This is a genomic window from Rhodovulum sp. P5 (genome assembly GCF_002079305.1).
In the GTDB taxonomy this organism is placed as follows: Bacteria; Pseudomonadota; Alphaproteobacteria; order Rhodobacterales; family Rhodobacteraceae; genus Rhodovulum.
Window position 1 is genome coordinate 2,703,812 of the sequence record NZ_CP015039.1, and the last position, 111,645, is coordinate 2,815,456.

A 111,645-nucleotide genomic window follows, 5' to 3' on the forward strand; every position below is an offset into this window, starting at 1 on the left:
CAGCCCGAAGAGGAACCCCCCGGTCAGGGTTGCAATCACCGCCCCCGGCAACGAGAACGCGACGACTATGATATAGGCTACCAGAAACCCCAGAACGGCGCCGATATAGTTCGCATCGCGCAGGGCAATCAGGGTCTCCCGATGCGCGGCCAGTGCCTCGAATGACAAGTGGTCGCGCAGAAGAAACGCTCCCGCAACGGCCACCGCCAGAATCAGGACAAGCGGCAACCGGCGGAAAAGGCCGGGCTTTAATATCTCGGTCATCTCGTTCATGCCCGTTTGGATCTCCTGTGCATGTCCCGCGATAACATGAAGAGTTCCGCCCGCGCCGGACAGGGGCATCACGCTGCGTTGAACCGGGGTGAAGGAAAACCGTCTGAAACGCAGGATTTTCAGTGCAACGGTAACATTTAAGGCCGTGATGCCGGGCGAACTGCAACAATTCCCGCCTGCAGCGAATTGACTTCGTCTGCGGCAGCGCTTAAAGGGCGAGCTTCGAATGATATGAGGCCTTCGAATCTGCGCGTGGTTTGGGCCTGAGCTGACGGAGCGAAGCGCGATGAAACGCACATACCAACCCTCGAATCTCGTTCGCAAGCGGCGCCACGGGTTCCGTGCCCGCATGGCCACCAAGGGCGGCCGCAAGGTCCTGAATGCCCGTCGTGCCCGCGGCCGGAAAAAGCTGAGCGCGTAATCCACGCGCCCCTTCGGGACAAGGACGATCGCGATGACACCGCCGGAGTCCGGTGTGGCAACCGCAGCGACGGGGCCCGCCGATACGCCGGCGGCTTCTTTGTCTCGTCTGTCTGTTCTGAAGAACCGGTCTGATTTCTTGCGTGCAGCGCGTGCGCGGCGTCAGGGAATGCCCGGCTTTCTGCTTCAGGCCCGCGCCCGTGCAGATGATGGCGGCATCCGCGTGGGCTTCACCTGTTCCAAGAAGGTCGGCAATGCCGTGGCGCGCAACCGTGCCAAGCGGCGCTTGCGTGAAATCGCACGGCTGGTTCTGCCCACCAACGGTCGCAACGGCTGGGATTACGTCCTGATCGGCCGTGCCGACGTGACGGCCACGCGCGACTTCAGCCAGATGCAGGCCGATCTGCGCCGGGCGCTTGCCAAGGTGCATGGGGGCACCCGGTGAGCCCCCTTGCCCATCTCTTTGCGCTTCCGATCCGCGCCTATCGGGTCGTTCTGTCCCCGCTGGTCGGGTTCAATTGCCGCTATCAGCCGACCTGCTCGGCCTATGCGCTGGAAGCGCTGGAAAAGCACGGCGCACTGCGCGGCGGGGCCATGGCGGCATGGCGTATCCTGCGCTGCAATCCGTGGGGCGGCTGTGGCTACGACCCTGTCCCCGACCCAAAACGCGATACCGACGGTTAGCCCCATGTTCGACAACGCCGACGACATTCACCCCCTGTTCCACGGCGCGCCGTCGACGACCGAGTTCAAGAAGCTGCGCAAGCGCATCGTCCGCGAGACCCGCGAGGCGATCGAGCAGTACGGCATGGTCGAGCGTGGCGCGCGCTGGCTGGTGTGCCTGTCGGGGGGCAAGGATTCGTTCACGCTCTTGGCGGCGCTTGTCGAACTGAAATGGCGGGGCCTTTTGCCGGTCGACCTTCTGGCCTGCAATCTTGACCAGGGACAGCCCGGTTTTCCGGCGACCGTCCTGCCGGAGTTCCTGACGCGGATGGGTGTGCCCCACCGGATAGAATACCAGGACACCTATTCCATCGTCATGGACAAGATCCCCGCGGGCCGCACCTATTGTGCGCTGTGTTCGCGCCTGCGTCGCGGCAATCTCTACCGCATCGCGCGTGAAGAGGGGTGTTCGGCCGTGGTGCTTGGCCATCACCGCGACGATATTCTGGAGACGTTCTTCATGAACCTCTTCCACGGCTCCCGGCTTGCGACGATGCCGCCCAAGCTGGTGAACGAGGAAGGCGATCTTTTCGTCTATCGCCCGCTGGCCCATGTGGCCGAGGCCGACTGCGCGCGCTTTGCCCGCGCCATGAACTATCCGGTGATTCCCTGCGATCTTTGCGGCAGTCAGGACGGGCTGCAACGCCAGCAGGTCAAGCAGCTCCTTGACGGGTGGGAGGCCAACCACCCCGGCCGCCGGCAAAAGATGTTCCGCGCCCTGATGAACGCGCGCCCCTCGCATCTGCTCGACCCCGACCTCTTCGATTTCGCGGGACTCACCCGTGGCGCGGCGCAGGACCGGCCCGAGGACAACTGACAGCTTTCCCCACGTCTCCGTTCAAATGCGCGTGGCTTTGGGGCAGGGTAGGGCGCTGCCAGCCCTCATGCGTCGGGAAAACGACTTGACCTTGCCGGGGGCAATCTGTTGAACCACCGTGACCTCATAGGATACCGGTGGCGCCCTCTCATGGACGATCAGAACAAGAACCTCATTCTCGCAACAGCGCTCAGCTTTCTCGTGATACTCGGGTGGTTCCTGCTCTTCCCGCCCGAGCAGCAGGCGCCCACCGATCCCGATATCGTTGCGACCCAGTCCGATATGCAAAGCCCGCCGCAAGGCGGCGACATCGCGGCCACGCCGCCGGCGGCCCTGCCGAACGGGTCCAGCCCCGCGGCACCGGCATCGACACCCACCGCCGACGCCCCCCGGGTCGAGATCGACACACCACGCCTGACCGGCTCGATCTCGCTTCTTGGCGGCCGGATCGACGAACTTGCGCTGAAGGACTACCGCGAAACGCTCGACCCCGAATCCGATCTCGTGCAACTTCTGTCGCCGGTCGGCAGCGCGACGCCCTATTACGCGCTCTATGGCTGGGCGCCGGCCGGGACCCTGGGCTATGACGACGTGCCGGGGGCCAACACGCTCTGGACGCTGGAAAGCGGCGCCGAGCTGACCACCGAAACCCCGATCTCGCTGACCTGGGACAACGGCAAGGGCCTGATCTTCCATCGCACGGTTCGGGTGGATGACAACTATCTGTTCACGATCGAGCAGAGCGTCGAAAACACCACCGGCGAAACCGTGCGCCTTGCCCCCTATGGCATCGTCGCCCGTCACGGGGAGCCTGAGGCCAGCCGATTCTTCATCCTGCATGAAGGTGTTGTTCGTCAGACCGACGACCAGTTGGAAGAGATCAAGTACAAGAAGATGCCCGACATGGATTATGTCGAGCGCGAAGCTGCCTTCGCCAAGGTCGAGCAGGTCGAACAGAACGGCTGGGTCGGGTTCACCGACAAGTACTGGATGACGACCCTGATCCCCGACCCGGGCCAGCCCTTTACCTCGGTTGCGAAATACGTGCAGGGCGCAGACATCTTCCAGGTCGAATCGCGTCTTCCCGCGGTCAACGTGGCGCCGGGGGAAACCACATCCACAGAGACCATGCTGTTCACCGGTGCGAAAGAGTGGGAAACGATCCGCCACTACCAGCATGACCTTGGCATCTACCGCTTCATCGACTCAATCGACTGGGGCTGGTTCTTCTTCTTCACCAAGCCGATCTTCGCGCTGCTGCACTGGCTGAACGGGGCCATGTCGTGGATCGGCATTCCCGGCAGCATGGGCTGGTCGATCATCGCCCTGACGCTGATCATCAAGGCGGTGCTGCTGCCCTTGGCCTACAAGTCCTACTCCTCGATGGCGAAGATGAAAGAACTTCAGCCGAAGATGGAGGAGATCAAGGAAAAGGTCGGCGACGACAAGCAGAAGCTCCAGCAAGAGATGATGGCGCTGTATCAGAAGGAAAAGGTGAACCCCGCCGCAGGCTGTTTGCCGATCCTTGTGCAGATCCCGATCTTCTTCTCGCTTTACAAGGTGATCTTCGTCACCATCGAATTGCGTCACGCCCCGTGGATCGGCTGGATCAAGGACCTTTCGGCCCCTGACCCGTCTTCGATCCTGAACCTCTTCGGCCTGTTGCCCTATGCCCCGCCGGACCCCGGTTCGATCTTCGCGATCCTGTCGCTGGGCATCCTGCCGATCCTTCTGGGGATCTCGATGTGGCTGCAGCAGAAGCTGAACCCGACGCCCACCGACCCGACACAGGCCATGGTCTTTGCGTGGCTGCCGTGGATCTTCATGTTCATGCTGGGCGGCTTTGCCAGCGGCCTCGTGCTCTACTGGATCGCGAACAACACCATCACCTTCATCCAGCAATACGCGATCATGCGCAGCCACGGCTACAGCCCCAACGTGCTGGGCAACATCAAGACCAGCTTCAAGCGGATCAAGCCCCAGCCGGACAAGAAATGACCGCGCGGCTGGCGCAGATATGGCGGCACCCGATCAAGGGGCACGGTGCCGAGGCGCTGGAGGCCGTGACGCTGGAGACCGGGCGCACCCTGCCATGGGACCGCGCCTGGGCCGTGGCGCATGAGGCGGCCAAGACCGACGGAACAGACTGGGCGCCCTGCGCGAATTTCTCTCGCGGGGCCAAGGCGCCAGAACTGATGGCCATCATGGCGCGGCTGGACGAAGCGGCGGAAACCGTCACGCTGACCCATCCCGACCGCCCGGCGATCACCTTTGCCCCCGACCGGGAGGCCGACCGGTTTCTCGACTGGGTCGCGCCGCTGATGCCCGCCGACCGCGCGGCGTCGGCCCGGATCGTGCGGGTGCCGGGGCGCGGCATGACCGACAGTGCCTTCCCGTCTGTCAGCATCCTTGGGCTGGCGTCGCTCAAGGCGCTGTCCGATGCAATTGGGCAGGACCTCTCCCCGCTGCGCTTCCGGGGCAATTTCTGGCTTGAGGGCACTGCGCCGTGGGAAGAGTTCGACTGGATCGGGCGTCGTTTGCGCCTTGGCGAAGCCGAGCTTGAGGTGCGTGAGCGGATCGGCCGTTGTCTCGCGACCGGCGTGAACCCCGACACGGGCAAGCGCGACGCGGACACGTTGGGGGCGTTGAAACAGCGCTGGGGCCACACCGATCTTGGTGTCTATGCCGAGGTCGTCGCCGGTGGCCGTGTCGCCCTTGGCGATACGCTGACCGTGCTATGAGCGCGCTTCCCTTCCCCTTGGCCGAGGCGCCGGACCGGGCGACGGAAGAACGCGGCCGAAAGCTTTTCGCAGGCCCCGTCGATTTCCTGAAAGGCGTGGTCGCGATGGACGGGCTGCCGCCAGCCGACCGCCCCGAGGTCTGCTTTGCTGGCCGCTCCAATGTTGGCAAATCGAGCCTGATCAACGCGCTGACGGGGCGCAAGGGACTGGCCCGCGCCTCCAACACGCCGGGGCGCACGCAAGAGATCAACTACTTCACGCTGGGTGAGAGCCATTACCTCGTCGACCTGCCCGGCTATGGCTACGCCGAGGCCCCGGTGAAGGTGGTCGAGAAATGGCAGCGGCTGCTCAAGGCGTATCTCGCCGGGCGGCAGACACTGCGCCGGGCCTTCGTGCTGATCGACGCGCGTCACGGGATCAAGACGGTGGATGACGAGATCCTTGGCCTTCTCGACGGGGCGGCAGTGACCTTTCAGGTTGTCCTGACCAAGGCCGACAAGATCAAGGCGAGTGAGTGCGACAAGGTGCTGGCACAGGTGCGCCAACGGCTTGCCAAACACCCGGCCGCCTTTCCCGAGATTGTACTGACCTCTTCAGAAAAGGGCGACGGGATCGGGACGCTCAGGGCCATCATCGCCGACATCGCCTGACCCGGGAATATTCCGAACGGCCATGGCCCGTCGTCGGGCGATCATGCCGTCTTGCGTTCAAGGCCGCGCGCATACCGCAACAGCATGTCTTCGCACAGGGGATGGGCGAACAGGTAACCCTGCAAGACGTTGCACCCGATCGACCGGAGGATCCGCACCTGTTCTTTGGTTTCAACCCCTTCGGCGATGGTGCCGATCCCCAGTGTCTCGGCAATCTCGACGATGGCGCGGACGAGGTTGCGCGCCCGCAGGTCATGTTCAACCGGCAGCACGATCCGCTGGTCGATCTTCAGGGCAGAGGGACAGATCTCCATCAGCCCGATGATCGACGCATGGCCCGAGCCGAAATCGTCGATCTCGATCTCGACGCCGTCCGCCCGCAGCATGTCAAGATGGCGGCGGAAGGTCTCGTTTTCCTCTTCGACAAGGATCGATTCCAAGAGTTCGAAGGTGACCGTGGTATTCTCGCTCAACATCTCACGGGCAAGCGCCACGACGCTGGAGTCGTGCATCCGGCCGGCGGAGACGTTGAAGCTGATCTTGGGAACGATCAGGCCCGCATCGTTCCAGCGCGCCAGTGCGTCGCGTGACTTTTCCATCATCACGCGGTCGATTTCTGGCACCAGTCGAAGCTGTTCGGCCACATGCATGAAGCTGGCCGGCGTCAAGAGACCATCCGCGGGATGGTTCCACCGCAAGAGCGCCTCGACCCCCACCAGGCTGTTGTCCTCGGCCGATATCTGCGGCTGGAAGAAGGGCACGAACTGGTCGTTGTCCAGCCCTTCGTGAATCTCGACGGCAAGGCGCCTGTCTTGAAGGATCTCGCGGTGCAAGGCCGGGGTGAAGAGTTCCGACCGGTTCCGGCCGCCGTCCTTCGCACGGTAAAGGGCGGCATCGGCGAACATCTGGATATCGTCGCCCATCGCCGCCAGATCGTCGGTCGCGGCGATACCGAAACTGGCGCCGAAACGGCACTGGCGCCCCTCGTAGAGGAGCGGTTCCGCCAATTCGGCCCGGATGCGTTCGACCAACGCGCTTGCGGCAGCTTCCGACATGCCCGGTGCCAGAAGAATTGAGAACTCGTCGCCGCCGATGCGGGCTGCGAAATCGCCCTCGCGCAGGCAGTCGCGCAGCACCGCGGCCACGCGGATCAGGACCAGATCGCCGGCCTCATGTCCCAGCGTGTCGTTGACATATTTGAAGTGATCGAGGTCAAGCCGGATCAGCACGCAATCCCGCGCCTCACCCGCCGCGGATGCGCGGACAAGTCGTTCGGCCAGCATCGTGTCGTAGAAGCGCCGGTTCGGCAGGCCGGTCAGGCCGTCATGCATTGCCTGCCGTTCGTTCTCGGCCCGCATGTCCTCGGCCACCCGATGGGCGCGGCGCAGTTCTTCCTCACGCTGCACATCGACGGTTACGTCGTGCAGAACGGCCGACCATGAGACTACCCCCTCCCTCTCAAGCGGCGCCTTGGCGGATGCCTCGACCCAGATGGTGCCACGATCCGGGTGCTGTATCCGGAACCGGACCTTCAGGGGCGCCCGATCGTGCTGACTTTCGTCGATAACGTTCACGACAGTCGCCAGATCTTCGGGATGAATACGCCCGAAGACCCCGTCTTTCAGGCGGTCGATCTGTTCGCGCGAATAGCCCACCAGCTCGTTGAAGCGGGCGCTGGAATAAGGGAAATCCGATGTTCCATCTGGGAAACGCCGGTATTCATACAGACCGGCGGTCGAGATGTCGGCGAGGAGTGTCAGGCGTTCATGGGCGCTTCTGAGCTTGTCGGCCGCTTCAGCGGCGCGTTGCTCTGCCTCCATCCGGTCGGTGATGTCGACGAGGTTGCCGCACCAGTGGATCGTGCCATCCTCCTTCGACGTAGGCGCCGCAAAGACGAGAAGCCAGCGTTCGCCCTTTTCGGGATGGTTGACCCGATGCTTGAATTCCACGGGGGCGAATGTTGCGAACGCCGTTTCGAGTTCCTTCTGGATCTGCGCCACGTCTTCGGCGGGCACATGGGCGAAAACGGCGTTTCCATCCGCCTCGACGGCCTCCCGGTCGACCCCCACGAGCCGCGGCAATTGCGGGCTGAAATATTCATATCGGACTGCGCCATCGGGAAACATCTTGCATTCAAAGATCGCGCCCGGCGTGTTTTCCGCCATGAACAGGAAGCGGTCATTGGCGCGGCGGACTTCCTCGACACTCTCGGCAACCCGGCGTTCGGCGTTGGTCTGTTCGGTGACGTCAATGATGCTGCCATACCACGTCACCGAGCCATCGTGTTGCCGCGCCGGATTCACCGAGGCGAGGATCCATCGCAGGCCCTTTTCGGGGTGGTCCACGCGATGCCGGACCTCGTAATGCGACAGGTCTGCCGAACACCGGGCGATTTCCGCCTGAACGAACGCGGCGTCCTCGGGCGGGACACAGGCAAAAAGCGCAGCGCCGTCGGCCTCGACCGCCGCTCTTTCGACCCCCATCAGGTCAAGCAGCGATGAACTGAAATACTCGAAGAACACCTTGCCGCTCTGATCCACCGTGCACTCGAAGATCGCCCCCGGTGCGTTCTCGGCCATGGTGACAAAACGTTCGTTTGCCAGACGGGCTGCCTTGACGGCCTCTTCGGCCCGTTGTTCGGCTTCGACCTGATCGGTCACGTCGTGAACGCTGCCATATGAAATGACCGATCCGTCAGCTTGCGCATGCGGAAGCGAGGCGATGATGATCCAGCGCAGTCCCTTTTCGGGATGCTGCACCCGGACCTTTTCCTTGAACGGGGTGAGGTGCCCGATTGATTCCGCCGCCTTCGTCGCGATCCGTTCGACATCCTCGGCAACGACGTTCTTCAGGTTTGCCCGGGCATCGAACCGGATCTCGTCGGGACAAGAACCGAACAGGTCTGGCATGTTCGCGCTGAAATAGGGGAACTCGGCGCGCCCGTCAGGCCATGTCCGGCGTTCGAACACTGCGCCGGGGATGTTGTCGACGAGATTGCTCAGGCGCATTTGCGCCTGCCGGGCCGCCTCTGCCGCCTGGGCCAGGTCTTCCTCGCTTTGCTTGACATGTTCGATATCGGTCATGCTGCCGCAAATCAGCAGCGGCAACCCATCGGCCGATCTGTCGACCTTCTTGGCCATCGCGCTGAACCAGCACCATGTTCCATCGGCCCGGCGCATGCGGAAACTGTGGGTGTAGGCGTCGATCTCGCCACGATCCAGGGCATGGAAATCAGCCGCCGCCTGCTTGAGGTCGTCGGGATGGATCATGGTACGCAGCTTCGGCCGGTCGATCACGAAATCGGGGCCGTAGCCCAGTATCGTGGCCATGTGATCGGCGATCTTGCCCTGGTCCGATCCCGGATAGCGATACCAGGGCACCACATTGCTGTTTTCCGTCGAGTGGCGCAGGACATCGGCGGCCTCTTGCGCTTGCGCGCGCGCGATATGCGCCTCTTCCAGCGCGGCGGCCAGTTTGTCCGCGGCGCTTTTTCGTTCCGAAATGTCGAAGGTGACACCGCAGATCAGGGCTGCTTCTCCCGGGCCGGCATGCGGGAACGGTCTGGCCACCGACGTGCACCAGACCCAGTGACCGTCCCGGTGCAAAAGGCGGAAATCGGCCTTCGCCTCGGGGCTTTGGCCCTCGGCCAGCGCCCCCAGTTCCTTTTGTACCAAGGGCACGTCATCGGGATGAATCAGCTCGAATATCCCGGCAAAACTCTTGGGCAATTCTGCGCCCGTGCGCCCGGTGATCGTTCCGAACTGATCGTTTCGGGTGAATTCGCCCGTTGCGGGGTTCAGGACCCATGGGGCAATCCCGGCGTGGTGGGTCGCAACATAGAGGAGGCGCTCGTTCATCTTCGCCGTTGCAAGGGCTGCGCCTAGGCGATCCTCGGTCTCCTTGCGTGCCGAAATCTCCGTCAGGTTGCCACAGACGAGCGGCGCGGCGCCCGCTTCGGTGCGTGCATAGACCCGCGCGAATGCCTGAAACCACTTGTAGGACCCATCCTTGCAGCGAAGGCGATAGTCGATGTCGTAGCTGTCGGACTCTCCGGCCAGCAACCGTTCCATCTTTTCGATGGCGGCTGCGCGGTCGTCGCCATGCAGGCGGTCGCGCACCCAGTCGCTGTCAAGCGCCACCTCGAACGGGTCAAAGCCGAGAAGTTGGAAATGGGCTTCGGTGGCCCGCATCTGGCGCGTGGACGGATCGAGAACCCATTGGGCGAAGCCCGCATCCTTCGCGGCCGCGCGCAGCATGTCGCAATGTCCGGGATCCTGTTCGGCCAGCGGCGCCGATCCTTCGTCATGTCCGGATAGCGGACCTTCCAACTCGACCATGATCGCGATGTTCTGGCCGCCCTCCACGACCGGCGAGAGTGCGAGGCGCCACGGCTCCTGTCCGGCGTTAAATGCGATTTGCAGGTCATGTTCCGCCCGTGCCCCGTTGGTCAGCGACCGGGTCGCAGAGGTCAGCACCGCGGCATCGTCGCCCACGACCAACGCGCTGCACGGTCTTCCTACAAGGCCAGCGCCGGGGCCTCCAAGGGTACGTTCTGCCGAAGGGCTGGCCGCCAGAATTATGCCGGTCTTCGACAGGATCAGATAGGGGCGGGTCCGTGACAGGTCGGGGCCGGGGGAAACACTCTGACGGGGGGGCATGCGGCATACTCAACTGAAAAGTCCTGTCGCCGAGTGATCGGACGGGCGTCTTAACACCAGCCTTAGGAGCTGGTCAAATGGCCTTTCCGAATTGCGCGATAGAGTACGCCAGAGCACGATAAGCACCTGAAATTCATTGATTTTCAGAACTTGCACTCCGAAGTCTCTATCCGAGAATACGCCTTGATTTCCGCCCGCTCACTTGCGTGTCGCTTGCGCGAAATCGGGTCTTCGAAGGGCCGGAGCATGAGCAAACTGACGAAACGATTTGTAGAGTCCGTAACACCAAGAAGCAAAGGCCATGTCGTATGGGACGACGAATTGCCGTGTTTCGGTCTTCGTGTCTATCCCTCCGGCAAACGAAGTTACCTCCTGCAGTATAGAGCTAAAGGTCGCTCGCGGCGATATACGATCGGGCTACACGGCATTTGGACGCCGGAGACTGCACGGCGGGAAGCGAAGGCCTTGCTTGGGCAGATTGCGCAAGGAGAAGATCCTGCAACCGAAAGAGAGGAGGAAAGGCACGCCGTCACCGTCAGACAACTTTGTGAACAATACATCGCTGACATGGAGGCTGGCCTCATTCTCGGCAAAGGCGGACGGCCGAAGAAGCCCAAAACGATCGAAACGGACATCGGTCGCATTCGCCGGCACATCATCCCGTTGCTCGGCACACGGAGGATCAAGGACATCACCAAGCCGGATATGAACAATCTCATGAAGGACATCATCGCCGGAAAAACGCGTGTTGTGATGAAGACGAAGAAGTTGCGTGGCAAAGCAATCGTCACAGGCGGTCCTGGCACCGCGATCCGCACAATGGGTCTCCTCGGCGGCATCTTCACCTACGCGATCGAAGCGGGGATCATCGACCAAAACCCGACGCACGGCCTCAAGAAGCCCAGATACAAGGTGCGGGATAGGCGGTTGAGCGAAGCAGAGTACCGAACGCTGGGTCAACTTCTCAAGGACGTGCAGCATGACAGCCACTATGGCATCCACGCCGAGATCCTTCGTCTCATCGCCCTGACCGGCTGCAGGCGTGGCGAGATAATCAGTCTGCGGTGGAGCGAGGTCGACATCGAAGGCAGTTGCCTGCGTCTGAAAGACAGCAAGGAAGGCGCATCCGTGCGACCGGTCGGCCTTCCGGTTGTCGACTATCTTGAGGCAGCGCGCCTGAAACGGAACGGAACCTTCGTCTTTCCCGGTCAGGGTGAGGACAACGCCGTTGGGAACTTCCCGCAGAGCTGGAAAAAGCTGTTCGCCGACACGCCTCTTTGGGATGTGACGCCGCATGTCCTGCGGCACAGCTTCGCTAGCATCGCCAACGACCTCGGCTTCACCGAAATCACGATCGCTGCGCTGATCGGACACGCCAAAGGCTCCGTTACGAGCAAATACGTCCACACGCTCGACTCGACCCTGATCATGGCAGCCGACACAGTGTCTGGGTACGTGAAGGCGCTTCTCGACGGTGTGGAATTTAGAAGGAACACATATACGCTCGACCGGCAGACACGCAGGAACGCGATTAACGACATGCTCATCGAGGCGCGCCCATACACCTAATCAGCGTTCTCGATGCCAACACTGATAGCTCACTAACCGTTATATTTGACTGCTAAATTACCTATGGACGTCATATCTGACAGTCAGTATTTAGTTTGGCGCCTTTAGCGACCATGCGCCTATTAGACTATGAGTGCGCTCAAAAGACCATTGCCTTGGCGCGTTCAAGTCATCTCCATCGCTTCAACACAACGAAGATTGCGCCTCTTAAGCGGATTCTTCGTCGGGCTGTGAGCTCTCCGAGTCTCTCATCTCCATCTCTGTATCATGTAGTTGCTGCTTGATATTCGCGACCAAGGCATTGCCACCTGCTTCTCGCGCTTCGTGCATAATGGAAGCAACCGCACTCATGATCCGCGAAACGGTGCCGTTGAATTCTTGATCCACCTCCAACTGTTTCGGCTGCATAAGATTGCGGACAGATATCTTGGCGATACGGTCCTTTGCGGTCGGATGGGTCTCCGCGACGGTTGAACCATTTCCGTCCCGACTTTCAAACGCCCGCAGGATCTCAAGTGCAAGCAACATCAGGGAAGCACCTGCACAGGTTCTTGTGTATGGGTTCGAAAGCAGCGGAAACGGCTCGAACTCAAGCCGCTCGCAGACCTTCGCCGCAAATGCATCGGCCTGGAACTCCTGCATCTTGGGATCTTCATCGATACTGCGATGGCTCAGGACATGGTGACCAAACTCGTGAGCAATGGTGAAATACTCCATTGCCCAGGCGACCTGCTCAAATAGGTGAAACTCCATCGGCGATGACGGGCGAAATGGTACGAGAACGTGCGTACCAGTCCCTGAGAAGGACACGAAGATCCGAAACCAGTAGAGAACAACCGTTGGGTTCTTGAGTAGCAACTCGCGATCGTCTTTCGGGCTCGAACCTGGAGAGGTCCAATGCGCGATATCGGCGTAAAGTGTTCGAGTGTAGGCCCTTGCGACAAGTCCGCACCATCTGAAGAGGAACGAACTCACCGACAGAATGCCCTCATCAGTCATGATCACATTGGTGAGTGACGCAGAAACGCCCGCCACTGGATCAATCGCAATCTCGACCTTTTCGTGAGATATGTCTCCTGTTTCAGAAATCGCCTGTCGAACGCGGTCCGAAAGGTGCTTCAATCTGTATTCAATGCCGGGCCCAACTCCAGGACTGTTTACATTCTCCAACTCCCCGTGAAGGCGTTCTGCATCGTTGCGCCGCTCGATTTGAGCTTCCGACCAGCCGGCATCTCTCAAAGCACTAATGGTCAACTCTCGCTGTGCAGCCTCACCTTTTTCGTCGGACTCGTGCATCGTCGCATTCAGGTCTACGGCGGCCCTTTCGAACATCTGCGCCCATAGATCACGCGCCGCGCCATTCCTTTGTTTCATTCGAGCACACTGACGACCTGGGTGCCTCGCTTAACAACCGCGCGCTTTACATGGTCGCGAATGTCTTCAACCGAGTGATCAACGGCCAACTCAACCACACGTTCTTTGCGACCTCTCCGTTCCCGCCAGTGGGCATAGGGATAATCTGAGATGCGCGCGAAGATCGTTTCATCGCGTGGATGTGGCATGGGCTTGGTACAACCGCTGTTGATAGGACAAAGCCAAATCGCCTCCCTATGCGCCTCGATTAGCGATCGCGTATCGACCTCAAGAACGTCGTGCTCCTGGTCTCGGTAAGCCTTCGCATTTGTCAGCTTATGGAGGCGGTCCTCCGAGAGCCAAAAGAAAGCTTTCGCGTTCAGCAATTCATACCAATCCGCTGGCGAGAGGCGTTCGGGCAAAGCCCGCCTTAGCCCCGCATCGCTCATCGGAATTTGGTCCCGCACGACGGCTCGTGGAAGACCGTCGCCCGTCACTTCGACGCTTTCGGGCCGATGTTGGCTTTCGATCTTAGTTCGTTTTGGTGGCTGGACGGCGTAGTGGTCCAAGAGCGCACTGGTACTTAGCAGACCATATTGCTTGATCGACTCCCATGAGCCTCGTTCCGCCATGTGATACAGCGTCGGGCAGTTCGCGATCAATTCTTCAAGTTCCTCTTCGTTCACCACGCTCTCCGATCAATGACGTTGCGCCAGTTAAAATCTGTCGACAGCAGCGAAACCGGCCGACCTGATATTCTCTCGATCTCTTCGACGAAACTGATTGTGTCTTCAGAAAGCTGCTCAAAGCGAAATGCCTTTCGGTTTTTAACATCGAAATAATCGACAAATGTGAGGGCGATATCCGTCGGCCCGTTTAGCTGAACCGAGTCGCGAAACTGGAGCCAGTCGAACTCCGCGATCCGTCGCGGCCTGTCGGTGGTGGTCGTGCGCTCGGTCTTCTCAAGTTCCTCCAGCGGAATGCCACTGCGCCGATGGATTTCCGCCATATCGACCTCGTGCGCCAGCGGACCGGAGGGGCCGCCCACCCGGATCGGATAGGTACGACAAACCATGATTACCTTCCGGACGTTTGAAGGCGCAATGCCAGCATCGGCAAGACAACCCGACACAGTCGTATCTCTAGTCGTTACATGGGGGTAGTCGCCGTGGTGAAGGCTTAGGCCAGTGCCCTGCGTGCCCTCCAAGAGGATGCGCTGTCCCGCCACCATCGCGTCTGCCAAGATCTGACGAGCGCTTCCCAGGTAAGGTTGGAGGACATCACAGTCGCGGGCAAGAAAGGCCGCCTTCTCCTCTTTGTAATCCGACCGACCAGTCATCTTGCGGGCAGAAGCGACGCCAACGCCTTGCGCCGTCGAGCTGATGCTACCGAACCGCTTTTCTTCCTCTTTCCGATCCTCATCGGTGATGATCATCGCGCGCGGGTCGATGGTGAGTCTGGCTGAATCAATCTTGTGCTCGGCGATCTCTTCGAGCAGCTTCTTCGGGTAGATTACCGCACCTGGACCGAGCAGTAACTTCGCATTCGGGGCTCGCTGCGTGCCCGAAGGAAGGTGATAGTATTTTTCCGGCTTGGGCTCTGCATAAACTTGGTGGCCCGCGTTTGGCCCGCCAACACGCACCAGGAGGTCATATTCCGGCGCGATGTGACCAACGATGTTCCCCTTACCTTCACTTCCAAACTGGCCGCCGATGAGCACATCGACCACGGCGTCATTCGAACGCGGATAAAGATTGAGGAGCGCGGTAGCTCGAACGAGAACCGCTTCTTCATTGCAGCGGTCAGTCGAAACAACAATATCGGCGATGTCAGCGAGCTTCTCGATCTCCCGCTCCGTGCGGTTGCGCTTCAGCTCATCGTATGCAACCGCCTCGTCGTCCTCTCTGCTGCGCCCTTCGTAACGCTTTCGCAGTTCCTCGTCCGTGGCGGTCAAATGGATGTGATGGACCTCGGCACCGTATGCCCGTCGGATCGCCTCGATCTGACCCGGGATGCGGACAGAATCGACGACGTAGAGACCTTTTGGGGTTTGCCCCGTCGCATACGTGTCGATCGAACGCTGGAGGGCTTCGCCGACCCATGCGCCGCCGTCCTTCCTGTCGAGCCTCTGTCCCGCCAGCTGCAACGCTTTGCGTTCCGACTTGGTCTTGGGCGCCTTCTTCAGAATGAGCTCGCGCGTCTTGATGATCTTCGCGCCATGCCTTTCCTTGAGCAGTCGCACCAGAGCCGACTTGCCGGAGCAGATGGGTCCGGAAAGCAGAACGACACGAAGATTTACGCTCGCGCCCCCCAATTAGAACAACTCGAGCTGCGCGCGCTTCGGCGGGACATCATAGACAGTTACAAACAAACCGGCACGCACCATCACATCATCAAGCATCTCTTCTATCGTTGACCAATCGCCTCCCGCAGATCCTGTGCCGATCTTTGGCATATGAATACTCGCTCCAATGGATGAGGCTTGATCGGCAACTTGTTCAAGGCAGGTTTGTAGTTCTGCATATCTTATGCGGGGAAAAAGTGAGGGACCGAAGCCTTCCTGTCCAATCAGACTTGCGATGATCAGATCATCGCTGGCCTCCGAAAAAATCACGCGGCCCAAACGTTCGCCTTGGGGAATCTGCATGACTTTCTCCGAATAGGCATTTTCCGCATCCGGAAAACGTTTTGCAATCTTGCGCGCAACTCCTCCGCCCCATTTGATCGCCTTGTCGTTGACCAGCTGACAGATGATCTTTTTGCCGCCGTTGCGGGGCTCAAGGACATTCCCATGAAGCAAGCGTATCGGACGATGGTTTTCTTGGCCTTGGTCAAACCTGACCAGGCCGGCCACTCTGGGGTAAACGCTTCCTGGATAAGCCGTCAGACCTACACACTCGATCTGGGTCGGCTTATCCATCACCCAGCTCTCAACTGAACGGTCTGTATGACCGATCGCTGTGCAGCGATGCACAATGCTCTCGTCGGGAATGGCCATCCCTGATAGGCGAATCTTCGGCGCGGTCGGCGAGCCGATGAAATAGTCGATCCTGTAATGGCGCGTCCCATTCTCCGAGACTGTGGGCGACGAAACGAAGATTCCGATGGGCTGACTGGATATCTTGGCCAATCGAATGAGAAAGGCTTCGGCCGATACGTCATAGTCTCGACGCTGACGCATCAAGTCCTCGATTGGAGGAATGTCTGTTGCAGCCGATAGACTTCCGATTGGAAGTACGAATTCCGAAGCGGCCAAATTGCACAGCATTTCCAACTGCCAATCGTCCGGTGTCTTATCGCCACCTCGGTTGCGGATCTGCTCCGACCAGTCAGGGAAGAGAAGGTGGGCGATTTCATGCGCAATCGAGAACCGCACCCGCTCCCGCGGCTGCTGGGGATTGAACTCGATCTTCGGACCGCTTTCCGTCGCAACCAGTCGAGCGTCGGCGACGCTCGAATTGGCCTCGATCTGTACCTCCAGCATCTCAGCGATGTGCAGAGGATTGTAAGGTGGCCCTTCCCAGCCTTTCTCACGGGCTTTCAAAACAAGAGCGCGTGCTGCTTCTTCCATTGCGGTCAATGGGTCTGCGTTCTTCGCAAAAGCCCTTACTGAGGCATTGGTCCAATTGATTGATGGGGCGTTCGTCATCGTGTCGAAAAATCGGGGCTAGAGTCATGAGCAATGATTCTTATTTGCGAGGCGGTAAACGCAAATCGTAAGAAGAACGTGTCGATCATCGACAGATGAAAACCAGTCCTCGCAAAACCAATATACCTATAAGACATCCGAATAATCCTGGATTGCCGAAGCAAATTTGGTCATGCCCATTCCTTCATAAGCTTCGATATGCTCCTCAGAGCTTCGGGGTTGCCGCTTTAGCGCAGCCCTGTGGTCTCGAACCGCTCCGAGAACAGCGCCCGGGTAAAGATCGAACAAACTGAAAGCGAAATCATCTGGATGCTGAGCTTCAATCTCGTAGGGGTCGAGCTCTTCCTGCGGGAAGTCCTTCAAATTCTGTGTGACGATGACATCAGCTCGGCCCCTGATCGCTGCTGCAAGAACGTGCCGATCGTCTGCATCGGGAAGCGTCAAGCCATCAATCAGCGGCTCGAACCCCACAACCACCGCATCGGGGAAATGCCGATCCATGGTCTCTCTGGTTCGTTGAAGTTTATCGGCGGTTAGGTCAGGTCGGTCCTTCAGCACATTTCTCGTCCATTCGTCGTGGATGATCTCACTCCAGCGAACGCGGTAGAGATTGCGATCAGCGAGGCGTAGGAGCAAATCGCGCAGGCCGACCGGATAGATGACGTTGGCGTCCAGTAACGCAGTGAACCGGTCCATGCGCTATTGAAGGCCAAGCTCTTCATCGAGTTCGGTCAGTTCATCGAGTGCCTTGCGACGCGCCCGCTCTGTCTCGCGGCGGTAGGTAAGAACATCTTCGGCCCGAACCCGTCGGTGCGTGCCAACCTTTCGGTGTGGGATCTTTTCTTCATCGAGAAGCTGCACGAGATGGGTCCGCGAAACATTGAGCAAATCGGCCGCTTGCTGCGTCGTCAGCTCCGCATGAACGGGCATAAGCGTTACTGCATTGCCGCGCGCCATCTGCTCAAGGATGTCGAGGAGCAGCCGCACCGCTGCAACCGGCAAGTCGACGGTTGCGGCACCCTTTGAGCCAAAATGCGCACGCACGGTTTCTGCGCCGTTGATGATGGACGCAATTTGACGACCCGTCTCCGCCGCAAGCGCCGATTCCTTATCGGTCGGCATGACCAGTTCGGCTTCCTTCAAGACCGCGAGGTTCATGGCTGATCTCCTTTCACCAGCCCTATATAGCTTATAAACGACACAAGCGCAACAAACAACACAAACGAAAGCGGCTCCTTCCGTGCGAGAAGGACCAAAAATCCAGTGTCTTCAGAGGATTTCTAATGGGATCTAATAGATGGTGCCGCTTTGCATTAGCGAGCATCTGCCGGATGAAATCACAGAAGATCTGACCAGTCTCGATTGTTAAGTTCCGCGTCAGAAGCTGCTTCGACGCGAGTCTCCAGCATGGATACAGTTTCCCCGTCCGAAGCCGATTTAAGGTGCACCGCGACGTCCGCAAATCGTCGATGGGTCTCCCGCCTCGGCCATTTGGCCGAGCGCATCTGGACAGCATAGGCAGCCATTTCAGCACTACTGTAGCCACGTCGGATACACTGGTTCAAATATGTCAGACCCGGGCTCGCTTCGACCGGTTCGTCTTTCTCCGCACTGACAAGACGGAGGAATATCTGATGCGGAACTGCCAGCACATGCGCGAGGTCAGGAACTAAACGGATGACAAACTTCCGCGCACTTGTGCTGCGTTTGATGTCCCGCGCTTTTTGGGAAAGCACCTTCTGAACGTTGACAAGTGCAGCACCACCCATCCATTCACCAAGCGCGGATCGCAACAGAGGAACAGCGAAAGCCGCCCGATCCGCGCTTCTGCTGAGTTCTTTGAATTCCTTGCCGAGCAGGTATTCAATACTCTCAATCCTTAGAAGCCTGAACATCTCATTTGGATGCGATTCCAGCCATTCGAACATCCACGCACACCAATCCGCTACGGTCGTGTTTGCGGCCAGACCGCTTCCGACAACATCTTTGGCAAGTGTTGCAAGAACATCTTCTGGCATGCCAACCATCGAAGCCAGATCGCGAAGTGGCTGACGGTCCACGGCAGACTCATCGTCGCCGTCGCTCAAGAGCGCCAAAGCGGCGGCAGTTCGACTGGCAATCCAGTCTTCTTCAGCGGCCTGTTTTTTACGGAAAGCTCCGAAACTGCGGGCAAGGCCGAGGCGTACGTCCTTGACGCCATCTTCGCCTTCGCTGGTCTCAGCGAGGCGCGCGACCACGTATTTCTCGAGATCGCCAATCTCTGACGTTTTGTCATGGATGCGATCCATCAACGCCGTAAACGGGTCATCAAGAACCAAGCATTGGTCCGACTGACCGAAGATGTCCCGCAAGCGCGACCACCGAGAGCCGATCTTATTCTCCTTATCGTCAAGACCAACGACTTTTCCTGGGATCACCAACACGATGCCGGTCGCACTCTCACCGGCACGCCCCGCGCGGCCTGCAGCGTTCAGCAAATCTTCCGGGTCCAGAATGTCGCGGCGGCCGGCATCGGCGTTGTACTGACTATCTTCAGCAATGATGACGAGTTCCGCAGGCAGATTCATCCCTTGACCGAGCGTTGGCGTGGCCGCGAGCACCGATATTCCGCCTTTGCGCTTGTACAGCGATTCCGCCAGTTGGCGCTCTTCCGGCAGCAGTTGCCCATGATGGGTGGTCGCAAGAGCCGCGAGGTTTCCGTCCTTGAGTTCTAAGTAAAGTTGTTCTGCATCGCCAAATTCGTCCGCCGCAATATCGACAAGGCGCCGCTCGGCCTCCGTTAGTTCAACATTGCACGCTCCCAACGCTTTCCCAGCTTTGTCGGCAATCGACACGGCGTTAGGGATGGATTGCGAGAACACCAGTGTACGGATCCCGGCTTTGGCCGCGGCAGCGGCTATCGAAGCGGCGACCACGCCAGAATTCGGGGTTAAACCCCACCCTTTGTTTACGGATAGCGGCAGTGGATCGGGGAAAAAAGGAACGAGCGCATAGTCGCTGCGCGCCTGCGACACCCAGGTCTGCTTCACGCTAAAGAAACCGCTCGGAAGTGCGGTCATCTGTCGTTGCAAGGCAACGGGCGCTCCTCCACTTGGCTTCTTCCGACGTCCCTCGCGGAGTTGCTTCTCCAAATTTCGGATGCGTGCGATGTCATAGACGACGCAACCGCGCAGCTGGCGGGTTGGTTTCCATGCATTATCCAACGCAAGCGCATCGCGCCCGGTCAGGTCTGCTAGCCAAGCACTAATTTCATCTGTGTTCTTCATCATGGCAGATAGAAGGACGAGATCAGCCTGAGGCGCGACCCGCACAAACCCCAAGATACAAAGCATGCCGTCTATCGCGCGCCGATCAGCTCCATCGTCCGGGTGGATGAGGTGGCATTCGTCGAAGATGAGGAGCCCTACATCCTCAAATCTTTCCGGTTCCATATGGCTCAGCAACAAACAGGCCTCGGGCGTCATCACCATGACATCTGGTAGCTCATCCTCGCCGCTCGCAAATCCGAACTCATCGACACGCTCACCCTGGACGCTGGCCGTCGGAAATGCCTCGCGTAGGTCTCGCGCCGTCTGATCGACCAGCGCATGCGTCGGCGCGAGGAACACCGCCTTGCGGCCCGAAAGCAACACCGAGTGGATCTTGAGCTGCGCCGTCGTCGATTTGCCGGCTCCCGTCGGGAACCCAATTGCCGATGATGTTCCAATCTCAAGGTATCCTCGTGCTGCCGCCTCTTTGTGATTGCGCCATAGATAAGGCCGCGTCTTGGCAACGCTTTTCATGGCGGATCGCCAACGAGCCGCCGGTACGCCGTTCGGTGGCGGCAAATTGACGACGGCCCCCTCCATCAGCGCTGAACCCGCCGCGATCAAGAGACTCGCCAAATGAAGAGGCCCAGGGAAGACCACAAAAGCACCGTGGCTTAACTCGTCTATGTCATCTTCGCTTCTCGGTGACGCTAGCGCCTTTACCTCCGTGAAGACTGCAATAGGATCAGCCATACCTGTAATCCGGCGGCCTTGGAGCGTGAAGGCCAAAGCGCGCACGCCGCGTAGTAGCCGGTAATACAGCGCCGCATTTGCGCGCTCGGCCCCTGAACCGGTCACAACCGCCGACATCCGGAGACGTTTACGATCGGTGATCTGTCCGACTTGCCCGCGTGCCAACCAGATCAAGTGGAGGATCAACTCAGATTGAAGCCGCGAGTCCCGTGGGCGCTGTATTGTCCGAGCCACTTCGGACGCGTCGGCCGACGCCTCCGCGACGAGAAATAGAAGCATTGCCGAGATGTCTGGACTGATGCCATTGACGCTGAGATTGGCGGGAGGTCGAGTCCCTCCGCCCAGAGCGGACGCCTGATACACGAGTTGATATGCCGTCGCAGCCACGAAGCCAGCCGCCGCTCTGTTCTCCCGGTCCGGATCCAGCGACACCAAAGCTTCATAGGCTTGCGCGAGCCGTTTCGCGAAGTCGATTGTTTCGGTCAGGCCTTCTGGATCGTCGACTCCTTGTCGGAGAAGCACCCGCGCCGAAGCGATTTCGGCAAAGGCTCGCGATAGCTCATCGGGCAAGCTCTCTAGATCCAGTTCGGGGAGGTTCGGTGCCGACCTGATGAGCGCAGCTGTATCTGGATCATACATCGGCCTGCTCCTCTGCGTCCGCTACGATGTCAGCCGCTTTCGACGCGATTGAGGCGATCCACGCGCGAATATCACCGAGCAGCAAAGTCTCTGCACGTCTGCGCATGACTTCTCCGGAAACAATGCCCTCGAAGCCTTTAAATAGCCGCTTGCGCCCAGCCTCGCTGGCATGGGTCTCATTCACCGTCACCGCGACCCTGAATGCGCGCGTATCATTCCAGAGAATGTCGGCAACAATCTTGTCCGCCTCCGTGTCACGCGATCGCTCCAAGAGCGATGTCACGGTCGCGACGAGTTCATTGTCACGGGCACCTGTTTCGAAATTCGCGAACTCAGGCCAAACGGACCCACTGATTTTCTGCCGGGCATTTTCGGTCGCTTTTTCTTCGCAGATCACCACGCGCGCGACGTCGCCGTCGTTGAACTGGATCATTAGACCGTCCAATCCCTTATCAGCCTTGATCATCTGCGGTGCTCGAATATGTGCCTCTCCATCTTGGCGATGAGCTGCGATCCACGAGATGACCTGAAAGACCCATCCATCCCTGTGATACGGGTCCGCACCTTCCTCAACGGTGAGCAGTGCCATGGCACCGGCGAAGCCCCCGGTGGGGTAATCAGCGGGCAATGCATCCGTCGCCGACAGGATGCGCTCAACCGCCCGCGATTGACCGAGCGCCACGCGCGCAATCATTTCCGCTAAGGCATCCTCGTCATCGACTGTCCAGGTCGATCCGTGCCAGCAGCCGTCTTCGTGAATGGGAGAGAAGGAGATCGGCAAGTCTACTCGTCTCCGTCGTCGGTATTATGATCCAAAATTCAAAGCCTCCTGTGTCTCTGCATGTTCGAAGGCGTTGGCATAACCACGAACATCTTCAGAAGATGTTCCTTCCTCTCGGAAAGCTGCCTTCCATCGACCGGTAATGATTTCTGCCATTTCGTGCGCAAGTCGTTGACCTTCCTCTATTTTGATGTCGAAGAACTCGCACGCTTCCAACGCAATCTCGAGCGACGCATCGAACGACCCGCCCTGGATGATACCAGTTTCGAGAACGCGGTGCCGGGAGGGGGACGGGTTGATGTCGAACGCCGGTGACAGGCGCCACCGGTCATTCCCGGCATAGATGAACCCGTGGTTCTTCAGATGATCGTCCTTGTTTGACACCAGGATGGTGAAGACGATCCGTCGCCAGAGTTCATGCAGATCCTCGACCGGCTTGCTCGAAATCTGGCGGATCACCTCGGCGATGTCTGTGTAGTAACCGCCTTCCTCGCTTTGCCAGTCCAGTGCGGTGCGCGCTGAGATATAGGGAATACGCGCGTCGCCGCGGCGGTCGAACCGGCGGATCAGCGCAATGGGACTGTCGCTGTCACGCAGCTCAAGCCGGGCATCGGCCACGCGCAGCCCGCACATGCGCGCCAGTTTCAGCGTCGCCACTTCGGCGCGCTCGACCGGTTTGGTGTCCTGTGCGGAGGTGAACTTGGCGATCCAGAGATGTCCGTCGCCTTCGACGTTGGCCTTCGGGCGCGCACCACCCAGAGAACCAGCGACACCGGCAAGATCGCGCGCCTCCTCTTCGGCCCCACCCGGATCCCGTTCGAAACGCTGCGCGAGCGTGCGCAAGCGTTCCAGCTCGACCAGTCGGGGAATGGGCGGTGTGAGATCGGAGAGCGGCTCCATGTCTTCGCCCAGGAACCGCAATGCGCCTTGCCGGGTGCGATCGTCTGACAGGACGAGATAGTCGAACTCGCTGAGGCCGCCGCCAAGCGCCTTGGTCATCAGCGCACGTCCCCAGGAATCGGGCGCTGCATCGGCAAAGCATCCCGGCAAGGCCGAGCGCTTGTCGTCCTTCCCGGATGAAAAATGGCTTCCCTCGCGCAGCGGCAATCCCGGTGACAGCGCAAAGCGATCCTCGACGGCGAGCCAGGCGTCATCGTATTCGAACTGCGAATGCTGGCGCCGCCCATCGCTTTCGAAGCGCAGGCGTCCCACGATCCGTTTTCCTTCGCCAAGCGCGACGATGGCCTCGGGCATCAGAAACCGACCCCTTCTTCGTCATCGCCATCGTCTATCGGAGTAGCGTTGTCCTGGCTTTTGCTCGAAGACTTCGGTGTGCGCTTGCGATCGATCCGCTTGGGGAGGCTTTCCCGGTCGAGCAGCAATCCGGTGTCATCTGTGCCTGCATCCAGGAAGTCCGAGATGCGGTCGATCTCGCCCAGGACGAGGCACGCCATGGCGAGCGTACCGATGCTCACACCATCATCGCCTTTCTCGAGCCGGGCCACAGTGCTTTCGGACACACCAATTCGCTCCGCGAAGCCTTTCACGGAGATGCGCCGTTTCAAACGCGCCGTCTTTATATTTGCGCCCAGAGCCTCCAAGGCTCGACGTGCGCTTACTGAGTTCACTTTAACCGCCATATCTGACGCCCAAACATAATTTAACCATCAAATATGACTGATAGTGGAATTTTGGCCCCTTGGCAAGATTATTGCCCGGTGAGCGGCCAGAGGCACTCTTGTCCGAAATCTGTCTACACGCCCCGGACAGACCATGCCGAGTGTTGTGTAAGGTCTGACAAAACTAGAGGTCTGCTGCTGCCGACGGCGGTGACGCCCCGGAACCAGCGGGGCAAGTGCCAACAATCTAAAGCTGAAATTCATAGTCTTAAGTGCGCGCCAGACGCGGAGATCGCATTATGATTCTGCGAAACCACGAATGATACCTTTCCTCCCACTCTGGGTGCCGTTGTTGGAGGTTTCGTATCATCTGAGGAAACAAAGGGGCGTCTCCCTGCGGGTCGGGCTGTCGGCGAAGCGGAAGCCCCGGCGGGTCTTCCCCCTGACGGGCGTTCATCCCTGACCCGGGGTGTGTAGCGCCGATTTCGATCGACACCACCAGGTCCTGCGAAGGGATCAGAGTGAGAGGCCTGCGGCTGTCGCCGTGACGGGTTTGGAGGTCGAGAGAGAGGCTCTCGGACCGCCCGTCGTGGAGAATAGCCATGACAGCAATAGAGATCATGAACGGCCGCCCCGAGAGCGGCGGCTACAAGGTGGATATGTCCCGCGGCAGGCATGACGGGCGAGTCTCGTCCGAATGGTTTTCCCGGCCCGACGACGAGAAGTATCTCTCCCTCTCGGACCTCTACGCTTCGGTCAGACGCCGCACCGAGCGGAGCCGGACGCGCACAGTCGATAGCGCTGCGATCCGCGTCGAAGCGCACCGCGACGATCCCGAGAAGCTCGCGCTCGTCCTGCCGGACGCCGACGCACCCGTCGCGCCGACTCATTGGAGCTTCGGACAACTCGCGAGCCTTGTCGGTGCACCTGCCGCCTATCTGCGCCAGCTCCCGGCGCCACTCGCCGGCATCAACCTGCAATACGGTCTCACCAACCACCGCGCCGAGCAGGTGAAGACGATGGAGGTAGCGAACGGGCGAACGGAATTGCGCGCCGTCACCGGCCCGGACTATGGCCGCATCTATGACCACGAACTCGTCTCCGCCGTGCAGCGCATTGCAGGTGACGGCGTCGGCGACACACGCTGGAAAGTGCCAGGCGTGCTCGACTGGTCGACGGGCATCTACAACCCGATGGTCGATGTCACCAAAGACACGACCACGCTTTACGCCTCGGACCGCGATGTTTTCCTGTTCCTGGTCGACGACAGGAATCCGATCGAGGCGGGCACGCTGCCCGACGGCTCGCCCGATCTCTTCTTCCGGGGCTTCTATTGCTGGAACTCCGAGGTCGGCGCAAAAACGCTCGGCATTGCGAGCTTCTATCTACGCGCCGTCTGCCAGAACCGCAATCTCTGGGGCGTCGAAGACTTCCAGGAGATCACGATCCGGCACTCGAAATACGCGGCCAACCGGTTCGCGCACGAAGCGGCCCCGGCGCTCGCCAACTTTGCCGACTCCTCGCCGCAGCCCTTCATCCAGGGCATTCGATCCGCACGCGAAAGGATCGTCGCGCGCAGCGATGAGGACCGCACCGACTTCCTGCGCAAGCGCGGCTTCTCGAAGGCGGAGACCGGCAAGATCGTCGAGACCGTCCTTGCCGAGGAAGGCCGCCCGCCGGAGAGCGTCTTCGACTTCGTTCAGGGCATCACCGCCGTCGCGCGAACGAAGCCGCAGCAGGACGCGCGGCTCGCCATGGAAACCCGCGCCAAGAAGCTGCTAGAGGCCGCCGCCTAGGCATGCGGTTCTGCTTAAGCCCCAGCCGTCCATCCACGGTCCATCGCTTCCGGAGAGGAAGAGGTGGGCCGTGGTTTTCGTGACGGGTTTGGAGGTCGAGAGAGTGTCTCTGGATCGCCCGTCGCGGAGAAAACCCATGACGAAGTCCAAGAAAATCACCCTCAGCGCCTCGCGCGACATCCCCTTCAACAAGCTGCTGCTCAGCCAGTCCAACGTCCGGAAGGTCAAGGCCGGCGTGTCGATCGAGGAGCTCGCCGAGGACATCGCCCGGCGCACGCTCCTGTCGTCGATCACGGTCCGCCCTGTTCTCGATGATGATGGCGCGGAAACCGGCATGTTCGAGATTCCGGCGGGCGGGCGCCGCTACCGCGCGCTCGAACTGCTCGTGAAGCACCGCCGCCTCAACAAGACCGCGGCCGTGCCCTGCATCGTGCGCACCGATGGCCTCGCCGAAGAGGACAGTCTGGCCGAGAACATCCAGCGCGCACCGCTCCATCCGCTCGACCAGTTTCGCGCCTTCCAGGCGATGCGCGAGAAGGGCAAGTCCGAGGAGGAGATCGCCGCGGCCTTCTTCGTCTCCGTGGGCGTCGTCAAGCAGCGCCTCAAGCTGGCCGCCGTCTCGGCGACACTGCTCGACGCCTATGCCGAAGAGCAGATGACCCTCGATCAGCTCATGGCCTTCACGGTCAATCCCGACCACGAGCGCCAGGAACAGGTCTGGGACGCGCTCAAGCAACACTATTCGAAGCAGCCCTATGAGATCCGCCGCATGCTGACCGAAGGGGCCGTGCGCGCCTCCGACCGGCGGGCGCAATTCGTCGGGGTCGACAATTACGTCGAAGCGGGTGGCGAGGTGCTGCGCGACCTTTTCCAAACCGACGATGGCGGCTGGCTACAGGATGCCGCCCTGCTTGAGACCATGGTCACCGAGAAACTGAACGAAGAAGCCGAATCCATTCGCGCCGAAGGCTGGCACTGGATCGAGGTCGCGACCGATTTTCCCTACGGCCACACCTACGACCTGCGGCGCATTCGCGGCGAAGCCGAGCGGATGAGCGATGAGGAAGACGCGACCTACGCCGCACTCAAGGCCGAATATGACAAACTCGAAGAGGAGTATGCCGAAGCAGACGAGCTTCCCGAAGAGGTCGACGAACGGCTCGGCGAGATCGAGACGGCCATGGAAGCTCTCCAGAATCGTCCGATCCGGTTCGAGCCGGAGGACTACGCCATCGCGGGCGCCTTCGTCAGTATCGACGGCTCTGGTCGTCTGCGCGTCGAGCGCGGCTATGTCCGGCCCCAGGACGAACCCGCTATTGAGTGCGATGACGGTTCCGAAGGCGATGAAGTCCATCCGAACACGGATGATGAAGCCGTAGATGGCATTGGCCAGGCCACCGATCTGGATGAGGAAGAGGACGATGACGGCACCAAGCCGCTGTCGGATCGTCTTGTCTGCGATCTGACCGTCCACCGCACGATGGCGCTGCGCAACGCGTTGGCCAATGATCCGCAACTGGCGATGCTCGCCTGCCTGCACGCGATGGTGCTGCAACTCTTCTACCATTACGGTCAAGACAGCTGCATCGAGATCAGCCCGCGCTCCACCCAATTCGGATCGCAGGCGCCGAACCTCGGCGACGCCCGCTATGTCCAGTCGATCGATCTCGGCATCGAGACCTGGGCAGGCAACCTGCCGAAACAGCCGGAAAAGCTGTGGGACGCGCTGACCGAATGGGACAGCGACAGCCACGACGCGCTCTTCGCCCATTGCGTGGCGATGACCGTCAACGCGGTGCAGGAACCGCATCATCGCAAGCCGCGCCAGATCGCGCATGCAGATATCCTCGCATCGACGCTGGGCCTGGACATGGTGAAGGCGGGCTGGACGCCGACGGCGGACAGCTATCTCGGCCGCGTGACCAAGGCGCAGATCCTCGCCGCGGTGCGCGAGGCGAAGGGCGACAAGGACGCCGACCGCATCGCCGGGTTCAAGAAGCCCGACATGGTCGAAGCCGCGGAGGAACTGCTGGCGGGCACGGGCTGGCTCCCGCAACCGCTGCGCACGGCCCCGCTCGCGGAAGAGCCCGACGAGCCGGAGTTCGAGATCGTCGATGACGGCGATGTCGCACCCGACGAAGCGGCGGTCGAGGACGACGAGGCTGCGCTTCAGGCCGCGGAATAAGTCCGCAAACCCATCAAACCCCCTCAAAGGCCCGGCCCTCGCGCCGGGCCTTCTTCGTTTCAAGGAGATGTCCGATGACAGATACAACCGAACAGACGGCACCTGCCGCACCCACCCCGACTTTCGACTTCGCCAAATGGGAGGCGGAGCAGCGCGCGCGCAACGCATTGCTCGAAATCATCCGCCCCAAGAACAAGGCGGCGATCTTCGCGCTTCTCGCAGAGGCCAGCATCGCCAATGTGACCGTCGAGTTCGACGGCTATGGCGACAGCGGCAGCATCGAAAGCGTCCATGCCGAAGCCGATGGCAGTGAGATCGCGCTTCCCGACGGCTCAGTCGCGCTGCTCACGCTCGGCTGGCGCGAGACCGAACCGACCGAGAAGACCATGCCCCTTGGCGAAGCCATAGAGCACATGGTCTACGAGCTGCTCGGGCAGACCCATGGCGGCTGGGAGAACAATGCCGGGGCCTATGGCGAGTTCGTCTTCAACGTCGCCGCCGCGACCATCACCCTCGAATTCAACATGCGCTTCGAAGACACCGAATTCTTCGAGCACACATTCTGAGGGAGGCGGAGATGGGACATTGCTATCACCACGCGCTTTCCTCAGCGCGCAAGTTCGGCGGCACGGCAGAGGATTACATCGCCCTGCATAACTGGTTCGACGAGTCCAAGTGCATCACTGCCGATTTTCGGCACCGGGCGCTGCGGCACCACGCCGAGGGCATCTTCATGCTCGAACGCATCTTCGGAACCGTCATCACAGTCTCGACCGGCCGCGAGGTGCCCGTCCGGCAGATCGGCGAGCAGCACGTGATCGAGGACCTCGGCTTCATCCCGAGCTTCGCCGACTGGGTGCGCTGCATCCGGCCCGAACCGTGGATGCAGCGCGCGCAGCCCATCCACAAGATCGTCGATCCGTTCGCGGCTGAGGCCGAACCTCGCACGGGCGTAGTGCAAAGGCAGGCTCGCGGCGGCTGACGGTCCATCGCCCAACATCGCCTCATCGGCGAAGATGGGTCTGTCGCCGCCGCCTTCGCCCACATTCGAGCAGTTGGCGACCACCAACCGAGGGAGACGTTCCCCCAACTCCCTCACGCTGGGGCCTGTCGGACGCGGCAGGCCCTTTTTTCTGCGCATTTTTCAGGAGACCGACATGGACAGCCCCGCCGCAAACCTATCCCAGAAGCTCAGTCGCGAGACCGAGGCCGTGTGCCGCCAGTACCTCTCCAATGGACGAAAGCACGGACATTACTGGGTCGTCGGCGATGTCGACAACACTCCCGGCCGCAGCCTCTATGTCCGACTCACCGGGCCGACCCGCGGCAAGGGTGCGGCGGGCAAATGGACCGACGCCGCCACGGGCGAGCATGGCGATCTGCTCGACCTCATCGCGGCCAATCTCAATCTCTCGACGCTGCGTGACACGCTCGACGAGGCGCGTCGCTTTCTCAGCCTGCCACGTCCCGAACCGCCCGCAAGACAGCTGCAGACGCCGGTAGCGCGTGGATCACCTAAGGCGGCACGACGCCTTTGGGCCATGGGCCAACCTATCGCGGGGACGTTGGCGGAGCGCTATCTCTGTTCACGCGATCTGAAAGACCTTCAAAGCGTGAGCGCCCTTCGGTTCCATCCGAACTGCTACTATTGGCGAGAAGACGCAGACGCCGACGACCCACCCGAAGCCTGGCCGGCATTGCTGGCAAAGGTAACCGACATTGCCGGAACACTGACTGGCGTGCATCGGACCTGGCTCGATCCACAGACGGCGGACAAGGCTACGCTCAATCCCAACCGCAAGGCGATGGGCAATCTGCTTGGCCATGCTGTCAGCGTCGGATCACCGACCGACATTCTCGCTGTTGGTGAAGGCTTGGAAACGATGCTCTCGCTGAGGCTTGCACTTGCCGGTCTGCCGATTGCTGCGGCGCTGTCTGGCAACCATCTTGCGGCGTTCGATCCGCCCGCAGATCTCCGTCGGCTCTATGTCGCCATCGACAGTGACGAGGCTGGCCAAGCGGCCTTTGACGCATTGACTGATCGCTTCACGGACCGGGAACTTCACCTTCTGCCGTTGCGGGCGATGCTGGACGACTTCAACGGCGATCTCCGGAACTGCGGCATCGACGAGATGCGCAACCAATTGCGTCCCCAGCTCTTGCCGGTCGATGTTCCGACCTTGCTCGCGGTCGAGGCCGGCTGAAGCAGAGAACCGGTCTCGTCAGCTGGACAGGTGAAATGAACCTCACGCCGTAGAGCCGCGCCCGACGGCCTTCCCGAGAGGGGCGAGCCGGAGCGGAACGCGCCCGGTCCGGCAATGGCTGCGGCGACACCGTTTTCCGCCGCCGGGCAAGCCCGGCTTTGCATCGCGATCCAAAACGGCATCGCCTCCGCCATCCTCCGCTGACGCTCCGGCCGACGCAGCTACGGGGTCCCCGCGAAGTACCACTTCGTGTGGAATTGCGTCGGTGCAGGCCCGGTCGCGTGCCGCTTTCCGTCGCCCATGAAGGCCGCGCGAGGCGCGATCAGCGACAAGGAGACACAACGCCCATGACCCAGCACGAACCCGACACGCTATCCGCCACAGCGCTCGTCCTCGACGAATTGCAGCTCTTCGGACATCGACCCTTCGCCGACGAGCCCGATCCACGGGCACTGCCAGACGCCAGCACCGTCGAAGGCGCGATCGCGGACATCTTCGACGCCTTGGTCGTCGCCCTCGGCGACACGCGGCTCGAACCCGACCTCGAAGACCTGCTCTGGTCGACCACCAATGTCTTTCACCGCATGGCGACCCGCATCGACCGCAAGCTCGACGACAACGAACAGGCGCAGCGGCGCGCGCAGCGCAGCCAGGACGGGTCAGAAGTCCGCTCGGTCGAACTGGAACGCCTGATCGCCGAAGGGCTGACGCTCACCGAACAGCGCAACGCCTATGAAAGCATGCGCGATCTCGCCGCCGAGCATTTCGAAGCGCATCTCGGCCAGACCTGGCATCCTCGTTCCGGCAGCCACGTCAACCGCAGGCACATGACCGCCGCGATGATCGACAGTCGTGACTATCTCGATGCGAAGCGCAAGACCGAACTCGAACCACTCATCCCAACCGGCACCAAGATCGCCTTCACCGGCGGACAGGATGTTAATGACACCGGAGCCATCTGGGCCGCCCTCGACAAGGTTCGCGCCAAGCATGACGACATGGTGCTCCTGCATGGCGGGTCGCCCAAGGGTGCAGAACGCATCGCGGCCTGCTGGGCCGACAATCGCAAATGCCAACAGATCGTCTTCAAGCCCGACTGGACGCGCCACGGCAAGGCCGCGCCGTTCAAGCGCAACGATCTACTCCTGGAGACGCTGCCGATCGGGCTGCTCGTCTTTCCGGGCTCCGGCATCACCGACAATCTCGCCGACAAGGCCAAGGTGCTCGGCATCCCGCTCTACGATTTCCGCATCTCGAAAGGCGAGTCGTCATGACCCGTGATGCGCCTATCGCATCGCGATGTGCTGCACGGGTATATTCCGTGAACATCGCCGATATGCTATACTTGGCCAGCGCCGTGGCGGTGGTGGAGGCGCAGCCCTTGAGAGGAGACCGCCCATGTTCGTATCAGCCTTCCTGAGTGTCATCGGCCTCGGCTTCCTCGTCTGGGTCCTGTTCGCATTGGCCGTCTACGCGCTACCCGCATTCGTCGGGGTGAGCGTCGGCATGTATGTCTACGACACCGAAGCGGGCGTGATCGCAGCATTGGTCGCCGGCATGTTCGCCGCCGTCTTCACCTATCTCATCGGTCAGATCGTTTTCGCCAAGGTCCAGTCCGTCCCGATCCGCCTCGCCATCGGCGCGCTCTTCGCTACCCCAGCGGGCGTCGCCGGTTTCTCCGCGATCAAAGGCTTGTCGCAGATCGGTGACGCTTCCGAAGGCTGGACACTGGCCTTCGCGATTATCGGCGGGATCGTCACCGCAGGCACCGCCTGGGTGCGGATCGCAAGCCTCGCCGCTCCCATCGGCGAGGATGATGGGCAGCACACAGACGCCATGCAGGCGAGTTCGTTCGCGAACGATCGCTGAAAGCACGCCGCCGAAGACCACGCAGCATCACGGTATAGAGCGAGGCACGTTGAAGCTCGGATATGGGTGTTCGGCTGAGCGCGTCTGATCTCGTTCGAGCGGCCCGACCGAGCACAGCGCATATCGAGCACCGCCAAGCCTCAGTGGGAGGGAACATTCTCGCATCGCCGGGAGAGCTTGGCGATGAACATGCTCTGCGCCGTTCTGCACGCCAGAGCCTGTCTTTCTCCGATCGACATTGCCGATGGATTGCCCGGTCCGAGGGTGGCGGTCATTTCTCGTTCCATGCCCTCGTCACCCGCGTCCGTCACGGCCTCTCATTGGGCTGACCTGACCGGGATCGGCTGACGCCTCGACCGCCTCAGCCGCAACGCCGGGTTCGGACTTTCTTCCCCTGGGCTTTGCCCATTCCTCGCGGGACGACCCTTGACGGGTCCAAGAAAGACCGCCCCCGGCGTCTTACGCTGGCGCTGCGGGCCAAGGGCTGCGTCGGCGGATCGTCCCGGTCCTGACGATCGCCATCGAGACCGCGACGGGCGCGGGATCGAAAGCCAAAGGAGAAATGACATGGCCACCATCGGAACCTTCAATAAGACCGGCAACGAATACGTCGGAGAAATCGTCACCCTCAACGTGCAGGCGCAGAACGTCCGCATCGTGCCCGAGGACAGCACCTCCGGCGAGAACGCCCCCTCCCACCGGGTCTTCGTCGGTCGGGCCGAAATCGGCGCCGCCTGGTCCAAGACCTCCAACGAGCAGCGCGACTATCTGAGCCTCAAGCTGGACGATCCGAGCTTCACCCAGCCGATCTACGCCAACCTCTTCGATGACACCGTCGTCGAAGGCGGCGAAGAGACCTTCAGCCTCATCTGGTCCCGGGCACGTCGCAAGAACGGCGACTGAGCACCGCGATCGCAGCCCCGCCCGGCAGACCGGGCGGGGCCTGACTCTTTTCCGCATTGCAGAAATTGATGCAGCGGAGGTCGGCTTCGAGCCCGACCTGATCACTCGTCGGACCGCAGCGAATGCCCGGTTTTTCCTTTTGCTGGCCAGTTAATCAGCGCGACCCCCGCTATCGCCGCACAGAGGCCTGCCGCGACCGGCAGAGTGAATGTCTCGCCCAGGAACACGATGCCGAGGATGACGCCGATGCCTGCCCGCAGATAGCTTTGGCTCGCAACACCCATGGACCCGAGTGTGCGCACCAGCCGGAAGTAGATCAGGAGCGCAACCCCGGTGCAAAGGATCGACAAGATCGCCGTTGCGGCCATAGCCGTCAGGCTTGGAGCCAGCGTCCACGGACGATCCAGAAAGAGCGCAAAAGGCGCGAGAACGACCGACGCCCAGATCATCGTGCCTGTGGCCGTGGCAACGGCGGTGATATGGCCGAACCGTTTGCCGTAGATCGCCGCACCTGCATAAAGCGCAGCGCCAACCAGACAGGCGATTTGCCCGGCGACCTGATCACCAAGACCGCGCAGGACATCCACGCCGACGATCAGCGCAACACCCATGAAACCAAGAACCGCACCGGCCAGCTTGCGCCCGTTGAGCGCTTCGTGCCGCGTCACGAGCGCGGTGATGAGAAAGACGAAGATCGGGGAGGTCGAGTTCAGAACGCTGGCGAGGCCTGACTCGACGTATTGCTGCCCCCAGGCAAGAACAGTCCAGGCGCCGATGCTGTTGAGCAAGGATTGCACCAGAAGCATCCGCCAAGCGCGCGCGTCGCGCGGCAGCCTTTCTGATCGTGCGCCCATCACGAGCAGCAAAAAAATGGTCGCGCCGAGAACGCGGAGCGCGATCAGCGTGACCGGGGGAATCTCGGCGACGGCGACCTTGATGAAGAGGTAGGACGACCCCCAGAGCAACGCCAGAAGGGCCAGCAAAGGCAGCTCGGTCCGTAAGTTGGCCGACTTCATGCCGGATGCGCCTTCTGGCTGTCAGCCGGAGCCTGTGCGCGGTCGAACATGCCGTAGTCCCGGATCACGCTGGCGATCCGGAGCCGGTAGTCATCGAACACACCACTCCGTCCTTTCGCCTGCGCGCCACGATGGGCGTTGAGGTTGCGCCAACGTGCTATCGCGTCTTCATCCTCGAAGAACGACAGGGACAGGATTTTGCGTGGATCGGTGAGGCTCTGGAACCGCTCCACGGAAATGAAGCCGTCGATCCCATCGAGCATCGGGCGCATCTCGGCAGCGATGTCGAGATAATCGTCCTTGCGGCCCTCTGCGGGTTCAACTTCGAAGATCACAGCGATCATGCGCTGTCTCCGTGCGGTGCAGAGGCGAGCTTGAGCCAGGTTCGGTCTTCCCGGAGCAGAAACTTCTCCTTTTGGGCAAACTCGTAGTTCTCGCGGCCGAGTGGGTCAGCGGCGAGACGGGTGCGATAGGCTTCGTAGTCGGCCAGGCTCGCCACGTTGTAGATGCCATAGGCAAGCGTCGATGAACCCTCGTGCGGGGCATAGTAGCCAATCAGATCAGCGCCGCAGCGCGGGATTGCCTGCCCCCAATTACGGGAATATTCCTCGAACTGGGCCTTCTTTGTCGGGTCGATGTGGTAGCGGATGATACAGGTCAGCATGACGAAATCCTTCGAGTAATTTTCCCGATCCTAGACGTTTGCTTCTCGCGGATGCTTCGATTAAGGTCGAACTATGAGAGAAGGCCCAGACATTGCCCATATCGCCGCTTTGATCGGCGATCCCGCCCGCGCCAACATGCTGACTGCGCTTATGAGCGGAAAAGCTCTGACAGTCAGCGAGTTGGCTGAGGAAGCCGGGGTAACGATCCAGACGGCGAGCTCCCACCTGTCGAAACTCGATGAAGGTGGTTTGCTTCGTCCCCGCAAACAGGGACGGCACAAGTATTTCGCGCTTGCCAGTGACGAGGTGGCCCACGTCCTTGAAGGTCTGATGGGGCTTGCGGCTGGGTCGGGATACTTACGGAAGCGGACAGGCCCGCGAGATGCAGAGCTGCGCCAAGCGCGTGTCTGCTACAACCATCTAGCGGGGGACATGGGCACGCAGATGTTCGACAGCCTGGTGGCGCAGGGCCATTTAGTATTGGATGCCGAGGAGCTGGAGCTGACCGAGGCGGGTGCCGCATTCGCCTCAGAACTTGAGATCGACGTAGACGGCTTGCGCAAGGCGCGCGCGCCGGTTTGCCGGGAATGCCTCGACTGGAGTGAGCGCAGATCACATCTGGCGGGTAGCTTGGGGCGCGCGTTTCTGAGCCGCTTTGAGGAGCTGTCCTGGGCAAAACGAGATCAGAAAACACGGGTCGTGACTTTCTCACGGATTGGAGCAGAGAAGTTCAGCAAGCTCTTTCCGGTGAGTTAAAGATCGTTTGGGATTTCGCCAAAGCGCACATTGCACGAACGGCAGCAAAGTCCGCACAGCCGACATATGTGTAGGCCGCCGTCCATAGATTAGGTCCCGTCTGGCGCGTCTTCCTTCAACAAGAGATGCGGCCGCACATCCAGCGCGAGCGCGGCGTGCCAAAGCGTGATGATCGTGACGTTCTGCTGCCCGCGCTCCATCGAGCTCACATGAGCGCGATCCACGCCCATCTTCACAGCCAACGCGGCCTGACTCATATCAGCTAAGGTTCTGTAGTGCTTGAGATTGTTTCCAAAAGTCTGCCGAATATCCATCCGACGACAAAAGACGTATCGCGTATTTTAGTGCGACGTACTATAATACGCGGAATCTTGATCTATCGATCAGGATTGATGCTTCAAAACGGTGTCATAAACCGAGTGACAGTTGCGCGGACCCCATAAACTGGGGCAATAGTCATGTGGGCGCAACGTCGTCCGCTGGGGGAATATATGGGTAACCAACAAAGTTCCGAACTTGCTGAATCGCCGCCTGAAAGCGACAGCCTGACCGAGTATGATCAAGCTCAATTGAAGCTATATGCACGTCTTCTCGATGCAGAAGCCGATGGGGCCACGCTTTCCGAAATTGTCCTTCACCTCTTTGGAATTGATGCTTCTCAAGAGCCAAAGCGTGCCCAGCAGGTGCATGAAAGCCACCTTAGGCGAGCGCATTGGATCGCCCAGCAAGGCTATCGCGAACTCCTCCGGAAGGCCTGAGACCGCGAGTCGCCTGCATTGCGGCGATGCTCTATTCGCATCGCTATATGCCCTTCGTCTGTCTACAAATTCCCGTTTAGCGCGAGCACATTAGTGAGTCTTAGGCGCATGACGCTGAGAGCTTAACAGTAGGAGAGCGGATATGCCTTCGAACTGGCGAGAAGAAAGCGATTACGATTACATCGAAACACTCGATGCGTCCGGCCTGGCGTGGGAATGCCTCAGGCGCAATACCGACTACCGTGCCGCGTTTCCGAACATGACCGAGAACGAGGCGGCCGCTTGGGGGTTACGATTTCCCGGTCGATCCTGAGCTCAAGGCGACGGACGCGAAACTCTACTGGCGACCTTCTATTGCACCAGCCGTGACCTCTTTGATGACGGCCGGGACACTCCGCGACGCAGAGCCAACGGCTTTTAATCATGTGATCGTGGAAGCAAGGCGCGGCACCCGTGGCCGCTATTGGACCCGCATTCGTTCCGGATTGATCGTCGTTTCCGACGATAAATTGACCACAGAACGGCCGCGCGCTTTCATCGTCCCGTGGTCGCCCGACTGGTCGATTAGCATCGCCACCGCGGAGCGCCTTAGGCGCGTCTGGCGTGGTCAGACACCGCGCGCTCTGTTCAGCCTGCAACGGCGAAAACGCATCGGTCATGCGCTGCGCACGGACGATGCGCGTCAATCCGGCGCGAAGCTGCGAGACATCGCGACCAGCTATTTCGGCGCTCGGAGGGTCGCCGACGAACCTTGGAAGACGAGCGCGCTGAAAGCGCAGATCGCGCGTCTTGCAAACTACGGCAGACATCTGACGGAAACGGGTTTCAAACAGCTTCTGCGCGGAAAAACGAAGTGATGCCAAATGATTGCGGCAGGTTCTCCGACTGATATTCTACAATCATGTCGATCGAGTCTAAACCTTCAGTCAGCCCTCCGCGCATTCTCGGTCGCACGCGCCGCTTGCCTACGAAATCTCGAACTGTTTTCGATCAGATTTTTCACAGCGGTGGCGGATATGTGCTCGATTTTTCGGACCGGACGATGGCCGAATGGTTCGAGGAGACGTTCGATCTGAATATCTTCCAAGAGCGATTCCAGATCGAAGGCCAGAGCAAAGGAAAGACGCTGCGCGGATTTGTCGAGGTCGCGGAACCGCGCTTTGTGGCCAGCGTCATGCGGGCGCTTTGGGACTATCGATGCAGCGAGGCCGACTACCGTGAGGACGATGCAGACGAAGAAGCGCGCCTCGCAGACTGGCTTAAACGCTTCGCAGACGAGCTCGAAGCCGCGTCGACGATGAAGCTCGAAGATGCGCTGACCGACTTCTCGCGCGACACGACGCTGCCGAAGCTACGCGCCGCTATTGCAAACGATCTGGTTGCCGAGAAGCCCGACGTCGCGCTTGATCGTGTGCATACCTATTGCGTGAAACGCTTCCGTCATCTGCTCTCTGAACGTGGCCAGCCGGTAGACCCAAAGACGCCGCTTCACGCGATTTTCGGCGCATATGGAAAGCTTCTCCGCGATGCAGGAGAGGTCACAGAGTTCGCGCTGCCGACGCTCCGTGTACAACATAAGCTGTTCGAAAGTCTCAACGACGCGCGCAACAAGCGATCCTTCGCGCACGACAATGACCTGCTTTCGGTCTCCGAGGCACAGTTTCTGATCGACTGCGTACTCTCTTCTCTGGCCTTTATCGAACGGATCGAGAGCAGCCGTTCGCAATCCTAAGACGACATTCCATTCTGAAAAATACCGACTGAACTTACGCTTATCTGCATTTTTTCAGGGGTAACGATTTTTCGCCAAAATCTTCGTCATCCCTCCCGGGCGCTCTTTTCCGCTTCTCTGGCCGCGAGCCGTCTCTCGCATCCCGCGACGGACCCGCGATGACCAGAGGAGCCCCCCATGCCCGATCCCAATGCCGGCCTGCCGCCGCGCTATCTCAGAACCCCTGAAGCCGCCCGCTTTCTCAGCCTGTCCGGCCGGACGCTGGAGAAACACCGCACCTACGGCACCGGTCCGAAGTATTCCAAGATCGGCGGCCGTGTCGTTTACGCGGTCGAGGATTTGCAATCCTGGGTCAGCCGCGGCGAGAAACGCTCGACCTCCGACGACACGGGCGACACTGTCCTTCCGGCCAAACGCCATGCGGCGATCTCGCCCGCCTATAGCGGCGAGAAGCGTTCATGAGCGCGCGCACTTTCATCGAACTGACGTGGATCGAAGGCCGCATCGAGCGCTGGCTACGCTTCGGCCGAGTCGTTCAGGGGACGATCAGAAGCCGGTCGGTCCGCGTGGTCGGTGTCGATCCCGGCGGCATCTTCGCCTTCGTCCGCTGGGCTGCGAACGACTACGGCACGGTCGAGAGCCGGATCGATATCCTGCAAGCCGTCAGCCCCGGCGAGCGATTTTCGACGGTCCCGTTCGTGACGCCCGGCGGGGTGTCTCTGTTGCGGCTTTCCGGCTGGCCCAAGGTCGAAGCGGTCCTACTCTGCATCGACCAGATCGAGGCGGAGAAGATCGCGCCGGAAGACGTCTGCCCGGACCATTGGCGGCATGTTCATAACCGCCTCGGCTGCAATCTCGAACCTCGTCCGTACACGCACTTCCGGCATGACGCCTGGCTCAAAAGACGGGCACTGGCGGCATGAAACGTGCGCGCCCTTCGCTCCTCATCGGCAGCGCCGGTATCGCCCTCATCGCATTCTCTGCGATCATCCACGCCAACCCGATCCTCGTCTGGAACGCGTCGGCGAGCGTCCCCATCGGCTTCTACGCCGTGCAGCCACTCGACACGCCGAATGTCGGCGATCTCGTCGTGCTCGAACCGCCATCGCCGCTCGGCGACTGGCTTTTGGAACACGGCTATCTCGGCGCCGATGTCCCGCTCATCAAGCACGTCGCGGCAATTCCCGGACAGCGTGTCTGCCGTACTGGCGTAACCATCAGCATCGACGGAGAGACCGTCGCGACTGCAAGAGAGCGCGACCGTTTCGCCCGCCCGCTGCCGGTCTGGCAGGGCTGCCAACGGCTCACCAACGATCAGGTCTTCTTCCTCAATCCCGACACCGAGGCGAGCCTAGACGGGCGCTATTTCGGACCGTTGCCGCGCGACACGATCATCGGCCGCACTGTGCCGATCTGGACGCGTGAGGGCTGACGCGATGGCCTTTCTTCTCCCTTCCGGCCGTCGTCTTGTCGCCTCTTCCGCGATCCTGATCACACTTTCCGGTTGCGCCAATCCGCCCGCCGCTGACGCACAAGATACGGTCTCGCACTCCGCAGAAATCGCCGCGCCGACGTCCGATGTCGACGCTTACGTTGCCGAAGCGGCGCAACGCTTCCGCATCCCCGAGCGCTGGATACGCGCCGTCATGCAAGCCGAAAGCGCGGGCAATGCGCGCGCCGTCAGCAGCGCCGGTGCGATGGGCCTCATGCAGATCATGCCCGGCACCTGGGCGGAACTGCGTGCCGAACATGGCTTCGGATCGGACCCGTTCGACCGCCGCGATAACATCCTCGCGGGCACGGCCTATCTGCGCCAGATGTACGACCAATTTGGTGCGCCGGGGTTTCTCGCGGCCTACAATGCTGGCCCCGGACGGTATGCCGAGCACCTTCACACGGGGCGGAAATTGCCGCGTGAGACCCGTCGTTACGTTGCCGTCCTTTCGCAGGAGCTTAGCTTTTCGGATGCAGCGCCGTTGCAGCCGGTGCGCACCGTTTCTGCCGACCGATGGCAAGCTGCCCCGCTCTTTGCGCCCGTCACAGCTTCGCGTGAAACGCAACGCAGAACCGAACCAGGCCGCACATCAATCGATGTTCAGACCGCAGAAGAACCGGCGCAGTCAGGTTCACAGAACAGCCAATCGAACCCGCTTTTCGTCTCCAGAACCGGGGAGCCAGAGCGATGAGCGCACTGATCTGGCTCCGCCCCGTTCTGTCGTGCTGTCTCGTATGGAATTCGGCAGGCGGAGAATTGCAGCCGATATCAACGACGGGAGGGCAAGATAAAAGGGCCGGCGCACATGGGCGCTACGGCATTGTTGTTGTTGACGTTTTTGCGTGCTGTGCACTTGACCGCAGTGCCACAGGCGCACTTATAAACCTGATTTCATTCATCTTTTTCCGTCCCACGCCATCCTTTCGTGAGGTTTCGGCATGAGCGGACGCGACAATGACATCCGCATCAAGCCCGGGCGCATCCGCGACAAGGGTCCGTCGGCCAGGCGCGCGAAGAGCTTCGTCGGGCAGGTCATGCGTGCCGCGAAGAAGGCGGGACATACCGGTAACAACTTCAGAACGAGCGGCGGTCGCGCCGGTCGATCGACCTTCGGACGCGGGCGCTTCGTCAGAGTGTCTCGCGGGCTTGCGCGGACGCAGCGCCGCGTAGTCGTGAACGCGCGGATCGTCAGACATCGTGGCCAGAAGTTTCGGTCAGCCCCGCTCGCCAGGCATCTCGACTATCTGAAGCGCGAGGGTGTCACCAAGGACGGCCGAGATGCGGCCACGTTCGACAAGGAGCACGACCGAGCCAACGACCGCGCCTTCGCCGCCAGCGCCGAAGACGACCGGCATCATTTCCGCTTCATCATCTCGCCGGAAGACGCCGGTCAGATGGAAGACTTGCGCGCCTTCACCCGCGACCTGATGGCCCAGGCCGAACGCGATCTCGGCACCGAGCTCGATTGGGTCGCAGTCGATCATTGGAACACCGACAATCCGCATGTCCACGTGCTGGTGCGCGGCAAAGCCGATGATGGGAAAGACCTCGTCATCTCTCGCCATTACATCAGCCGCGGTCTGCGGGGCCGCGCTGAAGAGCTTGTGAAGTTGGAGCTCGGTCCCCGCAGTGAGAAGGAGATCGCGACCGGGCTCGATGCCGAAGTGAAGGCCGAGCGCTGGACCGGTCTGGATCGGGCGCTGCGGTCCTATGCCCACGATACGCTCGGTGTGGCCGACCTGCGGCCCGGCGCGCCTGATCTCGACGACAAAGAGCTCAAGCGCCGAATGATCGGCCGTGCGCAGGCGTTGGAACGGTTTGGGCTTGCAGACAAACTCGTACCCTCCGTCTGGCAGTTGAAGCCAGGGATGGAAGACACGCTGCGCGAAATGGCCGTGCGCGGCGACATCATCAAGACGATGCATCGGGCGATGGGTGGACAGTCCCGCGCACAAACTGACTTTGCGATCGAGGGGCAACCGGAAACACTGGTTCTCGGCAAGCTGGTCGATCGCGGGTTGCACAACGAACTTTCCGGCGAGGCCTACGCCATCATCGACGGGGTCGATGGCCGTCTCCATCACCTGCGTTTCCGCGATCTCGATCTGACGGGCGACACACCGGTCGGCGGGATCGTCGAGACGCGGAGCTGGGCCGGGAAGGATGGTGGGGCGCGGCGCCTCGCTTTGGTCGGGAGATCGGACATTGCGCTCGCCAAACAAGTCAACGCCGATGGCGCGACCTGGGTCGATCGGTTGGCGCTTGCCAAGACCAGCGCGCCGCTCGCGCAGAGCGGGTTTGGCGCGGAGGTCCGCGACGCATTGGAGAAGCGGGCCGAGCATTTGGTTGGACAGGGTCTGGCGACGCGGCAAGGTCAGCGCGTCACCTTCAACCGCGATCTCCTGAAGACACTGCGCCGGCGCGATCTCGATCAAGCTGCAAGCAAGATCGCCGACGACACCGGTCTGTCCTTCCGCAAGTCCGGTGACGGCGAGACCGTGGCTGGCACGTATCGCCAGCGCCTAGATCTCGCCTCCGGCCGCTTCGCCATGATCGATGACGGCATGGGGTTCGAGCTCGTCCCCTGGAAGCCCCAGCTCGAAAAGCATCTCGGCCAGACCGTCTCTGGCACCGTCGCGACCGGCGGCGGCATCGACTGGTCGCTCGGCCGCAAGCGCGGCCTGTCGATCTGACCCGGAGAACTCTATGACCTCGAAGAAACATGCATCACCGGCCACCGCCATCCTCTGGGGCCAGATCCTCGTCGTCTCGACGGTCGCGCTGCTCTTCGTCTGGGCGGCGACGCAATGGGTGGCGTTCCGGCTCGGCTTCCAGTCCGAACTGGGCGACCCGGTGGCGACCATCTTCGGCCTGCCGATCTACCCGCCCTGGAACGTCTTTGTCTGGTGGTACTGGTACGACGCCTATGCGCCGCGCGTCTTCATGGAGGGCGCAATCATCGCGGGCGCGGGCGGCATCGCCGCTGTATGCGTTGCGATCTTTCTTTCCGTCCTGCGCGCCCGCGAAGCGAGCAACGTGACGACCTATGGTTCCGCCCGGTGGGGGACCGAGAAGGATATGCGCGAGGCGGGATTGTTCGTGGATGATGGCGTGGTCCTCGGACGCTACCGGTCCCGCTACCTCCGCCATGACGGGCCTGAACATGTGCTCTGCTTCGCGCCGACGCGCTCCGGCAAAGGTGTCGGTCTGGTCGTGCCGTCACTGCTCACTTGGCCGGGCTCGGCCATCGTCCACGACATCAAGGGCGAGAACTGGGAGCTCACGGCGAACTACCGCGCCCGCTTCAGCCGGGTGTTGCTCTTCGATCCAACCGATCCGAACTCGGCGGCCTACAATCCGCTGCTCGAAGTGCGGCGCGGCGATAGCGAGGTGCGCGACGTTCAGAACGTCGCCGACATCTTGGTCGATCCCGAGGGTCTGCTCGAACGGCGGAACCATTGGGAAAAGACGAGCCACTCGCTCTTGGTCGGCGCGATCCTGCATGTCCTCTACGCCGAAGCCGACAAGACGCTGGCGGGCGTCGCGGCCTTCCTCTCCGATCCGAAGCGTCCGATCGAGTCGACGCTCGCGGCGATGATGCGCACCCCGCATCTCGGCGATCACCCGCATCCCGTCGTCGCGCAGGCCGCGCGTGAGCTTTTGAACAAGTCGGAGAACGAACGCTCCGGTGTTCTCTCGACCGCCATGAGTTTTCTTGGGCTCTATCGTGATCCAGTTGTCGCCAAGGTCACGCGCCGCTGCGACTGGCGGATCGACGATCTCGCGACAGGCGACAGGCCGGTGACGCTGTACCTCGTGGTGCCACCATCAGACATCTCACGGACGAAGCCGCTGATCCGGCTCGTGCTCAACCAGATCGGTCGACGACTGACGGAAGACCTGCATGCTAAGCGCACCCACCGCATGCTGCTCATGCTGGACGAGTTTCCGGCGCTCGGGCGGCTCGACTTCTTCGAGAGCCAGCTCGCCTTCATGGCGGGCTATGGGATCAAGGCCTTCCTCATCGCCCAGTCGCTCAATCAGATCGAGAAGGCCTACGGGCAAAACAACGCGATCCTCGACAATTGCCATGTGCGCGTCGCCTTTGCGACCAATGACGAGCGCACCGCGAAGCGCGTATCCGATGCGCTCGGCACAGCGACCGAGATGCGCGCCATGAAGAACTATGCCGGACATCGGCTATCGCCTTGGCTCGGGCATCTGATGGTCTCACGGCAGGAGACGGCGCGGCCGCTGCTCACACCCGGCGAGATGATGCAGCTTCCCCCGACCGAGGAGATCGTCCTCGTCTCCGGTGCGCCGCCGGTGCGGGCGAAGAAGGCGCGCTACTACACCGATCCTCAGTTCAAAGCGCGGATCGCACCACCGCCAGATCGCACTGCCAGCGATGAGTCAGTTAGCAGCACGGCAGACGATTGGAGCGGCTGCGAACCGATCGCTGCGCCGCCACCGAAGAAGCGAAAGTCATCAACGGACGACACCGATGGCGGTGTCCGTCGCGAACCCGACCTGCCGGAACATGAAGACATCGCGTCCGAACCAGCACCGGCACGCAGCGAGTTCGCCGATCTCGATGACGAACCGGAGGATGATGTCCAGCGGGCCAAAGCCATGCGCGACCGGTTCGCCACGGTCGCGCGGCAAGCTTCGCTCGATCCCGATGACGGGATCGAGCTCTAGGATGTGGCCGTGAAGAAGGACCGATTGAATGTGTATTTCGATCCGGTTCTGTCCGGTGAGCTGGAGGCGTTAGCCGCCCGCCGGAAGGTCTCGAAATCGCAGATCGTGGAGGCGGCACTCGCGGCGTTCCTGTCGCCGGATGGCGCGGACCAACGCGAGGCCGCGATCGTCCGGCGCCTTGATCGGCTCACGCGCGCGGTCGAGCGGCTGGAACGCGATCAATCCATCGGCAATGAGGCGATGGCGCTCTTCGTGAAGTTCTGGCTGACCACCACGCCGCCATTACCCGACGAGATGCGCGATGCGGCACAAGCCTCGGGCAAGGAGCGCTATGACCGGTTCGTCGAAGCGCTCGGGCGGCGACTCGCAAAGGGAAAAACGCTTACCAAGGAAGTCTCGGACGACATACCAGACCGAACATCCACTGTCTGAAGCCATCGCGACTTCATGCAAAATGCGCTTATGCCTGCCTCTCTACCCCGCCGCACTACTACGCCCTCAAACCTGTTGCCGATGACCGATTAACGGTCTTCTTGATCGACCCCATAACCAGATGCGGGGCCGCCAATGACCGTCCACACTCTCAAATCAGCAGCGATCGAGCGCGGTTCCCGCATGCTCCGCACGGCGCTTGGGGCCGATATCGCGGCCTGGCTCGACGAGGACGCCGTCGTCGAAGTGATGCTTAATCCATGCGGACGCCTCTGGGTCGACCGGCTCGGCGAGGGTCTCTGCGATACGGGCGCCACGCTTACCGCCGACGATGGCGAGCGGATCGTTCGCCTCGTCGCCCATCATGTCGGCGCCGAAGTCCATGCGGATGCGCCGCGAGTATCCGCCGAGCTACCCGGAACCGGCGAACGCTTCGAGGGATTGCTCCCTCCGGTCGTCGCCGCGCCCACGTTCGCGATCCGCAAGCCCGCCGTCGCCGTCTTCACGCTCGACGATTATGTCCGCGCCGGGATCATGGCCGCAGCCGCAGCCGGTGCATTGCGCGATGCCGTCGCGTCCCGCGCCAATATCCTCGTCGCCGGTGGCACCTCGACCGGAAAGACCACGCTCACCAACGCGCTGCTCGCCGAAGTCGCCAAGACCTCCGATCGCGTGGTCCTCATCGAGGACACACGCGAGTTGCAATGCACGACGCCCAACCTCGTGGCGCTCCGCACCAAGGACGGCGTTGCGACGCTGTCCGACCTTGTCCGCTCCTCGCTGCGCCTGCGCCCGGATCGCATTCCCGTCGGTGAGGTGCGGGGCGCCGAAGCGCTCGATCTCCTCAAGGCCTGGGGCACGGGACATCCCGGCGGGATCGGCACGATCCACGCAGGCTCAGCCATCGGCGCACTGCGCCGCCTCGAACAACTCATCCAGGAAGCCGTTGTTACCGTCCCGCGGGCGCTCATCGCGGAGACCATCGACGTGCTCGCCGTCCTTCAAGGACGCGGCAGCAATCGCCGCCTCGCGGACCTCGCGCGCGTCACTGGCCTCACCGACACCGGCGATTACGCGCTCCACTCCCTTCTTACCAACCCGAAAGGAACCGCCCCATGAGCACTCGACTCAATCTCCTCTATCCCCGCTGGCCCATCTATGTCGGCGCCACCGCGATCGGCTTTCTGCTGGCCGCAGGACAGGCCGAGGCCGCGGGCTCCGGCATGCCCTGGGAAGCGCCGCTGCAAGCGATCCTCGAATCCATCGAAGGACCGGTCGCCAAGATCGTCGCGGTCATGATCATCATCATCACCGGGCTGACGCTCGCCTTCGGCGACACGTCAGGTGGCGCGCGCCGGCTTGTGCAGATCGTCTTCGGTTTGTCGATCGCCTTCGCAGCGTCGAGCTTCTTCCTGTCTTTCTTCTCCTTCGGCGGCGGGGCTCTGGTATGAGTGATCCGACCGACATCCCCGGCTTCACCGCGCCCGTCCATCGCGCCCTCACCGAACCGATCCTGCTCGGCGGGGCGCCGCGGACCATCGCGATCGCCAACGGCACCATAGCGGCCGCCGTGGGTCTGGGCCTCCGGCTCTGGCTGGTCGGGCTCGCCCTCTGGGCCATCGGTCACATGCTGGCGGTCTATGCCGCCAAGCGCGATGCGCAGATCGCCGACGTCGCGCGCCGTCATCTCCGTTATCCGACCTGGATGGGGGTGTGAGGAGATGATGCGCCTCGCCGAATACCGGTCCAAAGCCGCGATGCTCGCCGATTTCCTGCCCTGGGCCGCGCTGATCGGCGAAGGCGTGATCCTCAACAAGGATGGCAGCTTCCAGCGCACGGCGCGGTTCCGCGGTCCCGATCTCGACTCAGCGACACCCGCTGAATTGGTCGCGACAGCGGCACGCCTCAACAGCGCCTTGCGTCGCCTCGGCTCGGGATGGGCGGTCTTCGTAGAAGCGCAGCGCATCCCGGCGCGAGACTATCCGCTCTCGGAGTTTCCCGATCCAATTTCGGCTCTGGTCGATGCGGAGCGGCGCGCGCAATTCGAAGAAGCCTCATCCCACTATGAGAGCCGGTATTTCCTGACCCTAACGTGGATGCCGCCCGCCGATGACACGAGTCGGGCGAGTGGCTGGCTGTACGAGGACGCGCCGAGCAAGTGCGCCAATCCAAACGAACATCTCGCGGCGTTCCGGTCACGTTCGGACCGGCTACTCGACCTGTTCGAGGGCTTCATGCCCGAGGCCGTTTGGCTCGATGACGCGGAGACGCTGTCTTATCTCCATTCGACGATTTCGACACGGGCGCAGTCCGTCCGTGTGCCCGAGACGCCGATGCATCTCGACGCCTATCTCGCGGACGAGCCGCTGGTCGCCGGGCTCGCGCCAAGACTCGGCGAAGCCCATCTGCGCACGCTGTCCATCATCGGGTTCCCGACAGCGACCTGGCCGGGTCTGCTCGACGAGTTGAATGCACAGGCTTTCGAATATCGCTGGGCGACACGCGCCATCTGTCTCGACAAGACCGACGCCACCAAGCTTTTCACCCGCATTCGCCGCCAATGGTTCGCCAAGCGCAAATCAGTCGCCGCGATCCTGAAGGAGGTGATGACCAACGAAGCCTCGACACTTCTGGACTCGGACGCTGACAACAAAGCGCTCGATGCAGACGAAGCCTTGCAAGAACTCGGGAGCGACATCGTCGGCGCGGCCTATGTCACCGCGACGATCACTGTCTGGGACGCGGATGAACGCGTGGCAGAGGCCAAGATCAAGCTCGCGGAAAAGGTCGTGCAGGGCCGGGACTTCACCTGCATCCCCGAGACGCTGAACGCCATCGAAGCCTGGCTCGGATCGCTGCCAGGGCATCTCTACGCCAATGTCCGCCAGCCGCCGATTTCGACGTTAAATCTCGCCCACATGATCCCGATCTCCGCGGTCTGGGCCGGACCGGCGCGCGACGACCATCTGGACGGACCGCCGCTTTTCTATGCCGAGACGCAAGGCGCGACGCCGTTCCGCTTCTCGACCCATGTCGGCGATGTCGGCCATACCCTCATGGTCGGCCCTACCGGTGCGGGCAAATCCGTATTGCTGGCGCTCATGGCCTTGCAGTTTCGGCGTTACGAGGGCGCGCAGATTTTCGCCTTCGATTTCGGCGGCTCGATCCGCTGCGCGACGATGGCCTGCGGCGGGGATTGGGAAGATCTCGGTCTCGCCCCGTCGGACGAAGACGATGCGGTCCAACTGCAACCGCTCGCGCGGATCGACGATGCGGCGGAGCGCAGCTGGGCGCAGGACTGGCTCGCCGGACTGCTCGCCCGCGAAGGCGTCACCATAGATCCGGTGGCGCGGGATCATCTCTGGTCGGCTCTGACCTCGCTCGCCTCGGCCCCGATAGAAGAGCGCACGCTGACGGGCCTCTCGGTGCTCCTGCAGTCGAATGATCTCAAACGCGCGCTGGCGCCGTTCTGCCTCGGCGGTCCCTTCGGACGCCTGCTCGACGCGGAGAGCGAAGCGCTTGGCGCCGCTGACTTCCAGGCCTTCGAGACCGAAGGGCTGATCGGCTCCACCGCTGCGCCCGCCGTGCTCGCCTATCTGTTCCACCGGATCGAAGCGCGGCTCGACGGGCGCCCGAGCCTGATTATCGTCGATGAAGGCTGGCTCGCCTTGGATGACGCGACCTTCGGCTCGCAGCTGCGCGAATGGTTGAAGACCCTACGCAAGAAAAACGCGAGCGTCATCTTCGCCACTCAATCGCTGGCCGACATCGACGGTTCGGACATCGCGCCCGCGATCGTCGAGAGCTGTCCGACCCGCATCTTCCTACCCAACGAGCGCGCCTTCCAGCCACAGATTGCCGCCACCTACCGCAGCTTCGGGCTCAACGACCGCCAGATCGAGATCATCGCAAGGGCGACGCCCAAGCGCGACTATTACTGCCAGTCGCGCCGCGGCAACCGGCTCTTTGCCCTCGGTCTCGGCGAGGTCGCACTCGCCTTTACCGCCGCGTCCTCCAAATCCGATCACGCCGCGATCGACTCGATCCTCGACGAGCACGGGCGAGACGGCTTCGCCGCCGCCTGGCTCGCGCGCCGCGATCTCGGCTGGGCCACCGAATTGCTCGGTCCCTCTGATGCCGTGATCGACGCCACCCCATCCGCAACCCCAGAAGCCAAAGACGACAAGGAGACAACTGATGTTCAAGACCAAGACACGTAAACTCGCAGGGCGCGCTGCCGCGGCTCTGCTGCTGTCGAGCGCGATCTCGCTCACCCCGGCGGCGGCGCCGCCCGCCCACGCATTCTTCGGCGGCGGGTTCGGTGGGATCGTCTACGACCCGACCAACCATGCGGAGAACCTGCTGACCGCCGCGCGGACGCTGGAGCAGATCAACAACCAGATCGCCCAACTCCAGAACGAGGCGCAGATGTTGGTCAACCAGGCCCGCAATCTCGCGAGCCTGCCATATTCGTCGCTCTCGCGCCTGCAATCCTCGGTGCAACAGACCCAGCAACTCTTGGGTGAAGCACAGCGCATCGCCCATGACGTGGCAACGATCGACGAGGCCTTCACGCAAGACTACGGCGCAGCCGCTGCGCGGGGCGATTTCGACGAGATGATCGCGGGCGCGCAGGACCGCTGGCGCACTTCGGTTGCCGGGTTCGAGGATGCGCTCAAGGTCCAGGCGGGCGTCGTCGGCAATATCGAGACCGCCCGCACCGAAATGCAGGCGCTCGTCGGCCGGAGTCAGGCCGCCACAGGGGCACTGCAAGCGACCCAGGCCGGCAATCAGCTGCTCGCGCTGCAGAGCCAGCAGATATCCGATCTGACCGCCGCGATCGCCGCGCAGAACCGGGCGCAATCGCTCGAAGCCGCGCGGGTTGCGACGGCCGAAGCGCAGGCGCGCGAGAATCTCACCCGCTTTCTCGATTACGGCTCCGGCTATGAGCCGACGACCGTGCGGATGTTCCGGTAGGCCGCGATGAAGTTGACCGCCGAGACCACGCTGAGAGGGATCGCCATCGCCTTGGGCGCAATCGCCGCGCTCATGGCGGCGATCGAACTCCAGCACGCCATTGAAGAGGAGCATGCGGCCGAACCGGCAGCGGTGGTTTCGGACGATCCGCGTCGGGAGACCTTGCAGCGCTGCCGCACACTCACCCCGGAGGCGCTCGAAGCCGATGCCGAGTGTCAGGCCGCCTGGGAAGAGAACCGCCGCCGCTTCTTCGGCATCTCCACCAACGATCCTGAGACGGAGTAGGCCATGGACGGCGTCGGCGTCATCGATCGGTTCCTGGAGGTCTTCACGACCTACATCGACAGCGGGTTCGGGCTGCTCGGCGGCGATGTCGCCTTTCTTGCCACGACGCTGATTGTCATCGACGTCACGCTCGCGGCACTGTTTTGGGCTTGGGGTGCCGATGACGATATCATCGGACGGCTCGTCAAGAAGACGCTCTTCGTCGGCGTCTTCGCCTACATCATCAGCAACTGGAACACGCTCGCGCGCATCGTCTTCGAGAGTTTCGCGGGGTTGGGTCTCGTCGCCACCGGCGGCGCGATCGGTGCGGGCGAGCTATTGCAGCCCGGACGCATCGCCGCCGTCGGGCTCGAAGCCGGGCAACCGATCCTGGAATCCATCGCCGACCTGATGGGGTTTGTCTCCTTCTTCGAGAACTTCATCCAAATCTCGATCCTGCTCTTCGCATGGATGGTCGTGCTGCTCTCCTTCTTCATCCTCGCGATCCAGCTCTTCGTTACCCTCATCGAGTTCAAGCTCGCGACGCTCGCGGGCTTCATCCTCGTGCCCTTCGGCCTCTTCAACAAGACCGCCTTCATGGCCGAGCGCGTGCTCGGCCTCGTCATCTCGTCCGGGGTCAAGGTGCTCGTGCTCGCCGTCATCGTCGGCATCGGCTCGACGATCTTCGGGGAGTTCACCGCCGGGTTCACGGGTGAGCCCACCATCGAGGACGCGATGGCCGTCGTCCTCGCTGCGCTGTCGCTGCTCGCGCTCGGCATCTTCGGCCCCGGCATCGCAAACGGCATCGTCTCGGGCGGTCCGCAGCTCGGCGCAGGCGCAGCGGTGGGAGCCGGCCTCGCAGCAGGCGGTGTTGTCGCGGGAGGTCTCGCAGGCGCAAAGATCGCCGGAGCCGCCGGTGGAGCCGCCCTGCGCGGCGGTTCTGCCGTCGCCGGTGGCGCTTCGACCGCCTTCAAGATCGGCGCGGCCTCGGGCACGTCCACGGCCGGGAAAGCCGCGAGCGGCATAGCGGCCATCGGTCAGGCCGGAGTCAATACCGCCGTCAGCCCCCTCAAGCGCGCCGTCGGCGACAGCTATCGCTCGGGCTCACGCGCCGCCTTCGAAGCCACGGGCGGCAAGTTCAGTAATTCCCCGTCTTCCATGCCCACGCCCGCCAATGACGGACCGCCCGCCTGGGCGCGCCGCATGAAGCGCCAGCATAGCCTTCAGCACGGCACCGCCGTCGCCGCACACGCCATCCGCTCCGGCGATGGCGGCGGCGCGGGCACGGCCGTCAGCCTTTCGGAGAGATCATGAGATTCAAGCGACCCAGCGTGCGATACGCAAAGACCCCAGACCCCGTTACCCCCTACCAGAAAGCCTCCCAGGTGTGGGACGAGCGCATGGGCTCCGCCCGCGTCCAGGCCCTCAACTGGCGCCTCATGGCCATCGGATGCCTCGCCACGACGGCGACCTTCGGCCTCGCGCTGGTCTGGCAATCGACGCAAGGCACGATCGTGCCCTACGTCGTCGAGGTCGATCGGCTCGGCGCGGCTCAGGCCGTCGCGCCCGCAACTGCCAACTACCGCCCGACCGATCCGCAGATCGCCTTCCACCTCGCGCGTTTCATCGAGAATGTCCGCCAGGTTCCCGCCGACCCGATCGTGCTCCGCCAGAACTGGCTCAGGGCCTACGATTTCACGACCGATCGCGGCTCCGTCGCGCTCAACGACTTCGCCCGCGAGAACGACCCCTTCGCCCGCGTCGGCGAGGTCCAAGTCACTGCGGAGATCTCCAGCGTCATCCGCGCCTCCGACAACAGCTTCCGCGTCGCCTGGACGGAACGCCGCTATGTGAACGGCCAACTCTCCGGCACCGAACGCTGGACCGGCATCCTCAGCGTCGTCGTCCAACCACCCCGCGATGCCGAACGCCTCCGCAAGAATCCCCTCGGCGTCTTCGTCCACGCCATCAACTGGTCAAGGGAGAACGCCCAATGACAAACTTCGTTTGTTCGACACGCTTAATCGCCACCGTCGGATGCGCAGCGATCTTGAGTGGCTGCGCCACGTTCAAACCGCCCGAGATCAGCTACGATGATCCGGTCGCCGCAACGCTGGTCGCGGAACCGGCGCGGCCCGTTCGGATCGTGGAGACACCGGAGCCTCTACCGCTGCCCGGCCAGCTCATGCGGGTCGATGCCGACGATCGTCCGGCAGAAGCGGCGGAACCGACCGAGCGCGTGACCAACGCCAACGCCGCAGCCCGGATCGAGCCGGTGCGCGACGGCTTCATCAACGCCGTGCAGCTCTACCCCTACAGCTCCGGCGCGCTCTATCAGGTCTACACGTCTCCCGGCCAAGTCACGGACATCGCGCTACAAGCGGGTGAGAGCTTGGTCGGCTCCGGCCCAATCGCGGCGGGTGACACTGCGCGTTGGGTCATCGGCGACACCGAGAGCGGGTCCGGCGATAGCCGCCGTATCCATGTGCTGGTGAAACCGACCCGGCCCGACCTCGTCACCAATCTGGTCATCAACACCGATCGCCGGACCTATCACCTCGAACTGCGTGCGACGCCGCAGGCCTATATGGCCTCGGTCTCCTGGCAATATCCCGAAGACGACCTCATCGCCTTGCGCCGCCAGAACGATCGCGCCGAGGCGAGCCTGCCTATCGGCCGCAATGTCGATCTCGACGATCTCAACTTCCGTTACAGGATCACTGGCGACCGCGCACCCTGGCGACCGCGCCGCGCCTTCGACGATGGGCGGCAGGTCTTCATCGAGTTCCCGCGCGGGATCGGTCAGGGCGAGATGCCGCCGCTCTTCGTGATCGGACCGGAAGGGGACAACCAGCTCGTCAATTACCGCATCCGACGCAACTACATGATCGTCGACCGGCTCTTCGCCGCCGCGGAACTGCGCCTCGGGGATCGCCAGCGCGTCGTCCGGATCGTGCGGACCGATGGAGTCCGGCGCAGCGAGCAGAGCGCGGAACGCGTGATTTCCGCGTGGCGTTCCCATGAGGACCGCTGAGCCATGACCGGCACCGAAAACCAGCAACAAGACGACCACCCCGAAGAGCCGCCACGCACCGAACAGGACATCGCCAAGGAACTGCGCCTGCGGCCCGATCCGCCACGGGTCATGCGGCTCTCGCGCAAGGCGATCACTGTTCTGGCCGTCGCGGGCGGGCTCGGCATCGGCGCGATCCTGATCGTCGCCTTGCAAGGTTCCGATCAAGGCGATGGGCCGTCAGAACTCTTCTCGACGGAACGGGTCCAAGAGGCCGAGGGCCTTTTGGGTCTGCCGCGCGACTACGCATCGATCCCACAGCTCGGGCCACCGCTTCCGGGAGAACTCGGACGTCCCGTTCTATCGGCGCAGCAGCGGGGTGAACCCGTGCCCGTCGTGCCGGCGACCGGCCCAGCTGTCGATCCGGAAGAACAACTTCGCTTGCAGGAGGCCGAAGCCGCGCGGCTCGCAACGCTCTTTGCCGACGCGAGGACGAACGGCGCGGGTGCTGCGAACCCACAAACTGCACCGGTCGCAGCCCCAAGCCCTAGCTTGCAAGGGCTGTTCCCGGCATCGGCCGGGCAGGCACGACAACCGGACACGACGGAGCGACAGGAAGCCTTCTTGGATCGCGAGGTCGACCGACGGACCACTGCCGCGGACCGCGTGCAGTCACCGGCGAGCCCTTACGTCTTGCAGGCTGGATCGGTGATCGAGGCGGCGCTTCTAACGGGGCTGCGCTCGGATCTACCCGGACAGATTACCGCGCAGGTCACCGCAAACGTCTATGACAGCCCGACCGGGCAATTTTTATTGATCCCCCAGGGCGCGCGCCTGTTGGGCGAATATGACAGCAGCGTGGAGACCGGCCAGCGCCGCCTGCTGCTCGCTTGGACGCGCCTGATTCTGCCTGGCGGTCGCTCCATCGTCCTCGAACGCCAGCCCGGCACCGACCAGGCCGGATATGCGGGCCTCGAAGACGGTGTCGACAACCACTGGGGTCAGCTCTTTCGCGCGGCCGGTCTCGCCACCATCCTCAATATCGGCCTCGAAACCGGTGAGGGTGGCGGCGATGAGATCGCCGAAGCGATCCGCGACGGCACACAGGATACGATCGGCCGCGCGGGCGAGGCCATTGTTCAGCGCCAGCTTCAGATTCCGCCGACACTGACGATCCGACCGGGATTTCCCGTTCGGGTGATGGTCACACGCGATCTCGTTCTCGAACCTTATGGAGATGCGCGATGAGCAAGCTGAAGCTGGGAAATATCCGCAACGACAAGCCGGTCAAGGTCACGGTAGAACTGCCCGCGCAGGTCCATCGAGACCTAGCGGTCTATGCGGAAATCCTCGGCGCGGAGAATGGCCAGACGCTCGAGGCCGCGAAGCTCATCGCGCCAATGCTGGAGCGGTTCATGAAGACCGACCGCGGCTTTGCGAAGCTCAGGAAAGAGCGCCGTTCCGCTTCGCCTCGATCCTTGCGAGACTGATGAAGCGCCGGAGTGCGGGATTGTCGTTTTCCGGACGCCAAGCCAAAGAGACTGGGAGACTCTCTTCAGCGCCAAGAATGGGGCGAGTCGACACAGTTGGATAACGTGTGGCCGCAGATTGATCTGCGGTCAAAGCCGCTCCGAAACCAAGTGCGACGAGGCCCATCACATCTCCTCCGCCAAGCATATGATGGTGGAACTTGGCACGACAACCAAGTTCTGAAAAACGAATGGTCATACGTTTCTCAATCTCGAGCTGATCATCCGATGACCCTATCAGGAGTGTTCGTTGAGCTAGGTCTGTCCACGTTACGTCTCGCTCGCCGGCCCACTGGTCGTTGTCAGCGATTGCAATTACGATCCTTTTAGAGCCAAGGGAGAGCTGGTCCCCAAACTCACTGGGTGGGACGCCCATGACGAACCCGAGATCCACTTCCCGGTGGCTCAGGCGGGTAAACGTCTCGTCTTTCTCTAACCTATGAAACTCTAATCTTACATCGGGATGCGCTTTTGAAAATGCGCTCAACAACTCTCGAGCGATCGAGTCCCGCAAGCTGATACTTAACGCGATTAGGAGTTTTCCCTCGTCCCCAACCGCGCATGTCCTTGCGTCTCGTACTGCCACTTCAATTTTTTTGCTTGCGCTTCGCGTAGTTGCCACAAACCTTCTGCCCGCATAGGTCAAGCTGGCACCAGTTGTTTGACGCTCAAAGACTGAGATGCCGAGAAATTCTTCGACTTTGTGTACCCGACGAGAAACAGCGGATTGACCTATACCAAGCTTCTGCCCTGCTTTGCGAAAGCTACCCGCGGCAGCCACAACGCGAAGTATTTCCAGATCACGCAGATCAATGCCGATCACCGGAATTTCTCCTTAGTTCGCAATCGACTGCCTTCAGCTTGAGAGAGCTGAAAGAGCTTTTGGCAACATGGAAGCCAAAACCGCTTAACATCAAATCAGACGCTGATGTTCGCAAAGGCGGCTTTTGCTGCAGTAACGGCGTTCATCGCAGCGGGAACGCCAGCATAAACCGATACTTGCAGGACGATTTCGACGATTTCTTCTCGCGTCACGCCCGTATTCATCGCGGCTCTTATATGGAACTCAAGCTGCCCCTGAGCGGTGCCCATGGCCGCCAGCATGGCAACGGTGAGCATTTCACGCGTGCGTAGATCAATTCCATCACGGCTGACGATATCGGAGAAGGCATAGCCCAGAATGAGTTCTGCTGCCTCGGGCGAAAAGGCATCAAGATTGGCCTGGACCCGGTTCGGTGCACCCGGCTCAAGCCGTTCAAGCAGGCCCATGGCGGATGCGAGAGGCTCTCTTTCCCGGCTCATGCGTTCACCCCTTTCATGCCTTCGACGGTGTAGCGTTCGCCTGAAGCGGCACCGGGCGGGACAAGGCGGTTGAGGTCGTCGAGATCTTCGCGCGTCAGTTCGACAGAAAGTGCGCCAACATTCTGTTCGAGGTATTTCGAGCGTTTGGTTCCTGGGATGGGAACCATCGAGACGCCATGCTCTTTCCCTTGTGCGATCACCCATGCAAGAGCGACCTGTGCTGGGGTGCAGCCTTTGTCCGACGCCATCGCCTGAACCGCTTGCACGATGAACAGGTTGCGATTGATGCTTTCGTCCGCGAAACGCGGATTGGAACGGCGGAAATCATTGTCGGCCAAGCCATCGGTCGAGCTCATCGCGCCCGTCAGGAATCCACGACCCAAGGGCGAATATGGCACAAATCCAATCCCCATCTCGCGGCAGGTGTCGAAGACTCCGTCTTCGGGATCGCGCGTCCACAGCGAATACTCCGATTGAAGCGCCGTAATCTGATGAACCGCATTAGCCCGGCGAAGCGTTGTGGGACTGGCTTCGCAGATCCCGATGTGCCTGATCTTGCCCTCATCCACGAGCTGCGACAGTGCCTCCATCGCTTCTTCAATCGGCCGTTCTTTCTCGATCCGGTGGATATAGTAGAGATCGATTGTCTCGACCCCGAGACGCTTGAGCGACTTTTCGCAAGCTTCACGAATGTAAGCGGGATCGTTGGAGATGCCGCGCGCGTAGGCACCAGGTTCTCGGCGGATGCCGAACTTCGTGGCGATCGTCACGGCATCGCTTCCGCGTTCGGCAATCAGGCGGCCGATCAATTCTTCGTTGTGACCGAGGCCATATGTCTCGGCCGTATCCAGAAAGCTCACGCCAAGGTCGATGGCCCGATTGAGCGTCGCTAAAGACCGCTCGTCGTCGCGGGGGCCGTAGAATTCACTCATGCCCATACAGCCGAGACCGAGGGCGGAGACGGTCAATGGGTTTTCGGCAGACCCAAGCTGAACTGTCGAAATCGATGTTGATTCTGGTGCCATTGGTGATGCTCGCTCCATATCCTGTGGTTTATCCAAACCTAGACCTGCATGATGTGGACTTGTAGAGAACCCAATGCATCCCTATGCTGCAAATATGCAGCACTCTGACTGGAACACCATTCGGGATTTTCTAGCGGTCGCGCGAGGCGGTAGCCTCAATCAGGCCGCCAACACACTGGGTGTCAATGCAACCACCGTTGGCAGACGCGTAGAGTCATTAGAGGCAGCCTTGGGTGTACGCCTCTTCCAAAGGGCGCAAACAGGATTCGTTCTCACCGACGAAGGTCGCGATCTTGTCGATCCCGCCGAGAAGGTTGAGGATGCCGCACTGGCGTTCGAGCGCCGCGCTGAGCCTACTGATACAGTAAGCGGTCACGTTCGACTGGCGACAGCCGAAAACCTCGCCAACTTTATCATCCTCCCAGCGTTGAGTTCGCTGCGCAGAAAGCACCCCAATCTAGTGGTTGAGGTCTTGACCGACGTTCAATCCGCCAACCTTCATCGACGGGAAGCGGACCTCGCGCTTCGGTTGGTCCGCCCAACCCAGGGCAACGTCACGATCAAACGGTTGGGTGAAATGCGCTATGGCCTCTACGCATCGTCCGAGTATCTCTCTCAACAGGGCGGTACTGAAGTTAGGAGCGACGCGGGCCGTCTCGACACAGATCAGTTCATCGCTTGGTCAGACAACTATCAAAACCTTCCGGCAGCAAAATGGGTTGAACGAACCCTTCAGGGTCGAAGTCCGGCACTTGTCGCTACCAGTCTCTATGCACAGTTGGTCGCTGCGCGCGAGAGTCTTGGGATGGCGGTCTTGCCGTGCTTTCTGGCAGCGAGCGAGCCAACCCTGCGCCACGTGCCAAGTGAAGCGGATACCATAAAACAAGACCTATGGGTTGTCTTGCACTCTGACCTGGTCGCATCGGCCCGAGTTAGGGCAGTTGCTGACTTTGTGGAAGAGATTGTGACCAATAACATGGGAAAACTCTCGAAATTCAGCGAGAAACATTGAAGAGTTTTGCCGAGGTGACCTGAGGCTGCGCATTTATGAGCCGCGACGCGAACCTCTGTGATGGCAGGCAACGAACATTGTCGTTACCTTCATGCATCTTCTGCGATAGTCTGCTCCAAAAGTGCCAAGTAAGCAGCGCGTAAGCAGGTGTCACCGAAGCTGCCCAATTCTATCTATATGATTTTATTGAAGAAATGGCGCACCCGAGAGGATTCGAACCTCTGGCCTCCGCCTTCGGAGGGCGGCGCTCTATCCAGCTGAGCTACGGGTGCATACCGTTCGCGAGATGCTTACGCCATGCTTACGCGAGATTTTCGGCCTCTTGAAGAGCGAACCCGATATCCGCTCAAGCCGTTGTTTAGTCACTTCTTTCTTCATGCACCTTTCGCCATCACCAGACTTGACATCCGCCTTCGGAGGGCCAAGGTGCTTTGGTGTTTTAATTACTTTTCCCCGCGGTTGCCTGCGGGATGCACGCTTTGCGCCAAACGCCCCCTGCAAGCGCCGGACCGCCTGTTGCCGCGGGCCCGCAGTCGGCCGGGGACATTACGCAATCACGCTTCGTACCAAACCGAGGTACGTGGTTGCGACCGATTGCATCGGGCCGGCCGGCGTTGACCGAGATCAAGGTCGGCCGGTTCGGAAGCCGACATGGATGGGCATGTTTCCGGGGCTGTGCCAGGAGGAGGCCGGAAATATGGGGGACGACGCCAAGGCGTCCGTCGGATCGATGTCCGGCGGCGCGGCTGATAATGTGCTTGAACAGGTGCTTCGGGCCGAGCGCGAGGCCGAGGACCGTGTTGCCGATGCGCGTCTGTGTGCGGAACGCACCATCGACGCCGCCCGTACTGCTGCTCAAGCCGTGGAGCGGACCACGGACCGGAGGCTGGAGGCGATCCGGCGCAGCTATGGCCAGCAGACCGACGCCCTCGCGCAGGACATCGCGGCTCATGCCATTGACGAGACCGGCACAGGCACGGCGCCCGTCGATGAAGAAGCGGCCCGGCGCGCGGCATTGCGGATCGCCCGGCGGCTTGTCGGGCTTCCCGAATGACGCAGCGGTCGCCGGCATCCGCCTATGTTCTGGCGCGTATCCACGCGCGGCACGGCCTGCGGGCCGGGGATGCGGACTGGGCGCGCCTTGCGGCCCATCGGGACTATCACGGCTATCTCAAGGCTGTGGCGGGCACGCCATTGGCCCCGTTCGTCGCAAATCTGCCGGCCGATGCCGATATTCACGGGGTCGAGCGTCACATGCGCGCCGTGTGGAGCGTCTATGTCGCGGACATTGCGCAGTGGCACGGTCCCGATGTCCGCGGCGCATTGCGGCGGCTGATCGACCTGCCTGCCTTGCCCGCCCGCGGCTATCTTGCGCGTGGTGAGGCGCAGCCGGGTTGGCTGACCGCCCCCGAAACCGGCGATCTGGATGCTGCGTCCGGCGATGGTTCAGCGCTGACTGTCTGGCGCACGGGGGTCCTGCGGGCGCTGCCGGACCGGACGGTTCGCCAAGTCGCAAAGGAAATGCTCGACGAGTTGATCGCCGTCGGGGACGGGGGCGTGCCGCATGCCGGTCCGCTCCGCGCCAAGGCGCAGCGGCTGTTTCGCCGCAGTCGTCACCCCATGGGACGCGTGCTTGCCCATCTGGCCTGCGTGGCAAGCGATCTGCTTGAGTTGCGGGGGGAACTTTGTGTGCGGCTCGCGCTGGGCGATGTCGGGGCGCGAGAGGGGGCTTCCTGATGCTGCGCCCCATCGCCACGGTCTGGTTCGAACTGGTCGTTCTGAACCGGGATCTGGCGCGGGCAATGGACTGTGTCGCCCGCACGCGCGTCGTTCAGCTTGAGGCCCGGACAGCCAATGCCGGTGCCCTGACGGAGGCGCGGGCACAGATTGCAGAGGCGCAAACCCGGTACGAGGCCATTCGGGATCGCTTCAGGGGCTACTGGCCCGATCCGGTTTTCGGACCTTTGCGGGACGATAGCGACCTGCCCGCGCGCTTTCGCGATGCGGTCGACCGGGTCGAGGCCTGGTCCGCGCGGGCAAAGGAAATCGTCGCCGATCTCGACGCGGCCCGGCATGCGATTGATGAGCTGTCACTTCTGGAAGACCTGTTTGCCGCGGCCGAAAGTCAGCTCCCCGATCTTGGGCAACTCGGGCGGGTCGGGCCGCGCATGGCCGCGTTCGTGGGCGTCGCCCCGATTGGAACAGAGCGGCCCCAATCGCCCGATGGCCTGCCGGTCGAGGCGGCAATGGGCGCCAGGAATGCGTATATCTTTGCGCTCGGGCCGGCGGCAGACATCAATGATTTCGCGGCGCGGGCCGAGGGCACCGGCTGGCGCCCGGTGGATCTGCCGGGCTGGCTTCCGCCGGAAGCGGAAACCGCCCTTGGGGAGGTCCGGTCCCGCCTTGACCACCACAGGGCAAGGCACCGCCAGCGGGAGGATCACCTGATCGCGCTCCACGAAAGCCACAGGCTGGCAAATGTTCTGGGTACGGTGAAACAGGTTCAGTGGCTTTTCGGATGTGCACGCACGGTGGAAGAGAGCCCGCGGCTTGCGCGGATCACCGGCTGGGCCCCGGCCCCCGAACTCGACCGTCTGCAGGCGGGGCTTGCCGATTGTCGCATCTTCCACGTTCTGGCCTTTCCGCCGCCGCCGAAGGATGCAGACCCGCCGGTCGTGCTGTTCAATCCGGCCTGGGCCCGCCGGTTCGAGGCCCTGACCCGGATGATCGGCATCCCGGCCTCGGGTGAGGCTGACCCGACCGTCGTCGTCGCGCTGGTTGCTCCGCTTCTGTTCGGGTTCATGTTCGGCGATGTCGGGCAGGGCCTTGTTCTGGTCTTGGCCGGGGTCTTGTTGCGCCGCCGCGTCCCGGCGCTTGCCATCCTGATCCCGGGCGGCGCAATGGCGATGGTCTTCGGCCTGTTGTTCGGCAGCGTCTTCGGGCGGGAAGATGTCATCCCGGCGCTTTGGCTGCATCCGCTTGAGGAACCGATCCTGCTTCTCGCGATCAGTGTCGGGGCCGGTGCGCTTCTGTTGCTGACCGGTCTCGCCTTCGGGGCGCTTCAGATGCACTGGCAGGGGCGCTGGCGGGACTGGGTGACCGCGGATGCCGGTCTTGTCCTGTGTTACCTTGGGCTCCTCGGGGCGTTCGTCTGGGGGGCCCCGGCCCTGGGCGTCGCGGGCGCGGGGACGGTTTGGTACATCGCCGGAACCATGCGGGCCAAGGGGCGCGGCTCCGCCTTCAAGGCGTTCGGCGAGATGGTCGAGGCCGTTCTGCAACTGATGGTGAACACGGTGTCTTTCGCACGGGCGGGGGCCTTTGCGCTGGCCCATGCGGGTCTGTCCGTGGCGGTTGTCGGTCTGGCCGATGCCGCCGGTCCGGTGGCCTATTGGGGTGTCCTCGCGCTTGGGAATGTCTTCGTTCTCGCGCTGGAAGGGCTTGTCGTCAGCATCCAGACCACCCGGCTGCTTCTGTTTGAATTCTTCATCCGGTTCCTGACAGGCGGCGGGCGCGAGTTCCGCCCCCTCGACCTGCCGGGGCGCCCGGACACATCCCCAAAGGAGGCCTTGTGATGCCTGACAAGACAACTGTTCTTCGCGTCCTCAGCGTCTTTGCGATTACGATTGCCGCCCTCGCCTTGCTGCTTGTCGTTCCGGAATTCGCGGTCGCGCAGGACCACGGGGCCGAGGCCGCCGCGAACCCTGAAGTGACGAAATGGGCCCTGTTCTCGGCCGCGATTGCGGCGGGGCTGGCGACACTTGCTGCGGGCTATGCGGTGGCGAGCGTGGGCAGCGCCGCCATCGGGGCGATTGCCGAGAAGCCCGAGCTTCTGGGCCGCGTCATCATTCTGGTCGGGCTGGCCGAGGGCATCGCGATCTACGGCCTGATCATGGCGATCCTGATCCTCAACCGGGCGGGTTAGCCATGGCCCGGGGGGAGGTCTGCTTTATCGGCGACGAGGTCACGGCGGCGGGGTTTCGCATGGCCGGCCTGCGCATCGTCGTGCCCGAACCCGGTGGTGCTGCACGCGCCTTCCGCGATGCGCAGGCGGACGCCGCGATGATCTATCTTTCCCCCGAGGTTGCCGACGAGATCCCGTTCGCAGATTTGACGGCGGCGCTCCGAGGGGCCGACCCTCTGGTTCTTGTCGTGCCGGACATCGCCGGTCGCAAAACCCCGCCTGATCTTCCGAAGCGTATCCTGAGCTTGCTTGGACTGGACTCATGAACCGTCATGCGAAATCGCCCGAAACCGCGCCCCATGCGTTGATCGCGGCCCTTGAGGCGGAGGTCGCGCGGGATGTCGAGACGATCCTGAGCGACGCCGAAGCAGAGGCCGCCGATATCGTTGCGCGGGCCCGCCATCGAAATCGGCGGCGGTTTCGCCGGGCCGCGGCCCGGATGCGCAGCGAACGTGCCGCGACCCTTGCCAAGGCCCATGCGAAGGCACACCGCGCCCGGCATCAGGTCTTCCTCGCCGAAAACGCCCGGATCGCCGAAACTGGTCTTGGCACAATCGAATCCTGTCTGGCGGAGCTTTGGGGCGATCCGGCGGTCCGGGCCGCATGGTGCCGGAATGCCGTGAAGCTGACCTGTGACCGTCTGGGCGATGTCGAACATTTTGTCGTCGAACACCCCGATCCGCTGCCTGACGAGACGCGCCGCGCCCTCCTCGATGCCCTGGCTGAGGCCGGGTGCAGGGCGCCGGAGTTGCGCCCCGATCCATCCCTTCGGGTCGGCATCAGGCTGCGGTCGGACCATGCCTGCCTTGACGCGACGCCCGCCGGGCTCTTGCGCGACCGCGCAAGGATCGCCGGGGAGTATCTGGCCGTTCTGGGCCGGGGCGAGGAGCAACACGATGGCTGAGGCCGCGATCAGCTGGGCCGGCGGGCCAATCGTTCACGGCCGCCCCGATGGTGCGTTTGCGGTGGGTGAGGCGATTACCGTGGCGGGCACGTCCCTGCTGGGGGAGGTCATCCGGGTCTCGCATGACCGGATCATTGCCCAGATTTACGGCGACACCACCGGCCTGCGCCCGGGGCTGCGTCTGGCAGGGACGGGCAGGGCGCTGTCGGTCACGATGGGGCCTCATCTTCTGGGCGGGATCTTCGACGGGCTGCTGCGGCCGCTTACCGGGGCGGCGGCCGATGACAGGTCGATGACGTTCAGGCCGGGGCTTGCGCCCGGCGATGCCGTGGTTTCAGGCCAACCCTTTGGCACGGCCATCGCCGACGGGTCCGAACGGCCGATCCCCGTGCCGCCCGGCATCAGCGGAACGCTTCACGAGATCGCTCCGCCGGGCCACTACGGAATGACGGAACGCCTGGGACAAGTCCGGGCCGCGGACGGATCGCTTCATGATCTAAGCATGCTTGAAACCTGGCCGATCCGCCAGCCGCGCCCGATCCGGCGCCGCCTGTCCCCCAACCGCCCGATGGTGACGGGGCAACGCATTCTGGACTCGCTCTTCCCTGTGGCGCGCGGGGGCAAGGCCGCCATCCCCGGCGGGTTCGGCACGGGCAAGACCGTGCTTCAGGAAACGCTCGCCAAATGGTGCGATGCAGACATCATCATCTATGTCGGCTGTGGCGAACGGGGCAACGAGATGGCCGAGGTTCTGCACGAGTTCCCCGACCTCACGGACCCCAGAACCGGCCGGCCGCTGATGGAGCGGACTGTGATGATCGCCAACACGTCGAACATGCCGGTCGCCGCACGCGAGGCCAGCATCTACACCGCCGTGACGGTGGGCGAGTATTTCCGTGATCAGGGGCTGCATGTGGCGCTGATGGCCGACTCCACCTCTCGCTGGGCGGAGGCATTGCGAGAGGTTTCGGGGCGCTTGGGGGAATTGCCCGCAGAAGCGGGGTATCCCGCCTATCTCAGTTCGCGCCTGGCGGAATTCTACGAACGAGCGGCGCGGGTCGAAACCCTGTCAGGCGCCGAAGGCTCTCTGACGCTGATCGGGGCGGTCAGCCCACCGGCCGGCGATTTCTCCGAACCCGTGACAAGCCACACCAAACGCTATGTCCGCAGCTTCTGGGGGCTGGACCGGGAGCGTGCGCAGGCACGGTTCTATCCTGCGATCCATCCGCTTCAGTCCTATTCGGAGGATGCCGAGGCCTTCGCGGCGTGGTGGGCCACCAAGGGCAACGACCAGTGGGACGCCCAGCGGCGGAGGATGCTGACCCTTCTGGAGGAAGAGGCGCGGCTGGAACGCATGACGCGGATCGTCGGCAAGGATGCCCTGCCTCCGGCCCAGCAGATGGTTCTGACTGCCGCGGAGCTTGTGAACGAGGCGATCCTGCGCCAGTCCGCGTTTTCCGAAAACGACCGTTACTGTTCCCCCGCCCGCCAGACGCGGATGCTGCGCCTTGTCATGCGGGCCATCGACCTTGGCAACAAGGCGCTGCAATCGGGCGTCGCCCCGCAGGACATCGCCGCGCTTGCCGTGCTGCGCCGTATCAAGCGTATGGGCGAAGATATCTCTGACAGCGACCCCGACGCCTTCGACAGGCTGGGGCGAGAGATGGAGCAGGCCTTCAGCGACCTGACCGCGGAGGTGGCCGATGCGGGCTGACATCACCCTTAACGGAACCGGCCGCAGCATCGAGGGGCCGTTGCTGACGCTTCGGCGCAATGTCGATATCGGGTTGAACGAGGCTGTCGACGTGATCGGGCAGGACGGCACCAGCCGGCTGGGCCGGGTCGTTGCGCTGGATGACGACAGCATGGTGGTCGAGGTTCTGGAAAGCACCGCGGGGTTGGCCCTTGCCGATATGCGCCTGCGGGTGCGGGGCGAGCCGCTGACCTTCCCGATTGGCCCTGACATCCTTGGGCGGGTCCTGGACGGGATCGGACGGCCCGTCGATGGCGGCCCGCCGATTGCCGCCGTGGAAAACCCCCGCATTGATGGAGAGGTCCTGAACCCTGCCCGCCGCGCCTTGCCCACGGATTTCATCGAGACGGGCGTGACGGCCATCGACCTGATGAACAGCCTTGTGCGCGGCCAGAAACTGCCGATCTTTTCCGGCGGCGGGCTGCCGCATGACCGGCTGGCGATGGAGATCGCCACACAGGCCCGCCTGCGCAGCGATGCGGGCGAGTCCTTCTCGATCATCTTTGCCGGGATCGGCATTTCCTACGACACAGCCGCGAACTTCCGCCATGTCATGGAGGAGACCGGCGCGCTGGCGCATACGGTGATGTTCCTGAACATGGCCAACGACCCGTCGGCGCAACGGATCCTGACGCCGCGCTATGCTCTGACCGCGGCGGAATACCTTGCCTTCGGGCTGGGCCACCATGTGCTGGTCGTGATGACCGACATCACCAATTACTGCGAGGCGCTGAGGGAGGTTTCGGCCGGGCATGGCGAGATTCCCAGCCGCAAGGGCTATCCCGGTTATCTCTACTCCGACCTCGCGACCCTGTACGAACGCGCCGGCTGGATGACGGGCTCGTCCGGGACGGTCACGCAGGTGCCGATCCTGACCATGCCTTCCGACGATATCAGCCACCCGGTCCCGGACCTGACCGGATATATCACCGAGGGGCAGATCGTGCTGGACCGGGTGCTTGACCGCAAGGGAATCTACCCGCCGATCAACGTCCTGCCCAGCCTGTCGCGGCTGATTGATCAGGGGATCGGCGCGGGGTTCACCGATGCGGACCACCCGGCGCTCGCCCAGCAGCTTTTCGCGACCTATTCCAAGGCGGTGCGCACGCGGGTTCTGGCCTCTGTCGTCGGGCGCGACGGGTTGACCGAGATCGACCGGCAGCATCTCGATTTCGCCGACCGTTTCGAGACGGACCTTGTCCATCAGGACGGGCGGCGGGATCTGGAAGACAGCATGGAAACGGCTTGGGCCCTGTTGCGCACCCTGCCGGGATCGGAACTGATGCGCCTGTCTGACGCGCAGATCGAACGACACCTCATGGGCGACATCCCGGAGCCGGAGCCGCAGGATGACTGAGCGCCCGATGACCCGGGCCGAGGCGGTGGCGCTGTCAGAGGAGAAGCGCCTTGTCGAACAGGGCTATGCGTTTCTCGACGAAAAGCGCGTGATCCTGGCTGGCGAGATCATGGCGCGGCTTGCGGATTGGCAGGCATTGCAGCTGCGCCTCGATGCCGCGCGAGAGGTCGCGCGCGATGCGTTGGGGGCACAGATCCGCCATCTGGGGTTGGAAACCCTTCAGCTTTGGCCCGCGCCGGGGCCGGTGCGCGGGCCCCAGTTGCGGCCTGTCCGGTTCCTTGGGGCCCGGCTTTTGGCGGCTGGACCGGAGCGACCCGACACCGTCGCCCCCAGCCCGCAGGATCCGCACGGGCGCGCCCTGGCAGAGGCATTCGGGGCCCTGCATGGCGTTTTGGCCGAGATGGCGCTGCTTTCCGCCAATCTCTATCGGCTGGCAGATGAATACCGGCGGACAGAACGGCGGGCCAAGGCGCTGGAAAACGTGCTGATCCCCGAAATCGTGGCGGATCTGAAACGGATCGAGGCGCAGCTGGAGGCCAATGATCAGGAGGATGCCATCCGCGTTCGCGTGGCGGCCCGGCATCGCGCCTGACGTTCAATGCGCCCGCACAGACCGAAACGGGTAATGTTCCATTTACTTTGGCGGCGTATCATTTCCGGACTGGCCCGTCCGATCGGGCCGGGAGGAGACCCAGGATGACCAAGGCTGCCGTTGCAAGGGCCAGAAATAGGCCATGCGACGCGAAGATCCGACTTCTTGCACTCGCGATGTTTGGCTTGATCGCCGCGGGGGTGATCCACAGCTTTGCGATTTCGCCCCGAACCGGGGGCGCCTCTCTGCATCCGTTGTCTGCCTTTGGCTATTTCGTGTTGGCCGCGCGGTTTGCGCGGTATTGCGGCGCCGATCGGTGGACCCCCAGCTGGGCCGGGATTCATGCTGTCGTGCTTGCCTATGCGGTGCAGAGGTTGTGCGAGGCTTTCGTGCCGGGCTGGCCGGTGCTGGTGACGCATCCCGCATTGCTGAACCTCAAGGCGCAGATCGGGTTTTCCGCCGGGTTCTCCGTCGAAACGGCATTGGGCCTGGCGTTCCTGCATCTTGCCTTCCTTGTCGAAGGACTGGGGCGGCGGGCCTCGGTCCTTGCGCTTATCGCCGCTGGCGGTGTGGCGACACTTGACCTGTTGCAGGCGGTGTTCGGCATGGTGTTGTGGCACAAGGAACTGTCGGTCTTCTCGTTGGGCTGTCTTCTGGCCGCAACATTGGGTGTGGCCTATCGGCTGCGGGCCGAAGACCTGATCCGCCCGCTGTTTGCGCGTGGGCTTCAGGCCATGATGCTGCGCGCCCTGTTCGCGGCGGCGTTGATGATTCCGTGGATCGCCGGGTATCTCTATTTCCGGGTGGCCGATATCGACCAGACCGCGCATTACGCGCTGGAATTCGCCTTCGGCCTGATCGGCTGGCTGATGCTGGTGCTGGTCATGGTTGCGGGGCATTTCATGGAACGCGCGCGCCAGTCGATGAAACGCGCGGCCGAGCGGGACTTTCTGACCGGGGCGCTGAACCGGCAGGGGTTCTTTGCCGCGACCGAAGAACTTGCCGGGCCGCGCGGCGTCATCCTGTTCGATATCGACAGGTTCAAGCTGCACAACGACCTTCTGGGCCATGATGAGGGCGACCGGCTGTTGTGCGATGTCGTGACGGCGGCGCGAAAGGCGCTTGGGCCGGGCGATGTGCTGGCCCGCTGGGGCGGAGAGGAGTTCGTCGCGGTCGTGCCTGCCCGGGACGAGGGGGCCTTGCGCGATAGGGCCGAACGGCTGCGCCGCGCCATCGAAGGCATTGAGCCGCGTCTTGCCGGGAACCGCGCCTTGCCGGTCTGCGCCTCGTTCGGCATCGAAATGGCCGGCGAGGGCGCGACAGGGCTGTCAGACGCGATCAGTTTGGCCGATGAGGCGCTTTATGCCGCGAAGGCGCATGGGCGCAATCGCGTCTGCACGCGCGACGACATCGTTCGCCCGCATGGGGCAAACATGGCGTTGGGTCCGGGCGATGCGCCCGACCTTGGCCAGACCGGCAGTTAGCGGCATATGACGGGCGATGCAGCGCGAAACCTCCCGATGCGGGGCACGGGTCTTCAGCCCGGATGGCCGCAGCTTAAGCGTGTCTTAACCATGACGCGACAGTATTGGAGGTTGAACAATGTTGTGTTCCCGAGTTCGATGGTAAACGGAATCCCGGCAGTTCTTCCCACTCCGCAAAACGGGTGGCAGATGCGGTGCCGCGAAGCCGGACCGTTCTTGTCCTTGGTCTCTTGAGTCGGAGAAAGCCGTCGTCATGCCCTACTCCCGGCCGAGAGATCAAAGCGAAACGGGAGAGGCCCTGGACGCCGATCTGCGCACGCTTCTTGAGGCCGTGCTGGATGCTGTTCTTTCCCATAACGTGCAGGCCTGTGTCGTCGTCCATGGGGCGGCGAATGGGGCCGAGGCGGACCAATGGCTGACGCGCGGCCCCGATGCTGTCGCCGCGGCGGAGCTGGAGGCCTTCGTGCGTCAATCATCGCCCGTTGCCGACGATGGGGCGGACATGCCCGGGCCCGGCGGACCGCCGCCCCACCTTGGCCGGTGCGGGGCCGCGGGCACCGAGCATATCCTCGCCGTGTCGGAACTTGTCGGCGCCGACGCCGAGGTCATCGGCCGATTGGGGATCGCCTTCGACTGCCATTCTTGGGAGGTCGAGGCGGTTCGGAAATTCTGTACCGTTCAGGCGCGCCTGCTGGTCAAGGTCATAGAGGCATGGCAGGCCCGCCAGTCCGCCGAGATCGACCTGATGGAAGAATCGCGCCGGGTGCAGCTTTTTCGGCGCACCGCTGAACTGGATCCGCTGACACATGTCGAGAACGCGATCACCTTCAAGCTGAAAGCGCAGGATCGGCTGCAAGGCGACACGGGCGCAACGGCCTTGATCCTTCTCGACATCGATCACTTCAAGGCGGTCAACGACATCTACGGGCACCAGTTCGGCGACCAGTATCTGAAAAGCATCGCAGAGGCGATCCAGCGGACCTTTACCTCCAATGCCCTGATCGGGCGGATCGGGGGGGACGAGTTCGCGATCCTCCTGCCCTGCGTCAAGAACAGCACGTCCTATGTCCAGCGCATGATGGCCTTGTGCAGTTCTTCGATCCAGCGGTCCGCCGCGCGGCTGGGCCAACCCGATCTGGGTCGGGTCAGCATGGGCGCCAGCCAGTTCCCGCAACATGCAAACAACTATGGCCGGCTTTTCGATCTTGCCGATGCCGCGCTTTATGCCTCGAAATCCTCGGGGCGGGCCACCAACACGATCTTCAGGGCCGACCAGCATGAAGGGTTCAACAACCGTCTGCTGCAGACCCGGTTCGAGGCCGCGATTGCCCGGGGCGAGGTCGTTCCGTTCTTTCAGCCCATCGTCTGCATGAATTCGGGGGACTGGCGGGGGTTCGAGGTTCTGGCCCGCTGGCGCGATCCAAGGCGCGGTCTGCTTGCGCCCAGTTCCTTCGGTCAGGTTCTTGGCAACCAGACGATGTCGGGGCAACTGACGCACTGTATCGTTTCGCTGGCACTCAAGGGGTTTCTGGAACGCTGCGGAAATGGCGCGCAATCGAGGCGCTACCTGTCGATCAACCTGACCACGTTCGAGTTGATGAACCCGGAATTCGTCTTCGATCTGCAAGCGATGCTGTCGGATGCCGGTCTGGATTGGTCCTCGATCGTGATCGAGGTCACAGAGACGGTGATGCTGGGCGAAGTCGGCGGCCCTGCCTATCGCAGCCTGTCGGAAATGCGGACGCGGGGCGCCCGGGTTGCTCTGGACGATTTCGGGACCGGCGTCGGCGGGTTGAAGCACCTGAAAGACTGGCCCATCGACATTCTGAAGATCGACCGGCATTTCGTCGGCCAACTCGGGCCGGATGCGCGGGACCAAAGCGTCGTGCGCGCGATCTTGGCCATTGGTCGCGATCTTGGGCTGGATGTCGTGGCGGAAGGGATCGAAACGGTCGAAACGCGCGACATGCTGACAGATTTGGGCTGTTTCCTCGGTCAGGGCTATCTGTTCGCGCGACCGTTTCCGGTGGAAGCGCTGCGCTTGCCGCCCTCCGCGCCGGTCACGGCTTCCTCTGCGACATGACAAGGTCGATTGCATTGCACAGCGTCCCAAGCCGCACCGGCTTGCGCAGAAGGAGGCCGGGCGCCTCCTGATCGACGCGGCTGGTGGGATCGGTGTAGCCGGACAGGAAGATCACGCGCAGGCCGGGCCGCAGGGTGCGGGCGCGCTGGGCAAGGGCGTATCCGTCGATCGGCCCGGGCAGCAGGATGTCGGTCAGCAACAGATCGATCTGCCCGTCGGATTCAAGGATCGACAGGGCCTTCTCGCTCGCCGGGGCGCGTTCCACGCGGGCGCCCAATGCGGACAACGCATCCGGCAGAATCTCAAGAAACTGCGGGTCGTCTTCGACAACGAGAATGGAGCGTCCGGCCAGATCGGTTGCGATCTCCTCGGGGTTTTCCTCAAGGACAGCGCCTTCGGACCGGGGCAGGATGATCGAGGCCGTGAGGCCTTGGCGCGGATCGGATTGCAGGGTAAGTGCGCCGCCGCTTCTTCGTGCGAAACTGTCGACCATCGCGAGGCCAAGGCCGGTGCCACCTGCGTCGGTGCGGGTGGTGAAGAATGGCTCCTTCGCCCGGGCAAGGACCTCGGGCTCCATCCCGGGGCCATCGTCACGGACGGACAGGTGCAGGTCTGCGTCCATTTCGCGGATCGCCAGGGTTATGGTGCCCGATCCGCGCCCGGATTCCAGGATCGCGTTTCGGGCGTTCAGAACGAGGTTCAAGAGAGCGCGTTCCAGTTCGACCTCGTCGCACAGCACGATGCAGGGGGCCTTGGGCAGGTCGAGGAGGAGGCGAATGGTCGTCGGCAGCGCCGATTGCGCAAGTATGACGGCCCGTTCGGCGACCGCGACGATATCGACCGGGTGGTCGTCGGCGGCCTTGTCCCGGGTCAGGTTGAGCAGTCGTCCGGTCAGATCGGAGCCGCGCCTGCAGGCCGTTGCGATGCTTTCAAGCGTGGCGCGCTCCGCGGTGGAGGGGTCTTTCAGCAACGCCGCGTCCGCGGTCAACTGGATCACGCCAAGAATATTGGCCATCTCGTGGGAGATGCCGCCGGCAATCTGGTCGACGGCCTCTAGCCGCTCTGACCGGGCCAGGTTTTCGCGCAACCGCCAGGCTTCGGTTTCATCCACGATCGTCAGAAGCGTCATGGCGGTTTCGGGGGCAAGCACCTCGGCCGAGGTCGCGGTGAATTTCAGCGCACGCTCATGGCCATCGGGGTCAAGCCATCCGGCATAGACCGCATGGGGTTGCCCCAGATCCATCAGCCGCCGCACGGGTTGGGCGGTTCCGTCAAGCCGCCGCCGGTCGGAGAGCGAATGGAAGGGCGTTTCGCGCAACCATGCCTCGGGCGTCGGGGTCCCTTGGGTCATCCTGTCGGCATTCCGGTTTGTCAGGCGCAAGACGCCAGAGGCATCGAAAACGAACACTGCCGATTCCAGCCCGTTGAGGATGGCGCGCAGGTGGCTTGCCTCGGCACGGCTTTCTTCTTCGAACTGGTAGCGGGCGCTGTGAACGGTCGCATAGACGGCCATACCCGACAAAGCGATGGCGACCATGCCCAGCCGCAGGTTGGGGGTGATCACACCAAGCTCGGTCGACCAAAGCGCGGCGTAGCTGAGAACGACAGGCCCGATCAGGGCAAACGGCAGAATGCGCAGGGATCGCCGGCTTCCCGAATTGTCGGCGAACAGGACCCCCACCCACGTGCCCTCGGGCCTGTCCAGCAACAGGGCGAGGTAAAGCAGCAGCAGGCAGATCGCGGTGGGCAGCGAGGTGGCGGACAGAATGAAGAACTGATAGAGCGCCGGCGCATCGAAGATGTAGCCGTTGATGCATATCAGGGCCAGGATCGTGCCCGCGGTGGCGATGATCGTCTGGGCGCGCTTTGCGCGTTCGCCCGGCCGCGACGCCGCGACGATCCCCGCAGCCACCATCAGGACCCCGACACTCGTCGCGATGGACATCCTGTCAGAGGTCGGGTCGATCTCTGCCGTCCGGACCAACAGGTCCCAGAGGTGAAACACGGCGTAAAGCCCCACCGCGACGGAAAGAAGAAGCGCACCGATCCGAAAGACCAGAGCCCGGAGCCGCAGTATCAGCAAGGCGATGGCAAGCAGGCAGACCGACAGGGCCGTCGCCGCCACCATCGCGGCAAACCCGGAATGCAGGCGCACCACGATGTCGATGCCCGAGACCCAGCCGCCAACAAGGACAAGCATCGCGAAACCCAAGGCGAGCATGCTGCAGAGCCGGGACCAGCGGCCCAGATCGTACCGGATGGCCGTGCCTGCCAGTCGAAAAGGTGCCATCGAGGGACCTCCTGCCGCAGTTTCGCTGCAAGGACGCGCCGAAGCCGCGACGGCGCGATGTGAGCTCATTCGGCTGTCAGGGACCGGACGAGGGCATCCAGCTCCTTCAGATCAGCCGTCTTTCGAACGCGCGCCCGGGCGAGCCGCATGCCATGCTTGAAAAGCGGCGAATCCGCCACTTCGGCGCGCCCGGTGATGATGACGACGGGCAGGTCCGGAACAATCACCGTCATGCGATGCAGCACGGTCGCCGCGCCGCCCGCCGGCATCATCACGTCCAGAAACAGGATGTCATAGGGCCGGTCGGCTTCGGTCACCGCCTTCTCGACCTGGGCGCCTTCGGACACCGCGTCCACCTCATGCCCCAGCGCATTCAGCCCCTTGGAAAAAGCGGCACGGTAATCGGCGTCGTCATCGGCAATCAGAACGCGTGCCACGTAGACTCTCCATAAAGTTGAGTTTAGCCTACTATGTGTTAACCGACGCACCGTCTCAAGCACGCATTGGAGATCCTCATGCCGGAAGGCGATGTTGCAGACGCCCAAACCGCGTCAGGGGATCTTTCAACCATTCCGCTGGTTGCCGTCGGTGCATCGGCAGGTGGTCTTGAGCCGCTGGAGGCCTTCTTTCAGCATGCCGCGGAGGACAATGGCTGGTGCTATGTTGTGATCCAGCACCTGTCGCCCGACTACAAGTCGATGATGGACGAGTTGCTGGGCCGCCGGACCAAGCTGAAGATCCGCCATATCGAAGACGGTGTGCAGATCGCGCCGAACACGGTTTTCCTGAACCGCCCCAACACGATCTCGGAACTGGTCGAAGGGGTGTTTCGAACCCGTCCCTACAGTGACAACGGCAATCTGCCGCACCTGCCGATAGACGCCCTGTTCGCATCGCTCGTCAGCCGTGACATGACCCGCACCGCGGCGGTTGTCCTGTCGGGCTCGGGGGCCGACGGGTCCCGCGGGGCGCAGACGCTTCACGCCGCGGGGGGGACGGTGATCGTTCAATCGCCGGCCGAAGCGGCCTTTCCCTCGATGCCGCGGTCGGTTCTGACAAGCGGATCGGTGGATCGGGTGTCGGACGCATCGGACATTCCCGGCGTTCTGTCGGATCTCTTCCGGCAGGGGCCGAGGACACCGCTCGCCCCCGATGTCACGGCCGAAGAAATAACACGGGCGATGTTGCGGCTTCTGGAAAAGCACCATCACCTGGATTTCTCCCCTTACAAGCCGGTGAACGTGCAGCGGCGCATCGTGCGCCGCCAGCATCTGCGCGGCCTGGACAGCATGGACCAGTATCTGGAACTGCTGGAAAACGATGCGACGGCGGTGGATGAACTCTATCAGGATCTCCTGATCGGCGTGACCCAGTTCTACCGCGACCCCGAGGCGATGGCCGTCCTGCGCGCGCAGGCGCTGGACCGGATTGTCCGTCAGCCCGCCGAAGACGATACCCTGCGCGTCTGGGTGCCCGGCTGTGCCAGCGGGGAAGAGGCCTATACCATCGGGATCGAACTGTCCGAGGCGTTGAACCACGCGGGCAGCCAACGCAATTTCCGGATCATCGCCACCGACGTTCATCGCCGCTCGATCGAACTGGCATCGGCTGGCGTCTTCGGCGAACAGGCCATGCAGAAGGTGCCCGCGCGCCTGCGCGAACGGTATTTCGAGTTTCACCGCGACCAGTACGTTGTCGTTCCGGCCCTGCGCCAGCGGATCATCTTCTCGGTGCATGATGCGCTGACCGATCCGCCCTTTCTGAACCTCGACCTGATTTCCTGTCGTAACCTCCTGATCTACCTTACGGAGGAAGCGCAGGCGCGGGTGATCTCGATGTTCCTGTTCGGCCTGCGCAAGGACGGATACCTGTTCCTTGGTCCGTCCGAGACGCTTGGGCAACTCACCGACGAGTTCGAGTCGGTGAATGCCCGGTGGCGCCTGTTCCAGAAAGCGTCCAGCAGACGCCTTGTCGACCGGTCGGTCCTGTCGGTCGGGGTCAGCCGTGCCAGCCGGCCCGACAAGCGCGAGACCGAGGACCGGGACATCGCGCGCCGCTATAGCCCGGCGCTGCGCGAAGTGGCCGAAACCCGCAACCGCGATACCCTGATCAAGAGCTATGACGCGCTTCTGAAGCGCTATGCGCCGTCCTCGATCCTGATCACGTCCAAGGGCGATGTCCTCAGCTGGTTCGGGGCCGCCACCGCCTTTATCGACACGATGAACAACCTTGCCGACTGGACGGTGGAGGAGATCGTCCACCGGGACCTGCATTTCGCGATCAATGTGGGGATGGAAAAGCTCCGCACCGGCGATCTGGAAAGCCTGACCCGAAAGGTCGATGTCGATTTCGGCGGAGGCCGCATCCAGCCCTGCACGATCACGATGGAGCCGCTCGACCAGTTCTCGAAGCCCCGGCTGATGCTGGCCACGATCCGGCTGGAAGGCCCGGACACGGGACATGCCGGGGAGGAACCCAAGCCGCTGGTCGATCTGTCCGAAGCCTCCGAAGACGCGGTCCTGCTGGCCGGCCGCATACAAGAGCTGGAACGCGACCTGAAACTGACCGAGGAAACCCTGCAGCACGTGACCGAGCGGCTGGAGGCCAGCGGCGAGGAATTGCAGGCCTCCAACGAGGAACTTCAGGCGTCAAACGAGGAATTGCAGGCCTCCAACGAAGAGCTTCAAAGCTCCAACGAAGAACTGCACGCGGTCAACGAAGAGCTCATTTCCGTCAGTTCCGAACATGAACGGAAGATAGAGTTGCTGTCGTCTCTCAACCGGGAAACGGAGCATCTGCTGCGAAAGCTTGGCGTTGGGGTGATCTTCCTCGATCCCGAATTGAGGATACGCCGGTTCAGCGCGCTGATCGGCGAGAACTTCCAGATGGAAAGCCACGATGTCGACCGCAATCTGCGGGTCATTGGCCCACGGCTTCCCTTCACGGACCTGGTGGAGCTTACCGGCCGGGTCCTTGAAACGGGGACGTCCTCATGCGCGGAAGGCACCTATGATGGCCGCGAGATGATGGTCGAGGTGTATCCGGTGAACTACACCGAGGAGGCCGCCACCATCGACGGCGTCGTGGCCATCTTTCACGGAATTCATGCTGGCTGAGGCGGCAATGGCACCGATCGTGATGCACGTATTCGCCCGGCGATCCATCCTTTCCGGATGACCGTTTCGTCAAGCGTCACGGCCCGGTGCCCGTGGGAACACCGGGCCGTCACTGAGCCATTGCTGGGCCGGGCCTAGCGTTGCCGCAACTTGCCGATCAGGCGCAGCAGGTGCTTTTCCGCAGTCCGCATGCGGTTCAGCGGGCCGTTGTCCGGCGCGGCCCCTGCCGCTGCGGCCAAGGCATAGACCTTGGCCCCATGTCGACAGGCCCCGGCCGACAGGTCCAGATAGCTGAACGGGGCATCGGCAACCATCGCCCCGGGAAGCGTGATCGTGCCGTCGGCTGCGCTGGCACCGCGCGCTTCGGGGCGGGTTCGCATGATCGCGTCGAGGTCGCCGGTTTCCGGCAGCGCCTTGCGCAGCGCTGTCAGTTCCGCAGCCGACAGGCGCACGCGATGCGCGGTTCCATCGATGGCGCGGACTGTCGCCGTGCCATCCGGCGCCACCCGAAGCAGCGGGACGCGGCGCGGGACGTCGCCCGGCGCCACGTCGAAGGTTACCGCGACAGCGTCAAGCGGGGCCGCGCAGTTACGGGCGGTCTGTCCAAGGGCAGATGACCCGGCCAACGCCGCGACAAGGCAGATCGCCGTTACAAGACGCTGTCGCACTGTCATGCTCAGGCCCTCCGCCCCTTGCGGATGAGCGTCAGCAGCCCAAACCCGGAACCGATCAGCATCAGGGAGCCGGGCAGCGGAACAGCCGTCACCATCGCAATCAACTCGTCAATGCTCATCGCTGTATAGCTCCCCTCCGACCACAGGGTCGTATAGCCGAGATCCTCGAAACTGGCGAGCGTGAAGGCGCTGATATAGGCGGAGTCGGCGCCGTTGTACCAGCCGGTCATAAGCTCATAGGTGATGTCGTCGGTGCCAAGGCCATAGTCGGTCTCATCCCAGTGGCTGCCCGCGGTGCCCGAGCCGCCGGCCTCTTCCAGCGCGATGCTGGTCACCAGGCTGTCGCCGGTCAGGCCCATTTCGTCGTTATAGGCCGCGACGGCATTCGCGCCGGTGTATTCCGTGGCATTCGCGGCATCGCGATATCCGCTGGCATCGGTCAGATCGTAGGGGCCGTATTCCCACAACGTGCCGAAGCCGATGACATGGGCCACTTCATGCAGGGCCAGAGTGACGAGATCGGTCAGGCTGTAGCTGTCGATGTCGTCCGTGTCGAAGGCCACAAGGCCCGAGGTCACATAGAGTTCGGAGTCGGCGAACTGCCCGTAGCTCGGCCCGCCATAGCCCAGCGTTCCGCCGCTTCCGTCGATATCGGTCACCGACATCGAAACCGTCAGGGGGGTGGAATAATCATCGACCGTGTAGCCGGTGATCAGGGTCTCCCAGATGCTTGCGGCGATGGTGAAGGCCTCGGCCTGTGCACTCGTTGCGCCCGATATGTCCAGAATGATGTCGAAAGTCGATGCCGATCCGGTTCCGGCATAAGGCAGGGAGGCGGCCAGAATGACGCCGCCCAGAACATTGGTAATCCGCATGACAAACCCCTCGTTTAATGCGTCCACAAGGAGTACGGAACCCGAAGGTCATGGCTGTTGCCATATCTTAAGGGTTTAGATGCGCGCGCATAAACCCTGGCGCTACCGGCATAAACCCCAGTTTATGCCGGTTTCCTGCCGAAATTGGGGTGTGCAGAGGGGTTTGGGCACGGGTGGACGATGGTCACGCCACCATCTGTTCAGCCTTCTTCAGGTCGACGCTGACCAGTTGGCTGACCCCCTGTTCGCCCATGGTGACACCGAACAACCTGTCCATCCGGCTCATGGTGATTGCGTGGTGGGTGATGATCAGGAAGCGGGTGTCGGCCCGGCGGATCATCTCTTCCAGCAGGTCGCAGAACCGGGTGACATTCGCGTCGTCAAGCGGTGCGTCGACCTCGTCCAGCACGCAGATGGGGGCCGGGTTGGCCAGGAACACCCCGAAGATCAGAGCCAGCGCCGTCAGCGTCTGCTCGCCCCCCGACAGGAGCGACAGGGTCGACAGCTTCTTGCCCGGCGGCTGGCACATGATCTCAAGCCCGGCCTCCAGCGGGTCGTCGGATTCCACCAGCACCAGCTTCGCTTCGCCCCCGCCGAAAAGGTGGGTGAAGAGCATGGCAAAGTTGGAATTCACCTGTTCGAAAGCGGTCAGCAGGCGTTCGCGCCCCTCGCGGTTGAGACTTGCGATGCCCGCGCGCAGCGTGCGGATCGCTTCTTCCAGATCCTGCTTTTCCGATGTCAGCGTGTCGTGTTCCTCCTGCACGGCGCGGGCGTCTTCCTCGGCGCGCAGGTTGACCGCGCCAAGGGAATCGCGCTGGCGTTTCAGGCGGGTGACGTCATGTTCGATGGTCTCGGCATCGGGCATGGTGTCGGGATCGGCGTCCAGACGGTCCAGCAGCGCCTCTGGCGTCGTCTCCAGATCCTCTGCGATCCGCGCGGCGGCCTGTGCGACGGCATCGCGGGCGGCCTCTGCCCGCGCCTCGGCGGCGGCGCGGGCTTCCCGGGCGTCCCCGCGGCGCGTTCGGCCTCGCGGCCAGTGGCGTCGGCTTCACGCAGCCGGGTCTCGGCCTCGGCCAAGGCGTCGGCTGCGGCGTTTCGCCGATCCTCGGCCTGTGCGATGGCGTCGTCCAGTTCCTCTCGCCGGTCGGCAATTTCCTTCGGCTGGTGGCGTGCCGTCTGCAACTCGCTCTCGGCGCTGTCCTTGCGTGCGATGAGTTCGGCGACCCGGGTTCCGGCGTTTTCCAGCCGCTGCCGCCAGGAGGCCACGTCCTTTGCGATCTGGGCCATGCGCTTGTCGCGCGCCTCGCCGTCGCGCTTCAATTCCTCATGGGCGGCGCGGCGGGTGATCATGGTCATCCGTGCCGCTTCGACCGCGGTCTTGACGTCCTCGACCTGCGCGCGGGCGGCATCCAGATCGCCAAGGTCTGCCAGCGCCGCCTCGGCTTCCTTCAGGCGGGCTCGGGCGGCGGTGGCTTCGTCCTCGTGGCGCGAAACGGCCATCCGTGCGGCGTCGAGCTTGCCAGCGGCAATGTCCCGGTCCCGTTCGGCATGGGAAAGGGCGCGGCCGGCCTCTGCCAAGTCCCGGTCGGCGGCACGGCGGGCTTCCCGGGCGGTGCGATCCGCCTCGGTCGCGTCCTCCAGAGTCCGGACCAGCATGTCATGGGCCTGGGACGCGCCCTCGGCCCGTGCGCTGGCCTCTTCCATATCCCGTTTCAGTTCGACAAGCCGGTTGAGTTGTTGCAGCCGAAGGGCGGCGGCGCTGGGCGCGTCCTCGGCCCCGGCCCGGAACCCGTCCCACCGCCAGAGATCGCCCGCGGGGCTGACCAACCTTTGGCCCGGTTTCAGAAGCACCTGCAACCGCGTGCCGGTGGCCGCATCGGGCACCAGCCCGATCTGTGTGATACGGCGAAGCAGTACCGCGGGAACGGACATGTGGGCCGACAGGGGCGTCACGCCCTCGGGCAGGGGCTGCGGAGTGTCATAGGGGCGGAGCGTCACCCAGCCAGACGCGGCATCGTTCCCGGCCTCTGGCGCGCGCAGGTCATCGGCAAGGGCTGCACCCAGCGCCTTTTCATAGCCGGGGTCGACGCGCAGCAAGTCGAGTATCTGGCCGTCCTCTGCGGTATCGCGGTCAACCAGACGGGCCAGTGCGGCCACCTCTGCCCGTAGCGCGCCCGCCTCGCCTTCGGCTGCGGACTTCGCGGCACGGGCGTCTGCCTCGCGCGCCTGTGCGTCCGTTCGGGCCTCATCCGCGGCGGCAAGGGCGGCTTCCGCGATATCGGCGGCCTCGGTCGCGGCATCCTGCCGGGCGGTGGCCGCGTCAAAGGCCTGCCCCGCCGTTTCCAGCGCCTGCCTTGCTTCGTCGACCGCCTGCCGGGCCTTGGCGGCGTCTTCCTCGTTCCGGGACAGCGTCTTTGCGGCGTCCTCGCGCAGGCGGTGGCTGGACTGGTGCCGGGCCGACAGCCGCGCCATGTCCTCGGTCATCCGGGCCAGTGCGTCCTCCCGGTCACGCAGGATGGCGGCGGCCTCCTGTGCGGCCGCTGCGGCTTCTTCAAGTGCGTCGTCGTGGCCCTCATGCTCGGCCAGCAGGTCGGCCTGTTCTTCTTCCAGCCGCTTGATCGTGTCGCCCGCGTCACTGTTGAGACCCGACTCCCGCTCGATATCCCGCCCCATCTGTTCGATCCGCGCGGTCAGCGTTTCGATGGTTTGCAGGGCGCGGGCTTCTTCCTGGTTCAGGGTATCGCGCTGAACCACCAGCCGCTGCAGAATGGCGGCGGCGATGGCCTCTTCCTCGCGCAGGGCGGGCAGGGCCGCGTCGGCGGTTTCGCGGGCCGTTGCGGCCTCCCGCGCGGCGGTCTCCGCCCGGGCGGCCTCCCGGGTGCGCTCGGTCAACTGGGCGTCGGTCGTGGCACGGGCATGGTCAGCCTCCTGCCAGCGGCGGAACAGCAGCATCCCCTCGGCGCGGCGCAGATCCTCTGAAATGGCACGATAGCGCGCGGCCTGCCGGGCCTGACGCGCAAGCTGCGCCAGTTGCTGGGCAAGCTGATCCAGCACGTCGTCGACACGCGACAGGTTCTGCTCGGCCTGGCTCAGTTTCAGTTCGGCCTCGTGCCGGCGCTGGTACAGACCGGAAATCCCGGCGGCCTCTTCAAGGATGCGGCGGCGGGCGCGGGGCTTTGCGTTGATGAGTTCGGAGATCTGGCCCTGCCGCACGAGGGCCGGGGAATGCGCGCCGGTCGAGGCATCGGCAAACAGCATCTGCACGTCGCGCGCCCGGACGTCCTTGCCCGCAACCTTGTAGGCGCTGCCCGCATCGCGCGTGATCCGCCGGACGACGTCAAGGATATCGGCATCGTTGAACTCCGGCGGGGCAAGCCGGTCGGCATTGTCGATCTGAAGACTGACTTCCGCGAAATTTCGCGCGGGGCGTGTGGCGGCGCCCGCGAAGATGACGTCTTCCATACCGCCCGAGCGCATCGCGGTGGGCCGGTTTTCCCCCATCACCCAGCGCAACGCCTCCAACAGGTTGGACTTGCCGCAGCCATTGGGGCCGACCACGCCGGTCAAGCCTTCGGCGATGACCAGATCCGTCGGGTCGACGAAGCTTTTGAAGCCGTTGAGCCTGAGTCGGGTAAAGCGCACGGTGGTCGTGTCCTGATTCCTGCTGATGGTCCGAGTGTTCGATGCAGGAGGGGACATGTCAACTTGGATGTCCCCTATGTAGACGTACATGCGGGTTTATCCACAAGATATTGGCGTTGCGGCTGACGCAATTCCGTCATGTTTCCTGCCATACCAGTTAACGCTTGACCTGTGCGTCCCAGCGGCGCGACCATTCTCGGTGGTATGCGAAGGGGCCGGAGATGACCGTTATCATCCACACCGAAAGTCCGCTAAGTGGGGACGCCCGCGACCTGATTGCGGCCAGCGAGGCGGCGCTTCGTGCCGTTTATCCGCCCGAAGAATGTTTCACGCTGTCGCCAGAGGAACTCGCCCGAAGCGGCACGCAATTTCTGGTGGCACGCAGTGACGGGCGGCCGGTTGGCTGCGTCGCCTTGGTCGACCAGATATTCTATGGCGAGGTGAAGCGATTGTTCGTCGATACCACCGCCCGGGGCGTCGGTGTCGGACGGGCGCTGATGGAAGAAGCGGAGAGTGCAGCCCGGGCCATCGGTCTTGGCGCCTTGCGGCTGGAAACCGGCCGCGCGCTTCTGGAAGCGGTCAGTCTGTATCGTGCGATGGAGTATGTCGAACGCGGCCCGTTCGCGGACTATCCCGATATCGCGTCGAACATGTTCATGGAAAAGCAGATCGGCATGACGCTGTTCTTCCCGGCACGGGATCGCATGCCCTGCACCGCCTGAGGATCGCGCTTCATCAAAGATAGGTCTCGCGACCTGCGCTCCGTCAACGGCGCGAGTCGCTTCGGATATGCGCATCGAAGCGACCGACTTCACACGAATGTGCACGGACCAAAGGCTGTTGCGCCGGTCTGCTGCATGCTGGGCGCATCGTTTTCCAAGCAAATCCAAGCTGAAGGGCACCCTTGCCCGGTTTACCTCTTGGTCAGGGAAGCAATTGCAATATCTGTGATACCTATTTATATACATTCTAAAGTGTGAATGTGACCAGGAGCGTCCAATGCAATCCTCAACCTATCGGCCTGCCGACCGCTACTCGCCGATCTACTTTCTGGCCTCGCTCGGGGCGGGCGGGCTTGCAGTTACCTTCTTCATGTACCTCTTCTTCTGGGTGCCTCATCCCGGCCAGCCTGTGCCGGTGTTCGAGGATGTCGCCCGCGCCTTCAACGGCGGCGACTGGCTGACCCAGGCGATGATCGTGGTCGCCTATCTGGGGATCGCGGTGCTGTCCTTCTTCAACCTGCGCCTGCTGGTCTGGAACATCGTCCGGTATCGCCGGCTGAAAGGAACCGAGGCCTGGCAGAAACTCACAAGCTCCAATGCCGAAACGCAGCTTCTGGCGATGCCGCTGGCGCTGGCGATGAGTGTGAATGTGGGCTTCGTCCTCGGGATGGCCTTCGTGCCCGGATTGTGGGGTGTCGTTGAATTCCTGTTCCCCGCGGCACTGGTTGCCTTCGGCCTGATCGGTGTTCTTGCCTTCCGGCAGCTTGGGGGCTTCTTCGGCCGCGTGCTGACCAAGGGCGGCGTGTATGACATGACCGCGCACAACTCCTTTGCGCAGCTTCTGCCGGCCTTCGCCCTGTCGATGGTGGCCGTTGGTTTCTCTGCCCCCGCGGCGATGAGCACGGTGCCCCTGACCGCCGGGATCAGCCTGATCGGGTCCACCTTCTTCGGGATCGCCGCGATCCTTTACGCGGTGGTTGCCGCGATCACCGGCTTCAACTCCATGCTGCATTACGGCACCTCGAAAGAGGCCGGGCCGACGCTTTTGGTGGTGATCCCGATCATGACCGTTCTGGGCATCACGTTCCTGCGCCAGCAGCACGGCATGCACGCGACCTTTGGCGCCCATGATGCCGCGATCGAGACGCTGGTCTTCCTGTCGCGCCTTCTGGCGGTGCAGGTCCTGTTCCTGCTGCTGGGTTTGCTGGTTCTGGGGCGTCAGGGCTATTGGGGCCAGTATATCTTCGGCAAGGACAACTCGGCCGGGGCCTATGCGTTGGTCTGCCCGGGCGTGGCGCTGTCGGTGATGCTGCATTTCTGGCTGAACAAGGGCATGGTCGCCTCTGGCCTGATCGAAAAGTTCTCGGCGGGGTACTGGGCGATCTCCGCGGTGGCGGTGGCGCTTCAGTTCCTGATGGTCTGGTTCGTCTTCCACCTGAACCGGCGCCATTTCGGCCGGACGCATCACACGGATGCCGTGCCCGCTGAATGATCCGGAATTCTGGGCCGGGCGGGTCTTGCACCGCCCGGCCCCTTGCGGTGGGTCGGGGGCGTTCTGGCGACGACGCGCGAAGACCATCGCCGTTTGGGCGGCGAGGTCTCGGCCGCCGCGCTCAGCGGTAGAGCCGCAAGGGGGCTACCGCCTTTCGCCCATCGCCCGTGCCTCCGACAAGGTCATCCCGGTGGCCAGCGCTTCGGGGTCCAGGCGCAACTCGATCACGAAGGGGCCGTTTGCGGCCAATGCACGGTTCAGCGCGGCGGGAAAATCCGCCTGATCGGCAACCACGACGCCATCCCCGCCATAGGCCCGCGCCAGTGCGGGATAGTCCGGATTGGCCAGATCGGTGCCGCTGACCCGCCCCGGATAGGTCTTTTCCTGATGCATCCGGATCGTGCCGTAGCGCCCGTTATTGGCGACGATGACCACGACATTCGCGCCGTGCTGCACTGCCGTCGACATCTCGTTCAGGGTCATCTGGAAACAGCCGTCGCCCGCCATGCAGATCACCGGCCGGTCGGGATGTTCCAGCTTGGCCGAGATCGCCGCAGGAAAGCCATAGCCCATCGAACCGGAGGTGGGGGCAAGCTGCGTGCCGTACTGCTTGAACCGGAAATAACGATGCAGGAACGCGGCGTAGTTGCCCGCGCCATTTGTCAGGATCGCGTCCTCGGGCAGGGTGTTGGACAGATGGGCGATCACCTGTTCCATCTTCACCGCGCCGGGGGTTTCCCTCGGTGTGGTCCAGGTCTCGTACTCGGCGCGCGCGGCAGCCCGCCAGTCGGCCCAGGGGCCCGGCTTTCCGTTCGCCCGGGCAAGTGCGGCCAGTATCGCGGGGGCGGGGCAGACGATCCCGGGATCGGGGCGCCAGATACGGCCAAGTTCGTCGGGGTCGGCATGCACATGAACAATCCGCTTGGGCGGAGCGGCCGGGTCGATCAGCGTATAGCCATTGGTCGCGGTGTCGCCCAGCCGGGTGCCCAGGGCCAGCACCAGATCGGCATCGGCCAGTCGTTGCCCGAGTTTCGGGTTCATGCCCACGCCCAGATCGCCGACATAGTGGGTATGGCGGTTGTCCATATGGCCCTGACGCCTGAAGGTCACGGCCACGGGCAGATCGAAGGTTTCGGCAAAGCGGGCCAGATCGGCGGCGGCCTCGTCTGAACAGTGTGGCCCGCCCACGACGGCCAGGGGGCGCTGCGCCCCCGCAAGCGCGGCGATCACCGCGTCGACCTCCGCCGGGCCGGGCGCCCCGGGCAGGCGGGCGGGGGGGCGATGTCCGGCACCTCGGCCCGCGCGCTCAACATATCCTCGGGCAGGGCCAGAACCACCGGCCCAGGCCGGCCCGAGGTCGCGACATGGAAGGCGCGAGAGATATACTCGGGCAGTCGCTCGGTCTGGTCCACCTCGGCAACCCACTTCACCAGCGGCCCGAAGAAGCGGCGATAGTCGACCTCCTGAAACGCTTCGCGATCACGATGGTCACGCGCGATCTGCCCGACAAAGGCCACCATCGGGGTGCTGTCCTGCCGGGCCACATGCAGGCCCGCGGCCGCATTGCTGGCCCCGGGCCCGCGGGTTACGAACAGAACGCCGGGCTGGCCGGTCATCTTTCCGTGGGCTTCGGCCATCATGGCCGCGCCGCCCTCATGCCGGCAGACGATATTCGGGATCCCGGCATCGTAAAGCCCGTCCAGCGCGGCAAGGAAGCTTTCCCCGGGGACCGAAAACACCCGTTTCACGCCCTGAAGTACCAGTTGATCCGCCAGAATCCGTCCGCCGTGCCGTTCCATCTGTCCTGCCTGTCCGTTTCGTTCGCCGGCGCACAGTGCGACAGCGAATTAAGCAGGGCAAGCCGTGCTTGCGAGACCGCCGTCCCGGTTTACGTCTGCCCGTGACACATAAGGAGACACACATGTCACACCACACGCTTCTGGGGATCTCCGGCTCTCTCCGGCGGGAGTCGTTCAACACCAAACTCATCCATGAGGCCGCGCGCCTGTTCGATCCGGCACGCTTTGACGTGGCAGACCTTCGGTTCCCGCTGTTCGACGAGGATCTTGAGGCCGAAGAGGGCATCCCGCCCGCGGTTCAGACGCTGGCCGACCAGATCGCCGCGGCGGATGCCGTCGTGATCTCTGGCCCCGAATACAACAAGTCGGTGTCGGGCGTCCTGAAAAACGCGCTCGACTGGGTCAGCCGGACCGAAGGCAACCCCTGGGCCGACAAGCCCGTGGCGATCATGGCAGCGACGGCGGGCCGCGCCGGGGGGGAGCGCACGCAATTCGCGCTGCGCCTGTGCATGGTGCCGTTCCGCCCGCGGATCCTGCAGGGGCCCGAGGTGCTGGTCGGTCAGGCCCAAGGCCAGTTCGATGACAACGGGCGCCTGACCAACGAGATCAATCTCAAGTCGCTGGAGGATCTTATGGCGGCCCTGAGGCAAGCGATTTCGCACTGACGCACGCGGGGTGATTTCGGCAAAAGTCGATGCAACGAAAAGTTGCGCAAGGATTGGGCAGCGGCTAGCATGCCGTCATGCATGAGGCCGTCGGAAAATCGCAGGTCCACAAGGATATGCTGGACTATGACCGGGTGGAGGCGCTGCACGCCACGCTCGGCCTCGACGGCGATCCGCCGGGGCACTACGATCCGCTGCCGCCCTTCTACCACCAACTGTTCTTCTGGGACGTGCGCGCCCCGGATGAACTCGGGCGCGACGGCCACCCCAAGCTTGGCGACTTCATTCCCGATTTCGGACTGCCGCGCCGGATGTGGGCCGGGGGCAAGCTGACCTTCTTCGGACCATTGCGTACCGGGCTCCCGGCCGAACGGACCACGACGATCGAGAAGATCGAAGAGAAGCAGGGCCGATCGGGGGCACTGGCGTTTGTCACGCTGAAGCATGACATCGTCGAGGGGGGTATGCTGCGGGTGACCGAGTTTCAGGACATCGTCTACCGTGCAGATGCCGACCCCGCGGCACCGGTGCCGGCCTATCCCACGGTGACCGACACCGCGCAGGATGTGATCGACTATTTCTTCGGCCCCACGCTTCTGTTCCGATACTCCGCGCTGACCTTCAACTGCCACCGGATCCACTACGACCGGGACTACGCCCAACGGGTCGAAGGCTATCCGGGTCTTGTCGTGCACGGGCCGCTTCTGGCGCAGTTGCTGATGCTGATGGCCTCGGCCTTCGGCCAGTTGCGCCATTTCAGCTATCGCGCCCATGCCCCGCTGATGGATTTCGAGGCTGCGAAACTCTGCCGGGCGGGGGACAAGTACTGGGTGCAAGGCCCCGAAAACCGCCTGTGCATGAGTGCCGAGGCCGTCTTCGCCTGACCTTTGCCCCTTCTTCTTGGCGAAAATACCCACCGGCGCTGTCCGCACCGCCCGGATGACCTCACCGTTTGTAGGGGGCCATCCCCGCCCGCGCCAACTCGTCCGCGCGTTCGTTTTCCGGGTGGCCGGCATGGCCCTTGACCCATTCCCATGTCACCTGGTGCCGGGCCTGCGCCGCATCCAGCCGTTGCCAGAGTTCGACATTCTTGACCGGCTTTTTTGCGGCGGTCTTCCAGCCGTTCTTCTTCCAGCCATGGATCCAGCCGGTGACACCGTTCTTCACATAGGCACTGTCGGTGACGATCGTGATGGCGCTGGGCCGGGTCAGGCTTTCCAGCGCATTGATCGCGGCGAGGAGTTCCATGCGGTTGTTCGTCGTGTCGGCCTCGCCGCCTGACAGGGTGCGTTCCTTCACCACCGTCTCTCCGTCCTTCGCCAGAAGAAGCACGCCCCAGCCGCCGGGGCCGGGATTGCCGCTGCAGGCGCCGTCGGTATAGGCGAAAAGCTCTGGCATGGGGGACCTTTCCGGATCAGCCGCGCGTGGCGGTCATGTAGACGCAGTCCGTGGGTGTACCGTCGAAGCCCATGCTGGGGAAGACCTCTTCCGACAGCACTGTCAGACCGGCTTGGGTCACCAGCCCGCGCTGGTCCGAAACCGAGACATAGGTGTAGAACCGACCCAGCAGGTCGCGGCCTTCCCCCTCCCCAAGTTTCATGGTCACCGCGAAAAGCCCGCCGGGGCGCAGCGCATTCCGGATCGCCGAAAGGTGCCGGGGTAGCGCGGTGCGCGGGGCGTGCAACAAGGAGTAATGCGCCCAGATGCCGTCGAAGGCGTCTTTTGCGGTCAGCGCGTCGAATGTGGCAACGGTCACGGTCAGGCCATAGCGGTCGCGGGCAACGTCGGCCATTTCGGGGCTGGCATCCATCGCGGTGACGACAAGCCCCGCCTCGCGCATCGCGGCGGCCCCCCAGCCCGGTCCGCAGCCAAGGTCAAGGGCTGTGCCGCCCGCAGGCAGCGCCGCGATGAACCCGGCCAGCCGGTTGGCCGTCGCGCTGCCGTGATGGATTTCGGAATAGTCTGCGGCCTTTTCGGCATAGACGGCCAGCGTTTGCGCGTCGGTCCCGCTCACAACAGGGCAAGGCCAAGGCTGCCGGACACCACCAGCGTCAGCGGAATGCGAAGGGTCATCCACCACCGCGGCGCAAGCTGAAGCCACCAGTAAAGCGCATCGAGAACCAGAAGCCCAAGAAAGCCCGCGACCAGCGCCTTGGCCGACTCTTCCGGCCCGCCGCCCACCATGAAGAAGGCCCAAAGCGCGGGGACGACCGACAGCGCATAACCCAGCGCGGCCTTGGTCCCTTCCGCCTTGGTGGCAAAGCCCCAAAGCACGCCCGACATGAAGGACAGGATGATCGTGCCGTAGAAATTCAGCACGTAGATCCCCGAAAAGCGCGGGCCCAGATTGGATTGGCTGAACGTGTCGAGGCCGGGGAAGGTGACGGTCGCCGCCCCCCACAGGAACGGGATCAGCCCGGCAAGCCCAAGATACAGCGCGGAACGGGGAATGTCGGTCATGCTTTCTCCATCGCCAGTTTCAGGCCCAGCCCCGCGAAGACGGCGGCAAAGCCGCGATTCATCCATGTCATCACGCGGGCGCTGGCCAGCAGCCGGTCGCGCGCCGCGGCGGCAAAGAGCCCATAGCCGAGGAAGATCACGAAGGTCAGCGCCATGAAGACCCCGCCCAGCAACATCATCTCGGCCGTCGCGGAGGCCGGGTTGCCCGACAGGAAGGGCGGCAGAAGGGCGAGGAAGAAGAGCGACAGCTTCGGATTCAGGATGTTGATCAGTGCGCCCCGGATCGCGATGCGGGCAAAGCTGTCCCGCCCGCGCGCCTCTCCGATGGACAGCGCGCCGCCCTGCCGCACCGCCTGCCATGCGAGGTACAGCAGATAGGCGACGCCGGCGAATTTCACGATCTGGAACAACAGGGCAGAGGAATGCAGAAGCGCGGCCAGCCCAAGGATCGCCGCGGCCAGATGCGGAACGATCCCGAAGGTGCAGCCAAGTGCGGCGGGCAGCGCGGCCCGGCGCCCCTGACCCAAGGACAGCATCAGCGTGTAGACGACGCCCGTTCCCGGCGCCAGCACGACGACCAGCGCCGTGATCAGGAACTGTGCCGACAGCATCAGGCCGGCTCTCGCACGATCTTGGGCAGGCGGAACTGGATGGTTTCATCGGCGGTGACGACTTCGTCCACCGTCAGGTCGAACCGGTCGCGGAAGGCCTGGATCACCTCGTCGACCAGAACCTTGGGGGCAGAGGCGCCGGCGGTCAGCCCGATGGCCGACACGCCCTCGATCGCGCGCCAGTCGATATCGGCAGCCCGCTGAACCAGTTGCGCATATTCGCAGCCCGCATTGGCCGCCACCTCGACCAGACGTTTGGAGTTCGACGAATTCGGCGCGCCGATCACCAGCATGGCCTGTACCTTCGGCGCGACTTCCTTGACCGCGCCCTGCCGGTTGGTGGTGGCGTAGCAGATGTCTTCCTTGTGGGGGCCTTCGATGTTGGGGAAACGTTCCTCAAGTGCTGCGACCACGCCCTTGGTGTCGTCGATCGACAGCGTCGTCTGCGTGATGAAGGCGAGGCTGTCGGGGTCGCGTACCTCAAGCCCTGCGACATCCTCGGCGGTTTCGATCAGCAGGACTTCGCCCTCGGGCAACTGGCCCATGGTGCCGATGGTTTCGGGGTGGCCGCGATGGCCGATCATCACGATCTGTTTGCCGTTCTCGTGGTGGCGGGCGGCCTCCAGATGTACCTTGCTGACCAGCGGGCAGGTGGCATCGACAAAGATCATCTCGCGCCGCTGGGCCTCTTCGGGCACCGATTTCGGCACGCCGTGGGCGGAGAAGATGACCGGCTTGTCGACCGGGCATTCATCCAGTTCCTCGACAAAGACGGCGCCCTTTTCACGCAAGCCGTCGACCACGAACTTGTTGTGCACGATTTCGTGGCGGACATAGACGGGCGGGCCCCATTTCTCCAATGCCATCTCGACGATCTTGATGGCGCGGTCGACACCGGCACAGAATCCACGCGGCGCGGCGAGGTAGAGGGTAAGGGGCGGCTTGGTCATGGGTTCGATCTCCTGTTCCATAAAACAGGTAAACCCGCCGGGGCTTTCCGTCCAGCCCCAGCCCCTAGCCGGTGGCCGCCGCCGTCGCCCAGGCAAGCGCGGCATATCGCCCGGTCTTGGCGAAGCTGACCAGAACCAGAAACAGCCAGAGCGGCGTGCGCATCATGCCCGCCACGACGGTAAAGGCGTCGCCGAAAGGCGCCCAGCTCAGCAGAAGTGTCCAGACGCCCCAGCGGCCATACCAACCTTGGGCGCGTTCAAGTTGCCGGTCCGTCACGGGAAACCATTTCCGGCCGCGGAAATGCTCCACCCACCGGCCGAGGGCATAGTTGACCGCCGCGCCGAGGATGTTGCCGAGGCTGGCCACCGCGATCAGCCAGCCAAGACTGACCTGTCCGCCAAGCTGAAGACCGACAAACACGACCTCGGACTGAAACGGAAGAACCGTCGCGGCGCCAAATGCCGCGAGGAACATGCCCGCAAGGGAGGTCAGGGGAACAACGCCGGTCATCACGCCCCGTCAGATGCGGTGCGCGGCCCGGCTTTCAAGGTTGTCGTGTCGGATCACTCGCTCTCGGTGTCGTCGGTGCGGGGGTCCTGCCGCTGCTCCCGCGGGGGGCGGCCGATGACCTCTTTCAACTCGTCCAGTTCGATGAAGTTGTCGGCCTGCCGGCGCAACTCGTCCGCGATCATCGGCGGCTGGCTGCGGATGGTCGACACAACCGAAACACGAACGCCCTGACGCTGAAGGCTTTCGACCAGCGGCTTGAAGTCCCCGTCGCCCGAGAACAGCACGATGTGATCCACCCGCGGGGCAAGCTCCATCGCATCGACGGTCAGTTCGATGTCCATGTTGCCCTTCACCTTCCGGCGGCCCTGGCTGTCGGTGTATTCCTTGGCCGGTTTGGTCACCATGGTGAAGCCGTTGTAGTGCAGCCAGTCGACAAGAGGCCGGATCGGCGAGTAGTCGTCATTCTCAAGCAGCGCCGTGTAGTAGAACGCGCGCAGCAGTTTCCCGCGGCGCATGAATTCTTGGCGCAACAACTTGTAGTCGATATCGAAGCCCAAGGCCTTTGCGGCCGCGTACAGGTTCGACCCGTCGATGAAGAGTGCCAAACGTTCGTCTCGGTAAAACATTACTGGTCCTTCTGGTAATACGTCCGCGGCCGGGGAATTCGAGTGTAGGTCGTCAGGTCATCACGAGAGTGAGATTTGATGTTCGGCGCGCGGTTCCCGGGAAATTAAAGAAAGCATGACATGCCGCAACCCGGAAATGCCACAAAAACCCGCCGTCGGGGCAAAGTTGCGTTAGGTAGCAACCTGCCTGCAACGTCCGGCGACTCATCTTCGACCTTGGCGCAGGCGCTTGTGGCCCTCGCAGACGAGTCGACCGATGTGACGCGAATCAGCCGATTCTACCGCACGCCCTGTGTGCCAGCGGGGGCGGGGCCCGATTTCGTGAACGCCGTCGCGGAAATCGACACCGTGCTCGATCCTGACGCGCTTTTGATGCGGCTGCATGAAATTGAGGCGTCGTTCGGACGGGAAAGGGCGACACGCTGGGCGCCCCGGACGCTGGACCTCGACCTGCTGGACCTGGGCGGGATGGTCCTGCCCGATGTGGCCATCCAGAGTGCGTGGCGCGCCTTGCCACCCGAACAGCAGTCCCGGCAGGCCCCCGATGACCTCATCCTGCCGCATCCGCGGCTTCAGGACCGGGCTTTCGTGCTGGTGCCGCTGGTGGAAATCGATCCCGACTGGGTTCATCCGGGCCTCATGCTGACGGCGCGTCAGTTGCTCGACCGGCTGCCGGAGGCCGAAAAGGCACCGATTTGCCCGATTTCGCCGCCTTGGACAGGGCTGTCCGCCCTTGTCAAGTTCTTTCAGACCCAATAAGAAGGGGCTTCACACTCCCAATGTATCGGAGAGCTTCATGGCCCGCGTGACGGTAGAAGATTGCGTTGACAAGGTTCCCAACCGGTTTGAACTGGTGATGCTGGCAGCCCATCGCGCACGCGAAATCGCGTCGGGCGGGGCGCTGACCATTGACCGCGACAATGACAAGAACCCCGTTGTCGCCCTGCGCGAGATCGCCGAGGAAACCCAGTCGACCGACGATTTGCGCGAACGCATGATCGAGGCGCACCAGACCCAGATCGAGGTCGACGAACCGGAAGAAGACTCCATGGCGCTGCTCATGGGCGGTGGCGAGCCCGACAAGCCGGCAGAGGACGACATGTCGGAAGAGAAATTGTTGCGCGCGCTCATGGAAGCGCAGGGTCAGAAGTAAATGTGAGGGGGTGCCCCGCACCCCCCGTGGAAAGTTCGCGGTCCGATGATCGATGTCGAAGACCTGATTTCTCTGGTCCGCAACTACAACCCCAAGACCAACGACGACCTGATCCGCCGCGCCTATGCCTATGGGCGCGAGATGCATGCCGGGCAGTATCGCCGCTCCGGTGAAGAGTACTTTACCCACCCGGTTGCCGTGGCCGCGCTTCTGACCGAGCAGCGGCTGGACGATTCCACCATCATCACGGCGCTGCTGCACGATACGATCGAGGATACCAAATCCACCTACAAGGAGATCGAGCGGCTGTTCGGCGCCGAGATCGCGGAACTGGTGGATGGCGTCACCAAGCTGACCAACCTGCAACTGTCCTCGACCGAGACCAAGCAGGCCGAGAACTTTCGCAAGCTGTTCATGGCGATGTCCAAGGACCTGCGGGTGATCCTTGTGAAGCTTGCCGACCGGCTGCACAACATGCGCACGATCAAGTCGCTGCCGCAGGAAAAGCAGGTCCGAAAGAGCCACGAGACGATGGACATCTATGCGCCGCTGGCCGGCCGGATGGGCATGCAGTGGATGCGCGAGGAACTGGAGGATCTGGCCTTCCGCGTGCTGAACCCCAAGGCGCGCAGTTCGATCATCCGCCGGTTCATAACCTTGCAGCGCGAAACCGGCGACGTCGTACAGAAGATCACGCAGGACATTCAGGCGGAGCTGGAGCGCGAGGGCATCAAGGCCGAGGTGTTCGGCCGCGCCAAGAAGCCCTATTCGATCTGGCGCAAGATGGAGGAAAAGGGCCAGGGCTTTTCCCGCCTGTCCGACATCTACGGCTTTCGCGTCATCACGCAGAGCGAGGGCGACTGCTACCGCGTGCTGGGGGCAATCCACCAGCGCTGGCGGGCGGTGCCGGGACGGTTCAAGGACTATATCAGCCAGCCGAAATCGAATGGCTACCGCTCGATCCAGACCACCGTGTCGGGGCGGGACGGCAAACGGGTGGAGGTTCAGATCCGCACCCGCCAGATGCACGAGGTGGCCGAGGCCGGCGTGGCGGCGCACTGGTCCTATCGCGATGGGGTCCGGGCGGAAAACCCCTTTGCGGTCGACCCGGCAAAATGGCTCGCCTCGCTGACGGAACGGTTCGAGAATGCCGAGGATCACGACGAGTTTCTCGAACATGTCAAGCTGGAGATGTATTCCGACCAGGTCTTCTGCTTCACGCCGAAGGGAGATGTGGTGAAACTGCCCAAGGGGGCGACGCCCCTTGATTACGCTTATTCCATCCATACGCGGATCGGCGATTCCTGCGTGGGGGCCAAGGTGGACGGGATGCGCGTGCCGCTCTGGACCCGGCTGAAGAACGGCCAGTCGGTGGAAATCATCACCGCCGAGGGGCAGCGCCCGCAGGCCACGTGGATCGACATCGTTGTGACCGGGCGCGCCAAGGCCGCGATCCGCAAGTCGCTGCGCGAGGAAGACCGGGAACGCTATATCAAGCTGGGCCGGGAACTGGCGCGGGTGGCCTTCGACCATGTCGGCAAGAAAGCCAGCGAAAAGGCGCTCAGAACCGCGGCCAAACGGTTCGGGCTTCCGGACGGGGCGGAAATTCTGGCCCGGCTGGGCAGTGCCGAACTCCGCGCCCAGGACGTGGTCGAGGCGCTTTATCCCGAACTGGCCAAGACCACCGGGGACGAGATCGATGCGGCACGCGCGGTCGTGGGCCTGTCTCCGGAGCAGTCCTTTACCCGCGCGCCCTGTTGCCAGCCCGTCCCGGGCGAACGCATCGTGGGCATCACCTATCGCGGGCGTGGCGTGATCGTGCACGCCATCGACTGCCCCGTTCTGGAGAAGTTCGAGGAACAGCCCGACCGATGGGTCGATCTGCACTGGCATTCGGGGCGCCACCCGGCGGTGCATACCGTGGGGTTCAGCCTGACGATCCGGAACGATGCCGGTGTCCTTGGGCGAATCTGCACCCTGATCGGAGAGCAGAAGGCCAATATCTCGGATCTGGAATTTGCCGACAAAAAGCCTGATTTTTATCGTTTGCTGGTGCAAGTTGACTTGCGAGACGTCGAACATCTGCACACTGTGATGACGGCCCTTGAGGCCGAGAGCGATGTCGCCGAGATAAAGAGATACCGCAACCCGGAACGTTCCCCCTGAGGCGCGTCCGAAACCGAAGGTGACCGGCTTGGTTTTCAAGCGCCGCGACAAGAGGAACGTCCAGCAGATCGTCATCGACAGCGTGTATCCGCGCGGCGGCTGGGGACGGGCATTCTATTATATCACGCATCGCGTGCGCCGCCTGCCGGACACGCCCGAGCGGATCGCACGCGGGATTGCGGCGGGTATCTTTGTGACCTTCACACCGTTCTATGGGCTGCATTTCTTCCTTGCCGCGATCCTGGCGCGGTCGATGCGCGGCAACATCTTCGCGGCGCTGATATCGACCCTTTTCGGCAATCCGCTGACCTATGTGCCGATCGGGATCGTCTCTCTCAAGACAGGCCATTTCCTGATGGGGACGGAGTTCGACGAGAGCATGAATACCTCCCTCGTCGCCAAGTTCGCCGGGGCGGCCTCGGATCTTCAGCACAACCTGATCGCGCTGTTCACCCGTGCCGACGCCAACTGGGCGCAGCTTGCACAGTTCAACAACGAGGTCTTTCTGCCCTATATGATCGGTGGGATCTTGCCGGGAGTGGTCGCGGCGGGCACGGCGTACTATCTGTCGGTGCCTGTGATCCGCGCCTATCAGAACCGGCGCAAAGGGCGGCTCAAGGAAAAACTGGCTGAGTTGGGACACAAGGCGGGAAGCCGGGCGGTGCCGGTCCCAAAGTCCGTAAAAAGGCAAGGATGTCGAACATGACCGGAAAGCTGCGTCTGGGTGTGAATATCGACCACGTGGCCACCGTGCGCAACGCGCGCGGCTCGGCCTATCCCGACCCGGTGCGCGCGGCGAAGCTGGCCGAAGAGGCCGGTGCCGACGGGATCACCGCCCATCTGCGGGAGGACCGCCGCCACATCTCGGACGCCGATATCGACGGCTTGATGGAAAGCCTGACGGTGCCGTTGAATCTTGAAATGGCGGCCACGGACGAGATGCAGGCGATTGCCCTGCGCCACAAGCCGCATGCGGTCTGCATCGTGCCCGAGAAGCGGGAGGAGCGGACGACCGAAGGCGGGCTTGAGGTGGCGAAGGACGAGAACCGCCTTGCCCATTTCATCGCACCGCTGCGCGACGCCGGCTGCCGCGTGTCGATCTTCATCGCCGCCGATCCCGTGCAGGTGGAGGCTGCCGCGCGGATCGGCGCCGCTGTGGTGGAACTGCACACCGGTGCCTATTGTGACCTGCATGCCGAGGGGCGTTTCGAGGAACGCGACGCCGAATTGCAGCGTCTGCGCGAGATGTCGGCATATGCCCACGGGCTTGGGCTGGAGGTGCATGCGGGCCACGGCCTGACCTATGACACCGTCGGCCCCGTCGCGGCCTTTCCCGAGGTGCGCGAACTCAATATCGGCCATTTCCTGATCGGGGAGGCGATCTTTCGCGGTTTGACCCCCGCCATTGCCGAGATGCGGCGGTTGATGGACGTGGCGCGGGACTGAACGCGCCCATACGAAAAAGGGGTGGCCCATGGGCCACCCCTTTCTTATGTAAGATAAAGTGCAGGCTCACGCCTTGCGGCGACGCCTCAGAAGGCCCAACAGGGCGAGCCCCGATGCTGCAAGCGGCAGCCCGGCAGGCAGTGGAACGGCACTTGCCGGGGCCGTCACGAAGGTGCCTGAAAAGGTTGTCCCCTGTGTCACCGGCCCCTCGTCAAAGGTAAACAGGATGGAGTCCGTCGTGAAGGTCACCACAGTGTTGGCCATTTGCGAAAACAGACCGCTGAACCCGATGAGGTCCTCATCCCCCGAGAAGTCAAGCCCGGTCAGTGCCCACGAGGTGGCACCGAAAGTCGGGAAGTCGCCGATGGTTGTCACCAAGAGTTCATCGCCACCAAGACCGGCATCCAAATCCCATTCGACGTTGCCGACCGTGAAGTCGACGCCTGCGCCGACAGTTGCCGTGGAAGAGAAGCTGATGTCGTCAATGATCAGCGTAACCTCATCGCCGGTGAGCGTCGCGGCCTGCGCTGCGCCTGTTATCACGACCAACGCTGCAGATGCGGCGAAATTCTTGAATGTGTTCATTTTGTTCCCCTTTCCCCGATTGTAATAGTTCTATGCTGTCGCTGGGCGAGTGACCTGTCAACGATTTCCGCCGGTCGAAGGCCCAATTCATCCGTGGGCTATATGGAGACTACAACGCTCAGATCGTGACACGCTTTTTGATTGAAACGGCCCAACAATAAGCTTGCGCTTAGTACTCCTCCGCCTCGTTGGCCTTGGCCGCGCGTTCCAGCCGCCACGCGCTGAACCGGTCGGTGGGGTCCAGTTCGAAGGCCTTGTCCAGATAGGGTTGGCCGGTGTCGAAATCCCCCAGACGCATGTGGCAATAGGCCAGCGCGATCAGCGCCTGCAGGTAGAGGCCCGGGGCCAGTTCAGCCTCGCTGAACGGGGCGTCGTCGGGGCGGACCGCGTGGAAATCGGACGCGATGTTCAGCCGTTGTGCGGCCAGCGACAGGATCACCTCGGCCTGCGGCACGGCCTTTTCGAACTGATGCGTATAGAAATAGAAGCGGTAAGCGCCAAGGCGGACGTCAAGATCATGGGGCGCGGCGGCCAGTGCGGCCTCGACCGCGCGGGCGGTGCCCTCGGGGTCGGAGCGGGCGCCCGGCGCGTTCGCCAGTATTTCATAGGCTTCGCTGGCCATGTCTTCGAGGGCCATGGGGCAGGCTCCGTTTCCGATTGCGTGTCGTGGGAGGATGCGACCACGACACGCGGCTGGCAAGATCGGCAAGGCAGGGTATTTGCCTGCGGCGGCCCGGTGGCGTAAATGCGGGCTGTCGATGGAAAAGGAGGCAGCCTTGCAGGCGATATCCGTGGAACCAGGTGCCGCAGTCGAGGGGCCGGCGGAAGCGCGGGCTCCCGCCCGTCGTTGCCGCTGTCGCGGCGCCTTCCGTTGGGCCGGGCAGCGGTGCCTGCGGCCCCGCTGCGGCGCTGCCGGGCGGAGGGCGCGCGCATGATCCTGGGTATCGGCACCGATCTGGCCAATATCGACCGCATTCAGGCGACGCTTGACCGGTTCGGGGAGCGGTTCCTGACCCGTGTCTTCACCGACACGGAACAGGCCAAGGCCGAACGCCGCGCCGACAAGGCGGGCACCTATGCCAAGCGCTGGGCGGCCAAGGAAGCCTGTTCCAAGGCGCTGGGCACCGGGTTGCGCATGGGGATTTCCTGGAAGGACATGGCGGTCAGCAATCTTGAAACCGGCCAGCCGGTGATGCAGGTGACCGGTTGGGCGGCGGAACGGCTGGCCGCGATGACGCCCGAAGGCCACGAGGCCATGATCCATGTCACCCTGACCGACGACCACCCCTGGGCGCAGGCTTTCGTCGTGATCGAGGCGCGGCCAAAGACCTGATCGGGACCAGCGCGTCGCCTTGACACCCACACCCCGCCCAAGCATGAAGCGGGGGCAATTCCCCCAAGCACAGGGCCGGGCAAATGGCAAAGACGGATGAGAAGAAGGCCGACGGCCTTTGGGAGACGGTCAAGACGATCTTCTGGGCGCTCCTGATCGCGGGCGTGTTCCGCACGGTGTTCTTCCAACCCTTCTGGATCCCGTCGGGCAGCATGAAGGACACGCTTCTGGTCGGCGACTTCCTGTTCGTCAACAAGATGGCCTATGGCTATTCGCGCTATTCCTGCCCGTTTTCCATGTGCCCGTTCGAGGGGCGGTTGTTCTTCTCGGAGCCCGAGCGTGGCGACGTGGTCGTCTTCCGCCACCCGGTCAACGGGTCGGACTTCATCAAGCGCCTGATCGGCCTGCCGGGCGACCGGATCCAGATGAAGGACGGGCAGCTTTACATCAACGATGCCCCGGTCAAGGTGGAACCCGCCGGCGTGTTCGAGGAAACCTATCGCCGGCAGGGGCCGGGCGGTTATTTCCCGCAATGCGAAAACGCCCCGGTGGGCGAGGGCGGCACCTGCAAGAAATCCCGGTTCACCGAAACCCTGCCCAATGGTGTCAGCCACGACATCCTGAACATCCGCGACGGGTTCTTTTCGGATAACACGCCGATCTTCACCGTTCCCAAGGGGCAGTACTTCTTCATGGGCGACAACCGCGACAACAGCCAGGACAGCCGCTACGCGCGCGCCAATGGCGGGGTCGGGTTCGTGCCGGCGGAAAACCTGATCGGCCGCGCCGACCGGGTGATGTTCTCCTCTGCCGGACGGTCGCTGTTCTTCGTCTGGACGTGGCGGGCCGACCGCTTCTTCAAGGCTGTCGATTGAAACTGTCTGCCGAAGTCGCGGCCTTTTCCCGACGGCTGGGGCATGAGTTCGCCCGGCCGGAGCTTCTGTCGCGCGCGCTGACGCATTCGTCGTTGTCGAGCCCGACGCGGCCCGACAACCAGCGCCTGGAATTCCTCGGCGACCGGGTGCTGGGCCTTGTCATGGCCGAGGCGCTCTTGCAGGCCGACCCGAAGGCAAGCGAGGGTCAACTCGCGCCGCGCTTCAACGCGCTTGTGCGGCGAGAGACCTGCGCAGCCGTCGCCCGGGAAATCGGCTTGGGCGATGTGCTGAAGCTGGGCCGGTCAGAGATGCTGTCGGGCGGACGGCGGAAAGAGGCGCTTCTGGCCGACGGAATGGAGGCGGTGATCGCCGCGGTTTATCGCGATGCCGGGTTCGAGGTGGCCCGGGATCTGGTGCTTCGCCTGTGGGGCGACCGGATCGAGACGGTGAAGACCGATGCGCGCGACGCCAAGACCGCCTTGCAGGAATGGGCGCAGGCCCGCGGTTTGCCGCCGCCAACCTATACCGAGATCAGCCGCGACGGGCCCGATCACGCGCCCGTCTTCACCATCAGCGCCCGGCTTGAGAGTGGCGAGGAAGCACGCGCGACCGCCGGGGCCAAGCGGCAGGCCGAGCAGGCAGCGGCCTCGGCGCTTCTGAAGCGTATCAAGGGCGACTAGGTCTCTCAGCCGATCTTCCGCGGCTCAGGCGACCAGCAGGGTGCGCTTCTCGGGGGCCGGTTCCATGATGCGCCGTGCATGTTCGAACCGGCCGGCTACGGTAAAGGCGGTCTTCCGTGCCGCGGCGCGGCGTGCGGCCTCTGCCTGCCGAAGTGCCTCGGCCTTGCGCGCGGCTTCGGCTTGGCGGGCGGCCTCTGCCTGTTTCGCAGCCTCGGCACGGCGGGCGGCGTCCTTGCGGCGCTGCTCTTCCTCGCGCCGGGCGGCTTCCTGCTGGCGACGCTCCTCTTCTCGGCGGTCTGCCTCGGCCCTGCGGGCGGCTTCGGCACGGCGGGCGGCCTCTTGCCGGTGGCGTTCGAGCGTGTCGTCTGCGGTGGTCTTTCCCTCTGCCCTGTGGGCGCGCACCTTGTCATAGGCGTCGTTCAGCGTTGCCAGTTTGCGCGTTGCCCCTTCGACATCGCCGCGCACCACGTCGGGGTGGTATCGGCGCACCAGCTTCAGCCACGCCTTGCGGATCGTCTTGAAATCGTCCTGTGGCGATACGCCGAGGATTGCATAGGCGGCTGTGGGAACGGAGCGGGACATCGGGCACCTCTTCCTGTCAAGGCTTCCGTCTCTGTGCGGCTCGGCTCCCGTCGTCGCCGCAATTTGGACAAAATGAGTCATAACTTTGACGAAAGCTTATCGGAAGTCACATTCTTGCCCGAAAGTTAACGCGCGCCCGCCGGAATGCCGTCCGCACTGCCGTCAGGCAAGGCTGACTGAAGCTGTGGTCTTGGTCCGGGAAATGGGCTAGAGAGCCGCGTTGTCAGAAGGAGTGGCCCATGACGCGCGCCGGTTTCGTTGCCCTGATCGGAGAGCCCAACGCAGGCAAGTCGACCCTGCTGAACCGCATGGTGGGCGCGAAGGTGTCTATCGTGACGCACAAGGTGCAGACCACGCGCACGCGTATTCGCGGCGTGGCACTTGAGGGCGAAAGCCAGATTGTCTTTGTCGACACGCCGGGGCTGTTTCGTCCGCGCCGGAGGCTGGATCGCGCGATGGTCGCCGCCGCATGGGGCGGCGCGGCGGACGCCGATATCGTTGTGCTGATGGTCGAGGCGCATCGCGGGCGGACCGACGGGGTGGATGCCATCCTGAACGCACTGAAGGAGCGGGAAACCGAGGGCCAGACCGTGGCGCTGGCGATCAACAAGATCGACCGGGTGAAGGCCGAGGCGCTGCTGGCCCTGTCGGCGGATCTGAACGAGGCCTATCCATTCGCGAAGACCTTCATGATCTCGGCCGAAAAGGGCTATGGCGTGGACGACCTGCGCAGCTGGCTGGCCGAGACGCTGCCCGAGGGGCCCTGGCTCTACCCCGAGGACCAGATCGCCGATCTGCCGATGCGGATGATCGCGGCCGAGATCACGCGGGAGAAGCTGACGCTCCGCCTGCATCAGGAACTGCCCTACCAGTTGACGGTGGAAACCGAGGGCTGGCAGGACCGCAAGGATGGCTCCACCCGGATCGATCAGGTGATTTACGTCGCCCGTGACGGGCACAAGGGCATCGTGCTGGGCCACAAGGGCGATACGGTGAAGGCCATCGGCCAGGCCGCGCGGGTTGAGATCGCGGAGTTTCTCGACCGGCCCGTGCACCTATTCCTGCAGGTCAAGGTGCGGCCCGGCTGGCTGGAAGAGGCCGAACGTTATTCCGAGATGGGGCTGGATTTCCGCGACGGGGACTGATCCTCGGGCACGCCGGGCAGCCGGTTGAAGAAATACCGCAGGATCAGCCAGTAAAGCGCCGCGCAGGCAAAGAGGTTGGACATCAACATCAGCATCATCACGAAGGCATTGCGCGCAACTCCGGTGACCACGATGAGGTCGATCAGAAGGGCAAACCCGAAGGTGACCAGTGCAAGCGGCGGGATTGCGGGGCGGTCGGACATGGTGCGGCCTCCTCTGCTGTGGCGTAGCGAAGACCCTAGCACGCGCCGCGCCGTGCGCCAGCGCAGAGGTGCCGCATGCGCCTGACCGCGGAGTTCTGGGTGCAGGCCTATCTGGCGCGGCTGAGGCTGGAAGGTATCCCGGCCTTCGTCGTTGCCCATGGCGACGACACGGCAGGCGCAGTTCTGGTGAAGATGAACACGCTGGACGGGCAGGCCCGTGCCTTTCAGCGCCGGTTCGATCTGCAAACCGGGGCGCGCGTCTGGTCGGTCTTGACCGAGGGGAACGAGGCCGAGGTTGATGTATCTGTCGCCCGGCAGCGGGAGTTCGACCCGGACCTGTGGGTGGTCGAGGTCGAGGATCGCGCGGGGCGCCACCTGCTTGACGACCCCGGCCTTGCGTGACCTTCGCCTTTCGATTTGGGTATTGGGGGCAGCGAAGGGGCGTGGCGTGATCGAGTGGGAGGACGAGGGCAGCGTTCTGACCGTGCGACGGCACGGCGAAAACGCGGCCATCGTCGATGTGTTCACTGCGGGTCACGGGCGCCATATGGGGGTGGTTCGGGGCGGGGCCGGGCGACGGCTGTCCCCGGTGCTGCAACCCGGTGCGCGACTGGCCCTGACATGGCGGGCGCGGCTTGACGATCACCTCGGCAGCTTCACGGTCGAACCCGTGCGGAGCCGGGCGGGGCATGTCATGGGCGATGCCGCGGCCCTTGCGGGGTTGAATGCGGTTACGGCGCTGCTGTCCTTCAGCCTGCCCGAGCGCGCGCCGCACCCCCAGCTTTTCCTGCGGTCAGAGGCGCTGTTCGACCTGCTCGGCCATGCAGAGGCCTGGCCCTTGGCCTATCTGCGCTGGGAACTGGCGCTGTTGGAGGAGATGGGCTTCGGTCTTGACCTGTCGGCTTGCGCGGTCACCGGCAGCCGGGACGATCTTGCCTATGTCTCGCCCCGCACGGGCCGGGCGGTAAGTGCAAAGGGCGCAGGCGAATGGGCGGACCGCCTGCTGCCGCTGCCGCCCTGCCTGCTGGGGCAGGGTCCCGTGCGCGAGAGCGAGATCGGCGCGGGGCTGCGCTTGACGGGCCATTTTCTTGAGAAATGGCTCGCACCTGCGCTGGGGGAGAAGCCCTTGCCCGCGGCACGGGGGCGGTTGGTCCGGGTGCTGGCGCTACAGACCTGAGCACCCGCCCCGGTACGGTGACTGGGGCGGGGCTTGTAAGACGGATGATCCGTTATCCGAGAACGCGCCGAGCAATCACCTGCGCCTGAATCTCCGCGTGCCGCCGAGAGGACGTGTCCCCCGGACACGTCCTGATATCGGTTAGCCCAAGACTCTGCGTGCGATGACTTGTGCCTGAATCTCCGCCGCACCCTCAAAGATGTTCAGGATGCGCGCGTCGCACAGGATGCGGCTGATCGTGTATTCCAGCGCGAAGCCGTTGCCGCCGTGGATCTGCAACCCGTTATCGGCGCAGGCCCATGCGATGCGGGCGCCCAGCAGTTTCGCCATCCCGGCTTCGAGGTCGCAGCGCTGGTCGTGGTCCTTTTCCCAGGCCGAGAAATAGGTCAGCTGCCGGGCGACCATGATTTCCACGGCCATCATCGCCAGCTTGTCTATGACGCGGGGGAAGTTGATCAGCGCCTTGCCGAACTGCTTGCGGTCCTGGGCGTATTGCATCGACACGTCGAGCGCCGATTGGGCCACGCCGATGGCGCGGGCCGCAGTCTGGATGCGCGCGGATTCAAAGGTTTGCATCAGCTGTTTGAAGCCCTGCCCCTCGACCCCGCCCAGCAGGTTCTCGCCCTTGACCTTGAACTTGTCAAAGCCAAGCTCGTATTCCTTCATGCCGCGATAGCCCAGAACCTCGATCTCGCCGCCGGTCATGCCTTCGGTCGGGAACGGGTTTTCATCCGTGCCGGGGGTCTTTTCGGCCAGGAACATCGACAGACCCTTGTAGTCCGACGTCGCCGGGTCGGTGCGCGCCAGCAGCGTCATCACATGGGTGCGCGCGGCGTGGGTGATCCAGGTCTTGTTGCCGGTCACCTCGTAATCGTCGCCCACCTTGACCGCGCGGGTGCGCAAGCTGCCGAGGTCGGAGCCGGTGTTCGGTTCGGTGAAGACGGCGGTGGGCAGGATTTCCGCGCTGGCGATCTTGGGCAGCCAGTGCTGTTTCTGCTCTTCCGTCCCGCCACACAGGATCAGTTCGGCGGCGATTTCCGAGCGCGTGCCCAGCGAGCCCACGCCGATATAGCCGCGCGACAACTCCTCGGACACGACGCACATCGACGCCTTGGACAGCCCGAACCCGCCGTATTCCTCGGGAATGGTCAGGCCGAAGACACCCAGTTCGGCCATCTCCTCGATGATTTCCATCGGGATCAGTTCGTCTTTCAGGTGCCATTCATGGGCGTTGGGCTCCACCCGGTCGACGGCGAACCGGCGGAACTGGTCGCGGATCATCTCCAGCTCTTCATCAAGGCCGGTGGCGCCGACGGTCACGTTGCCCGCCTGTTCCTGCATCAGCGTTACAAGCCGTGCGCGGGCGGCGGGGGTGTTGGCGCTGCCGATCAGCGCCGTCACCTCGTCGGTGTAGAGCGCGTGAACTTCGTCTCCGGACACGCCGACATCGCGCAGGCGGACGATTTCGCCTTGGCTCATCGGGATGCCGCCGGCGATCTGGCTAAGGTACTCACCGAAGGAGATTTGGAGGATCAGTTGCTCGACCTCGCCGAACTTGCCCTGTTCGGTCAGCCGCTCGGCCCAGCCCTGCATCTGGGTCAGTGCCTGCGCATAGGTCGAGAGCCACGCCAAACCATGTGCGGCCGTCTGGTGCATCTCGATCAGCTTGCCCGAGACGCGGTCGCCATCGGTCACCTGCGCGCGAACGGCGGCGCGGGCGGCCTCCATCACCTTGTCCACCGGGGCAAGGGCGGCCTTGGTCAGCGTCAGAAGATCGGGGAGGATCGTGGCTTGCGCATTGGCGATGTCCTGACCGTCATGGGGCATGAATCGTCTCCTTGTTTCGGGCTTGGGGTGACATAGGGCCTTCGCAGATGCAGCGCAACAAAAATTCAATTGAGCATGGCTTTTTGAAGGATAATGACCGCCTTGTTTTTGCAGTGCAGCGTGCCCGGCGGCAGGCTATAGGCGTTCTGGACAAGGGGGAACGACGGCATGTTCGGGATTGAACCGGTCTTGGTCGCGGCGGCGGTGGCCGTGACGGCTTTTGCAGGCATCGTCAAGGGCGTGACGGGGTTCGCGATGCCGCTGATCATGATCTCGGGCATGTCGAGTTTTCTGCCTGCGGATCTGGCGCTGGCCGGGCTGATCTTTGCGACGCTGCTGACGAATGTGGCCCAGGCCTTGCGGCAGGGGCCGCGGGCCGCATGGGGATCGGTCCGCCGGTACCGATTGCTGATCGGCTGCGTCATTGGCGGTATTCTGATCAGTGCGCCCCTGGTGCCGGTTCTGCCTGATCGGGTCATGCTGCTGGTGCTGGGGGTGCCGATCCTTGCCTTCACGCTGTCCCAGCTTCTGGGGCGCCAGTTGATCCTGCATGCCCGGCACCGCGGGCGGGCCGAGGTCGCGATGGGGCTGACCGGTGGGTTCTTCGGCGGGCTGTCGGGGGTCTGGGGGCCGCCGGTGATCGCCTATCTGCTCAGCTTCAACACCGAGAAGATGGAAATGGTGCGGGTTCAGGGCGTTGTCTTCCTGATCGGGGCAACGACGCTGACCGCAGCCCATCTGGGGTCGGGGGTGCTGAATGCGCAGACGATCCCCTTTTCGGCGGCGCTGGTCGGCCCGGCGGCAATTGGCATGTGGCTGGGGGTGCGGGTTCAGGATCGGCTGCCCGCCGCCCGCTTTCGCAAGGTGACGCTGATCGTGCTGTCGGTGGCCGCGGCCAACCTGATCCGCCGGGGGCTGATGGGCTGACGGCGCGGCCCGGATCGCCCAACCTGTCGGGTGAGGGCCCGAAACGGCGAAGGCCCGACCGTAACGGCCGGGCCCTGCAAATCATGCGGTGGCGGATGCCTCAGCCGATGGCGGCTTCTTTCACGTCATCGTCGATATAGGGCACGTATTGCGCGAAGTTTTCCGAGAACATGTGCACCAGCTTTTCAGCCTGCGCGTCATAGGCCGCCGGATCGGCCCAGGTCCGGCGCGGGTCAAGCAGGACCTCGGGCACGTCGTGCACCGCAAGCGGCACCTCGAACCCGAAGTTGGGGTCCTTGCGGAACTCCGCATCGTTGAGAGAGCCGTCAAGCGCGGCGTGCAGCAGGGCGCGGGTGGCCTTGATCGGCATCCGCTCGCCCGACCCATAGGCGCCGCCGGTCCAGCCGGTGTTGACCAGCCAGCAGGTCGCGCCGTGACGGGCGATCTTTTCGCGCAGCAGGTTGCCATAGGCTTCCGGCCGACGCGGCATGAAGGGCGCGCCGAAGCAGGTGGAGAAGGTCGGTTCCGGCTCGGTCACGCCTTTCTCGGTCCCGGCGACCTTGGAGGTGAAGCCGGACAGGAAGTGATACATCGCCTGTGCGGGCGTCAGCCGTGCGATCGGGGGCAGCACGCCGAACGCGTCGCAGGTCAGCATGATGATGTTCTTGGGATGCCCGCCCATCGCCGTGCCGGACGCGTTCGAGATGTAGTGCAGCGGGTAGGCGCAGCGCATGTTCGCGGTCAACGAGTCATCTTCGAAATCGAGCGTCTTGGTGTGTTCGTCGAACACCATGTTCTCGATCACCGTGCCGAATTTCGACGTGGTGGCGTAGATTTCCGGCTCGGCCTCGGCGCTCAGGCTGATGGTCTTGGCATAGCAGCCGCCTTCGAAGTTGAAGGTGCCGTTTTCCGACCAGCCATGTTCATCGTCACCGATCAGCGTGCGCGACGGATCGGCCGACAGCGTGGTCTTGCCGGTGCCCGACAGGCCGAAGAAGATGGCGGTATCCACCGGGTTGTCGATGGCGTGGTTGGCCGAACAGTGCATCGCCATGATGCCCTTGCCCGGCAGGATGAAGTTCATCAGCGTGAAGACCGATTTCTTGATCTCGCCGGCATATTCGGTGTCGCCGATCAGGATCAGCTTTTTGGCGAAGTTCATCGCGACGACGGTCTTGCTGCGGCAGCCGTGGCGCTCGGGGTCGGCCTTGAAGCTGGGGCAGTTGATGACCGTGAATTCGGGCGCGAAGCTGTCGAGTTCATCCAGCGCGGGCCGGCGCAGCAGGTGGCGGGAGAAGAGCCCGTGCCACGCCATTTCGGTCACGACGCGCACGTCCAGACGGTTGGCGGGATCGGCCCCGGCATAGAGGTCCTCCACGAACATCTCGCGGCCCTTCATATGCTCCAGCATGTCGGCATGCAGGGTGTCGAAAGCCTCCGGCGTCATGGGGCGGTTGTTTTCCCACCAGATGTCGTTTTCGACATCGGGGGTGCGGACCACGTGCTTGTCCTTGGGGGAGCGGCCGGTATGTTCGCCGGTGGTCACGAGGAACGCCCCGCCCTGGCCCAGACGCCCTTCGCCCCGCTTCAGCGCTTCTTCGATGAGCGCCGGTTCAAGCAGGTTGTAGTAGACCTTGCCCAGACCTTGAATGCCTTGATCTTCAAGACGTTGCTTGGGATTCACCCGACCGAATTCCATATCTTACCCTCCATGCCGCGGCCTTCAGAATGGCGCGCCTATAGCACGAGGCTTTCATCCCGCAACAGCTTCGGAAAGGACGTTAGCGCAATCATCAATCGTTTAGCCCGACGTTAGCGCAATCATTTTATCCGCGCCCCGGAATTGTGCCGTCCTGATCGACAATAAGACAACCGGAGGGATGCCGTTAGCACTCTGTCAGCGATTTTGCCTTTGAGTTGAGGCAACGGTCTGTCCGTGATTCGCCGTTCCGGGATGCCCGGTTGTCGGCAAGGCAGGACACCGGACAGGACAACAATTCGCTCGCAGAGAAGTGAGAGGCCCCCGATGTCGAGGATTGCGCTCGTAGACGACGACAGGAACATCCTGACTTCCGTTTCCATGACGCTGGAAGCCGAGGGCTTCGAGGTCGAGACCTACAATGACGGTCAATCGGCGCTGGACGCGTTCAACAAGCGATTGCCCGATATGGCGGTCTTCGACATCAAGATGCCCCGGATGGACGGCATGGACCTTCTGCAGCGCGTGCGCCAGAAGTCGAAGATGCCGGTGATCTTCCTGACCTCGAAGGATGACGAGATCGACGAGGTTCTGGGCCTGCGCATGGGCGCCGATGACTATGTGAAAAAGCCTTTCTCTCAACGCCTGCTGGTCGAACGCATCCGCGCGCTCTTGCGCCGGCAGGAGGTGATCGCCGCCGATGACGGCCCGGCCCCCGAGGACAGCAAGGTCATGGTGCGCGGCAACCTGACGATGGACCCGCTTCGCCATGCGGTGGCCTGGAAGGGCAAGGATGTCGCGCTGACCGTGACGGAGTTCCTGTTGCTGCAGGCGCTTGCGCAGCGGCCGGGCTTCGTGAAAAGCCGCGATCAGTTGATGGACGTGGCCTATGACGATCAGGTCTATGTCGACGACCGGACCATCGACAGCCACATCAAGCGGCTGCGCAAGAAGATGCGGCAGGCCGATCCGGATTTCTCCGCGATCGAAACGCTCTACGGCATCGGCTATCGCTACAACGAAGAATAGGCGCAAGCCGGGGGGCTCCGTGCGGGACACAATGCCAGAAGCCGATGTCGACATGTCCGCGCGCGCATCCCGGGACACGGGGGCGGCGTCGGCCGCCACGACCGCCGCGCGCCGCAAGGTTCGGATCGCGCTGAACCCCTCGCCTTTGGCGCGCAAGATCATCGTGTTCAACCTGCTGGCGCAGATCATTCTGATCTCTGGCGTGCTTTACATGAACCCGGCCCGGGACAGCCTGCTGCGCCAGCGCGAAAGCGGGCTGGTGGCAGAGGCCGAACTCGTCGCCGACGTGTTCGAGGCGCAGATGGCGCCCGGTGCCCCCTTCGGCATCCGGGCGGGCCGCGGGCGCGATGCCACGGAGACTCTGGCCGGGCTTGATCTGGCGCCCGGGGTCGAAGCGTTCGTGTTCGACGCGCAGGAAATTCTGGTGGCGCGCGCCCGCGGCGGTGCCTCTTCCGATTGGCCGGCGGACGATATCCGCGACGAAAGCAAGATCACGATCATCACCGATATTCTGAACACGATCTGGGAAGGGCTTGCCCATCGCCTTCAGCGCCCGGGAGTGGCCAACGGCGATTCCAGCCCCGAAGAGCGCCTGCGTGACCAGGTGGCCCGCACCTTGGTTGCCGGTGCGCAGATCGAAACCGGCGTCGATGCCGGCGGACGCACCGCCTTTACCGCGACCACCCCGATCATCCGGGCGGGGCAGGTTGTCGGTGTCGTGGCGCTCGTATCTGCCAGCGGTGAGATCGACTGGCTGGTGCGGATCGAACGCGAACAGGTCTTGCAGGTTTTCGTCATCGCGCTGATCGTCTCCATCGGGTTGAGCCTCGTTCTGGCCTCGACCATCGCCAACCCGCTGTCGGAACTCGCAGCCGCGGCCGAACTGGGCCGGGACCGCCACTCCCAGAAGATGAGCCCCGGGCGCGTGCGGATCCCCGACATGGCCGGGCGCCCGGACGAGATCGGGCGGCTGTCTGTTGCGCTTCGCGGAATGGTGACGGCGCTTTACGACCGGATCGATGCGAACGAGCAATTCGCGGCCGATGTCGCCCATGAAATCAAGAACCCGCTGGCCAGTCTGCGCTCTGCCACCGGGACGCTGCGGCTGGCCAAGCGGGAAGAGCAGCGCGAGAAACTTCTTGAGATCATCGAGCATGACGTTCGGCGCCTGACCCGGTTGGTCAGCGACATTTCCAACGCCTCGCGTCTGGACAGCGAACTGGTCAAGGAAGACGAACAGAAATTCGACCTCGTGCAGTTGCTGACAAATCTCAGCCAGCATCTGGGGCAGGAGGCGCGCGAGAAGGGCGTGGATTTCATCTCCGATCTGCCGCCCGAGCCGATGGTCGTGCAGGGGCTTGAGGCGCGGCTTGCCCAGGTCTTCGTCAATTTGATCACCAACGCGGTCTCGTTCTGCGAGGCGGGCGATGCCGTGCGGATCTGGGCGCGGACCAAGGACAACAGGGTGCTTGTCGTGGTCGAGGATACGGGGCCCGGCATCCCGAACGAGGCGCTGAACAAGATCTTCAACCGCTTCTATTCCGAACGTCCGCCCGGGCAGTTCGGCAACCATTCCGGCCTTGGGCTGGCGATTTCCAAGCAGATCGTCGAAGCTCATGGCGGCGTCATCTGGGCCGAGAACATCCGTCCGACCGAGGCTGACGTCACGTCCGAACCGCTGGGGGCGCGATTCGTGGTCGGCCTGCCGGTCTGACGTGATAGACGTCCGATTATGCCGGACCAACCCGCCCCGATCATCGTGCATGCAAGCTGTGTGGCCGTCGATGGGCGGGCCGTGCTGATCACCGGGCGTTCGGGCGCGGGGAAATCGGCCCTTGCCCTGCAACTGATCGGCCTTGGGGCCAGACTGGTCGCCGATGACCGAACCTGCCTTTTCGCGGACGGCGACAGCCTTGTCGCCCATGCGCCCGAGACCATTCGGGGCCTGATCGAGGCCCGGTTTGTCGGCCTGCTGCATGCCGAGACCGAAAGCCGCGCCCGGGTCGTGCTTGCCGTCGATCTGGACCAGGTCGAGACCGAGCGACTGCCGCCAAGGCGAGAAACGCGGTTTCTTGACCATATCGTCCCCTTGCTTCGCCGGGTCGATCAGCCATACTTCCCTTCAGCAATCCTGCTTTACCTGACGTCCGGCCGAAGTGACTGATGCCCGAGACACCTGAACGAGATCTGGCACCGAACCCGCAGCGCGTCGTTCTGGTGACGGGGGCGTCGGGGGCGGGGCGGTCGACGGCGCTGAACGTGCTGGAAGACATCGGTTTCGAAGCCATCGACAACCTGCCGCTGTCGCTTGTCCCGAAGCTTTTGGACGGCAACGAGGTACGTCCGCCGCTTGCCCTTGGGGTGCATACGCGAACCCGGGACTTTTCCGCCCGGGCACTTGCCGACCTCATTCAACAGATCTGGTCCGCGTCGCATATCGAGGCCGATGTGCTTTACCTCGATTGCCGTCCAGAGGTTCTGTTGCGACGGTTCTCGGAAACCCGGCGCCGTCACCCGATGGCCCCGGCCGAAAGCCCGGTCGAGGGGGTGGCGCGCGATCTTGACGTTCTCGAACCGATTCGGGAGCTCGCCACGATCCTGATCGACACCTCCGACCTGACGATCCACGAGTTCCGGGCGGAGATGACCGCACGTTTCGCCGCGGGGGGAGAGGCCCCCCTTGCGCTGTCGCTGCACTCCTTTTCCTACAAGCGCGGGCTTCCGCACGGTCTGGAAATGGCGTTCGACTGCCGGTTTCTGCGCAATCCGTATTGGGATCCGTCGCTGCGCCATCTTGATGGCCGCAACGATGAAGTCGTCCACTATGTTGGCGAAGACGGACGGTTCGGCACGTTCGTGGAGCATATCGTCACGCTGGCCGATTTCGTTCTGCCCGCGCATCGCGACGAGGGCCGCAGCCACATCTCGATCGGGTTCGGCTGTACCGGGGGGCAACACCGCTCCGTCGCGGTTGCCGAAACCGTGGCAAACAGGCTTGCGGCAACGGAATGGCAAGTGTCTATACGGCACAGAGAACTGGAAAGGCGGGCGCAGATCGCGTCTGCGGCGGCATCGGGATCGGGCGCGTGATCGGAATCGTCATTGTCGCGCACGGGGCTTGGCCCGCGAATATCTGGCGGCGGTGGAACATGTCGTTGGCCGGCAGACCGGTATTCGTGCCATTTCCATCGGGCCCGACGATGACCGGGGGGCAAAGCAGGACGAAATCTGTCGCGCGGCGGATGATGTCGATCAGGGCAATGGCGTGGTGGTGGTGACCGACATGTTCGGGGGGTCGCCCTCCAATCTGTCGATCCGGGCCTGTATCCCGTCCGATCGGCGCATCCTGTTCGGGGCGAACCTGCCGATGCTGATCAAGCTGGCCAAGTCGCGCAAGCTCAGCGTGGCAGAGGCGACGGCCTCGGCGCTGGCCGCCGGGCGGAAATACATCGACAGTTTCGATGCCGAAGGTATGTGATCGTGAACAAGGAGTTTCGCATGGGCCACGCGGTGACGCGCAAGCTTGAAATCGTGAACGAGAAGGGGCTGCATGCCCGCGCGTCAGCCAAGTTCGTGGAATGCGTCGAGGACCATGACGCCACCGCCGAAGTGAGCCGCGACGGTGTGAGCACCTCGGGCGACTCGATCATGGGGCTTTTGATGTTGGCAGCCTCGAAGGGAACCACTATTGAGGTCAAAACCTCCGGCCCCGAGGCCGAACGGCTTGCCGACGCCCTGACGCAACTGGTCGGGGACCGTTTCGGGGAAGAGATGTAGACGAACCGACCCGAGGAGCGCGAAGCGTGGTCGACAGCACCAATATCAATCCCGTGCTCGTGCAGCCGCGCCCGCGTTTTCTGGGGCAGGGCGACGGCAAGAAGCTGGATGGCCGTGCCTATGATGCCCGGCGCCTGTCCTATTCGACCACGTTTTCGAACCCGGTTCAGGTGCGCCTGATCAAGACCATGGAACTCATGACCGGCAAGCTGCGCCTGTTGCGGCTGATCCGGAAGTTCGAGGCGATGGGGGTGCCGGACGGGCAGGCGTTCTGGAAACAGGCGCTGGACGTGATGGGCATCGATCTGCGGACGCCCGAGTCGCAACTGGCCCGGATCCCGCGGACCGGCCCGGTCATCGTGGTGGCAAACCATCCGCACGGCTTGGTGGACGGGATGGTGCTGGCCGAGTTGATCGGCCGGGTGCGCACCGACTACAAGATTCTCACCCGCTCGCTTCTGACCGGTGTGGGCGAGATCGAGGAATTCATGATCCCGGTGCCTTTCCCGCATGAGGAAGATGCGCTGGAGCAGAACCTTGAGATGCGGCGCCGGGCGATGGAGCATCTGAGCGATGGCGGCGTGATCGTTCTGTTCCCGTCCGGGTCGGTCGCGGCGTCTGCGACCATGTTCGGCCCGGCAATCGAGGCTGAATGGAACCCCTTCACCGCCAAGATGATCCAGCGCTCCGGCGCTGTCGTGGTGCCGATCCGGTTCACGGGGGAGAATTCCCGGTGGTACCAGATCGCCAACCAGGTGTCGTCGACGTTGCGGCAGGGCCTGTTGCTGCATGAGGTCGTGCACGCGCTGAACCGGCCGCAAGCCCCCGTCGTGGGAACCCCGATCGAGCGGGCGGAAATCGAACGCTGGGCGGGCAACCCGCGCGGCTTCGTCGCCTGGCTGCGGGACCGCACGCTGGGTCTTGTCGCCTGACGCGACGCACGGCCA

Annotated in this window: 112 protein-coding genes, 1 tRNA gene and 3 pseudogenes (1 of these 116 running past the window's edge); 76 read left to right on the plus strand and 40 right to left on the minus strand. The window is 63.1% G+C overall.

Annotated features, from left to right (window positions below; translation table 11 throughout):
• A protein-coding gene (locus RGUI_RS13095; protein ID WP_081533611.1) for a TVP38/TMEM64 family protein crosses the window boundary here: on the minus strand, positions 1–273 show its start. It extends 456 nt beyond the left edge of the window; 273 of the gene's 729 nt are visible here — the first part of the coding sequence; it begins with the start codon at positions 271–273; the stop codon falls past the left edge of the window.
• A gap of 286 nt (positions 274–559) precedes the next feature.
• Between RGUI_RS13095 and rpmH the strand changes: the two genes are divergently transcribed.
• The 7 genes from rpmH (at position 560) to yihA (ending at position 5,624) form a co-directional block, all read left to right on the plus strand.
• Entirely contained in the window at positions 560–694 is a 135-nt protein-coding gene (gene rpmH, locus RGUI_RS13100; protein WP_081533613.1) for a 50S ribosomal protein L34, read from the plus strand.
• 33 nt (positions 695–727) lie between these two features.
• A complete protein-coding gene (gene rnpA / locus RGUI_RS13105) occupies positions 728–1,138 on the plus strand; it encodes a ribonuclease P protein component (protein ID WP_081533615.1) in 411 nt (136 codons plus the stop codon).
• A complete protein-coding gene (gene yidD, locus RGUI_RS13110; protein ID WP_081533617.1) occupies positions 1,135–1,377 on the plus strand; it encodes a membrane protein insertion efficiency factor YidD in 243 nt (80 codons plus the stop codon). The genes rnpA and yidD overlap by 4 nt, the downstream gene beginning before the upstream one ends.
• Positions 1,378–1,381: 4 nt before the next feature.
• Positions 1,382–2,233 (plus strand): tRNA 2-thiocytidine(32) synthetase TtcA, encoded by an 852-nt coding sequence (gene ttcA, locus RGUI_RS13115; protein ID WP_081533619.1) that lies wholly within the window; start codon positions 1,382–1,384, stop codon positions 2,231–2,233.
• A gap of 150 nt (positions 2,234–2,383) precedes the next feature.
• Entirely contained in the window at positions 2,384–4,231 is a 1,848-nt protein-coding gene (gene yidC / locus RGUI_RS13120; protein WP_081533621.1) for a membrane protein insertase YidC, read from the plus strand.
• Complete coding sequence (locus RGUI_RS13125) at positions 4,228–4,974, plus strand: MOSC domain-containing protein (RefSeq protein WP_081533623.1); 747 nt, start codon at positions 4,228–4,230, stop codon at positions 4,972–4,974. Before yidC ends, RGUI_RS13125 begins: the two co-directional genes overlap by 4 nt.
• Positions 4,971–5,624, plus strand: a complete 654-nt coding sequence (gene yihA, locus RGUI_RS13130; RefSeq protein ID WP_081533625.1) for a ribosome biogenesis GTP-binding protein YihA/YsxC — start codon at positions 4,971–4,973, stop codon at positions 5,622–5,624. Before RGUI_RS13125 ends, yihA begins: the two co-directional genes overlap by 4 nt.
• Positions 5,625–5,665: 41 nt before the next feature.
• On the opposite strand, the gene RGUI_RS13135 is transcribed toward yihA, so the two are convergent.
• Complete coding sequence (locus RGUI_RS13135; protein ID WP_172841145.1) at positions 5,666–10,117, minus strand: PAS domain-containing protein; 4,452 nt, start codon at positions 10,115–10,117, stop codon at positions 5,666–5,668.
• A 411-nt stretch (positions 10,118–10,528) separates the two neighbouring features.
• Here RGUI_RS13135 and RGUI_RS13140 point away from each other — a divergent pair, with 411 nt between their 5' ends.
• Positions 10,529–11,851: a site-specific integrase gene (locus RGUI_RS13140; RefSeq protein WP_081533629.1), complete on the plus strand. Its 1,323-nt coding sequence runs from the start codon at positions 10,529–10,531 to the stop codon at positions 11,849–11,851.
• Between the two features lie 207 nt (positions 11,852–12,058).
• Here RGUI_RS13140 and RGUI_RS13145 read toward each other — a convergent pair whose 3' ends face one another.
• The 10 genes from RGUI_RS13145 to RGUI_RS13190 all read right to left on the minus strand — a co-directional run bounded on the left by RGUI_RS13145 (position 12,059) and on the right by RGUI_RS13190 (position 23,914).
• Positions 12,059–13,225, minus strand: a complete 1,167-nt coding sequence (locus tag RGUI_RS13145) for a hypothetical protein (protein ID WP_156882962.1) — start codon at positions 13,223–13,225, stop codon at positions 12,059–12,061.
• Positions 13,222–13,890, minus strand: coding sequence for a hypothetical protein (locus tag RGUI_RS13150; protein WP_156882963.1), 669 nt, complete (start codon positions 13,888–13,890; stop codon positions 13,222–13,224). The genes RGUI_RS13145 and RGUI_RS13150 overlap by 4 nt, the downstream gene beginning before the upstream one ends.
• Positions 13,887–15,518 carry an adenylosuccinate synthetase gene (locus RGUI_RS13155; protein WP_081533635.1) on the minus strand — a complete coding sequence of 544 codons (1,632 nt, stop codon included), beginning with the start codon at positions 15,516–15,518 and terminating at the stop codon, positions 13,887–13,889. The genes RGUI_RS13150 and RGUI_RS13155 overlap by 4 nt, the downstream gene beginning before the upstream one ends.
• Complete coding sequence (locus RGUI_RS13160) at positions 15,519–16,775, minus strand: ImmA/IrrE family metallo-endopeptidase (RefSeq protein WP_172841146.1); 1,257 nt, start codon at positions 16,773–16,775, stop codon at positions 15,519–15,521.
• Between the two features lie 204 nt (positions 16,776–16,979).
• Positions 16,980–17,549 (minus strand): PIN domain-containing protein, encoded by a 570-nt coding sequence (locus RGUI_RS13165; RefSeq protein WP_081533639.1) that lies wholly within the window; start codon positions 17,547–17,549, stop codon positions 16,980–16,982.
• Between the two features lie 3 nt (positions 17,550–17,552).
• Positions 17,553–18,011 (minus strand): helix-turn-helix domain-containing protein, encoded by a 459-nt coding sequence (locus RGUI_RS13170; RefSeq protein ID WP_081533641.1) that lies wholly within the window; start codon positions 18,009–18,011, stop codon positions 17,553–17,555.
• A gap of 179 nt (positions 18,012–18,190) precedes the next feature.
• A complete protein-coding gene (locus RGUI_RS13175; RefSeq protein WP_081533643.1) occupies positions 18,191–21,493 on the minus strand; it encodes a DEAD/DEAH box helicase in 3,303 nt (1,100 codons plus the stop codon).
• Entirely contained in the window at positions 21,486–22,274 is a 789-nt protein-coding gene (locus RGUI_RS13180; protein WP_081533645.1) for a hypothetical protein, read from the minus strand. Before RGUI_RS13180 ends, RGUI_RS13175 begins: the two co-directional genes overlap by 8 nt.
• Positions 22,275–22,298: 24 nt before the next feature.
• Positions 22,299–23,528 carry a type II toxin-antitoxin system HipA family toxin gene (locus RGUI_RS13185; protein WP_081533647.1) on the minus strand — a complete coding sequence of 410 codons (1,230 nt, stop codon included), beginning with the start codon at positions 23,526–23,528 and terminating at the stop codon, positions 22,299–22,301.
• Entirely contained in the window at positions 23,528–23,914 is a 387-nt protein-coding gene (locus tag RGUI_RS13190) for a helix-turn-helix domain-containing protein (protein ID WP_081533649.1), read from the minus strand. The genes RGUI_RS13185 and RGUI_RS13190 overlap by 1 nt, the downstream gene beginning before the upstream one ends.
• A 581-nt stretch (positions 23,915–24,495) precedes the next feature.
• Here RGUI_RS13190 and RGUI_RS13195 point away from each other — a divergent pair.
• The 8 genes from RGUI_RS13195 (at position 24,496) to RGUI_RS13230 (ending at position 32,850) form a co-directional block, all read left to right on the plus strand.
• Positions 24,496–25,689: a DUF932 domain-containing protein gene (locus tag RGUI_RS13195; RefSeq protein ID WP_081533651.1), complete on the plus strand. Its 1,194-nt coding sequence runs from the start codon at positions 24,496–24,498 to the stop codon at positions 25,687–25,689.
• 136 nt (positions 25,690–25,825) lie between these two features.
• Positions 25,826–27,874, plus strand: a complete 2,049-nt coding sequence (locus RGUI_RS13200; protein WP_081533653.1) for a ParB/RepB/Spo0J family partition protein — start codon at positions 25,826–25,828, stop codon at positions 27,872–27,874.
• A 74-nt stretch (positions 27,875–27,948) separates the two neighbouring features.
• Positions 27,949–28,440 (plus strand): DUF6878 family protein, encoded by a 492-nt coding sequence (locus tag RGUI_RS13205; RefSeq protein ID WP_081533655.1) that lies wholly within the window; start codon positions 27,949–27,951, stop codon positions 28,438–28,440.
• Positions 28,441–28,451: 11 nt separating this feature from the next.
• Entirely contained in the window at positions 28,452–28,856 is a 405-nt protein-coding gene (locus RGUI_RS13210) for a hypothetical protein (protein ID WP_081533657.1), read from the plus strand.
• A gap of 175 nt (positions 28,857–29,031) precedes the next feature.
• Positions 29,032–30,078, plus strand: coding sequence for a toprim domain-containing protein (locus RGUI_RS13215; RefSeq protein WP_081533659.1), 1,047 nt, complete (start codon positions 29,032–29,034; stop codon positions 30,076–30,078).
• A gap of 347 nt (positions 30,079–30,425) precedes the next feature.
• The gene (locus RGUI_RS13220; RefSeq protein ID WP_081533661.1) at positions 30,426–31,352 is read left to right on the plus strand and encodes a DUF2493 domain-containing protein; all 927 of its coding nucleotides are present in this window, start codon (positions 30,426–30,428) and stop codon (positions 31,350–31,352) included.
• Positions 31,353–31,476: 124 nt separating this feature from the next.
• Positions 31,477–31,947: a hypothetical protein gene (locus RGUI_RS13225; protein WP_081533663.1), complete on the plus strand. Its 471-nt coding sequence runs from the start codon at positions 31,477–31,479 to the stop codon at positions 31,945–31,947.
• 567 nt (positions 31,948–32,514) lie between these two features.
• The gene (locus tag RGUI_RS13230) at positions 32,515–32,850 is read left to right on the plus strand and encodes a DUF736 domain-containing protein (RefSeq protein ID WP_081533665.1); all 336 of its coding nucleotides are present in this window, start codon (positions 32,515–32,517) and stop codon (positions 32,848–32,850) included.
• Positions 32,851–32,951: 101 nt separating this feature from the next.
• Here RGUI_RS13230 and RGUI_RS13235 read toward each other — a convergent pair whose 3' ends face one another.
• Genes RGUI_RS13235 through RGUI_RS13245 form a run of 3 tightly spaced genes read right to left on the minus strand, consistent with a single transcriptional unit; the run spans position 32,952 to position 34,530 of the window.
• Entirely contained in the window at positions 32,952–33,866 is a 915-nt protein-coding gene (locus RGUI_RS13235) for a DMT family transporter (RefSeq protein ID WP_081533667.1), read from the minus strand.
• Positions 33,863–34,210: an antibiotic biosynthesis monooxygenase gene (locus RGUI_RS13240; RefSeq protein ID WP_081533669.1), complete on the minus strand. Its 348-nt coding sequence runs from the start codon at positions 34,208–34,210 to the stop codon at positions 33,863–33,865. Before RGUI_RS13240 ends, RGUI_RS13235 begins: the two co-directional genes overlap by 4 nt.
• Positions 34,207–34,530, minus strand: a complete 324-nt coding sequence (locus RGUI_RS13245) for an NIPSNAP family protein (protein ID WP_081533671.1) — start codon at positions 34,528–34,530, stop codon at positions 34,207–34,209. The genes RGUI_RS13240 and RGUI_RS13245 overlap by 4 nt, the downstream gene beginning before the upstream one ends.
• Before the next feature lie 73 nt (positions 34,531–34,603).
• Between RGUI_RS13245 and RGUI_RS13250 the strand changes: the two genes are divergently transcribed.
• On the plus strand, positions 34,604–35,287 hold the full coding sequence (locus RGUI_RS13250) for a helix-turn-helix transcriptional regulator (protein ID WP_081533673.1): 684 nt from the start codon (positions 34,604–34,606) through the stop codon (positions 35,285–35,287).
• An 89-nt stretch (positions 35,288–35,376) separates the two neighbouring features.
• Here the strand turns inward: RGUI_RS13250 and RGUI_RS13255 are convergent, their stop codons facing one another.
• Positions 35,377–35,601: a helix-turn-helix domain-containing protein gene (locus RGUI_RS13255; RefSeq protein ID WP_081533675.1), complete on the minus strand. Its 225-nt coding sequence runs from the start codon at positions 35,599–35,601 to the stop codon at positions 35,377–35,379.
• Positions 35,602–35,745: 144 nt separating this feature from the next.
• On the opposite strand from RGUI_RS13255, the gene RGUI_RS13260 reads away from it, so the two are divergent.
• From RGUI_RS13260 to RGUI_RS13360, 23 genes are all read left to right on the plus strand, one after another.
• Entirely contained in the window at positions 35,746–36,045 is a 300-nt protein-coding gene (locus tag RGUI_RS13260; RefSeq protein WP_253798402.1) for a DNA -binding domain-containing protein, read from the plus strand.
• A gap of 142 nt (positions 36,046–36,187) precedes the next feature.
• Positions 36,188–36,358: a transcriptional regulator domain-containing protein gene (locus RGUI_RS21275; RefSeq protein ID WP_156882964.1), complete on the plus strand. Its 171-nt coding sequence runs from the start codon at positions 36,188–36,190 to the stop codon at positions 36,356–36,358.
• A 52-nt stretch (positions 36,359–36,410) separates the two neighbouring features.
• Complete coding sequence (locus RGUI_RS13265; protein WP_156882965.1) at positions 36,411–36,902, plus strand: DUF2285 domain-containing protein; 492 nt, start codon at positions 36,411–36,413, stop codon at positions 36,900–36,902.
• Positions 36,903–36,946: 44 nt separating this feature from the next.
• Positions 36,947–37,777 (plus strand): hypothetical protein, encoded by an 831-nt coding sequence (locus RGUI_RS13270; protein ID WP_156882966.1) that lies wholly within the window; start codon positions 36,947–36,949, stop codon positions 37,775–37,777.
• A gap of 177 nt (positions 37,778–37,954) precedes the next feature.
• Positions 37,955–38,239, plus strand: coding sequence for an AlpA family transcriptional regulator (locus RGUI_RS13275; RefSeq protein WP_081533681.1), 285 nt, complete (start codon positions 37,955–37,957; stop codon positions 38,237–38,239).
• On the plus strand, positions 38,236–38,700 hold the full coding sequence (locus RGUI_RS13280) for a DUF2840 domain-containing protein (RefSeq protein WP_081533682.1): 465 nt from the start codon (positions 38,236–38,238) through the stop codon (positions 38,698–38,700). The genes RGUI_RS13275 and RGUI_RS13280 overlap by 4 nt, the downstream gene beginning before the upstream one ends.
• A complete protein-coding gene (locus RGUI_RS13285; protein ID WP_081533684.1) occupies positions 38,697–39,209 on the plus strand; it encodes a S26 family signal peptidase in 513 nt (170 codons plus the stop codon). Before RGUI_RS13280 ends, RGUI_RS13285 begins: the two co-directional genes overlap by 4 nt.
• A gap of 4 nt (positions 39,210–39,213) precedes the next feature.
• Positions 39,214–39,963 (plus strand): lytic transglycosylase domain-containing protein, encoded by a 750-nt coding sequence (locus tag RGUI_RS13290; RefSeq protein WP_081533686.1) that lies wholly within the window; start codon positions 39,214–39,216, stop codon positions 39,961–39,963.
• Positions 39,960–40,214 (plus strand): hypothetical protein, encoded by a 255-nt coding sequence (locus RGUI_RS21280; protein WP_156882967.1) that lies wholly within the window; start codon positions 39,960–39,962, stop codon positions 40,212–40,214. Before RGUI_RS13290 ends, RGUI_RS21280 begins: the two co-directional genes overlap by 4 nt.
• The gene (locus RGUI_RS13295) at positions 40,211–41,965 is read left to right on the plus strand and encodes a DUF3363 domain-containing protein (RefSeq protein ID WP_081533688.1); all 1,755 of its coding nucleotides are present in this window, start codon (positions 40,211–40,213) and stop codon (positions 41,963–41,965) included. Before RGUI_RS21280 ends, RGUI_RS13295 begins: the two co-directional genes overlap by 4 nt.
• A gap of 13 nt (positions 41,966–41,978) precedes the next feature.
• Positions 41,979–43,973 (plus strand): conjugal transfer protein TraG, encoded by a 1,995-nt coding sequence (locus tag RGUI_RS13300; RefSeq protein ID WP_081533690.1) that lies wholly within the window; start codon positions 41,979–41,981, stop codon positions 43,971–43,973.
• 9 nt (positions 43,974–43,982) lie between these two features.
• Positions 43,983–44,405, plus strand: a complete 423-nt coding sequence (locus RGUI_RS13305; RefSeq protein WP_081536089.1) for a CopG family transcriptional regulator — start codon at positions 43,983–43,985, stop codon at positions 44,403–44,405.
• A gap of 135 nt (positions 44,406–44,540) precedes the next feature.
• Positions 44,541–45,524 carry a P-type conjugative transfer ATPase TrbB gene (gene trbB, locus RGUI_RS13310; protein ID WP_081533692.1) on the plus strand — a complete coding sequence of 328 codons (984 nt, stop codon included), beginning with the start codon at positions 44,541–44,543 and terminating at the stop codon, positions 45,522–45,524.
• The gene (locus RGUI_RS13315) at positions 45,521–45,856 is read left to right on the plus strand and encodes a TrbC/VirB2 family protein (RefSeq protein ID WP_156882968.1); all 336 of its coding nucleotides are present in this window, start codon (positions 45,521–45,523) and stop codon (positions 45,854–45,856) included. Before trbB ends, RGUI_RS13315 begins: the two co-directional genes overlap by 4 nt.
• A complete protein-coding gene (locus RGUI_RS13320; RefSeq protein ID WP_081533694.1) occupies positions 45,853–46,122 on the plus strand; it encodes a VirB3 family type IV secretion system protein in 270 nt (89 codons plus the stop codon). Before RGUI_RS13315 ends, RGUI_RS13320 begins: the two co-directional genes overlap by 4 nt.
• Before the next feature lie 4 nt (positions 46,123–46,126).
• A complete protein-coding gene (trbE, locus tag RGUI_RS13325; RefSeq protein ID WP_081533696.1) occupies positions 46,127–48,625 on the plus strand; it encodes a conjugal transfer protein TrbE in 2,499 nt (832 codons plus the stop codon).
• Complete coding sequence (gene trbJ, locus RGUI_RS13330) at positions 48,603–49,382, plus strand: P-type conjugative transfer protein TrbJ (RefSeq protein ID WP_081533698.1); 780 nt, start codon at positions 48,603–48,605, stop codon at positions 49,380–49,382. The genes trbE and trbJ overlap by 23 nt, the downstream gene beginning before the upstream one ends.
• Before the next feature lie 12 nt (positions 49,383–49,394).
• Complete coding sequence (gene trbK-alt, locus RGUI_RS13335; protein WP_216640073.1) at positions 49,395–49,667, plus strand: putative entry exclusion protein TrbK-alt; 273 nt, start codon at positions 49,395–49,397, stop codon at positions 49,665–49,667.
• Positions 49,668–49,670: 3 nt separating this feature from the next.
• Complete coding sequence (gene trbL, locus RGUI_RS13340) at positions 49,671–50,960, plus strand: P-type conjugative transfer protein TrbL (protein ID WP_081533702.1); 1,290 nt, start codon at positions 49,671–49,673, stop codon at positions 50,958–50,960.
• The gene (gene trbF / locus RGUI_RS13345) at positions 50,954–51,643 is read left to right on the plus strand and encodes a conjugal transfer protein TrbF (protein ID WP_216640132.1); all 690 of its coding nucleotides are present in this window, start codon (positions 50,954–50,956) and stop codon (positions 51,641–51,643) included. Before trbL ends, trbF begins: the two co-directional genes overlap by 7 nt.
• Positions 51,640–52,680, plus strand: coding sequence for a P-type conjugative transfer protein TrbG (trbG, locus tag RGUI_RS13350; protein ID WP_081533706.1), 1,041 nt, complete (start codon positions 51,640–51,642; stop codon positions 52,678–52,680). The genes trbF and trbG overlap by 4 nt, the downstream gene beginning before the upstream one ends.
• Before the next feature lie 3 nt (positions 52,681–52,683).
• Positions 52,684–53,907 (plus strand): TrbI/VirB10 family protein, encoded by a 1,224-nt coding sequence (locus RGUI_RS13355; RefSeq protein WP_081533708.1) that lies wholly within the window; start codon positions 52,684–52,686, stop codon positions 53,905–53,907.
• The gene (locus RGUI_RS13360; RefSeq protein ID WP_081533710.1) at positions 53,904–54,149 is read left to right on the plus strand and encodes a DUF2274 domain-containing protein; all 246 of its coding nucleotides are present in this window, start codon (positions 53,904–53,906) and stop codon (positions 54,147–54,149) included. The genes RGUI_RS13355 and RGUI_RS13360 overlap by 4 nt, the downstream gene beginning before the upstream one ends.
• On the opposite strand, the gene RGUI_RS13365 is transcribed toward RGUI_RS13360, so the two are convergent.
• From RGUI_RS13365 to RGUI_RS13375, 3 genes are all read right to left on the minus strand, one after another.
• On the minus strand, positions 54,103–55,011 hold the full coding sequence (locus RGUI_RS13365) for a LysR family transcriptional regulator (protein WP_081533712.1): 909 nt from the start codon (positions 55,009–55,011) through the stop codon (positions 54,103–54,105). The genes RGUI_RS13360 and RGUI_RS13365 overlap by 47 nt on opposite strands.
• A 95-nt stretch (positions 55,012–55,106) precedes the next feature.
• Positions 55,107–55,457 carry a carboxymuconolactone decarboxylase family protein gene (locus RGUI_RS13370; protein ID WP_172841148.1) on the minus strand — a complete coding sequence of 117 codons (351 nt, stop codon included), beginning with the start codon at positions 55,455–55,457 and terminating at the stop codon, positions 55,107–55,109.
• 29 nt (positions 55,458–55,486) lie between these two features.
• The gene (locus RGUI_RS13375) at positions 55,487–56,533 is read right to left on the minus strand and encodes an aldo/keto reductase (RefSeq protein ID WP_371586876.1); all 1,047 of its coding nucleotides are present in this window, start codon (positions 56,531–56,533) and stop codon (positions 55,487–55,489) included.
• 55 nt (positions 56,534–56,588) lie between these two features.
• On the opposite strand from RGUI_RS13375, the gene RGUI_RS13380 reads away from it, so the two are divergent.
• Positions 56,589–57,527: a LysR family transcriptional regulator gene (locus RGUI_RS13380; RefSeq protein ID WP_081533718.1), complete on the plus strand. Its 939-nt coding sequence runs from the start codon at positions 56,589–56,591 to the stop codon at positions 57,525–57,527.
• A 195-nt stretch (positions 57,528–57,722) separates the two neighbouring features.
• Here the strand turns inward: RGUI_RS13380 and RGUI_RS13385 are convergent.
• Positions 57,723–57,799 (minus strand) — tRNA-Arg (locus RGUI_RS13385).
• A 425-nt stretch (positions 57,800–58,224) separates the two neighbouring features.
• Between RGUI_RS13385 and RGUI_RS13390 the strand changes: the two genes are divergently transcribed.
• From RGUI_RS13390 to RGUI_RS13440, 11 genes are all read left to right on the plus strand, one after another.
• Positions 58,225–58,581, plus strand: a complete 357-nt coding sequence (locus RGUI_RS13390; RefSeq protein ID WP_156882969.1) for a hypothetical protein — start codon at positions 58,225–58,227, stop codon at positions 58,579–58,581.
• A complete protein-coding gene (locus tag RGUI_RS13395) occupies positions 58,578–59,264 on the plus strand; it encodes a hypothetical protein (protein WP_081533722.1) in 687 nt (228 codons plus the stop codon). Before RGUI_RS13390 ends, RGUI_RS13395 begins: the two co-directional genes overlap by 4 nt.
• Positions 59,264–61,099 carry a V-type ATPase 116kDa subunit family protein gene (locus tag RGUI_RS13400; RefSeq protein WP_081533724.1) on the plus strand — a complete coding sequence of 612 codons (1,836 nt, stop codon included), beginning with the start codon at positions 59,264–59,266 and terminating at the stop codon, positions 61,097–61,099. The genes RGUI_RS13395 and RGUI_RS13400 overlap by 1 nt, the downstream gene beginning before the upstream one ends.
• On the plus strand, positions 61,099–61,449 hold the full coding sequence (locus RGUI_RS13405) for an ATP synthase subunit C (protein ID WP_081533726.1): 351 nt from the start codon (positions 61,099–61,101) through the stop codon (positions 61,447–61,449). The genes RGUI_RS13400 and RGUI_RS13405 overlap by 1 nt, the downstream gene beginning before the upstream one ends.
• Positions 61,450–61,451: 2 nt before the next feature.
• Positions 61,452–61,754, plus strand: coding sequence for a V-type ATP synthase subunit F (locus tag RGUI_RS13410; protein WP_081533728.1), 303 nt, complete (start codon positions 61,452–61,454; stop codon positions 61,752–61,754).
• Complete coding sequence (locus RGUI_RS13415) at positions 61,751–62,392, plus strand: hypothetical protein (RefSeq protein ID WP_081533730.1); 642 nt, start codon at positions 61,751–61,753, stop codon at positions 62,390–62,392. Before RGUI_RS13410 ends, RGUI_RS13415 begins: the two co-directional genes overlap by 4 nt.
• A complete protein-coding gene (locus tag RGUI_RS13420; protein ID WP_081533732.1) occupies positions 62,385–64,106 on the plus strand; it encodes a V-type ATP synthase subunit A in 1,722 nt (573 codons plus the stop codon). The genes RGUI_RS13415 and RGUI_RS13420 overlap by 8 nt, the downstream gene beginning before the upstream one ends.
• Positions 64,096–65,502, plus strand: coding sequence for a V-type ATP synthase subunit B (locus RGUI_RS13425; RefSeq protein WP_081533734.1), 1,407 nt, complete (start codon positions 64,096–64,098; stop codon positions 65,500–65,502). Before RGUI_RS13420 ends, RGUI_RS13425 begins: the two co-directional genes overlap by 11 nt.
• Positions 65,495–66,094 (plus strand): V-type ATP synthase subunit D, encoded by a 600-nt coding sequence (locus RGUI_RS13430; RefSeq protein ID WP_081533736.1) that lies wholly within the window; start codon positions 65,495–65,497, stop codon positions 66,092–66,094. Before RGUI_RS13425 ends, RGUI_RS13430 begins: the two co-directional genes overlap by 8 nt.
• A gap of 176 nt (positions 66,095–66,270) precedes the next feature.
• Complete coding sequence (locus RGUI_RS13435) at positions 66,271–67,578, plus strand: GGDEF domain-containing protein (RefSeq protein WP_172841149.1); 1,308 nt, start codon at positions 66,271–66,273, stop codon at positions 67,576–67,578.
• A gap of 253 nt (positions 67,579–67,831) precedes the next feature.
• The gene (locus RGUI_RS13440; protein ID WP_081533739.1) at positions 67,832–69,661 is read left to right on the plus strand and encodes a bifunctional diguanylate cyclase/phosphodiesterase; all 1,830 of its coding nucleotides are present in this window, start codon (positions 67,832–67,834) and stop codon (positions 69,659–69,661) included.
• Here the strand turns inward: RGUI_RS13440 and RGUI_RS13445 are convergent.
• Entirely contained in the window at positions 69,639–71,951 is a 2,313-nt protein-coding gene (locus tag RGUI_RS13445; RefSeq protein WP_081533741.1) for an ATP-binding protein, read from the minus strand. The genes RGUI_RS13440 and RGUI_RS13445 overlap by 23 nt on opposite strands.
• 65 nt (positions 71,952–72,016) lie before the next feature.
• Positions 72,017–72,388 (minus strand): response regulator, encoded by a 372-nt coding sequence (locus RGUI_RS13450; protein ID WP_081533743.1) that lies wholly within the window; start codon positions 72,386–72,388, stop codon positions 72,017–72,019.
• 78 nt (positions 72,389–72,466) lie between these two features.
• Here RGUI_RS13450 and RGUI_RS13455 point away from each other — a divergent pair, with 78 nt between their 5' ends.
• The gene (locus RGUI_RS13455; protein ID WP_081533745.1) at positions 72,467–75,067 is read left to right on the plus strand and encodes a CheR family methyltransferase; all 2,601 of its coding nucleotides are present in this window, start codon (positions 72,467–72,469) and stop codon (positions 75,065–75,067) included.
• A gap of 134 nt (positions 75,068–75,201) precedes the next feature.
• On the opposite strand, the gene RGUI_RS13460 is transcribed toward RGUI_RS13455, so the two are convergent.
• The 3 genes and pseudogenes from RGUI_RS13460 to smc form a co-directional block, all read right to left on the minus strand.
• Positions 75,202–75,741 (minus strand): hypothetical protein, encoded by a 540-nt coding sequence (locus RGUI_RS13460; protein WP_081533747.1) that lies wholly within the window; start codon positions 75,739–75,741, stop codon positions 75,202–75,204.
• A gap of 2 nt (positions 75,742–75,743) precedes the next feature.
• The gene (locus RGUI_RS13465) at positions 75,744–76,616 is read right to left on the minus strand and encodes a leishmanolysin-related zinc metalloendopeptidase (RefSeq protein WP_081533749.1); all 873 of its coding nucleotides are present in this window, start codon (positions 76,614–76,616) and stop codon (positions 75,744–75,746) included.
• Positions 76,617–76,800: 184 nt separating this feature from the next.
• A pseudogene (gene smc, locus RGUI_RS13470) lies at positions 76,801–80,258 on the minus strand (chromosome segregation protein SMC).
• A gap of 221 nt (positions 80,259–80,479) precedes the next feature.
• On the opposite strand from smc, the gene RGUI_RS13475 reads away from it, so the two are divergent.
• Entirely contained in the window at positions 80,480–80,980 is a 501-nt protein-coding gene (locus RGUI_RS13475; protein WP_081533751.1) for a GNAT family N-acetyltransferase, read from the plus strand.
• A 277-nt stretch (positions 80,981–81,257) separates the two neighbouring features.
• The gene (locus RGUI_RS13480) at positions 81,258–82,472 is read left to right on the plus strand and encodes a hypothetical protein (RefSeq protein ID WP_081533753.1); all 1,215 of its coding nucleotides are present in this window, start codon (positions 81,258–81,260) and stop codon (positions 82,470–82,472) included.
• A gap of 144 nt (positions 82,473–82,616) precedes the next feature.
• Here RGUI_RS13480 and RGUI_RS13485 read toward each other — a convergent pair.
• Positions 82,617–84,271, minus strand: a pseudogene (locus RGUI_RS13485) (thiamine pyrophosphate-binding protein).
• A 122-nt stretch (positions 84,272–84,393) separates the two neighbouring features.
• On the opposite strand from RGUI_RS13485, the gene RGUI_RS13490 reads away from it, so the two are divergent.
• Both RGUI_RS13490 and RGUI_RS13495 read left to right on the plus strand, forming a co-directional pair.
• Positions 84,394–84,936, plus strand: a complete 543-nt coding sequence (locus tag RGUI_RS13490) for an NADPH-dependent FMN reductase (RefSeq protein ID WP_081533755.1) — start codon at positions 84,394–84,396, stop codon at positions 84,934–84,936.
• A gap of 77 nt (positions 84,937–85,013) precedes the next feature.
• A complete protein-coding gene (locus RGUI_RS13495) occupies positions 85,014–85,820 on the plus strand; it encodes an acyl dehydratase (RefSeq protein WP_081533757.1) in 807 nt (268 codons plus the stop codon).
• A 61-nt stretch (positions 85,821–85,881) separates the two neighbouring features.
• Here RGUI_RS13495 and rnhA read toward each other — a convergent pair whose 3' ends face one another.
• The 7 genes from rnhA to RGUI_RS13530 all read right to left on the minus strand — a co-directional run bounded on the left by rnhA (position 85,882) and on the right by RGUI_RS13530 (position 90,094).
• Positions 85,882–86,334 carry a ribonuclease HI gene (gene rnhA / locus RGUI_RS13500; protein ID WP_081533759.1) on the minus strand — a complete coding sequence of 151 codons (453 nt, stop codon included), beginning with the start codon at positions 86,332–86,334 and terminating at the stop codon, positions 85,882–85,884.
• Between the two features lie 16 nt (positions 86,335–86,350).
• Entirely contained in the window at positions 86,351–86,950 is a 600-nt protein-coding gene (locus tag RGUI_RS13505; protein WP_081533761.1) for a bifunctional 2-polyprenyl-6-hydroxyphenol methylase/3-demethylubiquinol 3-O-methyltransferase UbiG, read from the minus strand.
• On the minus strand, positions 86,947–87,396 hold the full coding sequence (locus RGUI_RS13510) for a DUF3429 domain-containing protein (RefSeq protein WP_081533763.1): 450 nt from the start codon (positions 87,394–87,396) through the stop codon (positions 86,947–86,949). The genes RGUI_RS13505 and RGUI_RS13510 overlap by 4 nt, the downstream gene beginning before the upstream one ends.
• The gene (locus tag RGUI_RS13515; protein WP_081533764.1) at positions 87,393–88,007 is read right to left on the minus strand and encodes a LysE family translocator; all 615 of its coding nucleotides are present in this window, start codon (positions 88,005–88,007) and stop codon (positions 87,393–87,395) included. Before RGUI_RS13515 ends, RGUI_RS13510 begins: the two co-directional genes overlap by 4 nt.
• Complete coding sequence (gene ispH, locus RGUI_RS13520) at positions 88,007–88,957, minus strand: 4-hydroxy-3-methylbut-2-enyl diphosphate reductase (protein WP_081536091.1); 951 nt, start codon at positions 88,955–88,957, stop codon at positions 88,007–88,009. Before ispH ends, RGUI_RS13515 begins: the two co-directional genes overlap by 1 nt.
• 64 nt (positions 88,958–89,021) lie before the next feature.
• Positions 89,022–89,468, minus strand: coding sequence for a YqaA family protein (locus RGUI_RS13525; RefSeq protein ID WP_081533766.1), 447 nt, complete (start codon positions 89,466–89,468; stop codon positions 89,022–89,024).
• A 53-nt stretch (positions 89,469–89,521) separates the two neighbouring features.
• On the minus strand, positions 89,522–90,094 hold the full coding sequence (locus tag RGUI_RS13530; protein WP_081533768.1) for an NYN domain-containing protein: 573 nt from the start codon (positions 90,092–90,094) through the stop codon (positions 89,522–89,524).
• A 120-nt stretch (positions 90,095–90,214) separates the two neighbouring features.
• Here RGUI_RS13530 and folK point away from each other — a divergent pair, with 120 nt between their 5' ends.
• From folK to RGUI_RS13555, 5 genes are read left to right on the plus strand one after another with little or no spacing between them, the layout of a single operon-like run.
• Positions 90,215–90,853, plus strand: coding sequence for a 2-amino-4-hydroxy-6-hydroxymethyldihydropteridine diphosphokinase (folK, locus tag RGUI_RS13535; protein WP_081533770.1), 639 nt, complete (start codon positions 90,215–90,217; stop codon positions 90,851–90,853).
• A gap of 37 nt (positions 90,854–90,890) precedes the next feature.
• The gene (gene rpoZ, locus RGUI_RS13540) at positions 90,891–91,247 is read left to right on the plus strand and encodes a DNA-directed RNA polymerase subunit omega (RefSeq protein WP_081533772.1); all 357 of its coding nucleotides are present in this window, start codon (positions 90,891–90,893) and stop codon (positions 91,245–91,247) included.
• Between the two features lie 45 nt (positions 91,248–91,292).
• Positions 91,293–93,413, plus strand: a complete 2,121-nt coding sequence (locus tag RGUI_RS13545; protein ID WP_081533774.1) for a bifunctional (p)ppGpp synthetase/guanosine-3',5'-bis(diphosphate) 3'-pyrophosphohydrolase — start codon at positions 91,293–91,295, stop codon at positions 93,411–93,413.
• Positions 93,414–93,432: 19 nt separating this feature from the next.
• Positions 93,433–94,119 (plus strand): DUF2062 domain-containing protein, encoded by a 687-nt coding sequence (locus tag RGUI_RS13550; RefSeq protein WP_371586877.1) that lies wholly within the window; start codon positions 93,433–93,435, stop codon positions 94,117–94,119.
• Complete coding sequence (locus RGUI_RS13555) at positions 94,116–94,859, plus strand: pyridoxine 5'-phosphate synthase (RefSeq protein WP_371586878.1); 744 nt, start codon at positions 94,116–94,118, stop codon at positions 94,857–94,859. Before RGUI_RS13550 ends, RGUI_RS13555 begins: the two co-directional genes overlap by 4 nt.
• 66 nt (positions 94,860–94,925) lie before the next feature.
• Here RGUI_RS13555 and RGUI_RS21910 read toward each other — a convergent pair whose 3' ends face one another.
• Positions 94,926–95,444, minus strand: coding sequence for a hypothetical protein (locus RGUI_RS21910; protein ID WP_081533780.1), 519 nt, complete (start codon positions 95,442–95,444; stop codon positions 94,926–94,928).
• A gap of 169 nt (positions 95,445–95,613) precedes the next feature.
• Complete coding sequence (locus RGUI_RS13565; protein WP_081533782.1) at positions 95,614–96,081, minus strand: hypothetical protein; 468 nt, start codon at positions 96,079–96,081, stop codon at positions 95,614–95,616.
• A gap of 294 nt (positions 96,082–96,375) precedes the next feature.
• Between RGUI_RS13565 and acpS the strand changes: the two genes are divergently transcribed.
• From acpS to rnc, 3 genes are all read left to right on the plus strand, one after another.
• The gene (gene acpS, locus RGUI_RS13570) at positions 96,376–96,777 is read left to right on the plus strand and encodes a holo-ACP synthase (protein ID WP_081533784.1); all 402 of its coding nucleotides are present in this window, start codon (positions 96,376–96,378) and stop codon (positions 96,775–96,777) included.
• Positions 96,778–96,860: 83 nt separating this feature from the next.
• Positions 96,861–97,652, plus strand: coding sequence for a signal peptidase I (gene lepB / locus RGUI_RS13575; RefSeq protein WP_081533786.1), 792 nt, complete (start codon positions 96,861–96,863; stop codon positions 97,650–97,652).
• Complete coding sequence (gene rnc / locus RGUI_RS13580) at positions 97,649–98,332, plus strand: ribonuclease III (RefSeq protein ID WP_081533788.1); 684 nt, start codon at positions 97,649–97,651, stop codon at positions 98,330–98,332. The genes lepB and rnc overlap by 4 nt, the downstream gene beginning before the upstream one ends.
• Positions 98,333–98,356: 24 nt before the next feature.
• Here rnc and RGUI_RS13585 read toward each other — a convergent pair whose 3' ends face one another.
• Positions 98,357–98,914 (minus strand): J domain-containing protein, encoded by a 558-nt coding sequence (locus tag RGUI_RS13585; RefSeq protein WP_172841150.1) that lies wholly within the window; start codon positions 98,912–98,914, stop codon positions 98,357–98,359.
• 239 nt (positions 98,915–99,153) lie between these two features.
• On the opposite strand from RGUI_RS13585, the gene era reads away from it, so the two are divergent.
• Positions 99,154–100,059 carry a GTPase Era gene (gene era / locus RGUI_RS13590; RefSeq protein WP_081533792.1) on the plus strand — a complete coding sequence of 302 codons (906 nt, stop codon included), beginning with the start codon at positions 99,154–99,156 and terminating at the stop codon, positions 100,057–100,059.
• Here era and RGUI_RS13595 read toward each other — a convergent pair.
• Positions 100,020–100,262, minus strand: a complete 243-nt coding sequence (locus RGUI_RS13595) for a hypothetical protein (RefSeq protein WP_081533793.1) — start codon at positions 100,260–100,262, stop codon at positions 100,020–100,022. The genes era and RGUI_RS13595 overlap by 40 nt on opposite strands.
• Before the next feature lie 75 nt (positions 100,263–100,337).
• Here RGUI_RS13595 and RGUI_RS13600 point away from each other — a divergent pair, with 75 nt between their 5' ends.
• Together RGUI_RS13600 and recO are read left to right on the plus strand one after the other, a co-directional pair.
• A complete protein-coding gene (locus RGUI_RS13600) occupies positions 100,338–100,664 on the plus strand; it encodes a DUF1491 family protein (protein WP_081533794.1) in 327 nt (108 codons plus the stop codon).
• A 49-nt stretch (positions 100,665–100,713) separates the two neighbouring features.
• Positions 100,714–101,439: a DNA repair protein RecO gene (recO, locus tag RGUI_RS13605; RefSeq protein WP_081536092.1), complete on the plus strand. Its 726-nt coding sequence runs from the start codon at positions 100,714–100,716 to the stop codon at positions 101,437–101,439.
• A gap of 141 nt (positions 101,440–101,580) precedes the next feature.
• On the opposite strand, the gene RGUI_RS13610 is transcribed toward recO, so the two are convergent.
• Positions 101,581–103,266, minus strand: coding sequence for an acyl-CoA dehydrogenase family protein (locus tag RGUI_RS13610; RefSeq protein WP_081533795.1), 1,686 nt, complete (start codon positions 103,264–103,266; stop codon positions 101,581–101,583).
• Positions 103,267–103,331: 65 nt separating this feature from the next.
• A complete protein-coding gene (locus RGUI_RS22180; RefSeq protein WP_253798414.1) occupies positions 103,332–103,547 on the minus strand; it encodes a hypothetical protein in 216 nt (71 codons plus the stop codon).
• On the opposite strand from RGUI_RS22180, the gene RGUI_RS13615 reads away from it, so the two are divergent.
• On the plus strand, positions 103,522–104,193 hold the full coding sequence (locus tag RGUI_RS13615) for a sulfite exporter TauE/SafE family protein (protein WP_253798417.1): 672 nt from the start codon (positions 103,522–103,524) through the stop codon (positions 104,191–104,193). The genes RGUI_RS22180 and RGUI_RS13615 overlap by 26 nt on opposite strands.
• Before the next feature lie 100 nt (positions 104,194–104,293).
• On the opposite strand, the gene RGUI_RS13620 is transcribed toward RGUI_RS13615, so the two are convergent.
• On the minus strand, positions 104,294–105,892 hold the full coding sequence (locus RGUI_RS13620; protein WP_081533797.1) for a phosphoenolpyruvate carboxykinase: 1,599 nt from the start codon (positions 105,890–105,892) through the stop codon (positions 104,294–104,296).
• A 327-nt stretch (positions 105,893–106,219) separates the two neighbouring features.
• Here RGUI_RS13620 and RGUI_RS13625 point away from each other — a divergent pair, with 327 nt between their 5' ends.
• From RGUI_RS13625 to RGUI_RS13655, 7 genes and pseudogenes are all read left to right on the plus strand, one after another.
• Positions 106,220–106,921 carry a response regulator transcription factor gene (locus tag RGUI_RS13625; RefSeq protein ID WP_081533798.1) on the plus strand — a complete coding sequence of 234 codons (702 nt, stop codon included), beginning with the start codon at positions 106,220–106,222 and terminating at the stop codon, positions 106,919–106,921.
• Between the two features lie 52 nt (positions 106,922–106,973).
• Positions 106,974–108,635 (plus strand): sensor histidine kinase, encoded by a 1,662-nt coding sequence (locus RGUI_RS13630; RefSeq protein ID WP_253798419.1) that lies wholly within the window; start codon positions 106,974–106,976, stop codon positions 108,633–108,635.
• Positions 108,636–108,653: 18 nt separating this feature from the next.
• Positions 108,654–109,085 (plus strand): HPr kinase/phosphorylase, encoded by a 432-nt coding sequence (locus RGUI_RS13635; protein WP_081533800.1) that lies wholly within the window; start codon positions 108,654–108,656, stop codon positions 109,083–109,085.
• On the plus strand, positions 109,085–110,011 hold the full coding sequence (rapZ, locus tag RGUI_RS13640) for an RNase adapter RapZ (RefSeq protein WP_081533801.1): 927 nt from the start codon (positions 109,085–109,087) through the stop codon (positions 110,009–110,011). Before RGUI_RS13635 ends, rapZ begins: the two co-directional genes overlap by 1 nt.
• Positions 110,008–110,399 (plus strand): annotated as a pseudogene (locus tag RGUI_RS13645) (PTS sugar transporter subunit IIA). Before rapZ ends, RGUI_RS13645 begins: the two are co-directional and overlap by 4 nt.
• Positions 110,400–110,419: 20 nt before the next feature.
• Positions 110,420–110,698, plus strand: coding sequence for an HPr family phosphocarrier protein (locus RGUI_RS13650; RefSeq protein ID WP_081533802.1), 279 nt, complete (start codon positions 110,420–110,422; stop codon positions 110,696–110,698).
• A gap of 59 nt (positions 110,699–110,757) precedes the next feature.
• Entirely contained in the window at positions 110,758–111,630 is an 873-nt protein-coding gene (locus RGUI_RS13655; protein WP_081536093.1) for a lysophospholipid acyltransferase family protein, read from the plus strand.
• The last annotated feature ends 15 nt before the right edge of the window (positions 111,631–111,645 follow it).

What these genes read in the sequence shown, in the direction of transcription:
- rpmH (WP_081533613.1), top strand. Translation starts at nt 560, where the DNA reads ATGAAACGCACATACCAACCCTCGAATCTCGTTCGCAAGCGGCGCCAC.
- rnpA (WP_081533615.1), top strand. Translation starts at nt 728, where the DNA reads ATGACACCGCCGGAGTCCGGTGTGGCAACCGCAGCGACGGGGCCCGCC.
- ttcA (WP_081533619.1), top strand. Translation starts at nt 1,382, where the DNA reads ATGTTCGACAACGCCGACGACATTCACCCCCTGTTCCACGGCGCGCCG.
- yidC (WP_081533621.1), top strand. Translation starts at nt 2,384, where the DNA reads ATGGACGATCAGAACAAGAACCTCATTCTCGCAACAGCGCTCAGCTTT.
- RGUI_RS13125 (WP_081533623.1), top strand. Translation starts at nt 4,228, where the DNA reads ATGACCGCGCGGCTGGCGCAGATATGGCGGCACCCGATCAAGGGGCAC.
- yihA (WP_081533625.1), top strand. Translation starts at nt 4,971, where the DNA reads ATGAGCGCGCTTCCCTTCCCCTTGGCCGAGGCGCCGGACCGGGCGACG.
- RGUI_RS13140 (WP_081533629.1), top strand. Translation starts at nt 10,529, where the DNA reads ATGAGCAAACTGACGAAACGATTTGTAGAGTCCGTAACACCAAGAAGC.
- RGUI_RS13145 (WP_156882962.1), bottom strand. Translation starts at nt 13,225, where the DNA reads ATGAAACAAAGGAATGGCGCGGCGCGTGATCTATGGGCGCAGATGTTC.
- RGUI_RS13160 (WP_172841146.1), bottom strand. Translation starts at nt 16,775, where the DNA reads ATGGAAGAAGCAGCACGCGCTCTTGTTTTGAAAGCCCGTGAGAAAGGC.
- RGUI_RS13165 (WP_081533639.1), bottom strand. Translation starts at nt 17,549, where the DNA reads ATGGACCGGTTCACTGCGTTACTGGACGCCAACGTCATCTATCCGGTC.
- RGUI_RS13170 (WP_081533641.1), bottom strand. Translation starts at nt 18,011, where the DNA reads ATGAACCTCGCGGTCTTGAAGGAAGCCGAACTGGTCATGCCGACCGAT.
- RGUI_RS13175 (WP_081533643.1), bottom strand. Translation starts at nt 21,493, where the DNA reads ATGTATGATCCAGATACAGCTGCGCTCATCAGGTCGGCACCGAACCTC.
- RGUI_RS13185 (WP_081533647.1), bottom strand. Translation starts at nt 23,528, where the DNA reads ATGCCCGAGGCCATCGTCGCGCTTGGCGAAGGAAAACGGATCGTGGGA.
- RGUI_RS13190 (WP_081533649.1), bottom strand. Translation starts at nt 23,914, where the DNA reads ATGGCGGTTAAAGTGAACTCAGTAAGCGCACGTCGAGCCTTGGAGGCT.
- RGUI_RS13195 (WP_081533651.1), top strand. Translation starts at nt 24,496, where the DNA reads ATGACAGCAATAGAGATCATGAACGGCCGCCCCGAGAGCGGCGGCTAC.
- RGUI_RS13200 (WP_081533653.1), top strand. Translation starts at nt 25,826, where the DNA reads ATGACGAAGTCCAAGAAAATCACCCTCAGCGCCTCGCGCGACATCCCC.
- RGUI_RS13205 (WP_081533655.1), top strand. Translation starts at nt 27,949, where the DNA reads ATGACAGATACAACCGAACAGACGGCACCTGCCGCACCCACCCCGACT.
- RGUI_RS13210 (WP_081533657.1), top strand. Translation starts at nt 28,452, where the DNA reads ATGGGACATTGCTATCACCACGCGCTTTCCTCAGCGCGCAAGTTCGGC.
- RGUI_RS13215 (WP_081533659.1), top strand. Translation starts at nt 29,032, where the DNA reads ATGGACAGCCCCGCCGCAAACCTATCCCAGAAGCTCAGTCGCGAGACC.
- RGUI_RS13220 (WP_081533661.1), top strand. Translation starts at nt 30,426, where the DNA reads ATGACCCAGCACGAACCCGACACGCTATCCGCCACAGCGCTCGTCCTC.
- RGUI_RS13225 (WP_081533663.1), top strand. Translation starts at nt 31,477, where the DNA reads ATGTTCGTATCAGCCTTCCTGAGTGTCATCGGCCTCGGCTTCCTCGTC.
- RGUI_RS13230 (WP_081533665.1), top strand. Translation starts at nt 32,515, where the DNA reads ATGGCCACCATCGGAACCTTCAATAAGACCGGCAACGAATACGTCGGA.
- RGUI_RS13235 (WP_081533667.1), bottom strand. Translation starts at nt 33,866, where the DNA reads ATGAAGTCGGCCAACTTACGGACCGAGCTGCCTTTGCTGGCCCTTCTG.
- RGUI_RS13240 (WP_081533669.1), bottom strand. Translation starts at nt 34,210, where the DNA reads ATGATCGCTGTGATCTTCGAAGTTGAACCCGCAGAGGGCCGCAAGGAC.
- RGUI_RS13245 (WP_081533671.1), bottom strand. Translation starts at nt 34,530, where the DNA reads ATGCTGACCTGTATCATCCGCTACCACATCGACCCGACAAAGAAGGCC.
- RGUI_RS13250 (WP_081533673.1), top strand. Translation starts at nt 34,604, where the DNA reads ATGAGAGAAGGCCCAGACATTGCCCATATCGCCGCTTTGATCGGCGAT.
- RGUI_RS13255 (WP_081533675.1), bottom strand. Translation starts at nt 35,601, where the DNA reads ATGGATATTCGGCAGACTTTTGGAAACAATCTCAAGCACTACAGAACC.
- RGUI_RS13260 (WP_253798402.1), top strand. Translation starts at nt 35,746, where the DNA reads ATGTGGGCGCAACGTCGTCCGCTGGGGGAATATATGGGTAACCAACAA.
- RGUI_RS21275 (WP_156882964.1), top strand. Translation starts at nt 36,188, where the DNA reads ATGCCTTCGAACTGGCGAGAAGAAAGCGATTACGATTACATCGAAACA.
- RGUI_RS13270 (WP_156882966.1), top strand. Translation starts at nt 36,947, where the DNA reads ATGTCGATCGAGTCTAAACCTTCAGTCAGCCCTCCGCGCATTCTCGGT.
- RGUI_RS13275 (WP_081533681.1), top strand. Translation starts at nt 37,955, where the DNA reads ATGCCCGATCCCAATGCCGGCCTGCCGCCGCGCTATCTCAGAACCCCT.
- RGUI_RS13280 (WP_081533682.1), top strand. Translation starts at nt 38,236, where the DNA reads ATGAGCGCGCGCACTTTCATCGAACTGACGTGGATCGAAGGCCGCATC.
- RGUI_RS13285 (WP_081533684.1), top strand. Translation starts at nt 38,697, where the DNA reads ATGAAACGTGCGCGCCCTTCGCTCCTCATCGGCAGCGCCGGTATCGCC.
- RGUI_RS13290 (WP_081533686.1), top strand. Translation starts at nt 39,214, where the DNA reads ATGGCCTTTCTTCTCCCTTCCGGCCGTCGTCTTGTCGCCTCTTCCGCG.
- RGUI_RS21280 (WP_156882967.1), top strand. Translation starts at nt 39,960, where the DNA reads ATGAGCGCACTGATCTGGCTCCGCCCCGTTCTGTCGTGCTGTCTCGTA.
- RGUI_RS13295 (WP_081533688.1), top strand. Translation starts at nt 40,211, where the DNA reads ATGAGCGGACGCGACAATGACATCCGCATCAAGCCCGGGCGCATCCGC.
- RGUI_RS13300 (WP_081533690.1), top strand. Translation starts at nt 41,979, where the DNA reads ATGACCTCGAAGAAACATGCATCACCGGCCACCGCCATCCTCTGGGGC.
- trbB (WP_081533692.1), top strand. Translation starts at nt 44,541, where the DNA reads ATGACCGTCCACACTCTCAAATCAGCAGCGATCGAGCGCGGTTCCCGC.
- RGUI_RS13315 (WP_156882968.1), top strand. Translation starts at nt 45,521, where the DNA reads ATGAGCACTCGACTCAATCTCCTCTATCCCCGCTGGCCCATCTATGTC.
- RGUI_RS13320 (WP_081533694.1), top strand. Translation starts at nt 45,853, where the DNA reads ATGAGTGATCCGACCGACATCCCCGGCTTCACCGCGCCCGTCCATCGC.
- trbE (WP_081533696.1), top strand. Translation starts at nt 46,127, where the DNA reads ATGATGCGCCTCGCCGAATACCGGTCCAAAGCCGCGATGCTCGCCGAT.
- trbJ (WP_081533698.1), top strand. Translation starts at nt 48,603, where the DNA reads ATGTTCAAGACCAAGACACGTAAACTCGCAGGGCGCGCTGCCGCGGCT.
- trbL (WP_081533702.1), top strand. Translation starts at nt 49,671, where the DNA reads ATGGACGGCGTCGGCGTCATCGATCGGTTCCTGGAGGTCTTCACGACC.
- trbG (WP_081533706.1), top strand. Translation starts at nt 51,640, where the DNA reads ATGACAAACTTCGTTTGTTCGACACGCTTAATCGCCACCGTCGGATGC.
- RGUI_RS13355 (WP_081533708.1), top strand. Translation starts at nt 52,684, where the DNA reads ATGACCGGCACCGAAAACCAGCAACAAGACGACCACCCCGAAGAGCCG.
- RGUI_RS13360 (WP_081533710.1), top strand. Translation starts at nt 53,904, where the DNA reads ATGAGCAAGCTGAAGCTGGGAAATATCCGCAACGACAAGCCGGTCAAG.
- RGUI_RS13370 (WP_172841148.1), bottom strand. Translation starts at nt 55,457, where the DNA reads ATGGGCCTGCTTGAACGGCTTGAGCCGGGTGCACCGAACCGGGTCCAG.
- RGUI_RS13375 (WP_371586876.1), bottom strand. Translation starts at nt 56,533, where the DNA reads ATGGAGCGAGCATCACCAATGGCACCAGAATCAACATCGATTTCGACA.
- RGUI_RS13380 (WP_081533718.1), top strand. Translation starts at nt 56,589, where the DNA reads ATGCATCCCTATGCTGCAAATATGCAGCACTCTGACTGGAACACCATT.
- RGUI_RS13390 (WP_156882969.1), top strand. Translation starts at nt 58,225, where the DNA reads ATGGGGGACGACGCCAAGGCGTCCGTCGGATCGATGTCCGGCGGCGCG.
- RGUI_RS13395 (WP_081533722.1), top strand. Translation starts at nt 58,578, where the DNA reads ATGACGCAGCGGTCGCCGGCATCCGCCTATGTTCTGGCGCGTATCCAC.
- RGUI_RS13400 (WP_081533724.1), top strand. Translation starts at nt 59,264, where the DNA reads ATGCTGCGCCCCATCGCCACGGTCTGGTTCGAACTGGTCGTTCTGAAC.
- RGUI_RS13405 (WP_081533726.1), top strand. Translation starts at nt 61,099, where the DNA reads ATGCCTGACAAGACAACTGTTCTTCGCGTCCTCAGCGTCTTTGCGATT.
- RGUI_RS13410 (WP_081533728.1), top strand. Translation starts at nt 61,452, where the DNA reads ATGGCCCGGGGGGAGGTCTGCTTTATCGGCGACGAGGTCACGGCGGCG.
- RGUI_RS13415 (WP_081533730.1), top strand. Translation starts at nt 61,751, where the DNA reads ATGAACCGTCATGCGAAATCGCCCGAAACCGCGCCCCATGCGTTGATC.
- RGUI_RS13420 (WP_081533732.1), top strand. Translation starts at nt 62,385, where the DNA reads ATGGCTGAGGCCGCGATCAGCTGGGCCGGCGGGCCAATCGTTCACGGC.
- RGUI_RS13425 (WP_081533734.1), top strand. Translation starts at nt 64,096, where the DNA reads ATGCGGGCTGACATCACCCTTAACGGAACCGGCCGCAGCATCGAGGGG.
- RGUI_RS13430 (WP_081533736.1), top strand. Translation starts at nt 65,495, where the DNA reads ATGACTGAGCGCCCGATGACCCGGGCCGAGGCGGTGGCGCTGTCAGAG.
- RGUI_RS13435 (WP_172841149.1), top strand. Translation starts at nt 66,271, where the DNA reads ATGTTTGGCTTGATCGCCGCGGGGGTGATCCACAGCTTTGCGATTTCG.
- RGUI_RS13440 (WP_081533739.1), top strand. Translation starts at nt 67,832, where the DNA reads ATGCCCTACTCCCGGCCGAGAGATCAAAGCGAAACGGGAGAGGCCCTG.
- RGUI_RS13445 (WP_081533741.1), bottom strand. Translation starts at nt 71,951, where the DNA reads ATGGCACCTTTTCGACTGGCAGGCACGGCCATCCGGTACGATCTGGGC.
- RGUI_RS13455 (WP_081533745.1), top strand. Translation starts at nt 72,467, where the DNA reads ATGCCGGAAGGCGATGTTGCAGACGCCCAAACCGCGTCAGGGGATCTT.
- RGUI_RS13460 (WP_081533747.1), bottom strand. Translation starts at nt 75,741, where the DNA reads ATGACAGTGCGACAGCGTCTTGTAACGGCGATCTGCCTTGTCGCGGCG.
- RGUI_RS13465 (WP_081533749.1), bottom strand. Translation starts at nt 76,616, where the DNA reads ATGCGGATTACCAATGTTCTGGGCGGCGTCATTCTGGCCGCCTCCCTG.
- RGUI_RS13475 (WP_081533751.1), top strand. Translation starts at nt 80,480, where the DNA reads ATGACCGTTATCATCCACACCGAAAGTCCGCTAAGTGGGGACGCCCGC.
- RGUI_RS13480 (WP_081533753.1), top strand. Translation starts at nt 81,258, where the DNA reads ATGCAATCCTCAACCTATCGGCCTGCCGACCGCTACTCGCCGATCTAC.
- RGUI_RS13490 (WP_081533755.1), top strand. Translation starts at nt 84,394, where the DNA reads ATGTCACACCACACGCTTCTGGGGATCTCCGGCTCTCTCCGGCGGGAG.
- RGUI_RS13495 (WP_081533757.1), top strand. Translation starts at nt 85,014, where the DNA reads ATGCATGAGGCCGTCGGAAAATCGCAGGTCCACAAGGATATGCTGGAC.
- rnhA (WP_081533759.1), bottom strand. Translation starts at nt 86,334, where the DNA reads ATGCCAGAGCTTTTCGCCTATACCGACGGCGCCTGCAGCGGCAATCCC.
- RGUI_RS13510 (WP_081533763.1), bottom strand. Translation starts at nt 87,396, where the DNA reads ATGACCGACATTCCCCGTTCCGCGCTGTATCTTGGGCTTGCCGGGCTG.
- RGUI_RS13515 (WP_081533764.1), bottom strand. Translation starts at nt 88,007, where the DNA reads ATGCTGTCGGCACAGTTCCTGATCACGGCGCTGGTCGTCGTGCTGGCG.
- ispH (WP_081536091.1), bottom strand. Translation starts at nt 88,957, where the DNA reads ATGACCAAGCCGCCCCTTACCCTCTACCTCGCCGCGCCGCGTGGATTC.
- RGUI_RS13525 (WP_081533766.1), bottom strand. Translation starts at nt 89,468, where the DNA reads ATGACCGGCGTTGTTCCCCTGACCTCCCTTGCGGGCATGTTCCTCGCG.
- RGUI_RS13530 (WP_081533768.1), bottom strand. Translation starts at nt 90,094, where the DNA reads ATGTTTTACCGAGACGAACGTTTGGCACTCTTCATCGACGGGTCGAAC.
- folK (WP_081533770.1), top strand. Translation starts at nt 90,215, where the DNA reads ATGCCGCAACCCGGAAATGCCACAAAAACCCGCCGTCGGGGCAAAGTT.
- rpoZ (WP_081533772.1), top strand. Translation starts at nt 90,891, where the DNA reads ATGGCCCGCGTGACGGTAGAAGATTGCGTTGACAAGGTTCCCAACCGG.
- RGUI_RS13545 (WP_081533774.1), top strand. Translation starts at nt 91,293, where the DNA reads ATGATCGATGTCGAAGACCTGATTTCTCTGGTCCGCAACTACAACCCC.
- RGUI_RS13555 (WP_371586878.1), top strand. Translation starts at nt 94,116, where the DNA reads ATGACCGGAAAGCTGCGTCTGGGTGTGAATATCGACCACGTGGCCACC.
- RGUI_RS21910 (WP_081533780.1), bottom strand. Translation starts at nt 95,444, where the DNA reads ATGAACACATTCAAGAATTTCGCCGCATCTGCAGCGTTGGTCGTGATA.
- RGUI_RS13565 (WP_081533782.1), bottom strand. Translation starts at nt 96,081, where the DNA reads ATGGCCCTCGAAGACATGGCCAGCGAAGCCTATGAAATACTGGCGAAC.
- acpS (WP_081533784.1), top strand. Translation starts at nt 96,376, where the DNA reads ATGATCCTGGGTATCGGCACCGATCTGGCCAATATCGACCGCATTCAG.
- lepB (WP_081533786.1), top strand. Translation starts at nt 96,861, where the DNA reads ATGGCAAAGACGGATGAGAAGAAGGCCGACGGCCTTTGGGAGACGGTC.
- RGUI_RS13585 (WP_172841150.1), bottom strand. Translation starts at nt 98,914, where the DNA reads ATGTCCCGCTCCGTTCCCACAGCCGCCTATGCAATCCTCGGCGTATCG.
- era (WP_081533792.1), top strand. Translation starts at nt 99,154, where the DNA reads ATGACGCGCGCCGGTTTCGTTGCCCTGATCGGAGAGCCCAACGCAGGC.
- RGUI_RS13595 (WP_081533793.1), bottom strand. Translation starts at nt 100,262, where the DNA reads ATGTCCGACCGCCCCGCAATCCCGCCGCTTGCACTGGTCACCTTCGGG.
- RGUI_RS13600 (WP_081533794.1), top strand. Translation starts at nt 100,338, where the DNA reads ATGCGCCTGACCGCGGAGTTCTGGGTGCAGGCCTATCTGGCGCGGCTG.
- RGUI_RS13610 (WP_081533795.1), bottom strand. Translation starts at nt 103,266, where the DNA reads ATGCCCCATGACGGTCAGGACATCGCCAATGCGCAAGCCACGATCCTC.
- RGUI_RS13615 (WP_253798417.1), top strand. Translation starts at nt 103,522, where the DNA reads ATGCCGCTGATCATGATCTCGGGCATGTCGAGTTTTCTGCCTGCGGAT.
- RGUI_RS22180 (WP_253798414.1), bottom strand. Translation starts at nt 103,547, where the DNA reads ATGCCCGAGATCATGATCAGCGGCATCGCGAACCCCGTCACGCCCTTG.
- RGUI_RS13620 (WP_081533797.1), bottom strand. Translation starts at nt 105,892, where the DNA reads ATGGAATTCGGTCGGGTGAATCCCAAGCAACGTCTTGAAGATCAAGGC.
- RGUI_RS13625 (WP_081533798.1), top strand. Translation starts at nt 106,220, where the DNA reads ATGTCGAGGATTGCGCTCGTAGACGACGACAGGAACATCCTGACTTCC.
- RGUI_RS13630 (WP_253798419.1), top strand. Translation starts at nt 106,974, where the DNA reads ATGTCCGCGCGCGCATCCCGGGACACGGGGGCGGCGTCGGCCGCCACG.
- RGUI_RS13635 (WP_081533800.1), top strand. Translation starts at nt 108,654, where the DNA reads ATGCCGGACCAACCCGCCCCGATCATCGTGCATGCAAGCTGTGTGGCC.
- rapZ (WP_081533801.1), top strand. Translation starts at nt 109,085, where the DNA reads ATGCCCGAGACACCTGAACGAGATCTGGCACCGAACCCGCAGCGCGTC.
- RGUI_RS13650 (WP_081533802.1), top strand. Translation starts at nt 110,420, where the DNA reads ATGGGCCACGCGGTGACGCGCAAGCTTGAAATCGTGAACGAGAAGGGG.